Below are 115,343 nucleotides of genomic sequence, written 5' to 3'. Positions count from 1 at the left end.
TATGAATGCCGATAGTGCTTCACAGCATTTTTACTATTTACAGCGCATTCTTTCTGTAGGCGGGATTTTCAGGGTTTAAAAATTACATTTCATAAAAAAAGGCTTTCCGTTTTGAGATGGAAAGTCTTTTTTATTTGAAAGATCTTATTGTATTTCGCGAACGGTAATGTGGTTTTCTGTATCTGCTTTCCAGGAATCGCCTGATACTTTTAATGTTTCGCCCACTTTCACACTTTTATATTGTGTATGGTCTTTTAAATTTGAATGGCTGATCGTAACGAAGTAAATTTCTTTATCAGCGGTTTCTATTTTAGCCGTGTACCCATCTTTGCCATTTTGAATTTCCTGGACTTTTCCTTCAACCGATTTTGTTTCTGCTTTTGGCTCTTCGGTTATGGCTGTTGCCGTGTCGGTTTCGGAAACTGTTGTTTCGGTTTGTATTTCAGGTTTGGCATCGGTTTTTGCCGTATTGCAGCTTGCAAATGCAATGACGGCCGACATCATGGCTAAATTCTGGATGTGTGATTTCATTTTAAATTTGGGTTTTCATTTTGGTTAAAGATACTATCCGATGGGCGCAAATCCAAAACTTAAATGTTAACTCTTAATGAAATAATTAAGCATTTTTTAAGCATCCGAATTTAACATAATAACCTAATTTTTGTACATTAGTATTCTAATCAGAAAAACCATTTGTCATGAAAAATTTAATTTTATCACTGATTGCCGTTTTGGGATTCTCCATGATGGTTTCAGCACAAGAAGTTGCAACTAAAACGGTTAAGAAAACGGAAACTAAAACCAAAGTAAAAGCCGAAGGCAAAGCAGCCGATGCCAAAACAAAAACGACTACAGAATCAAAAGTAGTCCTCAAAAAAGACGGCACGCCAGACAAGCGCTACAAAACCAAAAAAACCGTAGTCACCAAAAAAGACGGAACTCCGGACATGCGCTACAAAGAAAATAAAGAAGCAGCAAAAAAGTAATCAGAAAATAGAATCAAGACACAAGATCTAAAAAAAAGGCTTACGTAAGTAAGCCTTTTTCATTATCAAATATTAATTGTCCATTATCAATTAATCTTCAATTCCCTTCTGATCAACCAAATACATCAGTGAAGCCATCGTTGCCGCACCAAGTTCCAATTCCCTTTTATTGATCGCGTCAAAACGGTCATTTGCCGCATGATGGTAATCAAAATACCGTTGTGAATCGGGTTTTAATCCGGCTTTGATCATGTTTTTCGATTGGAGCGGGCTGATGTCTGAACCGCCATGCCCTTTCACAAAACTGTGGATCAGATACGGTTCGAATAAAGCTGTAAAGCTTTGCATTTTCTTCAAATTCGCGTCGTTGCATTCAAAACTAAAACCCCTTGGGCTGAATCCGCCAGAATCACTTTCCAAAGCAAAAATATGGTTTTCATTATTGGTTTGTGCCAGTTCATTGTATTTGTCTCCGCCGCGCCCGCCATTTTCCTCATTCATGAAAAGCACCACGCGCAGGGTATTTTTCGGACGGTAATTCAATTGCCTGAGAATGTGCATCACTTCCATTCCCTGCACCACTCCGGCACCATCATCATGCGAACCGTCGGCCAAGTCCCAGGAATCAAGATGTCCGCCAACAGTCATAATGCGTTCTGGATGTTCGCTGCCTTCAATTTGTCCAACTACATTGTACGAAACGACATCTTCAAATTGCTCACAGGATTGCTTCAGGAAAAATTTGGTGTCGGGATTTTTAGCCAATGTTTTACTCAACAGTTCCGCGCCGTTTGTACTGATTGCAGCTGCCGGAATGTATTCCCCTTTCGGCAGATCACCATAAGACATCGTTCCCGTATGCGGCAAATCGTCAAGTCGAAGATTCATTGATCGAACAATGACACCAACGGCTCCAAACTTAGCCGCTTCTTTCGCACCTGCAAATCTTTGGTCGACACAGCCTCCGTAAGATCTGAAAGTTTCAATGTTTTCCGGATCCATCGGGCGGTTGTAAAAAACGATCTTGCCTTTAATTTTATCTTCTCCGAGTTCAGCCAGTTCCTTGATGCCATGCACTTCGATCACATTGGCGGTAAGCCCTTTTTTAGAAGTGGCTATTGACATTCCGAGTGCGCATACAGGCACATTGGTTTTGGTTTTTCCATCCTGGATGGATGCGGTTTCTTTTTCGCCACGCACCCATTTTGGAACCATCAATTCCTGTAAGTAGACTTTGTCCAATCCTAAAGTTTCAAGTTGTTTTTTGGTGTATTCAACAGCTTTCTGGGCATTTTCGGATCCTGATAAACGCGGGCCAATTTTGTTTGACAAATCGTCTAGCCATGAATAGCACTTTGCATTGGTTAACGATAATTTGTAGATGTCTTTTAAAACCTGCTCGTCATTTGACTGTGCAGAAAGCGAAAATGCTGAAAGTAGAAACAACAGCGGAAGTTTTTTCATAGCGGATTTGATTGGGTTTAGCCCGTAAATTTAAAGGATATATTTTGATTAAAAAACACAAAAAACCCGACTTGTGAAATCGGGTTTTGAATTATTTATTTGGTTTCGGATTAATGTCCGCCGCCCACTTGCTTGTCGAATGAGATGCCCTGGCTTTTTAAAATTCCGCTGACTTTCCATGCATAGAATGCCAAATACGCGAAACAAACCACACCAACGATATAACTGAAATGGATCGAAGTCGCATCGGCAACCATACCCTGAAGCCAGCTTACGATTCCACCGCCCATAATCATCATGATCAATAGATTGCTGCCTTGGTTCGTGCTTTTTCCAAGTCCGCTGATTGCAAGCGTAAAGATGCAAGGCCATAGCGTACTGCAAAACAAACCGACACTGGTAAATGCATACACGCTAACCATGCCTTCAGTTGACATTCCGATAATCAGAGCTAAAATTCCCAATCCTGAGAAAAGCAGTAACATTTTTGCAGGATTTCCTTTGCTCAATAAATCGGCTGCAATCAACACTAAAATGATTAATGCATATACATAAAATGGTGCAAGATCGTGTTGAGCCAATGCATTTACTCCGAGAAAAACAGCAAATGCCAAATATGGCAAAATGAATTTCAGGATTCTTTGCTTGGATACATTATCTGTGAAAACTTCAACAGCTCCTGTCCAACGCCCGATCATCAAACTCGCCCAATACAACGAAACATAAGGCGCAACATCTTTGGTCAGGAAACCTAAATTTTTCTCTAAATAAGCTGGTAAATTACTCGCAGTTGATACTTCCACACCAACGTAAACGAAAATAGCAATCATTCCCAAAACCAATTGCGGATAATGCAAAGCCGATTTTGTTTTAACAGTAACGTCTTCCACAACAATGTCATCACTTACTACACGATCTTCAATAGATGACATTTTCAATAAAACGGCAACAGCAAGAAATGCACAGCCTAAGATCAAATATGGAATTTTTACGCTTTCAATGCTGGCATCCGTATTTGCAGAAGATGCCGATCCGAAGATGGCATAACTCACGATCAGCGGCCCGATCGTAGTTCCGAAATTGTTGATTCCACCCGCCATGATTAAACGCTGCGAACCAGTAGAAATTGGCCCAAGTGCAATTGCCAATGGATTCGCAACGGTTTGCTGCAATGAAAACCCAAGTCCGACTATAAACAATCCAGACAACATCAATGGAAATGAAGCGTTGTTTGCCGCAGGATAAAACAATAAAGTTCCGAGTGCAGAAATTGACAATCCAAGTGCAAGGCTGTTTTTGTATCCGATCCTGTTGATGATGTCGCCTTTCGTCAAATGCGAAACCAGCATGTACAATAACGACCCGACAGTGTAAGCGACATAAAATGCCACCGAAACCAACTGGCTCTGCCCTTGCGATAAATCAAATGCTTTTTTGAAAACGGGAATCAGGATGTCGTTGCTCGCTGCGACAAATCCCCAAAAGAAGAACACCGTGACTAATGGGATAAACTGTGCCCATTTGGTTTGTAAATTTTCTGAACTCATGAATTTAGTTTTAGTTTGGTTAATTGTTGTTTATTTTGATGCTAAAAATCAACAGTTTGCAAAAAACTGCTAAAAATTTTGATAAATATACATTTATATGCATTTATCCTGTTGTTGTAACTGACTTACTTATTAACGAAAACGATTTCATAAACCGAATTTTACGAAAATTACATCGTTTGCGTATTGTTTTTATTCCGACTTTTTGATTTCAGATTTTGGTCCGATACCATTGTTGTTAAACGCTTCAATCTGGAAATAATACGTGTCCGAACGATCCAATCCGTTGAAATAATATTCATTCTTTCCATAAACCATGATCGATCCGTACATTTTATCAGGAAATTTACCGAAGTAGATCACATATCCATCGGCTGCCGGATTCTGCGCCCATTTGAACCAGACATTCCTGCGCTCGCCTTTTTTCTTTTTCTCGGTTCGCAATGGAACAAAATTCTGAACGGCTTCGGGTTTATTTCCTGAGCCTTTCCCAAAAACCCGAAAACCTGAAATTGCAAATTTCCCTGTTGGCATCGCAATGTTCTCAATTTTCACAAAACGTCCCGAAGCCGGTTTTTCAAATTCAATGTAATCATGCGGAACATCTTTGGTATTTTTGGATTTGTCTGTCAACATTTTCCAGTTTTTACTGTCATCGGAAATGTATAAGATGTATTTATGCCCAGTAGTCGAATCTGGCTTTCCCATGATTTCTGCATCCTGATCGGCATAATTAATCTGAATGGCGTTGATCGTACTTTTTTCGCCAAGATCCGAAACCAGAAATTCGCCTTTGTTTGAAGTTTTCGCCGACCAATAGGTTTTAATGTCTTCATTGACTGCAAAATTTGCATGGAATCCACCAAGCGTTGACGAAACCTGAACCGGTTTGTTGTAATTCAGCAACATCCAACCAGAAAAACTCGGAGCAAGATGCCCTTTTTTCTGCGAAGGCAAAAACGTTGGATAATCGCCGTAAGCGGTGTTGGAGTATAAAATTCCGTCTTTGTCAAATCCGGCCGGCCAGATGCCGATCCTTCGTTCGAAATTGTTCTTCACGCAAATCCCGATTGTCGAAACATGCCAGTAATCGTTATCGTTGTCCTGATAAGTCGCACCATGCCCCGCACCTCTTGCAAATCCGCCAGGCTTATACGAAAACGGATTGAAAGATTGGTATTCAAATGGCCCGACTGCGCTGTCTCCCACATAAACACCATCGGCATAACCGCTGAACTCAGTCCCCGGCGCGCCATATTGCAGGTAATATTTGTTGTTGTATTTGGTCATGAACGAACCTTCGGTAAACGGCTGCAAAAACGTATTGTCGTTGTTTTCGCCAAAACGTTCCCAGCCATGCTCTTCGTCATTCAATGATAAAATATCAAACACTTCGCCTTCGGGCTGGAAAGTTTTGCGGTTTAATTTCACAACATGCAACGGATACGTATTGCTCGAACCATAATATTCATACACTTCGTCCTTTTCCTTATCCCAGAAAATTTGCGGATCCCAGGCACCAGCTTCGGATTTGTGGACGAGTTCCTTCCAGCTGTCTTTCGACGGATCGGTACTCATCCAGATCGGGAATTCTTTGGTGTGCGTAGAGCCAACAACAAGCATCGTGTCATTCACAAATGATAAGGATGGCGCACACAATTCATCATAAACTTTATGCTCTGGACGCAGGAATTTACGCGGGATGAACTTCCAGTCGAGCATGTCCTTGCTGTGCCAGTAACCCCATTGATTCGTAGAAAAAAGATAGTATTCGCCTTTGAAAAAAGCAATAACCGGATCGGCTGTCGCGCGGTGTTTTCCCTGATCGACAAAATTTGGGATCGGGCAATAGCCGTAATCGATATTGATCGGGTTGCAATAGGTTTTTTGTTGGGCAGTAGCGCCCGTCTGTATAACCAAAAGCAGCAGGAGTAAGAGTATTCGTTTCATATTGTTGTGTTGTTGTTTGAATTTTGATTTGGAAATCGGAAATTATTTAACCGGTTCAAAACTGATCGCTGTTCCGCCGCCTGGTGCAAGTGTTAATTTAATTGCTGATTTCGAAGTCACTTCAACCGTTTTGATTTTGTAAGCTATTGGATTCTTTTGCCAATGGGCATTTTTCGCGTCTTCGTAAATGATGGCTTTGTATTTTTTTCCTTTCGGAAGAAAATCAAGTTTGATCTCAGAATTTCTCGCATTTTCATCGGTAATTGCGCCTAAAAACCATTTACCTGAATTTTTCGCCTTCCGAACAACAGTCAGGTAATCGCCCGGCTCGGCTTCGAGGTATTTGCTTTCGTCCCAATCGACTGCGACATCTTTAATGAACTGAAAAGCATCCGGATATTTTTCATAATTCTCAGGCAGATCGGCGGCCATTTGAAGCGGCGAATACATCGTGACATAAAGTGCCAGTTGTTTCGCCAAAGTCGTATGCACCTGCTCTGTTTTCTTCGGGTCGTAATGGTTCATTTTAATTTCGAAAATTCCCGGCGTGTAATCCATTGGTCCACCCAATAATCTCGTAAACGGCAGTATGGTTTCGTGATCTGGCGGATTTCCGGTACTCCAGGCGTTGAATTCGTTTCCGCGTGCGGCTTCGGCAGCGATGTAATTCGGATACGTTCGGCTGTAGCCTGTAGGACGTGAAGATTCGTGTGAATTCAGCATCAGTTTGTAATCGGCGGCACGCCTTGCAGCATAGTTGAAATGGTTGACCATCGTTTGCCCGTCGTGAAATTCGCCACGCGGAATGATCCGGCCAACGTAACCGCTTTTGACCGCAGGATAACCATATTTGACCATGTTTTCAAAAGCGCGGTCCATGTGCCTTTCATAATTTGCAACCGATCCCGAAGTTTCATGGTGCATAATCATTTTTACATTTTTGGATTTTGCATATTCCGAAATTGCCTTGATATCGAAATCCGGATAAGGCGTTACAAAGTCAAAAACTTCTTCTTTCCAGTTTCCGGCCCAATCTTCCCAGCCGGTATTCCAGCCTTCGACGAGTACACCATCGAAACCGTTTTTCGCTGCGAAGTCAATGTATCGTTTGGTATTTTCAGTAGTTGCGCCGTGTTTGCCTGTAGGCTTTAGCGATTGATCGAGCACATTAGATGCATTCTGCGAACCTGCATAATCCCAGGTTGATTCCCCAACATGCATTTCCCACCAGATCCCGACATATTTCATTGGTTTAATCCAGGAAGTATCGTCAAGTTTTGAAGGTTCGTTCAGGTTTAAGATCATTTTTGAACTTACGATATCACGGGCATCGTCGCTAACCATGATCGTACGCCAAGGCGAAACACAAGGCGCTTGCAAATATGCTTTATCTCCGATTGCATTGGACACGAGAAAAGAAGTCAGTTCGAAATTTTTCGTATTGACGTTCAGATGCATTACCGGATAATTGACGACTGCAGCCTCAAAAATATTGAGGTATATTTTGTCATCTGATTTCATCATCAATGGCGATTGCACTACGGTTTTTCCGCCGATGGTTTTGAGTGCGATGCCGTTATTGAGGTTCAGTTTGTCGTTGTCGATTTCAGATAATCGGGTCTCGTTGAACACATATTCCTGACTGTCAAAATCTCCCGGAATCCAGAATGTCTTGTGGTTTCCTGCTAAATTGAACTGCGTGATTTCATCGGTAATGATAAAATAATTGAGCTTTGGCTGTTTTGGAAAATCGTAGCGGAAAGCCACACCTTCGTCAAAAACCCTGAAAATGATATTGATTTTTCTCTGAGTAGCTTTCTGGCTTAAGGAAACCGTCAGCTCATTGTAATGGTTTTGTATTGAAGATTGTTCGCCTAAAACGGGTTTCCACGATTCGTTAAATGAAGTATTTTTTACATTATCTATTGTCAATCCCGAAACCAAATCGCCGCCTTCTTTGAGTTTGATTCCGAGTTTGCTTTCGAGAACAACCAGCTTATTTTTATACGAAACAGCATATTGCGGCGTTCCATCAGCGTTAAGATTAAAATCGACACGGATATTTTTTGAAGGCGACTGAATATTCTGGGCATTGGTTATACCGATCAGAAAAAAGCAAAGCATCAAAAGGGATTTTTTCATTTTATTTTTATTGGATATGATGAAAATATTTATGGATATTTTTTAAAAAACCCTCCGATAATGAAATCGAAGGGTCACTTAAACAAAACATGAAACTCAATTTATTTAACTAACTCAAAACTTTGTTTCAAATCCGCATCAGAACTTCCGCCGACAAAAACTTCAAAATCGCCGGCTTCGGCTGTATTAATCATATCGATGTTGTAAAACTTCAGATCGTCAGAAGAGATCTCGAATGTTACGCTCTTTTTTTCTCCTTTTTTCAATGCCACTCGCTCAAAACCTTTAAGTTCACGAACCGGGCGCGTCACGGAGCCTACAAGATCTCGGACATACAATTGCACGACTTCGGTCCCGTCATAATTTCCAGTATTGGCAACATCAACGGTAACTTTTAGCTTTTCGTTGAATTTAACCTGTGGCGCAGAAATTTTGAGGTTTGAATAAGCAAAAGTCGTGTAGCTCAATCCGTATCCGAAAGGAAATAGCGGACTGTTGTCGACGTCGATGTATTTCGATTTGTATTTCTGTTCCGGATCTGTTGGCCCTAAATACGGACGGCCGGTATTTTTATGGTTGTAATAAATCGGGATCTGGCCCACATTTCTCGGAAACGTGATTGGAAGTTTCGCACTTGGATTGTTCATCCCGAAAAGCGTTTGTGCAATCGCATCGCCTCCGCGGGTTCCAGGCCACCAAGCTTCGAGGATCGCGTCCATATTTTCATTTTCCCAGCCGATTGTAAGTGGACGTCCATTCAACAAAACAAGAACGATCGGCTTGCCTAATTTTTTAAGTTCACCCAGAAATTCTTTCTGAAGTCCAGGCAAATCGATGTTCGTACGTGAAGCCGCTTCTCCGGTCATATTTTCGCGCTCGCCCATTACGGCAACGATCACATCGGCATTTTTAGCATTTGCAATGGCAGCAGCCATCAGATCTCTTTTGGTGCTTTCGATTTCAACGCCCTGGTCGAAAGTCGTTTTTGCAGACGCTCCAAGTACATTAGCAACCCCTTCTTTCACGCTTACTGCAAATCCGTTTCTGTCGCCGATTGCGGCCCATGAACCGATGATGTGGAATTCATCTATAACCAATGGCCCGACAAAAGCAATTTTCTGGTCTTTTTTTAGCGGAAGGATATTGTTTTTATTTTTAAGAAGCACTAATGATTTATTAGCTACATCAAGCGCGTCATTTAAAAATTGCGGTTTGTTGAGCGTTTCTTTTTCGCGTTTTTCGTCGCTGTAACGGTATGGATCTTCGAAAAGCCCGAGGTCGTATTTTACGTCAAGGATCCTCTTGCAGGCATCGTTAATAACGGCAATGGAAACTTTCCCTTCGTCATACGATTTTTTAAGCGTATTCATGTAAATCGCACCAACCATATCCATGTCAAGACCAGCATTCAATGCCAATTGACCTGCATCCTGTTCGTCTTTTGCAAAACCGTGTGCTATCATTTCGTTAATTCCGGTGTAATCTGAAACAACCATTCCGTCGAATTTCCATTCGCCTTTCAGGATATCACGCATGAGAAATTTGCTTGCTGTTGAAGGAACGCCTGAAATCTCATTGAACGAAGCCATGAACGTTTTTACGCCTGCGTCAACAGTGGCTTTAAACGGCGGAAGATACATGTCGCGCAAGACGCGTTCAGACATGTCGACTGTATTGTAATCACGGCCTGCTTCTGCGGCTCCGTAAGCAGCAAAGTGTTTGGTACAGGCAAGGATCGTGTTGTATTTTGACAGATCGGTGCCTTGAAAACCATGCACACTGGCAATTCCGTATTGCATTCCGAGGTATGGGTCTTCGCCGCTTCCTTCAGAAACACGGCTCCAGCGTGGATCGCGGGCAATATCAACCATTGGTGCAAATGTCCAGTGTACGCCGCTTGAAGACGCTTCTTCGGCTGCATCACGGGCGGCAAGTTCGACTGATTTCGGATCAAATGAAGACGCCATTCCGAGATTGATCGGGAAAATCGTTTTGAATCCGTGAATCACGTCATGTCCGAACAACAACGGAATTTTAAGCCTAGAGCTTTCAAGATTGATCCTTTGAACTTCTCTTGTCGCTTTTGCGCCAGTCGCATTCAAAATCGAACCTACTTTTCCCTGTTTGATTCTTGTAATGTAGTTGTCTCCGGTCTTTGGCCCGGTTACGGTACCATCTGAAGTGAATTGAACCGTTTGGTATATTTTTTCGTCCACAGTCATTTTCGCCATTAATTCGGCAACAAATTCTGCTTTAGGCTTGATCTTTTTTGGCGCGCTTTTCTGGCTGTATGCAGATGCAGATAAGATCAGAAGCGCGATTGTAATTTTGGTAGCTTTCATTATTATTGGCTTTTACTTTGTTTCATCATCCATTCATAAATTTCGGGATTGTCGTAAACCCTGGTCCAGCTGTCGTGGTTTGCGTCATCAAAAATGGTCAGTTTGATATCAGCGTTACAGGCTTTGAGTTTTCGATAAATCGTAATGGCATAATCGACATCTACGACATCATCGAGCAATCCGTGGAAAATTCTGATTGGAACGTTTTTAATTTTACAGTCTTCAATCATGGGTACGCGGTCGACAAATCCGCAAATCGGAACCAAGGCCGCGAACATATCAGGATATGCAAACGCTAGGTTCCATGCGCCCCAACCGCCCATACTAAGGCCGGTGAGGTAAATCCGGTTTGGATCTATATTGTTTTCTTTTTGAATTTTCAATATCAATTGGTGCAATACTTCGGCATCCCAATATTCATTTTCGGGACATTGCGGCGCGAGCACATAAGCGTCAAGTTCGTGGGTTTTCAGGTATTTGAAAGGCCCGTGGACTTTGACTTTTTCTACATCTGTTCCTTTTTCCCCTGATCCGTGCAGAAAAACGATCAGCGGTTTTTTATTTTTTTTATCCTTTGGCGTGTGAAGCGCGTAAACGAGTGCTTTTTTCTGAATGATTTCAGTAGCAAAGCTGCCTTTTCCGTCTGTTTGTGAAAAACACGTTAAACTGCAAAAAACTGAAACTATGAACAAAATATACCTCATCATCCTAAAAATTGTATTTGCCAGACTGGAATCCGAGTTTTATCAAACCCTGCTTCACTTCAGGAGCATTCATAAATAATTTCCAAAGCAACCCGCTGCGGTAATTCTCAAGCATTACGACTTGCGGTCCCTGATCGATTGCCAGGTATTGTCTTGCAGACCAATTGTAATTGGCGCTATGTGCATCATAAAATCCGGCCGGTCCCCAAATTTGGGAATTGTAATTTTCATAAAAATTGCGCATTGCTGCGATGGATTCTTGTGGCAGGTATACAATTGATGAAATGGCTGCGGTTGGTGAAATAACGCCTTTGTCATTGCTTGGCATGTGCGCATCATAACCAATGGACCCGTTGTCATTTCTGGAATAAGAAGCCGTCAGTCCCCAGTAATTCGAGCCATATCCTTTATATTGATGTGGGTTTTGTACGCAATATTCATAATTGATTTTCGTATGGTTCACATTCAAATCCCAGTAATTGGCATATTGATCGGTCAATTGGTTTGGGTCGAGTCCGAGATAAGAATAATGTGCCCAGAAAAGTGGTCCGCTTGTAAATTCGGCACCATTGTGTTTTAAAATTAACGGAATGTTAAAGCTTGTTGCAGCAGTTACGATCCCGCCATTCCTGGCCCATCCCTGATGGTATGGAGCAGAAGTAATAGAATGCGTAGGTGAAGCAGCAGCCATGACATAAGTAATCAGGCATTCGTTGTAGCCTTCGAGCGGGAAGTTCATTTCCCATGCGTAATTTGGCGACCAGTGCCAGTACAGGACATTTCTTCCATTTCTGTACCAATCCCAATCGACGCCTTTCCATAAAAGGTCGTATTTTTCGGCCAATGCTTTTTCTTCGACAGTACCATTTTTAAAATATTCCCTTACGGTAATCATTCCGGCAGTTAAAAAAGATGTTTCTACGAGATCGCCGCCGTTGTCTTTGGTCCCGAATGGTTTTACTCTTCCAGTTTCGCCATTGATCCAATGTGGCCATGCGCCGTGAAATCTATCGGCAGTATTTAAGAAATCTGCAATTTTATTGAGTCGTTGAACGCCTTCTTCGCGTGAAACATACCCTCTGGAAATTCCGGAGATGATTGACATCAATCCGAATCCTGATCCGCCAGTCGTAACAATATTAGCATCGTTTTCTGGATAATTGCCGTCCGGATGGTAGCGTTCCCTGCCCATTCCTGAATTTGGCTCAGCAAAATCCCAGAAATATTTAAAAGTTTGCTTTTGAACCAGATCGATTAATTGCTCGTCGCTTAATGTTGGCCCTTTTACCGGCACAGCAACAGCAACAGCAGCACTGGATTTGTCATTTGAATTGCACGAAACAAATGCAAGAAAAAATATGACAATAAATTTATTCATGTTGAATTTCTTAGTTAAAAAAAAAGCCTTATCCAGAAATTAGGATAAGGCTTTCTGAAAATTTTATTTAGTATCCTGGGTTCTGAGTTAGGACGTTGTTACTTAAACTAACGGCATCAAACGGAATTGGAAAAATTTCATTTTTACCGGCTGTAAATCCAAGTGGGCCAAAAACTTCAGCACCACGACCTTGACGGACTACGTCCCAAAAACGGTCGCCTTCCATTGCCATTTCTGATCTTCTTTCTTTCCAGATAGCAGTCCTGATTGTCGCTTGGTCGTTAGCAGTTGTGTTTGCCAGACCGGCACGCGTTCTCACTTTGTTAAGCGATTGCTGCGCTAGAGTTGTGTTTCCCGATTCATTTGCAGCTTCGGCATTGATTAACAATACTTCGGCAAAACGCATCAATCTTACATTTTGTTCAGAACCTTCAGAACATCCAGGGCCAATTTGTGCCAATGGAACATAAGATTTTTGGTTGTACATTGGATTTGCTCCAGTAGCATTGATCAAATCACCTTCAGGAGTGGTTTCACCTCTGAAGAGAATTGTAGCATCACGGCGAACGTCACCCGTTTCGTAAGAAGCAGCAAGATCATTTGATGGCACATTGAATCCCCAACCAAACTGTCCTGCAACACCTTGCGTTTGCGAATACTGGCTGTTTGAAACGGTACAGTTTCCTGCTACGAAATTGGCTTGGGCCTCAAAAATTGATTCCACACTGTTTTCATTTGCAATCCGGAAAACACTGTTGTAATTTGGCAATAAATCATATCCACCACCAATTACTTCATTGCTGTACTGCAATGCAAGAGCCCAATCTTTTTTGTATAAGTATACTTTTGAAAGATATGCATTTGCCGCGCCTTTAGTAGCCCTACCTACTTCTACCGCAGAATAAGATGTTGGTAAAATCTCTCTGGCCGCTGCTAAATCTGCTATAATAAACGCATAAACTTCGTCACTTGTATTTCTTGGAATATTATAATTTCCGTCCGCTGGTAAGCCATTGTAAATTGGAACGCCACCATACGTGCGTACCAAATTAAAATAATGGTATCCTCTTACAAAACGTGCTTCGGCAATAAGACGTGCTTTTAAAGTTTCATCCATAGCGATTCCAGGTAAGTTTGAAATTACTTGGTTGCATAGGTTGATTCCGCGGTATTGTCCTTTCCAATAATCATTGATTTGTCCTTCTGTAGGGCTGAATGTATAATTATTATAAGCATTGAAAAATGAAGCATCACCTGGAGTACTCCCTTTTTCAGCGTCATCACTCGCAATTGAAATTGTAAAAGTTGCAAAGGAATTCAATTCCCAAGTTCTTAAGTTTGCATAAATTGCTGCAGTAGCTTGTTGTGCATCTTCTGATGTTTGAAAAAAGTTTACTGCCTGAATTTGATCTTCACGATTGATATCGAGATAATCATCGTTACAGGACGCAAGCATTAATGCGAACCCTGCCATTAAAAATATATTCTTTTTCATTTTTTAAAAAGTTAAATTAACACCAAAACTGTAAATAGAAGACAGTGGATATACGTTATTATCCACACCAGCGTTTTCAACATTTCCACCTATTTCAGGTGAAAAGCCATTGTATTTGAATGAAGTAAAAGGGTTTTGTGCACTAGCATACAATCTTATTTTATCCATCCCGATATTATCTAAGAAAGTTTTTGGCAAACTGTAACCCAGCTGAATGTTACGGATTCTAAAATAATCTCCTTTTTCAACATAGAAGGAACTTGGTCTTGAAGAAGTCTGGTCTGAGTTTGGAGCCGGATAAGTATTTGATCCATTTGCAGCAGTCCAGTGGTTGTCAACAAAATCCTGATCATAGTTTTCATTACTGAATCTCGAATTTCTGTTGAAGTTGTAAATTTCATTTCCTGCAACACCTTGAAATTCTATTCCAAAATCTACATTGCTGTAAGCCAAGCTCACACCAAAGCCATAAGTTAATTCAGGAATTGGGCTTCCAAGAAATGTTTTATCATTGTTATCAATTTTTCCATCTCCATTGAGATCTTTAAATTTGAAAGATCCTATTGGCGCGTTATTGTTTGCAGCAGACTCGGCAGCATTTTGGATCACACCGTTAGTCTCAAAGCCATAATATGCACCTACTTCTTCCCCGGCTTGGAATCTTTTTACTGTATCCCCAAACAACGATGGTCCTGTATTTAAGTAAGAACCATTTACCACTTTTGTAACCTGATTGTCAATTGTAGTTAAATTTCCGTAGATTGAATAACTGAATTTTTCTCCAATCTTATCATCCCATTTCAATTCAAATTCGAAACCTTTATTTTCAAAATCTCCAGCATTAGTAAACAGTTTGTCTCCTAATCCAGCTTGGTTTGGGATATAGATATTGAATGCTGCGTCTGTGGTTTTTCTATTGTAATAGCCTGCTTCTAAAGACAATCTGTTTTTGAAAGCACGCAATTCAAAACCAAAATCATATTCTTCTACCACTTCCCAAGGAATGTCAGTATCGTACAATTGTGTGATTGAAGCTGATGGGTAATATACACCTCCGAAATAAACCCCAGCGCCTACAGTCGCAACATTATCAAATTGACGTGGTACAGACGAATTGCCTAATTTACCCCAGCTTCCTTTAAGTTTTAAGAAATCAATCCCAGAATTTTGCATAAAGCCCTCTTTACTTACAACCCATCCTAGACCGAAAGATGGAAAAGTAGCACTTTGTTGGTCGTTGCCAAATCTATATACAGATGAACCATCGCGACGTATCGTTGCGTTAACAAGATATTTATCGGCATAAGCGTATTGCAAACGTCCAAAATAAGATTGAAGTCGTCTTTTTGAACCTTCATCACCTTGAGGAAGTGCCTCATTTACATTTGTAGTTGTACCAAGGTTTAAGAAAAGGGTAGAATCATCACCATTAAATGGAACGCCCAATGATTGTGCCCGAAGTGCCCTCATGTTGTCTTGTTGTCTACTGAATCCACCAAGCAGAACGATTCTGTGCTTATTGAACTCTTTGGTCCAAGTCAACGTATTTTCCCATAGTGTGCTTTCATAATTGGTGCTTTTATTTACGAGTTTACTTTCTATAAGTGCTCCGCCTTCAGGAGTTGCCCCAAGCGGATTGTTTTCAGCATTATATATGTAAGAAGCCTCGTTTCTAAAATCTCTTGAAAGATTTGATTTGAAAGTCAATCCTTTGATAAGGTCAAGTTCAGCATAACCAGAAGCGATTGTTCTGCTGTTCTTGGTTTTTCCTCTATAAAGATCTAATGTTCTTCTAGGATTGGCATTGCCTACTTGTCCAAGATCAATTTCTCCTAAAGAGGTGTAGTAGTGCCCGTAACTTCCATCTGCATTACGTACAGGTATAATCGGCGGCGCAAAATATGCTTCAGCAAATGGACTTGCCGCGTCATTTGAATCAGATTCTGAATATGCCATTGTAGCTCCAATCCTAAATCTGTCGGTCACGTTGTAAATTCCATTAAATCTTGCTGTAATCCTTTTGTAGTCATCTCCAGAACTTATGCCTTGCCCTGCATTTAAAACACCCTCTTGAGTCAAGTAACCAAATGCAGCTGAATATTGTGTTTTTTCTGAAGCTCCGGATAATCCCACATTTTGAGATTGAGTAAACGACGATTTTTTTAATATTTCTTTGAACCAATCCGTATCAGCACCATTAAAATCATTTACACCAACTTGCCCTACAGGGTTCGGTGTTTGCTGCTGATAAGCCAACTTCTCATTGTAAAGTCTTACATAATCAGCAGAATTTGCCATTTCTAAAACATTAGAAGGATTTGAAAAACCTACATTTGAATCATAAGTGAATTTAATATTCTCTTCACCTGTCTTTTTTCCGATTTTTGTAGTGATTACAACAACTCCGTTTGCAGCCCTAATCCCATAAATTGCAGAGCTTGAGGCATCTTTCAATACATTTACACTAGCGATATCGTTTGGATTGATGTAATCAATATTGTCAGTAAGTACCCCATCAACAACATACAATATGTTGCCTCCACTGATACTTCCAGTTCCTCTAATGGAAACTGTTGGCGCAGATCCAGGTTTACCTGCATTGACAATTTGCACCCCTGCTACTTTACCTTGCAAATTGCTTAATACATTAGAATTTGGCCTGTCGCGCAGATCCTTTTCAGCGACTACCGCAATAGATCCAGTAATATCTGCTTTACGCTGCGTACCATAACCTACAACAACAACTTCAGTAAGATTTGTCGCAGAAACCTGCATGCTTACTTTCATAGCTGCAGCAGCCGCAACTGTTTGGTCTTTATAACCAACGTATGAAAATTTTAAAGACGCTCCGGCAGTTGATTCAATTGCGAAGTTGCCTTCGAAATCGGTTACTGTTGAAGTACCTTTTAAAGCGTCAGAAATACTGACACCGGGAAGCGGAAGTGAATTCTCATCTACCACAGTTCCTTTAATGGCTTGTCCAGACATGATGGCGGTGCCCGCAATCAGCCATACAAAGCTTAAGATAAAGTTTCTCATTTGTAATATTTTGTTAAAGTTAGTGACACCAAATTAAAGAATTACATCGTTATCGTAGCTGTTTTTAAAATGCTACACGAATACATCATTATTTTGAACACTACTCAAACCTAATAAAATAAGGGTTTTATTGAGATGAAAACGTTTTCGTGACATAATATGATGTAGTGATGATGTAGTAAACGCTTCTAAAAGCATCGTTAAAGTGTTAACATAAATTTTGATAAACTTTCTTCTTGTGTAAGATTTAGCTTCTTTCTTAACCTATACCGGTGAAGTTCGACACCACGGAATGAAATATTCATCAATGGCGCAATTTCTTTTGAAGACATGTTCATTCGCAAATAGACACATAGTTTAATATCTTTTTGTGTAAGAACAGGGTACATTTTTGAGAGTTTGGTAATGAACTCGTTGTTGATCTGATTCAGATTTGATTCAAATGTTTCCCATTCGTGTTTATTAACCGCATTGACGCGTATGGCTTTTTTCACCTCATTCTTTAACTTGTCGATATCCTGTTCAGAATCCAATATGGTTTGGATATTATCTATCATTTCACTTTGCTTCGCGATAGATAATGATTTTCCTGCCACTTCCGATGATTTGGTCTGGATTTCCAATTCGAGTATGTGCTTTTCATATTCCTGTACATTGAGTTCATTTTCTGCTTTTAATTCAATCTCAAGGATTTTCTTCTGGTGCTTTAATTCCTCTTCGTGCAGTTTGAGCTTTTCACTATAACGGACTTGGTTCCACTTATAATAAAGGAAGAAACTTCCCGCAATGGCAAGAACGTAAACCAGGATCATCCAGATTGAAAAATACCAGGGATTCCCAACATGAAATTCATAGGTGCCAATATTGATTAACGATCGCCCATTATTATAGTAGACAGCAAGGTTTTGCGTGCCACTTTCAAGGTTGTTAAGCGAAAGATGGCCACTTTTTACCCTGATATAATTTTCCGATGCATTTAATTTATAGAAAAGTTCGGGACGGTTGTACCCATAAAAATTCGGGATCAGGTTGATATCTACCGATTGGTTGTATTTTATTTTGGTATCGGAAGTAATGAGTTTGCCCTGATAAAAACCTTCAATGTTAATTTCTTGTTGTTGTTTCTTGGTTTTATTCAACTGAAAACCCATAAATCCGTCATCAAGATTGATGAGCAAGGAATTTCCTGCCTTGTAAACTTTAGTGTTTTCTATGATTAGTTTGCCATCATAATATTTTTGCGGAATCAAATGCCATAAAAAATGATTGCCTTCCTGCTGGATCAAATACAAAAGGCCGCTTTTCACAACCATAAAGCTGTTGTCGTCAATTGGTATGATATCTGAAATCTTATTGAAAACTTTTTCGAAAATCGGATCTTTTTCAAGCTTGTCCGTAATCGAATTATAAGAATACCAACTGTTATCAATCAAAAAAAGTATTTCGTTCTTATAACTGAAAATCTTTACGCCATAATCGTTTGCAATACCGTTCAATGCAGAAATATTCTCAATTTTCTTAGTGTTGAAATTCTTATCGTATAAAATCCTGTACAGACTTCGGTAATTGTCTGCAGCCCAAATTTCACCAGGCTTATTCTGGGCGATATTGCGGATCGGCTTCGTAAGTCCCGATAAAAATCTTGCCTTTGTAAGATCATTCCTGTCACTGTAGACCGCAATTCCGGAATAATTTCCCTGAAAATATGCATTATCAAAATCACTGTTCAGGAATTTCCATCCGCCATTGACGGTATTGACTTTTTTTAAGGCAGTACCGTCATAAGTAAATGTTCCGTCGTTGTGTCCAATGATAAACTGATTGCCATTTTTATAAATGTCCCACACCTGCCCTTTCGAATTTGGGATTACCTGCAATTTTTGATCTTTACAAGTAAATACACCGTGATTGGTTACAAAAAGATAGCCGCCGGGAATGGTTGAAAGGGAATAAACTGAACCTAACAATCCCGAATTATCAGAAAAAACACTAATCGGCGAATTGATTTCCACATGGCAGATTCCGTTGTCAAGTCCTAGCCACAAGTCATTTTCCCTGTCAATTCCAATAGATAAAATCGCATTGTTTTTTAATGCATTTTGCCTGTTGATGTTTTTAACAGAATTGTCTTTAAGATTGCAGATGTACAAACCCTGAAGCCCGCTTCCTATTGCCAGTGTGTGATCGTCTACAAACTTCGCGGTAACAATGACCTGGCTTTTAAGGATGTCGTTTAGAGGATGTTTCCACAGAATGAGGTTTCCGTTTTCCTCAACAAAAACACCGTTGTTTTTAGTAAAAACATAAATTTTGCCCTGATTGCTTTCAATGTTGTGAATGACATTGAACTCCAGCCCTTTCCAGGAATCTTTTTTAACGAAAGTGTTCCCTTTCATGACATAAACACCATTTCGGACAGAAGCGGCATAAATTTCGCCATTTACCAAATAACAATACGAAATCTGTGAAGGAAAACTGATTTTTTCAGTCTGCTGCTCATTATATATGTAAAGTTCGTTGAACGACTGAAAATAAATGTTGTTTTTATATTTGAAAACTTTCCAGATTTCTTCGTTGTCTGAAGTTCCTTTGAACAAATTCTTGTCTCTAGATAAAGAATAATATCTCATTTTCCCGTCAAGGCGTTTCCAATAACCGAATTCTTTATAAGAACCACAGTAAATACGGTCGCCGTCAATAAAGATCGATCGGATGATGGTTTTGTTCGGAAGCGTGTATTTTTCCCATTTTACGCCGTTGTAACGCAGGAAATAATGGTTGTTTGCAAAATACATTGCATTGTCATTTCCCTGAGCGACATTCCAGTTTTGGTTGTCCCCGTTGTAATCGGATTTTGTGAAATTTTCGACAAATGGAAGTTCTTCCTGAGCAAAAAGGAAATTCGAAAAAAGGCAAAGCAATAAGATTTTAAAAGTGTTGGCAGCCAAAATATGGGATTTGCCACCAAATATAATCAGATTTTATAAAAAACCACGCAAAACAAAAAACGTCCCTTTCATCGGGACGTTTGTAAAATCTATTTGCCTTTGGCATAATCTTTTAAATATTGGAATCTTTCAGTTAAATGCCCATCTTCAGTGACTTTGGCGCGCTTGAGGATTCCGTCCTTATCGCCGTTGAAAAACGCTGGGATAACATGTTCCATAAACATTTCTCCAAAACCTTCGCTGGCATCTTTCGGGAGTTCGCACGGCAGGTTATCGACCGACATGACTACAATTGCTGCCGGATGAAACACATCAACTTCTTTATTTTCCATCGGATGAAAGCCAAAAAGCGGCTCTGCAATCGTCGACGCTTTAATCGTACAGGCAATCGGGCCATCGACATCGCAGGAAATATCAGCAACGACTTTGATCTTATTGTCATTTGCGCGAAGCATGTCTAACGACAAGATTACCGGTGCGTCATTGGCATAAAAATGCCCGGCCATATAAATATCGGAAACTTTTGTAAAACGCTCAAAATCGGAAACATATTTTGTCGGATTCTTATAAAAATCTTCTTTTGCCGAAGGTTTTCCGTCTTGCCTTTTGTTGTAATCTAAAATATCAAGCTGGGTGTAAACCGGTTCACTATAGACTTTAGTCAGGTAGTTTTCAACCGTTACTTCTTTGATTTTCATCGCATCAAGGATTTCCTTGGCACCATTTCCCACTTTTCCGTGTCCAGTAAGTACAATTTTGATGGGCGGAAGAATTTGTCTTTTGAGTTTTTGTACCAAAGCATCTTTTCCTGAAAGCGTTTCTGCTTTTGGCAGATTGAACAACTCGAATTTGATCCCGAAAGCACGGATTCCGTTGTAAGCGCCCACGATCCCGGCATATCTTCCAAAACCGATCAGGCGTTTGAAATGCGCATCCACAATCGTTTCATGATCATACAAATCAATTTTTTTATCCAGGATTGCCTGAAGCAACTTGCGGTTGTGCGGCTGTTTTTTAATCGTATGGGAAAAGAAAAAGTATTTTTTGTTCGGAATTAATGCTTCTAATGGTACTTCTTTCACGCCGAAAAGCACATCGCAATCGGTCATGTCTGTAGCGATCTCGATACCCAGATCGGCATATTGCTGGTCTGTAAATATCCGGATATCAGAACTTTCAACTTTGATCTGCGCTTCAGGATGTTCTTTGGTAAGGCGCTGCAATTCTTCGGGCGTAAAAACAACCCTTCTGTCGGGCGGATTTTTTCTTTCTTTGATGATTCCGAATTTCATTTTATGAGGCTAATTTTTTAATTGCGCCAAATGTACTTTTTACGATAACGTTTTCAAAACTTTTTATACTAAAAAAATCGAATGTTCTGAAGCCTGAAAACCAAATATTTGTCAACAAAAGTTAATAAATTTTATACAATCATTAACTAAAGTGGGTTATAAAGCAATATTTCTTTAGTTATATTTGCTTTTTACACCTTATCAAATGACATTCCGTAAAGCAATACTATACACCAAAATATTACTGATTGGCGCAGTATTTACCGCTTGCTCCAAGCAGGAAAAATCTGACGGTTCAGCATCTGAAATAGCCCAAAGCGAGTTCCCTCAAATGCAGCCTTCCCGTGTTAAATATGCGAAATTATCAGAAGCATACATTAATCCGAAAAAAGAAGCTGTAGAACGTTTTTGCAACAAATATTTCAGGAATGAGCAAAACAGCATCAGCCTGCTTGTGGCAAAAAACGGACAGATTATTTATGAGCGTTATCAGGGCGATGCCAACCGCAATAAAGGGATCAAAATTGAAAAAGACACGCCGCTGCACATTGCTTCAGTAAGCAAAGTTTTTACTGCAACAGCCGTTTTATTGCTTGCCGACAGAGGTAAAATCGAGCTTGACCAAAAAGTAAACAGTATTTTACCGGAGTTTCCGTTTCCGGATATTTCAATCAGAAACCTTTTAAGCCACCGCAGCGGATTGCGAAATTACGCTTATTTTGTAGAAGAAAAAGGCGTTTGGGATTTGCATAAAACCCTGACGAACCAGGATGTTTTAAATTTGTTTACCGAAAAAGAGATCAAATGCGACTGTCCTGCCGATACGCGTTTTTGCTATTGCAATACCAATTACGCCATGCTGGCACTGATTATCGAAAAAGTAACCGGGCTAACTTATCCTGAGGCTATGAAAACGATGATTTTCAAGCCACTTGGAATGGATCATACTTACGTTTTCGAATATCAAAAAGACAAAGAAACCGCCACGCCTTCTTATAAAGGCAACATGGAAATCGCTTTAGACCATCTTGATGCGGTTTACGGGGATAAAAATATTTATTCTACGCCAAGGGACATCCTGAAATTTGACCTGGCCAGAAACGCCCCGACTTTCCTGAACGACAAACTCCGGAAAGAAATTTACCAAGGTTACAGCAACGAGCATAAAGGCGAGAAAAATTACGGCCTTGGGATCAGGATGATCGAATGGGAAAACGGCCAGAAATTTTACTTCCACAACGGCTGGTGGCACGGAAATACCTCATCTTACATTACCATGGCAAAGGAAAATGTTACGATTATCGCCTTGTCTAACAGGTTTACAAAAAACACTTATGCCGTTCGGAAATTGGTTCCATTGTTTGGAGATTATCCGTTTAAAACGGATGATGACGAATAATTAATGGATAATTTATAATGCATGTAATATTCAATCTAGAAATATCAGTCTACGGTTTAATTTACATTAAAATTAACAATTGCCCTTTTACCATAATTCCCTCTTAATTGCTATATTTGCATCCGCTTAACGACAATCAAAATAATTATTAATTATCCAATGTCAATTATCCATTAAAAACTGGGGTCGACTGGTTTTGACAGCAAGTCGAATTGAACAGTAAGCACGCCGAGAACTGGGGCAGTTCTCGTAAATCAAAAGTCCCAACACTTTTAAACGGCGAAAATAACTACGCTTTAGCTGCATAATCCGAATTACAGTAAGATAATGCCACGTTCCTGTTAGACAGGAAAGCTGGATTCTCCTTGAAAGCCTTGGTTTGTGGCGTTCAGAAAAGGGGAACCGTAAAAATAAACCTAGGTTTGGTCCTGCTTCGAAGCCATTCTGACAACTAAGAAGCTAAGTGTTGTGTGGCTGTTCCCGGCCTTGCGCAACAACGAAAAACCAATCGGGAAATAAGCGTGTAGAAAGCTCTTTAATTGCTTGTTTGGACCCGGGTTCGATTCCCGGCGACTCCACTAAATAATCCGTAAATCGTTGTAAAATAATGATTTACGGATTTTTTTATGCCTCACAAAATAATATCTGGCAAAACTTTCTGTGCTATTTCAACGCTTGTACTGTTGTTGGTCTGGCTGACATCTTTACGGCCAATCCTGATGTTTCAACGATATCATTCCTGATGTCGCCATTGTCTTCGATAATCAATGTTTTCGCCATAAGAAGTGTTGGTGTGAATGTGGTTCCTTTGTTATACCGCTTTTAAAATCAATCCTGCCATTCATCAGCCAGACATAACTAATATTCTTAATCCAAGGACCGTTCCCGGAATGATACGCTATACATGAATTGTAAAATCAATTGCAAACTGGTGGCCCCAATTCATAAAATATTTCTATAATATCTGAAAAAAAATACCCAATCATTTTTCTTTGAAATTTATTATCGTAATATTGCAATATAAAAATATTAAAAATGGGCGCAACGAAAACAGAGCATTTTACCGAAAAACAAAATCAGATTGCCATTTTAGCAAAAGCACTCGGCCATCCGGCCAGAGTGGCCATTATAGAATACCTGATGAGCGTCGATACCTGCATTTGTGGCGACATCGTAAATGTATTGCCCCTTGCCCAGCCTACAGTTTCCCAACATTTGAAAGAACTCAAAAATGCCGGCTTGATAAAAGGAAATATTGAAGGAAACGCGATTTGCTATTGTATCGATGAAAAAGCTTTAAAAACGCTCCAGAGCTATTTTGCCGCTATATCGTCCCATCTTGAGAAAAAGAAAAACAATTGTTGCTAATTAAAAAGTCTTCATCATGAAATTATCTGAAATTAAACAAATCCTGGAAACTGCCGAAACTGTAAATTTTAAACTGGAAAATGGCACTTTTGTTCCTGAGCATTTTCATGTTACCGAAGTTGGCATGGTTTCAAAACACTTTATTGACTGCGGTGGAAAGGTGCGAAAAGAAAAAGTGGCAAATTTTCAGCTTTGGGATGCTACTGATTTTGAACATCGGCTTAAACCAGGAAAACTCCAGAAAATTATAGCACTTTCAGAAAAAGTTTTGGAGATTGAAGATTTAGAAATCGAAGTGGAATATCAATTTGGGACAATCGGAAAGTACGATTTGGGATTTGACGGTTACAATTTCATTCTCCTTACAAAACAAACGGCTTGCCTTGCAAAAGAAAGTTGCGGAACACCTAGACAGAAATTCCAATTGTCAGCCTTAGAAACTTCATATTGTGCTCCGGATGGCAACTGTTGATAACTTTTTCATAAGGCACAAAAAGCCTCTTGTGATAACGGTTTCGATTGTAGTTTTGCAATTGATTTTTGGCTGGGATCCAAAATTCTGCATTATAAACCTGATTTGGCTATGTGTTTAACCGCTATTCAAGACAGCTTACGATACCAAAAAATATAAAAGCATGAGTAAAAAAATCTTAGTTCTTTGTACGGGAAATAGTTGCCGAAGCCAAATCGCAGAAGGTTATCTTCGGCACTTTTCCCGAGATAAAGCGACAGTTTATAGCGCAGGGATCGAAACCCATGGTGTAAATCCGAAAGCCACTGCTATCATGGATGAAGACGGAATTGACATTTCAAATCATACATCAAATCATGTTGAGGAGTATTGTGACATAGACTTCGATTTTGTAATTACTGTTTGTGACAACGCAAAAGAAAATTGCCTTTTTTTTCCAACGATGGCTAAAAAATTCCATCAAAATTTTCCTGATCCGGCAAAAGCAAAAGGAACTCAAAATGACATTTTAGAAGAATTCAGGCATGTCCGGGAAATGATTAAAAAGTATTGCAAAACCTTTGTTGCACAAAATTTATAACACCAAAAGTCTTTCAAACCGATTGTGATCAAGAGAATAATTCAATCTCCTGAATCCATAATGCTATAAATATTTATGGATATCTTATAACCAGCCTGTGAGTTATATCGCATAAATTCACCATCGCAAATACCGCTAATCTTGTGATGCTGTGAACAAACCACCCATTAACGAAAACACCGCACTTTTAACCGGAATTATAAATGCCGCTCCTTTTCCAATGGGCGTTTATAGTGGCCCAGAACTTAGGATCGAATTGGCAAATCAATGCATGCTCGACACTTGGGGAAAGGGAAGCGATGTAATCGGGAAAACCTACACTGAAGTACTTCCGGAATTGGGCAATCAGAAAATATTCGAACAGGCAAGAAACGTATTTACAACAGGAACTCCGTTTCATGCAAAAAACAAGCGCGTCGATATTGTGATTGAAAATATTTTAAAGCCGCATTACTTCAATTACAGTTTTACCCCTTTACGTGATAGTGACGGGAAAATTTACGGCGTGATGAATACCGGTGCCGATGTGACCGATTTGAATACTGCACGCCAGCAGGTAGAAGAAACCGAAGAAAGGCTCAGGCTTGCCATCGACGCTGCCGGATTGGGCACTTATGAAACCGATTTAGCGACAAATGAAATTCTCACTTCGGGCAACTTTCACACAATATGGGGAACCAATGAAAGCGTAACAAAGGACGATCTTGTTCAGAAAATTCATCCCGATGACCTGCAAATAAGGGATCAAGCGCTCAAAGATTCAGAAGTTACCGGTACCATGTCTTACGAAGTAAGGATTAAAGCCGATAACGGATTGTGGCGTTGGGTTCGTATCAACGGCAGGATGAGTAAAGATCCTAAAGGAAAACCTGTAACATTGATTGGCATTGTCCAGGACATTACCGAACAAAAAAAGAATGCAGAAGACTTGAAAAAGGTTGTCGACGAGCAAACCTCGGCATTAAAGCGCTCCAACGAAGACCTGCTCCAATTCGCTAACGTGGTAAGCCACGACCTAAAAGAACCGGTTCGGAAAATAGGTATTTTTAACACCATCCTAAAAAGCAACCTGGGTGATAAACTTGACCAAAAAGACCTTGCATACTTCGAGAAAGTTCAGAATTCAACAAAGCGCATGTCGTCAATTATTGACGGTGTTTTGAATTATTCTACCTTAAACAAATCCGGGCATCCTGTAGAAAAAGCAAACCTTGACGCCATAATCGATAATATTAAAACCGACCTCGAATTGGTAATTCAGGAAAAAAAAGCCATCTTGGTCGTAGACAACCTTCCCGAAGTCGACGGCGCGTCAATTTTGCTTCACCAGCTTTTTTACAACCTCATCCACAATGCACTCAAATTTTCAAGGCCCGATAATCCACCTCGCGTGATTATATCTGGTTCAAAGATCACCATCGAAAACCTGGATTATGTCCGGATTGTGATCAAAGACAATGGCGTCGGCTTCGATTCAAAACATGCACTTAAAATATTTAATGCTTTTGAACGCCTGCACTCTAAAGACGAATTTGAAGGTACGGGGTTGGGATTGGCTTTGTGTAAAAAAATTGCTGAAAGGCATCATGGCACAATAGAAGCCTCAGGCAATCAAAATAATGGTGCCGAATTCATCGTATGCCTGCCAATTGAGCAGGAAAACGATACGTTATAACTTCCTATTACTGTATTCCGACAGCTTTCTGTAAATTCCAAATTTAGAATCGTTCTTTACTCATTTCTAAATCCACAGCAATTTTAGGCTTACTTTTATCTGAAAATAATTGTCTTGATTGTCAATAAAAACCGACTTCAAAAATGCTTGATGCTATCGATAAGTTCTTAAGATTAAAAGAAAAAATATATATTTTATCCGATAAAAACCAAATACCATCACATCAACAGAAACCGGTTGCCTTCGCGGCGTAGTTTTGGGCGCAGATGACGGAATTTTATCACCCAAAAGTTGGCTATCGGCATTGCAGCCGCAAGTATTAGAGATCCGCTATCAATAAACAGATTATAGACTTTTGCCTTTTAGCTTATCGTTTTTCAAATACGAGCGAATCGATTTCTTTTCCAGAATCGCTCACTTTATTCAACACCATTTTTGATTCGCTCCTTTCCACAATCTGCCACGATGCAGCCAATTCTGAAAGCTTGTCGTTGGGCTGAAACGCCATTGAAAAATCAACATCAGCTTTTGGCGAATCGTCTTCATTTTCACTGGTTTCAATTTGCCAGCGCCCGGAATAATTATTGCTTCCTTCCTTCACAGCAATTTGATTGTTTGAAGAGAAATAGAAAATATAATAGGTGTAATACTGTTGCTGCGATATGCCTTCTTTTTTAAATTTCGTGATCTTCCATGTTGCGGTACTGAATGTCTCCCAAATGTCATTTTCAGTTTGTATGCCAACATGATTTGAACGGCCAAAACCACAGGAGAAAATCGTGAATACAATCAAAATAATACACATGGCGCTCCCGAAATTCTTTTTCCCATTCATCATTCTCGCTATTTAAAGCAACGAAAATAAATGCCGATTTTGAATTTTTCCTGAATTCCAAAAAAATAAAGCGTAGAAAAATTTGCTTTTTTTTCTAGAAAATACAGAATTAATTCAACATTGCATTTGAAATTTGTCCAAGAAATGATTCGCAATACAATAACGCTTTCAGCATTAATCCTTAAAAACCAATACATCTATGAACTACAATTACACTTGCCTGAAAGTCGGGCTTTTAATTTCAAATTCATAAGATGCCTAAAATCATTTTCTTTTTGTTGTTTGGCTTTGCCATGAACGCTCAAATCGCCGATTCTTTAAAAACTGCAAATCCGATAGCCAAAACCGACAGCATTCATTTCTTAAAACCAACATTTGCAACCGATAGTGTCGCACCTTGCAAATTCAAATACAAACAGCTGATCATTCCGGCTGCTTTGATTGGTTACGGCGTCATTGGCATGGAAAGCGACTGGCTTAAAGGCTTCAATTCTCAAATTCGCGAAGAAGTTACCGAAGATATTGACGAAAAAATATCGATTGACGACTTTTCTCAGTATGCGCCAATGGCATCGGTTTATGCCTTGAATGCTTTCGGGGTACAAGGCAAACACAACCTGCGAGACCGATCCATGATTATGGCAAGTTCCTATTTGATGATGTCGGCAACCGTATTCGGATTAAAATCGCTCACGCACATCGAACGTCCGGACGGCACTTCAAAAAATTCATTTCCGTCCGGACATACCGCAACTGCATTTGCCGGTGCCGAATTTCTCTGGCAGGAATACAAAGACCAATCCATCTGGTACGGAATCGCGGGTTATGCCGTAGCTTCGGGAACCGGAATATTTAGAATGGTAAACAACAGGCATTGGCTTACAGATGTTGCAGCTGGAGCAGGAATCGGGATCTTAAGCACCAAACTGGCGTATTGGATGTATCCGTATGTGAAAGACAAGCTGTTTCCATCCGAAAACAAAAAAGTATCGTCGATGATTGCGCCTTTTTACAACGGAAAACAAATGGGTTGCGGTGTTGTAGTTGGTTTTTAAATGCGGTTGTAAACCAAAAGTACCGTTTGACTTTTGTAGCAAAAAAATTAAAAAAAATAATTTGCTACAGAAGTTGTAGCAAAATTTTAAAATAAAAAAAATTGCTACAAGAATGGAGAATAAATTTTTGATAGAATAAGTTTGCTAAAAATCATTGTTCCATTACGACATTCAATCCTTTCTGAATGATTGAAACCTCGATGATATTGGTTTTCAGATTGTGGTGTTCGCCATCAATCTGGGCATCGGTAAAAATTTTATCGGGCATTTCGATCTTTAGGTTTTGAATTAAATCATGCTGCGCTTTATTGAAATATTCGATTTTATTCCGCAAAACTGCATAACCCAATTTTAACTTGTCAATCGTAGAAATTTCGGTTACAACGACTAGGTCAAGCCAACCGTCGCTGAGGCTCGCTTTTGGCGTTAAAGTCATATTATAGCCCATTTCGTTTGAGTTTGAAACAAAAAGCATAAACGGATTCACATTCAAAACTTTATCGTTAAAAACCATTTTCGTGTTCGTACTTTTAAAATTAAAACCTGACGCCAAAGCTGCTTTTACATAAGCAGAAAGTGTGCGTTTGCCCGATTGCTCATATTTTTTGATGATCATCGCATCAACGCCGATTCCCATATTGCTGAAGAAATATTTGTCGTTGATTTGCCCAACATCAATAGGATTTGAATGCCCTTTGCGGATGATTTTCAGCGCTTTGTCAAGATTCTTCGGGATGTTCAGGTTTGAAGCGAGTCCGTTTCCTGATCCAACGGGAACAATTCCGAGCTTAATCGATGTTCCCACGAGGCTTGAAGCCACTTCGTTAATGGTTCCGTCGCCGCCACAGGCCACAATAATATCGGGGCCTTTATTTGCTGCATATTTTGTTAGCGCTATTGCGTGCTGCTTGTATTTCGTATAATCAACGGCGATGGTAAATTCGCTTCTGGGGAAAAAATTCCGCAACAAAGATGCGGTAAGGTTGTGTTTGCCGTTGCCCGAAATCGGATTGATTATAAAATGAATGTAAATCATTATCTCAGTAATTTATTCGTAAAAAGATAGTCTGCCGTTTGGTACCACGAAATCGTCTCGTCAAGAAACCTTTTTTCAATAGGCAGCGGTTTCAGGCTGTTGTCTTTTTGATTCCAGGTGTAAAAAGCCTGTTTTTTCTGGTCGGATAAGATCAGGACTTTTTCCTTTTTCATCAGCACTAATTTTCTGTAAGTTCCCATCAGCGAACGTTGTTCAAAAGCCGGATCGAGTACGTTTTTTCCGAAGAAATCAGAATCGTAATTCCAGTGAAATAATGAAAAAAGCGTCGGGAATAAATCGATTTGCGAACATTGTTTTTCGATTTTCTGATTGTCGGCTTCCCCAAAATTTACGATGAAAGCCGGAATGTGGTAATTGGCCACATCAATTTCATCTTTCCCGGCGCTGCTCGCACAATGGTCGGCAATAATGACGAAAACCGTATTCTTAAACCATGCCTTTTTGCTGGCTTTTTTAAACATTTCACGCAAAGCAAAATCGGTGTATTTGACCGCGCCTTCGCGACTATTTCCTGATGGAATGTCGATTTTTCCTGACGGATACGTGAACGGCCTGTGGTTCGAGGTGGTCATTACAAAATTGAAGAACGGCTGGTTGTTTTGGAATTGTTTGTCGGCGACTTTAAGCATTTTATTAAAAATATCTTCATCGCAAATTCCCCACGCATTTTCAAAAGTCACTTCACTGTCATCGATATTGTTTCGCGTCGTTTTGATGTCATCGCTGAGTACGCTTCCACGGCCGCGGTCGTAAATATTAAAGCCGTTCCCACCGAAATAAGAATTCATATTGTCAAAATAACCATCGCCTCCATAAAAGAAATTGCAATCGTATCTCCTGCTTTTAAACACACTGTTAATGGTGAATAAATTATGGTTGTCCGGACGTTTAACAATGCTTTGCCCCGGTGTTGGCGGAATGCACAGCGTCACCGCTTCCATCCCGCGAACCGTTCTGGTTCCTGTTGCATAAAGGTTTTCAAAGAAGATGCTTTTTTGTGCGAGGCTGTCTAAAAAAGGCGTGATGTTTTGTTGGTTTCCGAATTCCTTCAAAAAACTTCCGCTGAGGCTTTCAACGAGAATGAAAACGACATTTTTCTTTGTTTCAGAAGGCAGGCTGTCTGTAATTTTCCTGTGGATCGAATAGCCGTTTTTAGTGAATTTGGAATCGGGACTTTTTAATTTATTCCGAACGATCGCAAAAGCTTTTTCATTATTGATCGAAGTATAAAATTCATCATATTTCATTTGGTTATTTCGGAACGCAGCAAAAAACGAATAAATTCCCGATTTTGAAATCTCTGAATTGTAGCGGTTCCCCGACCATTCTGCCTGATAATTGCTGATGAAAAAAGTATAAAACAACGATACGATTAAAACCGTTCCCAAAACGGACAGCCGAACTTTCGGGGAGATTGTATGCGAAAAAGTATCGGCAAAAGCTTTTCTTCTGAAGAACAAAAACAGCACCGAAGCCGTAATCAGCAGCACGCCGCCAATCAATAGCGGCAACGGATAAGATTCCTTTATGTTCGCAACGACTTCGTGGGTGTAAATCAGGTAATCGACTGCGATAAAATTAAACCTGGTCTTGAATTCGTCCCAAAAAGTAATCTCGGCAAAAAAAGTAAAGACTAAAATAAATATGGTAAGTGCTGTAAAAAACCAGACCAAAACCTTATCGGCCCATGAGCCAATCCAGCGGTTTGGCATGATGGTGTAATAAATGATCGCGGTCAAACTGACGAAAGTGACTGTTCCAATATCGAAAAACAATCCGGTCAGCAGTGTTCGCAATACATTAACAATATTCCACGAAACCTGGTCGCATTGCCAGATAAAAAACACGATCCGGAGCATTTGTGAAAGGGTGAGAAACCAAATGATAAAATGGATCAGCAGGGAAAATCTGCCTGGAGCTAAAATTCTTTTGAGCATAGCGGAGTATCGATTTAAAATACCTGCAAATGTTCAAACTGAATTCTGAATTAATTCTGAATTTTAAAATAGCGTCAGAATTTATAAGTATATCCAAACCTTACCGCCTGAGTCTCGTAATAATCAGAAGATTTGTACCTGAAATTTGTACCCTGAATTTCTTTCCTGATCGTCAGCGTGTTCAAAACATCTGTCGCATTGAGGAAAATTTCGCCTTTGCCTTTCTGGATCGATTTTTTGATCCCGAGATCAACTGAAAACCGCGAATTGATTTTTCCCTGTGGAATGACATCGGGCGCAAGCCAAACCGCCGACATTTGTCCGCTAAACGTTTTTGTAACATGAAACGTGTTATTGCTTTTCACATTTCCCGAAACCAGTTGCTGCTTTTCTACCCTGAAATTGTTTTCGACAGGATAAAGGATTCTTACATTGAATGGATCAATCGTATTTTGGTAAACAGTTCCGCTCAGATTCATCGCATACCACGACGCCAGTTCTTTTGAAAAGACAGTTTCAACTCCAATGCTGTAGCTTTCATCTGCATTTTGAAAAACGGCATAAATCAGGTTGCTTCCCGGCGCAGTGGCTGCAATGCGGCCAATTGTATTGTCTACCGATTTGTCATAAAACGACACAAACAAATAGCCTTTTTCGATATTGCGCTTGAAGCCAAGTTCGAACGAATTGGTAAACTGCGGCCGCAAAGCAGGATTTCCAACTTTAATGATTTCGGCATCATCATATTTTGGAAAAATGCGGATGTCGACTTCATTCGGCCTGTCGACACGCCGGTTGTAAAATATCGAAAGCTTGTTTTTATCATTAAATTTATATGCAAACCTGACATTTGGAAACGGTTCCGAGTAATCATAACCGTCGCTTTTATAAGTCGGATGGTTCGGATTGACATCATATTGAAGCCTGACATATTCCATTCGCAATCCAAGTTCGGCTTCAATTTTAGGGCTTTCGTAAACATAATTTCCGTAAACCGCCGGAATGATTTCTTTGTAAGTGGCTTTTCCGCCCGCATTGGCATCCAAAGGCGAATTCAATCCCGGAAAAAACTTCATATTTGTTGGAATTTCCCGGTTTCTAAATTTGATTCCGCTCTCGATCCTGCCATATTTAAAAGGCTTCACATAATCAATATTGACATCAATCACTTTTTCATCCGATAGTAATTTAAAGGAATCGTTTCCTGAAAAAGCGGGCAAAATATTGTTAAAAGCATATCTTTCATCTTCACGGTGAAACGTATAATTGATCCCGGCGTTCAGCAAATGTCCTGGATCTTCAAACTTGTGCTGCCAGGAAACCGAAGCCATTGCTGTGGTTTTGAGTTCATTTTCGACGAATTGCCACAAACGCATTCGCTGCGAATAATCGCCATTGAAAAACGGTTCGTCGCCATGATCTATGATTTTCTCGCTGCCGAAAAGTCCGGAAACGGTCACGGCATTCTGATCGTTCAGCGTCCAGTCGAAACCTGATTTCAATGTCGTAAAATGCGTGTTGCGGTTTCTTTTGGTTTGCTGGTGAACGATCGTTCCATCGTCGTAAGTGCGTGTTGCAAATTCGTTTTTATTAAGCGTTTCGGTGTACAAATAATCCCCTTGAAAGAAAAGATTGATCTTGCTTTTTCTGTAAGTCAGCGACAGTGACGGATTGATCTTTGGCGTCATCTGATATTGCGGCCTAATCGTTGGCAGATTGCTTTTTCGTTCCCAAAGCGCGCCATATCCGGAGCCAATACTAACTTTTCCGTTCAAGCCTTGCTGTTTGCTTTTTTTATAAATGATATTGACCACACCCGCATTTCCGTTTGCGTCAAATTTAGCCGACGGATTGTTGATGATCTCGATCTTATCAATTGCCGATGCCGGAATATTATCCAGCCCCGACTGGTTCCCAAAACCTGCGAGCGCCGTTTGTTTGCCGTCGATCAGCACCATGACTTTATCGTTCCCGCGCAATTGCAGTTTGCCATCCTGAACAGTTATACCGGGGAGATTTTCCATGCTTTGTAAAACCGAACCGCCGCTTTGGGTGATATTATCGGATACTGAAAATACTTTTTTATCCATTTTGGCATTGATCATTTGCTGTTTGGAAGATACAGTAACTTCATTTAACGCAGTCGTTGCTTGTTCCATTTGAATGGTGCCAACGTTCAGGAATTCGCTCAATTCGCCAATATATAAAGGAATGGTTTGGGATTTGTATCCAACAACTGTCAGTTCCAGAGTGTAATTTCCATTTAACAGATTTGATAATTCAAACCGGCCGTTTTCAGCGGTAATTGTACCTGCGATAAATTGATTCCCGGATGCCGTTTTTACGATTACATTCAAAAAAGGAAGTGCCAATTGTGTTGTTCCATCTTTGATAATTCCCGAAACTGTAGTCTTTTTACTCTGCGCAGAAACACCGTAAGATCCGATAAGGAAAAAAGAAAGGATTGCTAAAAATTTAGTCCGCATTTTTTTGTCTTTAAAATATTAAGGCAAATTTGCGGTGTGAATTGGGAGGAAATTTGAATTTCTTAAAACTTTACAGAAAATGTATGAAGATCATTTTCATAAGCGTAATTGATTTCCCAATGGTTCAGCTCTGTAATTTTTTTGACGATCGCCAATCCGAGTCCGTTTCCTTTTCCAGATGGATTTAATTTGGCAAAGCGGTTGAATAATTTTTCGCTGACAAGTGCGTTTTCGCTACCCGAATTTGCAAACGTAATGGCATTGTTGGCAATCGCAATGACAATTTTCCCATTTTCTTCATTGTGCCTGATGGCATTGAGGAATAGGTTATTGATCAGCACTTCTGCAAGTCCGGGATTGGCTTCAATTTCTAAATTTTCAGTAAATTCGGTAATGATCGTGAGGCTTTTGGATTTGGCCTGTTCTGCAAAAAAATTCAGGTTTTTTTTAATATAATCGTTAATAACGATCGGTTGTTTTTCGAAGGTATTTGTATTTTCTATTTTGGACAACATCAACAGGTTTTTGTTGAGTCGGTTGAGCCTCGAAACGTCGTTATTCAGCGAATCCAACAACCTTGATTGTTCTTCTGAAATATCTGGAAACTGTATCAAGGAATCTATTTTATTCTGGAAAAGTGCCAGCGGCGTTTGGAGTTCATGTGCTGCATTTTCGATAAATTCGCGTTGGTTTTGGTAAATCGCGGTATTCTTTTCGATCAATCGGCCGATGCTTTTATTGAGTGTTTCAAATTCAACAATATTCGTCGGGATAAACTGCGGCTGCCTGTTTTTGTCAATTTCAAAGTTGCGGATCTGCCCGAGCGTATCATAAAAAGGCGCCCATAGTTTTTCAGCCGAACGCTTCGAAAGCCAGATAATCCCAATCATCAACACCGCAATAACCAGCAAAAAAAATACTGCGATACTAACGACCATTCCTTCCATGATGACCAGATTGCTCTGCTCGATGTAAGTATATTTTTTTCCATTGATTTCGATTGGCGACCATAAAACACGAAGCGGTTCGTTTTCATTCGAAGTGCTGTCATAATACTCAGAACTAAAGATCGAGTCTTTCGTCATGCCTTTATCGGCTACGATGTCAACATTGCGGTTGTATTGATTCCATGTTGCAATATCGGCTTCGGTAAAATTCTTTTTGCTCTCTTTTAAAAAAGCTTCCTTATGGAAAACAAGTACTTCATCGGCTTCATAAATGTACAGGAAATGGCTTACCATATAAAATACAGGGGCTGAAACCAGTAAAATGATCACAGCAAGAATGAGGAAGCTTCGCGTCGTCTTATTGAGTAATTTTTTATTCATTTTGCCATTTGTATCCGAGTCCGTAAACCGTTTGAATGTAATCTTCGCTGCCCGCTTTGGTAAGTTTCTTCTTCAGGTTTTTGATGTGCGCGTACACAAAATCGTGATTGTCGAGCATATCGGCCATATCGCCTGAAAGGTGTTCTGCAATCGCCGCTTTAGACAATACTTTGTTGTCATTCCCAATCAGGAACAACAGCAAATCTATTTCTTTTTTTGTAATGTCAAGCTTGATTCCGTTGACAGTTACCGATTTGGAAAACACATCAATCGTGATTTCGTTGAACGTTACTGTGTTACTGCCTTTAAAGTTTTTCCTGCGGATCAAAGCCTGCATCCTAACGAGCAATTCCGATAGATGGAAAGGTTTGGTCAGGTAATCATCTGCGCCAAGATTAAAGCCTTCGATGCGCGTTTCGAGATTTTCCCTTGCAGAAATAATAATGACTCCTTCTGTTTTATTTGCAGCTTTAAGCGCTTTTAGGATATCAAAGCCGTCGCCATCTGGCAGCATTAAATCAAGTAAAATGCAATCATAATCATACATACCGATCTTTGAAACGGCTTCTTTATAATTTGAGGCTGTTTCGCAATGCACGCCGTTTGGCTTAAAATAATCTTTAATGCTTCTGGCAATTTCGGGTTCGTCTTCTATAATCAGGATTTTCATGCTGCAATTTAATCATTCAATTCTGAATGAAATCTGAATTTTTTACGAATTGAATACTTCGCTGCCCACATTGTAAAAAAAAGAAACTCTATATGACAATGTGAAAAAAATCTTAAGATTTGATTCTAATCCCAAAAGCAATTGTTTAAATTGTAACTTTAAGAATCTATATCAAAAAAAGGTTTTTCCCTAATAATAACCTAATATGTTTTGTTTTTATGCTTGCAAACTTCAAGAAGTACATGATTACTATTTTTCTGACCGAAGACGATAAGGACGATCAGACGATTTTTAAAGAAGCACTCGATGAAATTGAAATCAGTTTCCACATCGCCAATTTCCATAATGGCGAAGAGTTGCTAGAACACCTTGAAAACAATCAGGATTTATTGCCAGATATCATTTTTCTGGATCTGAACATGCCAAAAATGAACGGTATGGATTGCCTCAAAATCCTTCGTGCCACGCCAAAATACAAAGATTTATTTGTGGCCATTTATTCTACTTCGGGATCACAGGAAAATATTGAAAATGCTTTTATGGCTGGTGCCAATGCGTATATCAGGAAGCCAAACGATTTTGAGGAACTTAAAGATATCCTGCGCGAATTGCTCAGGGATTCGTGGGGCGATCATTTTGCAGCTTCAAACCTGAAGACTTTTTAACCAATGAAAGTGATTGTCGTTGGCGCCGGGGCGGCCGGATTGATGGCTGCGCATGATTTGGTTGCAAACGGTGCCGAAGTTTTGCTGCTCGAATCTTTAAACCGGACCGGTGGCCGCATTCATACCCAAAACCTGCCGGGTTTTACAAATCATGTGGAAGCCGGAGCCGAATTTATCCATGGGAATTTACCGCTGACTTTAAAACTGATGAAACAATCGGGGCTGACTTACACGCCAACTTCCGGAAAAATGTATCAATCGGTCAACGGCAAACTGCAATGCGGTTTTGGCGAAAACAAATCGTGGGAAGATTTTTATGAAGCGATGTCTGATTTAAAAAACGATCGTACCGTTTCTGAACTTTTGGATTTCCAATTCAAAGCTAAAAAATATGAAAAATTGCGGCGCGAAGTTTCAGACCGGGCGCAGGGTTTGGATTTAGCCGATATTTCGCGGCTGAGTGTTTTCGGGATTCGCGGGGAATGGGCGAATGAAGAAACACAATTTCGCCCCGATTCTGGTTATTCCGAATTATTGCAATGGCTTTACAACCAGACGGTTTCTCCAAAATTCAAATTGATCCTGAACCAGAAAGTAGAGAGAATTGACTGGGCAAATGACGAGGTGACAGTTTTCACGAATACCGAAAGTTTTCATGCCGATGCCGTTTTGCTGACTTTACCGCCGGTATTTTACAAAGACATTGCTTTTTTGCCTCAAATTCAGGATACAATTTCCCTTTTCGAAACGATCGGTTTTGGCGAAGTCACCAAACTGGCACTCGAATTTGAATGGCCGTTTTGGGAAAATGATTATCCCGATCTCGGATTTTTATTTGCCGCTGAAGGCTTTACATTCTGGACACAATATCCAAAAAGAAGTCCGTTGCTCATTGGCTGGCTCGGAAACGATTATGCCGGAAACTACGACAAATTTTCCGACGAGGAACTTCTGAAAAAGGCACTTTTAAATCTGGAAAAAGCATTTCATTCGAAATTTCCTGTCAAAGAATTGTATAGAACCGGCACTGTTTTCCGGCATACAAAAAATTCTGTTTCCCGCGGAGGCTATTCGTGGCCGACTCCACAAACACGAAAATCTGTCAAAACTTTACAGAAAGGAATTGAAAATACCATTTGGTTTGCAGGCGAAGCATTATATCTTGAAAAAGGTGCCGCAACAGTGGAAGCAGCCTTGCAAAGCGGTAAAAAAGCTGCTTCTGAAATTATAAAATCTTTGAAAAAATAGTCTTCGGCTTTCATTTTAAGGCTTTCAAAACTTTAACTAAAATACTGTTGCAGATGAATTTGCATTCACTTCCTTTGACGAAATTATAAAAATTTACTATGAAAAAGATGAAAATGTTCTGTGCAGCAGCATTGCTGGTTTTGATTGCTCCGGTGTTTGCACAGAAAAAAGTGGCAGTGGTTACTTTCTATGCCGACAAACAAGTCGACCTTAAAGATGTTGGTCTTGGTGGTGCTACGATCATTACTGATCTGGCAAACGATCCAACATTTAACCTACAACCGATATTGCAGCAATATCACGACAAATTCTTTAAAGATTTTGCTTCAAAATTCCCATTCGAATTGCTTCCGGAAACTACAGTGACCGAAAATGCTGCGTATCAGGCTTTCACTCCTGAATTTCAGCCCGGCTACGCGGCCAATAGTTTCACGACTATTGCAGGTTACAAACCAGCAACGCCAAATTATGGCAAAGACAACGTCAAAAATTTGGTTTCTACATTCAGCGATGCCGACGGAATCATGTTTGTTTATGTGACTTTTGCCCTAAACAAAGGCTTTGGCGTGGGTGGAACTGCAACTACAAAAATGCAGGCTTACACGAATATCGTATTGTACAATAAAAAAGGCGAGAAAGTTTTCACGATCAACGAACACGCAAATTCTTCTAAAACCGGAATGATGGTTGGCGGGGTTCCTGTGATGAAATCGGATAAAATCCTTCCAATGTGCGAAAGTGCTTTGACCGAATTGATGAAAGACCTTGACAAAAGGCTGCAGAAAATCGTTGACAAAAGCGGAAAGAAATTGTAACTATTTCTCCATACAAATTAAAGCCTGTACTCTTATGAATACAGGCTTTTTTATTTTAATTATTCTTTGATTTCCAATTGTGATTTCCGAAGCTTGCTGTGTTTTTTTCCGTATCCAAAATAAATCACAAATCCGATCGCAAGCCAGACGAACAAACGGATCCAGGTGTCAAGTGGCAGTGAAAACATCATGACAAGACAAGTTACAATTCCCAATATTGGGACCAAAGGTACGAATGGCGTTCTGAACGGACGCTCGGCGTCGGGCTGTTGCTTGCGCAAAATCAAAATTCCGAGGCAAACCATCACAAATGCCAATAGTGTACCGATGCTCGTCATTTCACCCACAATGCTTATCGGAACCAAACCTGCAAAAAGACTGATGAACACACACAAAACCAGATTCGATTTTGATGGTGTCTGAAATTTTGGATGCAATTTCGAAAATACCTGTGGCAGCAAGCCATCTTTGCTCATCGAATAAAAAACGCGCGATTGCCCAAGCAGATCGACTAAAATCACAGATGTATATCCGATGAGGATCGCTAGAATAATCGCAATTCCGAGCCATTCATACGGAGTATTCGCAATCGCAACTGCTACCGGAGCTGCACTATTTTTGAATTCGGTATAATTAGCCAAACCAGTCATCACATATCCGAAAAGAATAAATAAAACGGTACATATAAGCAAAGAACCCAATATACCGATCGGCATATTTCTTTGTGGATTTTTCGTTTCCTGAGCCATTGTCGCTACAATATCAAATCCGATGAATACAAAGAAAACCACGCCCGCGCCACGTAAAACGCCACTCCAGCCAAATTCCCCGAACGTTCCAGTATTGTTGGGAATGTAGGGCTGATAATTCGCCGGATCGATGTATTGCCAACCCAAAGCAATAAATACGATCACGACACCCACTTTTAAAGCCACGACAATCACGTTGAAAATTGCCGAGCCTTTTGTTCCGCGAATGATAATTGAAGTGATCAAGGCAATGATTAGGACAGCTGGCAAATTGATGATTCCGCTCACAACCGAGCCGTCCTGCATCGTCACGCTTTCAAAAGGTGATTGTACCAGTTGCGGTGGAATATGAATGTTGAATTTCTCTAAAAATTTGACCAGGTATTGCGACCAGCTGATGCCGACCGTCGCCGCGCCAACGGAATATTCGAGTACCAGATCCCAACCGATGATCCAGGCAAACAATTCGCCCAAAGTCGCATAAGCATAAGTATAAGCACTTCCGGAAACCGGAACCATCGAAGCGAATTCGGCATAACAAAGCGCACTGAATGCACAACCAACAGCGGCAATGATAAATGATAAAGTAACGGCCGGGCCGGCGTTGTTTGCAGCGGCAATTCCGGTGAGCGAAAACAATCCTGCACCGATGATGACGCCCACTCCGATTGCTACCAAATTAATCGCTCCGAGGCTTCTTTTTAAAGTTCCGGCTCCGCTTTGCGCGGCTTCCTGTTTTAATAATTCTAATGATTTTTTAAGCATGTTTTATGGGATTTTGGATGTTGTATGGATTAACGATTCGGGCAAAAACCTGGTTGAATTTCCTGATCCTGACCTGTGTCCTTTTTTCGAGTTTGTATTTGGATGCATTGGTCAACACGACTCCAGAAAGGATGATTCCGAGGCCGAGAAACTGGATTCCGGAGATGAATTCACCGGTGACGATCCATCCGGCAAAGACCGCAACAATCGGATTGATGTAGGTGTGCGTACTGACCAAAACCGGATCCTGTGTCGACAACAACCAAATGTATGAAATGTAAGCTGCGATCGATCCGAAGAAAATCAGGAACAGCAAACCGAGCCACGAAGCCAGCGGAACAACAGTTAATGAAAATCCGATCCATTCGCCTCTTACCCCTGCAATCAAAAAACTTGCGATCCCGGCGATAATCAATTGCTGGGAAATGTTCATGAAAGTCGATTGTTTTCCGGGATTGTTTTTGGAATACAGCGAACCCAAAACCCACGAAACAGAACTGATTGCCAAAACGATAAATGCCAATATTTTCAGGCCTTCATCCGTTGCATGAACAGATTTGGAAACGCTGCCTTTTAAGAATAAAATCAATCCGGCAAAACCAATGATCAATCCCGAAACGATCGCTTTATTTGAGAAATAATTGTTCCAGTTCTTTTTGTCGAGCGCGATAAACCAGAACGGACCGCTGGCGATGGCGATGGCCGCTTCGGTGGAGGAAACGTATTGTTCTCCCCAGGCGACTAAACCTGTTCCGCCTGTTAATATTAAAATTCCGGTGATGGCGTTTTTCTTCCAATCGAAAAGGGTTCCGGATTTTTCGTTTTTGGATTTCCTCCATACGAATAAAATCAGCCCGGCGGCAAAAAACCTTAAACCGGACAAAATAAATGGCGGAAAACCTTCGAGCCCAAAAGAAATGGCGAGAAAAGTCGATCCCCAAATGAGGTAAATGCTGGCAAACGCAAGCAAAGTGGCGATGGATATTTTATTTTTAGTGAATGACATAACGATTGATTTTTAAAAATTCGGATATAAAAAAAGGCCTTTCTTCAATTGTTGAGGAAAGGCCTGGATAATTTTTTGGATATTAATTAAGCAAATACATTCCTGCAGCGATGGACACGCATCATCTGATGACAACGATTCATACACATACACTTTTTAGCAGAAGATTTCATAATTAAAGATTTGATATTAAACAAAAAAAAAGAGCCTTTCAAACGGATGAAAGGCTCTGATAAATTTTATAAAAAATTATTTTATATACTGGCCAATTCATACAACGGGATTAGTTTGCAACACATATTGCAAGCTGAATTCATCATATTATGGCGGTGGTTTCTCATTACGTCGGCAAATGTATTACCTTATTTTCAATAAAAAAGCATCAATTAGCATTTTTTTTGAATATTCTTCAAAGCATTAATTTTCAGGTTCTACGACTTTTCCTTTCCATTGCATCATTCCGCCGAGCAAATTGTAAGTGTTTTCAAAACCCAATTGGTTCATGATGTTGCAGGCTTGTTCGCTGCGTCCGCCGGCTTTGCAATAGACGTAATAATTTTTGGATTTGTCGAGTTCTTCAACAGCGTAAATAAATCCCTGGCCTTTGTAAATGTCGATATTAATGGCATTTGGGATGATTCCGTCATTCCATTCGTCTTCTGTACGCACGTCTAAAATGACGGCATTGGTATCGGCTTCAAGCTGTGAAACCCAGTCTTCTTGTTGTAAGTTCATAATTGATTAAGCTTTGATGGAACATCCGATCGCTTTGGTTTCCTTAACAGCGATTTCCTTTTTTTCAAGCAGCGAATTTACGGCATTTTCGACATATTTCTGTTTTACAGCTGCTTCATCTTCGTAATTGTCATCAATTGCTCCTACGTATTTGACTTCATTTCCTTTGGCCGTTTTCTGTAAAAGATACACATGCGGCGTTTTAGTCGCGCCATATTGCGGATAGATTTTCTGGCCTTCGTCAAACAAATATGGGAATGTAAAACCTTTTTCTTTGGCGCGTTCCTGCATTAAGGCAAAGCTGTCCTCTTTTTGTTTTTCAGGATTGTTTGGGTTGATCGCAATTACAGGATAGCCAAGTTTTGCATATTTTTTATCGAGTGCGATGATACGGTCTTCATACGCTTTTGCGAACGGGCAATGGTTGCAGGTAAAAACGACGATGAACCCTTTGGCATCTTTGTAATCCTTGAGTGAAACCATTTTGTTGTTGACATTTTTGAGGCTAAAATCGGTAGCGATGTCGCCCACTTTATAACCTGTTGCTGTTGGAATTGTAAAAGCGCTAACAATTGTGAGCACAACAGCCGCGGCGAAAATCTGGAATTTTTTCATGTTTATTGGATTATGGATTGGACTTCTTTTTCTAATGCTTCGAACGTGAAACTTTGTTCGTAAAACTTGCGTTGGCTTTTATTGTAAATGACCGTTGCCGGAATGGCGCCAGACCAGGATTTGTCGACTTTTTCTATCCAGGAATTGGCATCGGGATCGTTTAGGAAAATCACTTTGGACTGCAGATTTTTGCGTTTGATGAAAGGCAATAAACTGGTTTCAACCTGCTTCGACATGTCCATGCTGACTAAGATCACTTTGACTTTTTTGCTTTTGTATTCGGCATTTAATTTTTCAAAATTAGGCAATTCTTCAACGCAGGGCTTGCACCAGGTTGCCCAGAAATTGACTACGTAAGTCGTGTCGTTTTTCTGGTTTAAGAAATATTCGAAAGTTTTATAATCGTATGATTTTACCGAAATTCCGTCTTTAGAATATACTTTTAGCGGCTTCGGATCAGTTTGTGCTGTTAAAGACACGCAGTTCATCAGGAACAAAATCAATAAGGAAAATAATAGTTTCATACTCTTTTTTTGAAGGCGAATAAAATTAGGCAATCTAAACAGCGACTATTTTTATTTAACAAAAAATTAATAAACACTTGTACATACAAATGAAAAATACCATTACATTTGTACCTACAAATTTTGTAAAAGCAAATATGACAATTGAAGAAATCATAAAATCAAGTACGGCAATCACACTCCCTAAAAAGACGGTCCTGAACATTTTATACACACAAAATGTCATCAACGACAAGTTTAATGAAGTGTTGAAGCCGTTTGATATTTCTCCCGAGCAATTTAATGTGCTGAGAATATTAAGAGGACAAAAAGGCGCACCGGCAAACATGAGCCTGTTGCAGGAACGCATGCTGGCTAAAACGAGCAACACCACAAGATTGGTCGACAAATTGCTCTTAAAAGAACTCGTCACCCGAAAAGTATGTCCGGGAAACCGCAGGAAAGTGGAAGTTTTAATTACGTCAAAAGGACTCGATCTGCTTTTAGAAGTCGATCCGCAAGTCGATGAGCACGAAAAACTTTTCAGTGCAAACCTCACTGCCGGCGAACTTGAGACACTCAATAATTTATTAGAAAAATTCAGAAATTAAATACCAAAAAAATGTCAAACCATATTGAAAACCTTAACTGGCGTTATGCCGTTAAAAAGTATGATGCTTCGAAAAAAGTATCGGCTGAAGACTTGCAAACTTTAAAAGAAGCAATCCGTTTGAGTCCATCGGCTTATGGGTTACAACCTTATAAAGTCTTGTTCATTGAAAATACGGAATTGCGTGAAAAACTCAAAGCTGCGGCTTACGGACAAACACAAATCACCGACGCCTCGCAACTTGTCGTTTTTGCAAGCATCACCGATTTTGGAAATCCGGAAATCGATTCTTACATCAACAACATTGCAAACACCCGCTCACTTGCTGTAGAAAATCTTGAAGGCTACAGCAACATGATGAAATCGAGCATTTCGCCACTGCCATTGGAGGCAAGGGATAATTGGTCGGCGAAACAAACCTATTTGGCACTTGGAAATTTACTCAATGCAGCGGCAACATTACACATTGACGCAACGCCAATGGAAGGTTTCAATCCAGGGCAATTCGATGAAATCTTAGGTCTGACAGAACAAGGCTTGCATGCCACAGTAATCGCAGTAATCGGTTACCGCCATGACGAAGACGCTATACAGCACCACAAAAAAGTCAGAAAATCCAACGAGGAATTATTTATCAATTTATAATCTTAACTAAATCAATTTAATACAATGAAGAATTTAAAAACAATCGCAATCGCATTATTAGTAGCAGCATCAACAACAGTTGCAACAGCTCAGACCAAAAAAGTAGACGTAGCAAAAAGCAAAATCTCATGGGTAGGTAAAAAAGTAACCGGACAACATACGGGAACTGTAAACCTAAAAGACGGTGCTTTGGTATTCGACGGAAAAAAACTAAAAGGCGGATCTTTTACAGTAGATATGAACTCGATTGCAGTAACAGATTTAACAGCTGACCAAGGAAAAGAAAAATTAGAAGGCCACTTAAAAGCAGATGATTTCTTCGGAACTGCAAAATATGCCACGTCTAAATTGGTTTTCAAAACGATCGCTGCCGGTAAAACTGCAGGAACTTACACGGTGACTGCCGATTTAACGATCAAGGAAAAAACAAATCCTGTCACTTTTGACATCACTGTAAAAGGAAATACTGCAACTACGACTTTCTCTGTTGACAGAACAAAATACGACATCAAATACGGATCAGGAAGCTTTTTTGAAGGCCTTGGAGACAAAACCATCAACGACAACTTCGATTTAACGGTTAGCTTGCAATTCTAAATCTCAAAAAATTGCTATGCAAGCAAAAGCCCGGTAAGCAATTACCGGGCTTTTTTTATTTTATAAAATCCGCAGTTAAAACATTAATTATCAGACATTAAATAAAATCTGACGCTTTTTTTCGTAACTTTATTACACCATCACAGTTTTCCACGCACTTTCATTTCCAGTATTTTCAAAAGATGGCCACTGAATCCTAATTTAAAATAGCAACAAATGAAAAAAATCACCTTTGTCTTATTGGCATTCCTCGCCACTCTGACGTTTTCCGCACAAACAAAAGCAATTGATCTCAAAAAAAGCAGCATCACCTGGACTGGTAAAAAAGTTACGGGCGAACACAGCGGAACAATCAATTTTAAAGACGGCGCGCTCGTATTCAAAAACAAAAAAATCGTGGGCGGAAGTTTTACTGCCGATATGACCACACTCACAAACACCGACCAGTCCGATGGCGGAAAAACCAAACTCGAAACCCATCTCAAATCAGGCGATTTTTTTAATACCGATGAATATAAAACAGCAAAACTCGTCTTTAAAACCATAGGCGAAAAATCACCAAACGTCTATACTGTTACCGCTGATATGACCGTCAAAGGCAAAACCAATCCAGTCAAATTCGAGCTTATCGTAAAAGGTAAAATGGCAGCAACTGAGTTTTCTGTCGACCGCACCAAATTCGGCATTCAATATGGTTCGGGCAGCTTTTTCGACGATCTTGGCGACCGCACGATCTATGACGAATTTGACCTTAAAGTACAATTGTATTTTTAATTTTGGCGAGTCCCGTTGGGTCAGGCTGTACGTTTCAATCTTTTTAAATTCCGCTGCACTGCATTTTAAAAAGGATTTCCACTTCCATCCTTCTCGCAATTGATTGTGAAATTAAAGAGTTTGGAAATTTGCAAAATCATGAAAAATACCTAACAGCCACTGGCTGTCCTCCTTTTAATTTTAAATACTTCCATCCTTCTCGCAACGTCGATTCAACCGGAAGATTTTTCGCAGCGTATATGACAAGTTAGCCGTCTAAATGACAACAAGAGGTAAAAAAAATAAAAATAAAATTCCAACTTTCAATTTAATTCCTACATTTGTAAAACACAAAAAGATCATGAACACAATTTTAAACAATAGCTGGTGGTGGAACAATTTACGTCAAATGTCGTGAACAGTCTGCTATAAGTATATTTTAAAATCTAAATATCCGAAAAGGCTTGTCAATCACGACAAGCCTTTTTTTATTGCCCAAACTTAAAATCACTCACATTGGAAAAATATCATTTACATACGCAATTCAAGCAAATCCTCGCTGATACGATCACACCGGTCAGTGTTTATTTGAAGATCCGGGATAAATTTCCAAACAGCTTATTGCTAGAAAGCAGCGATTACCATGCAAGCGACAACAGTTTCTCGTACATCTGCTGCAACCCGGTTGCGTCGATCAAAATCGAAAACGAAACGATTTACAAAACCTTTCCTAACGGCGTTTCGGAAGTGAGAAATATTAGCAGCGAAACAAATATCCCACACGAAATCCAGCAATTTGCCTCCGAATTCGAATCAGACAAAAGCGATTTCAAATTCATCAACAATGGCTTATTCGGTTACATTGCTTACGATGCTGTTCGTTATTTCGAAAAAATAAACATCGCAAAAAAACACCAGAACCTGAATATTCCCGATGTGTATTATGCCGTTTACCAAAACATCATCGCAATCAACCATTTCAAAAACGAAGCGTATATTTTCTGCCACAGCATTGACAAATCCAACAACATTTCTGAAATCGAGCAACTCTTACAAACGCGGAATCTTCCATCGTACCAATTCCGCAAAGACGGAAATGCAACCTCAAATTTAACCGATACCAAATTCCTCGAAAATGTCGTCCTCGCAAAAAAACACTGCCACCGCGGCGACGTATTTCAACTGGTGCTTTCCAGACGTTTCTCCCAAGGTTTCAAAGGTGACGAATTCAATGTGTATCGTGCTTTGCGAAGCATTAATCCGTCGCCATACTTATTCTTTTTTGATTATGGTGATTTCAAGATTTTCGGTTCTTCGCCAGAAGCGCAACTGATCGTCAAAAACCGCATTGCCGAAATCCACCCAATTGCCGGAACTTTCAAACGCACCGGAAACGATGAACAAGATGCTGTTCTCGCCAAACAATTATCCGAAGATCAAAAAGAAAATGCCGAACATGTCATGCTCGTTGATCTCGCCCGAAATGACCTGAGCCGGAATGCGCATCATGTAACAGTCAACAAATACCGCGAAGTGCAATATTTTTCACATGTGATTCATCTGGTTTCAAAAGTCAGCGGACAATTGCACGAAGGCGCCAACACGATGCAGGTTGTTGCCAATACATTTCCTGCCGGGACTTTATCAGGCGCTCCAAAACACAAAGCGATGCAATTGATTGAAAATATTGAAAAAACGAACCGAGATTTCTATGGCGGCGCAATCGGTTTTATGGACTTTGAAGGAAATTTCAACCATGCAATCATGATCCGGACATTTCTGAGCAAAAACCACGAATTGCATTATCAGGCCGGTGCCGGAATTGTGGCAAATTCAAACGAACAAAACGAATTACAGGAAGTTTATAATAAATTAGGCGCGCTTAATAAAGCGTTGGATTTGGCAGAGAATATTTAGAAAAAGTAGCAAAGTAGCAAAGTAGCAAAGCTCAAACTAGTGCCTTCACAGCAAAAAATAAAAACATGAAAAAAATAGCAGTCATCGACAATTACGACAGTTTTACATATAATCTCGTTCATTATCTCGAAGATTTGAATGGTGAAGTAACGGTTTTTAGAAACGACGAATTTGAGCTCGACGAACTCGAAGATTTTGACAAGATCGTACTTTCTCCAGGTCCGGGAATTCCTGACGAGGCCGGCTTGCTCAAAGAGGTCGTCAAAACATTTGCAAAAACCAAAAGCATTTTAGGTGTTTGCCTTGGGCAACAGGCGATTGGGGAAGTTTTTGGCGGAAGTTTGTCCAATCTTGAAAAAGTCTACCATGGCATCGCAACCAAAATCAAAATTACCGTGTCAGACGAATTGCTTTTTTCGGGGTTGGAAAGTGAAATCGAAGTCGGACGTTACCATTCCTGGGTGGTCAATACCGAAGATTTTCCAGAATCCTTAGAAGTTACGTCAATTGACGAAAACGGTCAGATCATGTCATTGCGGCACAAAACACTGGACATTCGCGGCGTACAGTTTCATCCTGAAAGCGTGTTGACACCAAATGGAAAAAAGATTTTAGAAAACTGGCTGAATTCCTAAATTGAAAATCCAAAAAACTTCAGCCAATCAGTGCCTTACCGGCTAATAAAATTCCAATGAAAACAATTCTCAACAGGTTAATCAATCACGAAATATTATCGAAATCCGAAGCCAAAGAAGTTCTGGTCAACATGTCAAACGGACAATACAATCACAGCCAAATCGCCAGTTTCCTAACGGTTTACATGATGCGAAACATCACAATTGACGAGCTTTCGGGATTTCGCGAAGCGCTGCTCGAACTCTGCGTTCCCATTGATCTATCCGATTACAATACCATCGATCTTTGCGGAACCGGCGGCGACGGAAAAGACACGTTCAACATTTCGACATTGGCGTCATTTATCACGGCCGGCAGCGGAATTAAGGTTGCCAAACACGGCAATTACGGCGTTTCATCAATTTCCGGATCGAGCAACGTCATGGAAACTTTGGGCGTAAAGTTTAGCAATGACGAAAATTTCTTAAAAAGGTGCATTGAAGAAGCAAATATCTGCATTTTACATGCGCCGCTGTTTCATCCGGCGATGAAAAATGTTGCGCCAATCAGGAAAGAACTGGCTGTAAAAACATTTTTCAATTTACTCGGGCCCATGGTCAATCCGTCGTTTCCGAAGAATCAATTGGTTGGCGTTTTCAATCTCGAATTGGCAAGAATGTATGCCTATTTGTATCAGAATACCGACAGAAATTTTTCGATTTTACACAGCCTTGACGGTTATGACGAAATCTCGCTGACCGGAAACACAAAGATTATTTCAAACAAAACTGAAGCGATGCTCAAACCAGAAGATTTCGGAGTCAGCAAATTGCAGCAAAGGGAAATTGAAGGCGGAAAAACCATCGAAGAATCGGCTAAAATGTTTATGGAAATCCTTTCCGGAAATGGCACGAAAGCACAACGAAACGTAGTTTGTGCCAATGCTGCGATGGCCATTTCAATGATGAAAAACTGCAGCATTACAGAAGGATTTGAAACCGCTAAAGAAACATTATCATCTGGAAAAGCATTGCAAAACCTCAAAAAATTACAACAACTCAGCGCATAATTATGGACATTTTAAGCAACATCATCGCCGATAAAAAACGGGAAATCATCCTCAAAAAATCGATCATTCCGGTTTCCCAGCTTGAAAATTCGGTTTTATTTGGAGGACGAACGGTCTCTATGAGCAAGAATTTAAGAAGCAGCCCGTGCGGAATAATAGCTGAATTCAAACGCCGTTCGCCGTCGAAAGGTGAAATCAATTATAGTATTTCAGTTGAAGAAGTTACGCAAGGTTATGAACGCGCTGGTGCTGGCGGAATTTCAGTTTTAACTGATGGTAAATATTTTGGCGGTTCGCTCGACGATTTGTTGTTGGCGAAAGCCGCAGTGAATGTGCCTTTGCTCCGAAAAGAATTCATTGTTGACGAATACCAGATTTTAGAAGCAAAAGCTTTTGGCGCCGATGTCATTTTGTTGATCGCCGCTGTTTTGACTCGTGATGAAATCAAGAATTTATCTGAGTTTGCACAATCGCTCGCATTGGAAGTTTTATTGGAAGTGCACAGTGAAGAAGAACTTGAAAAAACAATCATGTCAAGCCTTGACATGATTGGCGTGAACAATAGAAACCTCAAGAATTTCGAAGTCGGCCTTGACATCAGCAAAGCACTTTCCTATAAAATCCCTTCCGATTTTGTCAAAGTTTCCGAAAGCGGAATCAGTAGTATTGAAGCGATTAAAGATTTAAAAAACTACGGTTTTGAAGGTTTTTTAATCGGTGAAAACTTTATGAAAACTGAAAATCCGGGTGAAAGTTTAAAAAAATTCATGGAACCATTAAGGCATTAAGGTTCATTAAGATTGGACTTAATGCCTTAATTGTTTAAAAAAAAGAAAATGAAATGCAAAATTTGCACTTAATGAACCTTAATGCCTTAATGGTTAAAAAAAATGGTAATGAAACTCAAAATATGCGGCATGAAATATCCTGAAAATATTGCTGAAGCAAGTGAATTGCTTCCCGATTTCATGGGTTTTATCTTCTGGGAAAAGTCGGTCAGATATTTTGATGGCGACATTCCAAAATTGCCTGAAAGCATTCAAAAAGTAGGTGTTTTCGTAAATGAAAGAATCGAAATTGTCATCGATAAGATCCAGAAGTACCAATTGCAAATTGTACAGTTACATGGAAACGAATCTACCGAATATTGTTCCGAATTGCAAAAGCAAAATATCAAAATCATCAAAGTTTTTTCCATTGAAAATGATTTTAATTTTGAGGATTTAAAACCTTTTGAAGCTGTCGCCAATTATTTTTTATTCGATACCAAAGGCAAATTGCCCGGTGGAAACGGCAGCAAATTCAACTGGCAAATCCTAAAAAATTACAACTCCGAAAAACCGTTTTTCCTCAGCGGCGGCATCGGAGTGAATGAAATTGAAGAAATCAAAAATCTTAACCTGCCCATTTATGCGATCGACATCAACAGCAAATTCGAAACAGAACCAGGATTAAAAAACATTGGATCAATCAAACAATTCAAAGCAAAATTATGACCTACAATATTGATAAAAACGGATTCTACGGTGAGTTTGGCGGTGCCTTCATTCCCGAAATGCTTTATGCCAATGTCGAGGAATTGCGTCAAAACTACCTTAAAATCAGCAACGAAACTTCGTTTAAAACCGAATTTGAAAATTTGCTGCGCGATTTTGCAGGCCGCCCCACTCCGCTCTATTTTGCCGAACGCTTATCCAAAAAGTACAACACCAAAATTTACCTGAAACGCGAAGATCTATGCCATACCGGCGCACATAAAATCAACAATACGATCGGGCAGATTTTAATGGCAAAACACCTTGGAAAAACACGGATTATCGCTGAAACCGGAGCCGGGCAACACGGCGTGGCAACTGCAACCGTGTGCGCTTTGATGGGTTTGCAATGCATCGTTTACATGGGTGAAATCGACATCAAAAGACAGTCGCCAAATGTTGCTAGGATGAAAATGCTTGGCGCGGAAGTCCGCCCAGCAACTTCAGGTTCGAAAACCTTAAAAGACGCGACGAATGAAGCGATCCGCGACTGGATCAACAATCCGATTGACACGTATTACATCATCGGATCGGTCGTTGGGCCGCATCCATATCCTGATATGGTCGCCAAATTCCAGTCGGTCATTTCTGACGAGATCCAAAAACAATTGCTCGAAAAAGAAGGCCGTGAAAATCCCGATTATGTAATCGCCTGCGTAGGCGGCGGAAGCAATGCTGCCGGGGCTTTTTATCATTTTTTAGACAATGAAAACGTCAAATTAATTGCGGTTGAAGCTGCCGGAAAAGGCATACATTCGGGTGAAAGCGCTGCAACTTCGGTACTTGGAAAAGTCGGGATTATCCACGGAAGTAAAACCTTATTGATGCAAAGTCCCGACGGCCAGATCACAGAACCGTATTCAATTTCTGCCGGGCTCGATTATCCTGGCGTTGGGCCGATGCATGCGAATTTATACCAAACCAAACGCGCTGAATTCCTTGCGATCACTGACGATGAAGCAATGCAATCCGGACTCGAACTCGCAAAAACCGAAGGCATTATTCCGGCCATTGAAAGCGCGCATGCGTTCGCTGTTTTAGATAAAAAACCGTTTAAGCCTGACGATGTTGTCGTGATCAGTTTGTCTGGCCGCGGCGACAAGGATCTGAATACGTATATTGATTATTTTAAATTATAATTGGGCGTTACCTAAAGGTCGGGCTATGCGTTTCAATCTTTTTGTTTGAAAGATGGTTCTAAATAGATTGTAATTTCAAAAACAAAAAGGATTTCCACTACTATCCCTAACGCACACAAACACGCAATAATATGAATCGCATTCAAAATAAATTATCCCAAAATAAAAAACTGCTTTCCATCTACTTCACCGCAGGTTATCCAAAAATTAATGATACGGTTTCGATTATTCAGGAACTCGAAAAAAGCGGCGTCGACATGATCGAAATCGGATTGCCATTCAGCGATCCATTGGCCGATGGCCCAACAATTCAGGCAAGTTCGACTGCAGCATTGCAAAACGGCATGACAACAAAATTGCTTTTTGAGCAACTGCGTACCATTCGCGAAAGCATTCAGATTCCGTTGCTGATCATGGGTTATTTTAATCCGATACTGCAATTTGGCGTGGCCGAATTTTGCAGGAAATGTTCAGAAACCGGAATTGACGGACTGATTATACCCGATCTTCCGGTCGATATCTACGAAAAAGAATACAAATCCACTTTTGAAAAATTTGGTTTGACCAATGTTTTCCTGATTACGCCGCAAACTTCTGACGAACGCATACGTTTTATCGACAGCATTTCTAACGGATTTATTTACATGGTTTCGTCTTCGAGCGTGACTGGAAGTTCGGATGGTTTTAGTGAAATCCAGACGAATTATTTTAAGCGCATTTCTGAAATGAATCTCAAAAACCCGCTGATCGTTGGCTTTGGGATCAACAACAAAAAAACATTTGAACAGGCGACGAAAGCAACTTCAGGAGCAATTATCGGAAGCGCTTTTGTGAAGCATTTGACTAAAAACGGGATTTCTAAAATCGATTCTTTTATTTCCGGGATTCGTTTATTTTAAATTGGAATGCAGATGAATGAAGATTTCTTTTGTTTGCGATAATTATAAGGCGCGTTTTTTTCAATTATTATTTAGCGCAAACTTGTAAAATCTTGGTCATCTGCGTTCAATAAAAATCCGCCCAAAACACTCGAAAACGTTTTATGTTAATATTACGTTAAAGGAAAATTAAACAAACGTTTGAATTAAACAATCGTTTAACTTTGTGTCCGATTTAAAATCATACCATGACGTTAGACTTAAATGACAAACAAATCCGGATTCTGCTCGTAGCTGAAAAGCTTTTTGCAGAGAAAGGCTTTGACGGAACATCGATACGGAACATTTCAAAAGACGCGAAAATTAACATTGCAATGGTTTCGTATTATTTCGGATCGAAGGAAAAAATGCTTGAATCCCTGATTTATTTCCGTACTTCCGACCTTAAAATGCAGCTTGAAAACCTGTATCAGGAAGCCATTGAGCCGATGGAAAAAATCAACAAACTCATCGATTTATACATTACCCGCATCAACAAAAACAAATGCATTTATCAAATCCTGCATTTCGAACTGTCGAATAAAAAACGTGCCGTTGACATCAAATCTTTTACAGAAGTCAAACGCCAGAATTTGATCTCACTCGAAAAAATCATTACCGAAGGCCAGGAAAAAGGCATTTTCAAAAAAGACATCAACGTGATTTTGCTTCCGCCAACGATACTTGGAACGTTTTTCCATTTTCAGATGAACCGCCCGTATTTTGAAGAACTTCTCGATTTGAGAACCGATGAAGCCTTCGACAATTACATCAAAACCGACTTAACAAAACACATTAAACAAACCATCAAAGCCCTTTTAATAAATGAAATTTAGTAAACTCTTGCTGTTCGGAATTTTCCTTATCGGAATTTCATCCGTCCACGCACAACAGAAAACCAATCTGTCGCTTAAAGATGCTGTCGAAATCGCGCTTTCCAAGAGTGATGAAGTCGGCCTTGCTACGACAAAATCGGTGACGAGAAGCTACGAACTCTCGTCGGTCAAAAACAACCAGTATCCCGATGTCAAAATTTCAGGACAATATTTGCGCCTGACAAATGCCGACATCAAACTGAAATCTTCAGGCGAAGCGTCGTCTGATCCGGATGCAGAACCAGCGGCGACCCCGAAAGTCAACCAATTGATGTTTGGGCAAGCCAGCGTTTCAATGCCCTTATTTTCGGGCTTCAAACTCAGGAACAGCATCAAAGCATCTGAAAGTCAGTACAAAGCCGAACTTGCAAACGCCAGTTATACGAAAGAGGAAACGGCAATGAAAGTTGTAAGCTATTATGCCGATTTATATAAAGCGCAAAAATCTGTCGAATTGTTCAAGGAAAGCCTCAAAAGCGGGCAACAGCGTGTGACCGATTTTACCGCCATGGAGCAAAATGGAATTATTGCGAGAAACGATTTATTAAAAGCGCAACTGCAGGTTTCAAAATACCAATTGTCATTGGATGATGCCGAGAAAAACGTGCGACTTATTAATTATTATCTGGTCACTTTATTAAAACTTTCGCCTGAAACACAAATTTCTGTAAGTCCGGAAAGCATCCAGAACGATTTATTTTCGTTTAATGTACAAACCGAAGCAGAAGCATTACAAAGCCGAAAAGATATGGAAGCTTTAAGCCATCTCGAAAATGCAAGCAAGTCGGAAATTAAAGTCGCGCAAAGCGGATATTATCCCGCACTTTCATTGACTGGCGGTTATGTCGCGATGGACATTCAGAACGTTGTTCGTGTAGAAAATGCGATGAATGTTGGCGTTGGGTTGTCCTACAATTTATCTTCAATCTTTAAAAACGGCAAAGAGGTCAAAGCTGCCAAAAGCCGCGCCCAGGAAGTAGAACAGCAAAAAGCCATTTTAACCGACCGCATCAAAGAACAGATCATGGAAGCCAAAGAAAGCTATGATTTGTCGATGAAACAGGATAAAGTATATACCGAAGCTGTTGGCCAGGCAGATGAGAATTTCCGCATCGTAAAAGACAAATACGACAACGGGCTTTCAGATACCAACGATTTGCTTGAAGCCGATGTTGAGGATCTCAGCGCCAAGATCAACCTTGCTTATGCCAAAGCAAACGTTGTGTTAAAATATTACGAATTGCTCGACGCCTCGGGCCAACTGACCCAATCATTCAACCTTACAACAAAATAATATTTACCCATCATGGAAGAAAAGAAAAAAACCAACAAGAAATTTATACTGATTTTCGGAGTATTGATCGTTTTAGGATTGACTTACGGAATTTACAAATACGTGCACTCGCTTGCCCACGAAGGTACCGATGATGCGCAGATCGAGAAAAACATGAACCCGATTATCCCAAGAGTAACCGGATATGTGACCAAAGTGTATGTAAAAGACAATGATTATGTCAAAAAAGGAGATACTTTATTTACAATCGATGACAAAGATTATGTAGTCAAACTGGCTGATGCCGAAGCCGCGCTGGTTGCAGCACAAGGCAATCTTGCAGTTTCAAAAGCTGATGTTGGAAGTGCTCAGGCAAACGTTTCGGTATCTGAAGCGAATGTGCAATCGGCTGGTGGAAACATTGAAACAGCTAAAATCCGTTTGAAACTGGCTTCGAATGATTTCGAGCGTTACAACAACCTTTACAAAAACCATTCAATCACGAAACAACAATTTGAACAGGCAGAAGCTGCAAAATTAGAAGCACAAAGCCAGTTGAAAATTTTACAGGATCAACAGCGTGCGAGCAACTTCCAGAAATCGGTGATCCAGGCCAAATCAAATGTTTCGAGCAAACAAACCGATGTGGCTGCAGCCAATATCAACCGTGCAAAAGCCGCGCTTGATGCCGCAAACCTGAATTTATCTTACACTGTGGTTACGGCTTCGGCTGACGGACAGGTTTCTAAAATCGCCATCCAAACCGGACAATTGGTACAACCTGGACAATCATTATTCTACATCATTAACAGCAGCAACGTGTGGGTAATTGCGAATTTTAAGGAAACACAACTGAACAAAATGGTCATCGGGCAAAAAGCGACAATCAAAGTCGATGCTTACCCTGATACCGATTTCGAAGGAACAATTACCTCTTTTTCTCCAGCTACAGGCTCAAGATTTTCTTTATTGCCACCTGATAATGCTACCGGAAACTTCGTGAAAACGATCCAGAGATTGCCTGTAAAAATCAGCCTTGACAAAAACAATGATGCTGAAAAAATGAAACTGCTCAGACCGGGAATGAACGTTGATGTTGACGTGCATTTGAAATAATTGTTTTTTCAGAAGCTATTTCCTGCTGTCCGCTGTATCTTTTTCCCTTAAAGAATCGGGAAAAAGGATGCCGCTTCCATCAGGGCTAGGGTTTCCGTTTCCAAAACAATTAGTCATTATTAATTACAAATTCAAAAAACATGGCAGCAGTAGCTACAGCAGGAGATGACGATTTGGTAGAATACGGCTTTAGGCGCGTGATCATTACGATTACGGCTGTACTTTGTGCCCTACTCGAGATCGTCGATACCACGATTGTCAATGTCGCATTGACCGATATGCGCGGAAGCCTTGGCGCGACTTTAACCGATGTCGCCTGGGTGATTACAGCTTATGCGATTGCAAACGTGATCGTGATCCCGATGACTTCATGGCTTTCACAGCAATTTGGACGGCGTAATTATTTTGCGGTGTCGATCATCATATTTACAGTATCGTCTTTTCTTTGCGGAAATGCCTCGAATATCTGGGAACTCGTCGCCTTTCGTTTCGTACAAGGGCTTGGCGGTGGCGCATTGCTCGTGACCGCACAAACGATCATCACCGAAAGTTACCCGATTGCCAAACGCGGAATGGCGCAAGCGATTTACGGAATGGGTGTGATCGTTGGGCCAACATTAGGACCGCCGCTCGGAGGTTATCTTGTCGATAATTTCTCGTGGCCTTATATCTTTTACATCAACATTCCACTTGGGATTATCGCGGTATTTTTGACGATGACGTTTGTGAAAAGTCCGAAATATGGGGAAAAGCTCAAAGCCAATCAGGTCGATTGGTGGGGAATTGTCTTTCTTGCTTCGTTCATCGGATCTTTGCAATTCGTACTCGAGCACGGACAGCAGGACGATTGGTTCAACGATGAATTAATTGTGATTTTAAGTGTTGTAAGCGTCCTTGGTTTTCTCGCTTTTTTATGGCGCGAACTCACCTACCAGCATCCGATCGTGAATTTAAAAGTACTCAAAGACGGAAATTTGCGGGTTGGAACCGTAATGTGTTTCATTCTTGGTTTCGGCCTTTACGGATCGACATTGGTCATCCCAATTTATACGCAGTCGATTTTGGGTTGGACGGCGACTGATGCCGGATTGTTGTTGATTCCCGGGTCGATTACTACTGCTTTTATGATGCCGATCATTGGAAATTTAATTCAGAAAGGCGTTCCGCAGGCTTATATGGTTGCAGTTGGATTCTTGGTTTTCTTTGTTTTTACGTTTTGGATGCACAACATTATCACACCCGATACTGGTGTAGAACATATGTACTGGCCGCTAATTATGAGAGGAATTGGCCTCGGATTGTTATTCGTACCAATCACGACGATGGCGCTTTCGACCTTAAAAGGAAAACACATTGGTGAAGGCGCGGCTTTTACCGGAATGATGCGCCAATTGGGCGGTTCTTTCGGGATTGCGATCATTACGACCTTTATTACGCGTTTCAGCCAGGAGCACCGCGTAAATTTGGTTTCAAACCTTGACATGAGCAAACTTGAAGTGCAAAACCGCGTACACCAATTGCAGCAAAGTTTTATGTCGAAAGGTTTTACTCCGAATGAAGCACTTGGAAAAGCGTATCAATTATTGGATATGTCGGTCAACAAACAAAGTACCGTGATGTCGTATATGGATATTTTCCTGTACCTCGGAATCTTATTCCTGTGTTGCATTCCAATCATATTGCTGGTTAAACGAGGAAAAAACAAAGTCGATCTTTCTGAAGCCATGCACTAAACAAAAACTCCGGATTCACCTTCGGAGTTTTTTTATGCTTTGATCGAAATCTTATTGTTAAGTTAATATTTGTACACACAAAAGTCACTACTTTCGGGGTGTTACAAACAAACAACAAAATAATTTAAAAAAAATTAAAACTGTTTTTATATATTCATTATATTTGATTGAATATAAAACAGTTACGTAATTAATTGCTATTACTATGGGATTATTCGGAAACAACGTAAAGAAGATCATTAAGGAGTTCAGGATGAAAAGCGAATACTATTCGAATGACCTGAGCAAAGAAATCAAAGAATCGTTTGAGGATTTAAAGTCTGATTATGATGAAAACAGCAACGTGCTTCCTGAATTTATGGATTTTGTAAATGAACTCAAGCAAAAGCTCGACAGCACAGATGCCAAGAAATTGGAAACGTTTTCTTCGCGTTTGTCAAAAATCAACCGCAGTGCAAAAAAAGGTGTAGAAGCCATGCGTGAACTGTCGGTGAACCAACGAAAACTGACCGCCGAAACCCTGCGGGAATATGAAGAGTTTGAATATTAAACTATAGAGCGTTAGTTAAAAAAAATCCCGTTACGGTTTTGTAACGGGATTTTTTATTTAAGCGTGAAGCTTGCTTTTAATATTCTTTGGAAGTCCGCCTTTGTTCAGCAAAATCCCAGTCGATTTCAATTGTACAAATGCTTTGGTCACATACAAATAGCCTTTGTAATCATTTGATGCGCCCCAAGAGTTTTTGACTTTATAGTATTCTTTTCCGTTTTGGTCTTTCACCAAACCTACGATCTGCATCGCGTGGTCATCAGTTGTATATAAACTGTACAATCCTTCGAGCCTTAAATCTTCGGTGACGTCTTTTTCTTTGATCGGGCCGTCGAAAATCGTTTTTTTCTGCTCGTCTGTAATGTTATACAAATCATCCAAGTTTGGCACTTGCGCGACACCATTTCTCCAGCTGAAATAAGGTTCGGAAACATCCGAAGACCAGGCGACTGTAAATCCTTTAGCTAATGCATTGTCGATAATATCTGTCAATTCTTTCATCGGAACATTGTACAATTGGTCGTAACTCCAGTTGTCTGGCACAGGCAAAACCATTTTTTGATAGTACGGACTGTCTTTATAAGATGAAAATTCCACATAATCATCAGGATTGATGCCAATGACTTCTTTAGCGAAAGTGTGCGGATTGTAATCTTTACCGTTGTATTTGAATGTTGCAGGCAATTTTCCCAGCTTTTCATCCATGTAATTGTTGATGTCAGAAACCCAAGAAACGCCTTTTTTCGGATCCGGATTTTTAATGTAAGCATCTAAGATCGCTTTGAATTTGTCCTGAAAATCCCCAGCTTTTAAAGTGCCTTTTCCATAATCTTCATACGTGTAAGCCACTTGCGGCATCGCGCCGTATTTGCGAAGCATATTCATAACATCGTGTGTTTCACCGCCGTCGCCTAACCCCATATTTCCATTAAAAAGGATGTAATTTCTCGCTTTTGACAGATAAACCTGCCTGGCTGAATAGACTTCGGCTAAATCAACCGGTTGTTTCCCCATGCGGATCATTTCGGATTCAAGGAATGAATTTCCCGAATAACTCCAACAAGTCCCGGCAGAACCTTGATTTTTAACCGAAGTGGTCTCAAGATCGATCACATTCTTAAATTCGAATTTTGAACTTAAAGAAGCATTGTTGATTACTTTTTTGATGAGTTCATCCTGGGCAAAAAGGCTCAGCGAGCAAAACATACCCGTTAGCAGTAAACTTTTTCTAATCATTGGTTTTTATTTTAAAGTCGTAAATGTAATAATTTGAAGCAAACGCACTTGCGATTTAACGTTTTCTAAACGCATCTGTGTGTTAAAAAAAATGTTTATTACAATTATCGTGTGAAAACAAGTGTATTTCCTTTCGACAGATTGGCGTCAAAACGATAGCCTTCATAATCAAATCCTTTGAGGCCTTCGATGGTTTTTACCTTCGTATCAACGATATAGCGCACCATCATCCCGCGCGCTTTCTTTGCAAAGAAGCTGATGATCTTGAGTTTGCCATCTTTATAGTCTTTGAATTCCGGCGTAATGACAGGAACTTTCAAGGCTTTTACATCGATTGCCGAAAAATATTCCTGGCTCGCCAAATTGATGAAAAGCTCGCCTTTTTTGAGTTCTTTATTCAGGGATTTGGTAAGTTTTTGTTTCCAGTAATCGTATAAATTATGGCTTTCGCCGATGGGCAGATGCGTACCCATTTCGAGTCGGTAGGGCTGAATTAAATCAAGCGGCTTCAACAATCCGTACAAGCCTGAAAGGATTCGCAGGCTGTTTTGCAGTTCGTCTAATTTTTCCAACGGAATCGAATAAGCATCCAAACCCTGATACACATCACCATTAAAAGCATAAATCGCCGGCCTTGCATTCTCTGCGGTAAAAGGTGTTTTCCATTTTTTATTGCGTTGCCAATTTAAATCGGCAAGCTTATCGGAAATATCCATTAATTCAGACAATTCTTTTGGTTTCTTTTGCTTGATAACTTTATTGATCGCTCGGCTGTCAGCCATAAAAGCACTTTTTGTGAATTTTTCAGTAGGCAAGACCGATTCAAAATCGAGTGATTTGGCAGGAGAAATAACAATTTTCATTGAGGTAAATTTATTTCCAAAAGTACGCAATTCACTGTTGACTCGGCTTACAATTTCAATCGAAATTATTTATCCGAGCCAGCTTTCGCGATCCAGGCTGCGGTATTGTATCGCTTCGGCAATATGATTCGACAACACATTTTCAGATGAATCTAAATCAGCAATCGTCCTGGAAACCTTTAATATCCGGTCATAAGCGCGTGCCGATAAATTGAGCCGTTCCATTGCTTTTTTTAACAATTGTAAAGATTGCTCATCGAGTTTACAATATTCCCTGATTTGCTTCGTATTCATTTGTGCATTGTAATTGACCGTTTGGTTTTCGGCAAAACGCAAACTCTGTATTTCTCTTGCTCTAGTCACGCGTTCGCGGATGTCATGGCTGTTTTCCGATCTTCGTTCATCGGATAACTTTTCAAAAGGCACCGGTGTCACTTCGATATGAATGTCGATCCGATCCAATAACGGCCCTGAAATTTTGCTTAAATACCGTTGCATTTCATTTGGCGAAGAAGATACCGGCGCATCTGGATCGTTAAAATACCCACCCGGACTTGGGTTCATACTCGCCACAAGCATAAAAGATGAAGGGTATGTAATGGTAAATTTCGCGCGGGAAATTGTGACTTCACGATCTTCCAAAGGCTGGCGCATGACCTCTAAAACATCACGCTTAAATTCGGGCAATTCATCTAAAAAAAGTACGCCATTATGAGCCATTGAAATTTCACCCGGTTGTGGATAACTTCCACCACCAACAAGCGCAACATTTGAGATCGTGTGGTGCGGACTTCTAAACGGCCTTTGATGCATCAATCCGGTTTCCTTTAATTTCCCGGCGACACTGTGGATTTTGGTGGTTTCCAAGGCTTCGCGAATGGTCATTGGCGGCAAAATGCTCGGGAGTCGTTTGGCGAGCATTGTTTTACCGGAACCTGGCGGCCCAATTAAAATAATATTGTGCCCGCCTGCCGCAGCAATTTCCATACAACGTTTAATGCTCTCTTGCCCTTTTACATCGCTGAAATCAAATTCAGGAAAGTGCAGCGCCCGGTTGAAAGCTTCGCGCGTATTGAAAATTGTCGGCTCCAATGTGCCGTTTCCTTCAAAAAAATCAATAATTTCCTGTACGTTTTCAATTCCGTATACATCCAAATCGGAAACAATCGCAGCTTCTTTTGCATTTTGCTTTGGCAGGAAAAAACCTTTAAAGCCTTCTTCTTTGGCTTTTATCGCAATGGGCAATGCGCCTTTTATGGGCTGCAATCCGCCATCGAGTGACAATTCGCCCATGATGATGTAGCGGTCGGTTTCTTCAGATTTAATTTGGCCCGAAGCCACTAAAATTCCTACAGCAAGTGTCAAATCATAGGCTGAACCTTCCTTTCGCAGATCGGCCGGAGCCATATTGATCGTGATTTTTTTGCCCGGCAGCGAATAGCCGTTATTTTTAAGTGCGGCGGCAATCCGGTAACTGCTTTCTTTGATGGCATTGTCGGGTAAACCTACCAAATGATACCCGATTCCCTTGTCGATATTGACCTCGACGGTAATGGTCGTAGCTTCTACGCCAAAGACGGCGCTTCCAAAAACTTTTACTAACATGGCTGATATTTGATTAAAAGGCGTTTACATTACGAATGTAATAAAATTTTGTTAGAGTTAAATTTTCATGAAACTATTTGTAATTAAAAATCGTTACTATATTTGCACCCCCAAATACCACCTTAAATGATTGCTCCACAAATACCTAAGAATGAAAAGGCGCGCCTTGATGCGCTGATGAGCTATAAAATTCTTGACACGCTTCCTGAAAAGGATTTTGACGACATTACGCGGCTTGCCGCTGAAATCTGCAATGTCCCTATTTCCTTAATCACGCTTGTAGACGAAAACCGCCAATGGTTTAAGTCGAAAGTAGGGCTTGACGGTGTAAATGAAACTTCGCGAATTGATTCTTTTTGTGCACATGCCATCAACAATCCCGACGAACTTTTTGTAATTGAAGATGCGGCTAAAGACAAGCGTTTTTTTGACAATCCTTTGGTTGTTGGCGCTCCAGCAATTAGTTGCTATGCCGGCGTTCCGTTATTGGATGCCAATGGTTTTGCCCTGGGTTCCCTTTGCGTAATTGACGATCGCCCGAGAAAACTTGATGAACATCAGTTGCAATCCCTTAAAAAACTCGGCAATCAGGTTTCAAAATTGCTGGAATTGCGTAAAAACAATGACAAACTCGTCGAAAGCCACAATACATTATTATCGCGTTACAAAGATTTGGAGCAATTTTCATCGGTGGTTTCTCACGACATCAAATCGCCTTTAAATAACATCATGCAACTTACGCAACTGTTTAAGGAAGAATACGGCAGTACCATTGATGCCAACGGAAACCAGATGCTCGATTACATTTCGCAATCTTCTGAAGAGCTTAAAAAACTTGTCGATGGCATTTTAAATTACTACAAATATGAAAATCTGGATGTCGACCAAAAAGAAGAAATCCAGTTTCGTGATTTCACAAAATACATCATCGGATTGCTGAAGATCAAGAACGATTTTAAGTTTGTGCTTCCTGAAAAGAACATTGTATTTTATTCCAATACCATTGCGTTGGGTCAGATCATGTACAACCTTATCAGCAACAGCATCAAATACAACGACAAGGAAAAAGGGCTGATCACCATTGGTTTCAACCAAACAGAAACGCAAAATATCATTAGCGTTTCAGATAATGGTTGTGGCATCGATCCTAAACATTTTGATAAGATATTTGAAGTTTTCCAGACGCTTGGGCAAAACGACCGTTTTAATACAAAAGGCACTGGTCTCGGACTTTCGACAGTCAGGAAAATGGCCGACAAATTGCACGGCAGCATCGAGGTCGAATCTATAAAAGGCGAAGGCACGACTTTTAAAGTGATTCTAAGGAAGTAATTTAAATGTACGATGTAGTCCCGGAGCTTCGGAACTATTTAGGCTGATGTGCATCATAATTATAAATTTAATGGTTTGTTGGGAAGGCAAAACCGCAATTAATGTTAAATTTGGACATTAATCCAAACAAAAACTACCATGGGAATATTTAATGCCATACTTGGAAATGCTTCAGAAGTCAATCTTGACAACGTTGCTAAAGAATTCGAACCAATGCTGATTGACGGCGAGTCGATTGAAAAAGCCTACAAAGTCATTCGTGACATGTTCATTTTTACAAATAAAAGATTGATCCTTGTTGAAAAGCAACTCGTTGGTACGAAAGTAGATTATATGTCGATTCCGTATACAAATGTGATTAAGTTTTCTAAAGAAAGTGCCGGGATTTTAGATTTGGATGCCGAACTCAAGATCTGGATCAAAGACCAGGAATTGCCTATCAAAAAACAATTCGGCAAAGGCGGCGACAACATCAATGAAGTATACCGCATCCTGAGCCAGCACATTTTAAAATAAAGTTTGAGCCTTTCATTTGAGAGGCTTTTTTTTTTGCAAATGCCAAAATATTCCGAAATTATACCGTCATTTTAGCACAACCCGCAAATTTTTCGTAATTTCTAAATAAAAAAAAATTGCGGCCTATGGATTTTGCGGAACTCCTGAAATTTGACGAATACAATTTCCACCTGATCATCATCGGGATTGTGACGCTTATGGCTGCAACGGTTCCCAATCTGCTAAACAATAAAAACATTACCGCGCCGATCATTTACCTGCTGATCGGGGTCGTCATTTATATTTTTACGAACAATTATTCGTCTATAGCAGTACTCAACAATGTGGAGGTTATCCGCAAAATCTCTGAATTCGTTGCCATCATTGCGCTGACGAATGCCGGACTCAAAATTAAACGTCCTTTTAAGTGGAAAACCTGGAAGTATTCGTTTTGGCTTTTGGCGGTTACGATGCCGTTAACAATTATCGCAACAGCATGGCTGAGTTGGTGGTTCATTGGCCTCGCTCCTGCCGCAGCAATTTTGTTCGGGTCGTTGATTGCACCTACCGATCCGGTGCTTGCGGCTGATCTGCAAACGACAAAACCAAGCGAAAAAGACATTTCCAAAACCCGTTTGGCACTGACTTCAGAAGCTGGGATCAATGATGGACTGGCATTTCCATTTACCTATTTTGCCATATTTCTCGCTACAAAAGGAATGGATTACCACAACTGGATCTCAGAATGGATCTTAACGGATATCATCTATAAAATTGTCGTAGGAGTTGCGATCGGTTTGTTCTCAGGCTGGATTTTATACAAGCTCATTTTTTCGATGACCAATAAAAACCAGCAGGCAAAAATCAGTCGTGGCATTTTATCGGTAACATTGACATTATTGCCTTACGCCATTACCGAAATGTGCGGCGGTTACGGATTTATCGCGGTTTTCATTGCCGCATGTAGTTTCAGCAACAGCGACAAAGACATTCACCACATGGACAATCTGCATGATTTTACCGAAGAGATCGAGCGCATTTTTGTAGCATTCCTGTTTGTGATCATGGGAATTTACATGGCATCAAACAGAGAATCTTTATTGGATTGGCATTTGATTTTTATTGCGCTGGCAATCATTTTAGTTATTCGCCCAATCAGCGGCTGGATTGCGCTTTCGCAGACAGATTTAAGCCGGTTTGAGAAGTTTGTGCTTTCGTTTTACGGAATCCGTGGCATCGGATCGATATTTTACTTAATGTATGCTTTGGGCAAAGCCGATTTTAGCGACAACGGGAAATTGACCGAATTGACTGCAGTCACGATCATTCTTTCCGTATTCATCCACGGGATTTCAGCCGCCACGATCCAGAAAAAGCTGGATAAATATGACGGTACTTAATTATTTTTTAAATTTGGAGATTCCTCTTTTAAGCCAGTTCAGGTATTCTTCAACACCAACATAACTCACCGTTTCGCTAAGGCTGTTGCCGTCTAAATCGGTTAAAACATACAACGGCTGCGTATTGGTTTTGTATTTTGAAAGCATTAAATCTGTCCATTTATCGCCAACGGTTATAATTTTTTCTCCTGTAAGTTTTGAAACAAATTGGTCTTTCAGGGGCAAGTCGATATCTTCATCAACATATAACGAAATCAACACAATTTGGGTATTTAAAATCGGCAATATGCTTTTATCAGACCAGACATTAATTTCCATCTTCCTGCAATTTACGCATGCATGACCCGTAAAATCCAGCATAACCGGTTTGTTGACCGATTTTGCGTAGGCCATTCCTTTATCATAATCGTGGAATGTTACAATGTCGTGTGGGCCATATTCTGCGCCTTCTGGCAAAACTCCAATTGCCTGGTTTGTTTTTCCAATTCCGCGTGGATTTTCACTGTACTCAATTGGAGGTGGAAAAGCGCTAATCACCTTCAAAGGTGCGCCCCAAAGTCCGGGAATCAAATACACGGTAAAAGACAAAACCAGCAATCCTAAAAACAACCTTCCAACCGAAATAAATGGCAGCGGACTGTCATGCGGCATGGTAATTTTTCCAAAAAGATACAAAGCCAAAACTCCGAAAATCGCAATCCAAATGGCTAAGAAAACCTCTCTTTCAAGCAAATGCATCTGCAAAACCAAATCGGCATTCGATAAGAATTTAAACGCCAAAGCCAATTCTAAAAATCCTAAAAATACTTTTACGGTATTGAGCCATCCGCCCGATTTCGGCAGGGAATTTAGCCAGCCCGGAAACATCGCAAACAGCATAAACGGCAAGGCTAAAGCCAATGAAAATCCGAACATGCCCACAATTGGCCCAACAACACCTTTTGAAGCCGCTTCAAACAACAACGTCCCGACAATTGGCCCGGTGCATGAAAACGATACGATCGCCAATGCCAATGCCATGAATAAAATCCCGAAAATTCCGCCGCGATCGGCTTGTTTGTCAACTTTATTTGCCCACGAATTTGGGAGCATGATTTCAAAAGCGCCTAAGAACGACGCAGCGAAAATTACCAGTAGAATGAAGAAAATAATATTGAAATACACGTTTGTAGCCAGTGAATTCAATGCATCTGCACCAAAAGCCCATGAAACGAAAAAGCCAAGCGCCACATAAATCACGATAATCGAAATGCCGTAAATGATCGCATTTTTCTTGCCTTCTCTTTTATTTTTACTTTGCTTAGTAAAAAAGCTCACAGTCATCGGGATCAATGGAAATACGCAGGGTGTCAGCAATGCAGCGAATCCAGATAGGAACGCGATGATAAAAATAGACAACAATCCTTTTTGCTGTTCGGGTTGCTTTGGCGGTATTTTGGTTTCCGAAACTACGGATTTTTTTTCCGTTGCAGTTGCTTTTTGTGCAGCTGCAGTATCAGGAACTATTGAAATAGTATCTTTTAAAACAGTATTTTTTTCTGGTGCAGCAGGAATTATTGCCGCTGCCGTGATTTTCGGGATGTCAAAAGTGAAGTTCTTCTTGTCATTAATGCAACTACTTTTGCATACCTGGTAATCAACATTGGCATCGATCTTAAAACCATTCTGATTGGTGATTTTTACCTTTTGTTTGATCAATAATTTCTTCGCGAAGAAAAGCTCGTCAACCCCAAAAACGTCATTAAATTCTTTTTTCGTTCCGGTTTCAGTCGCTTTTCCGATTAAATCGAAATTGCCTTTGGCGTTTTTAAATTTAATTTCCATCGGAAGCGGGCCGCCATCCGGAGTAAACTGCGAATACACATGCCATTCGTCTTCAATAATTCCTTCGAAAACCAGGTTGAATTCGGTAGCTGAGATTTTTTCGGTTCGCGTCGACCATTTTACAGGATTTAAAATTTGGGCATTCATCTGGAGCAATCCAAAAAAAGCGAGCAGTAAAAAGTATATTTTCTTCATTATGACAATGCGATTTGTAGTATGTTTTTAGTAGTTTCTGAAACTTTAAAGCGTTCGTCCGCGCGCTTTCCAACGATCCAGATAATTTTATTTCCAGAACAAAGCAGCCAGGTTTTTTCTTTTTCGGCCAATGAAAATTTCTCGTCCTTGAAAAATTTACTGACTTTTTTCGACTTTCCGTCCATTCCAAACGGCTCGAAAACGTCGCCTTCATTCCAGCGCCTCAAAATTAATGGAAACTTCAGTTTATCAACGTCCGTAAAGATAGTTTTATTTGATGTTTCGATAACCGAATCTACTTTCGAAAATGACAGTTTTATAGGAAAATTAACGTCTGTAGTATTTTCGTTAATCAAAAACTCGGAAGTTTCTTTTAGATTTTTCAATGGTGATAAAATCAGGAAATCGCGGTTTTTGACCAGGCGAAATTCCGGTGAAAAGACCTGCTTTCCGCTCTGGCTGTCGGCCAATGCATAAATGTCTTTCCATGCAGAAAAGCCAAATTCGCTGAGCCATTGGTACAAATACGAATGGTAATTCGACAGCTTTTTGAGCTTTTTCAGGTTGAAATGAATTTCATCATTTGCTTCCTGCGCCACTTGTTGGTAAACCATAATCGCCGCATCTTCAGCCATTCCTTGCGTTTGCTGCAGATAATCCTGCGTTTTTTGAAATGCTGATAAAAATCCGGGATTTAAATCTTTCAACAACGGAACAATGTGGTGGCGTACTTTATTCCGCAAATATTTATCCGATGCATTGCTACTGTCTTCGCGCCATTCGATCTGATTTTCATTGGCGTAAGCTTCGATTTCATTTCGGCTGAACGCCAATAATGGCCGGATAATTTTTTCATTTTGCTGCGGAATACCGGTTAGTCCTTCAATTCCGGTGCCACGTGATAAATTGATCAGGAACGTTTCGAGGTTGTCATCGGCGTGGTGAGCGGTTAAAATGTAATCAAAATTTTCGGTTTCCAGCAGTTCGTAAAACCAATTGTATCTTAATTCACGCGCCGCAACCTGGGTAGACAGTTTATAATCTTCGGCAAAAGCCTTGGTATCAAATTGGGTAATGAAAACCGGAATGTTGTTTTTTTGGGCGAAGTTTTCTATGAATTTCTGGTCTTCAAAACTCTCGATCCCGCGAAGCTGGAAATTGCAGTGTGCGATGGCGATTTCGAAGTTTTCCTTCAGCAATAAATCAACCAAAACCATGCTGTCGATGCCGCCGCTCGTTGCGAGAAGGAGTTTTTTTCCTTTAAGAAAATCTAGTTTTGGGTAGAGTAAGTTTTGGAAAGCAGTTTTCATGCTGTCAAAAATAAGCAATTTACGACAATCAAACGCTCTTATGTCTTATGCCTAACTCAAAACTTCAAACATCGCTTTCGCTTTCAGCAAACATTCCTCGTATTCCATTTCAGGATCGGATAAAGACGTAATCGCACTTCCAACAGAAAACGACAAATATTGATTTTGATGGTTGTATAAAATGCTTCGGATCACGACGTTGAAATCGAAATCGCCATTTGGCGTAAAATATCCAACAGCACCGCTGTACAATCCGCGTTTGGTTTCTTCGAGGTTTTCGATGATTTTCATCGCTGAAACTTTGGGCGCGCCGGTCATGCTTCCCATTGGAAAAGTCGTTTTCAACACATCGGCTGCAGCATATTGCGGATCGAGTTCAGAAATAACTGTAGAAATCAAATGGTGCACTTGCTTAAAAGAATACACGCCGCACAATTCCTCAACTGCTACAGAACCTTTTGTTGCCGTGTGCGACAAATCATTTCGGACAAGATCGACGATCATGATATTTTCAGAACGTTCTTTTGCATTGGAAAATAGTTCGTTTTTGAGTCGTTCGTCTTCAATTGCATCGGAACTTCGCTTTGCTGTGCCTTTAATTGGCTGGGAAATGATTTTATTTCCTTCTTTTTTCAAGTACCTTTCGGGTGACGCAGAAATAAGGAATTGCTTGTGGTTTTTAAAAAAAACAGCAAACGGCGGTTCTGAAATTGCATTAAGTTTCTGATACTTTTCGAATGGATTGATCGTCGCGTTTTCAGCATAAAATTCCATACAGAAATTGGCTTCATAAATATCTCCGCGGTGAATGTGATTAAGCATTTTTGACACTTTTTTCAGATAATCATCTTTGGAAATCCGCTGCTTGATTTTCAGAAGACTTTCGACTTTCGGCTTTTGACTTTCGACTTGCTCTATTTCGTTCCAATCCGACTCCAATTCATCATCACACATCTTCAGATAACAAATCTCCAGCTGGTTTCCTTTCAGAAAAAACAATTTCTTCGGTTGGAAAAAATAAAGATCTGGAAAATGCAAACCGTCGAAATTCCTGGATTTTAAATCTTCAGTATCGTTTTTCAGGTCGTATGACAAATAGCCGAAAAGCCAGTCTTTTGTCGTTTGCTGGTATTGTTTTAAATCTTCAAAAGCGTTTGGATAATCTGTTTTTATGGAAGTTAGCGCATCAACAGCCAGTATGCAATCCACATTTGAATAGTGCTGCGGATAATTGTTGCTGTCCAGAAAAGTGATTTCCCGAAATTGCTGCGCCCATAAAAGCAGTTGCGCTTTAATTTTTTGAGGATCGGAAATGTCTTTAAATACGGATGTTCTCAATGAAATATTGGTTTCGGATTTCAAAATTACAATAAAATTTTCGTCGGATGGCTTTTGGATATTTTTTTGGCACAGTTATTAGTGCGCTGCGATTCTGTTAAAAATCTTAAAAACCATCACTTTTGATTTAAAATGACGCGAATCCATTAATAATTAGTAATCTTTAAAATCAATCTTTATGAAAACAACGTTCTTGTTTGGTGTTGCGGCATTGTTTGCTATTTTGGTAATTTCTTGTAAACAGGGAGAATCTCCGCAGGAAGAAGCCGCCTTATCTGAAAAAACTTCCGCTGATGAATCGATGAAAAATGTGCTGAGTTCCAATGCAGCCGTGCAGAATCCCGATGACAAACGAAAATTCATCCAAAAGGCCGACATCAAATTTAAAGTCAAAAACGTCGCGCAATCGACTTATAAAATTGAAAATGCCGTTAATAAATTTGGTGGAATTGTAACCAATACCGATCTGCAAAGCCATCTTACAGGTAAAAAGCAAACAAAAATCAGCGCCGACAGCACGTTGCAAACGATTAAATATTCGGTTGAAAACAACATTATACTCCGCATTCCAAATACGAAACTCGACACCGTAATCAAATCCATTGCAAAAGAAATCGATTACCTGGATTTCCGAGTTATCAAAGCCGATGACGTTTCCCTGCAATTGCTTGCCGCCGATTTGTCGCAGCAGCGCCTTTCAGACCATACGAAAAGACTGCAGAACGACATCGATCAAAAAGGAAAAAAACTTAATGATATTGCCGATGCCGAAAATGATGTCCTGAACAAAAAACAACAAAGCGAGAATGCAAAAATCCAGAACCTGGCGATGCGGGACCAAATTGCTTATAGCACGATTACCTTGGCGATTTACCAGAATGAAACGATCAAACAGGAATTGGTTGCCATCGAAAAAGACAATCAGGCTTATGGAAATTTCGGATTGGAAATTCTTGACGGATTAAAAACCGGCTGGTCTATTTTAGCTTCTATCATTGCATTTGTTGTGCAATTGTGGTCGATTATTTTACTGGCATTACTCGGTATTTTCATTTACCGGAAATTCCTTAAGAGCGTAAAACCGGTTTGAGACTTCAATTGTCATATCAACCAGACTTTTGTCATTTAGACCGCAGAGAAAAATCCCGATTATAAAACACATTTCTCCCCGCAGTCGAAATGACAGATAACAATAAAAAAGCCCGCTCAATCGAACGGGCTTTTTACATTATTATTCTGAAATTACATGTGAATTGAACGTTTTTCAGTCGCGTCTAAAGCTGCTTCTTTCACCGCTTCCGCGTATGTTGGATGTGCGTGCGACATTCTTGCGATGTCTTCAGCAGACGCTTTGAACTCCATTGCAGTCACGGCTTCGGCAATCAAATCGGCAACCCTTGCGCCAATCATGTGAACACCTAAAACTTCGTCTGTTTTGGCGTCGGCCAATATCTTTACGAAACCATCGGTGTCGCCGCTCGCGCGTGATCTACCGAGCGCTTTCATTGGGAAACTTCCTGTTTTGTATTCGATTCCGGCTGCTTTCAATTGCTCTTCGGTTTTTCCGACAGCCGCCACTTCGGGCCACGTATATACTACGCCTGGAATTAAATTGTAGTCGATGTGCGGTTTTTGTCCCGCTAACGTTTCAGCAACGAAAACGCCTTCTTCTTCGGCTTTATGAGCAAGCATAGCGCCTTTAATGACATCGCCGATCGCGTAGATATTCGGAACATTTGTTTGCAGATGATCGTTAACTTCCACCAAACCTCGGTCTGAGATCTTTACTCCGGCTTTATCGGCAGCCAAACCTTCAGTATATGCTTTTCTTCCGACAGAAACCAACGCATAATCGCCTTCGAGCGTAATCGTTTCGCCTTTGGCATTTTCAGCCTGAACAACAACGCCGCCGTTTCTTTCCACCGATTTCACTTTGTGAGACGTGTAGAATTTCATGCCTTGCTTTTTGAGGACTTTCGTCAGTTCTTTTGACAAACCGGCATCCATTCCCGGAATAATTCGGTCTAAATATTCAACAACAGAAACCTGTGCACCGAGTCTTAAATAAACCTGTCCGAGTTCCAATCCGATGACGCCGCCGCCAATAACGATTAGGTGTTTCGGCACTTCAGTCAGTTTCAACGCTTCAGTTGAAGTGATGATTCTTTGCTTGTCGATTTTGATGAATGGTAATGTTGATGGTTTTGAACCTGTTGCAATGATCGTATTTTTAGCTTCAAGAATTTCAGATGAACCGTCGGCTTTTGAAACTTTGATGTGTGTCGCGTCTTCAAAAGAACCCAATCCTTCGAAAACGGTGATTTTATTTTTGTCCATCAGGTATTTGATTCCGCTGACGTTTTGATCTACAACTGATGCTTTTCTGGCGATCATTTGCTCGATGTTGACTTTGATCTCACCACTGATATCAATTCCATGCTCCTTGAAATGCGAAACCGCATCATAATAATGGTGTGAAGAATCGAGCAATGCTTTTGACGGAATGCAGCCCACATTGAGGCATGTTCCGCCCAAAGTGGAGTATTTTTCAATAATGGCTGTTTTGAAACCCAATTGGGCACAACGGATCGCAGCCACATAACCGCCTGGACCTGAACCGATAACGACAACGTCAAATGCACTCATAATATGTATGTTTTGTGTGTTTTTATTTTTGCTGCACAAAATTACGGTTTTTTGTTGAAAAGTGTGTCCTTGAATTGTCATTTCGACCGCCGGGAGAAATTCCAACCGATAGAAGATTTCTCCCTACAGTCGAAATGACAAGGAACTGTAAAAATAATTGGGAAAAAGTTTTGCCGGAAAAAAGATTTACATTTACTTTGCAATTCAAAGTACTTTAAATATGGTAGAAAGAAATTATTTAAAAGACATCCAGGACATCAAAAGCATGATGGACAAATCTTCGCAGTTTATTTCGCTGAGCGGATTATCTGGGATTCTGGCCGGAATTTATGCACTCGTTGGCGCATACATCGCAAAAATGCTGCTGGCTTCAAACCGCGGCTACGAAGTGACTTTGGAAAGTGACACTTTTAAATGGATCCTAACAACGGCATTTTCGGTTTTGGTGCTTTCACTTGCGACGGCTTTTATCATGACGTATTTTAAAGCCAAAAAAGAAAATGAAAAAATCTGGAACAGCACTTCTAAAAGAATGACAGTCAATTTTTTAATTCCGCTGGTTACCGGAGGAATTTTTTCACTCATTCTGCTTGACAGGAAATATTATGAATTAATTGGCCCGGCCACGCTAATTTTTTACGGGCTTTCTTGCATCAATGCGAGCAAATATACTTTACGGGATGTGCGCTATCTCGGAATAACTGTTGTAATTTTGGGTCTTTTGTCAGCGGCGGTTTACGGTTATACACTCGAATTCTGGGCGCTTGGTTTCGGCCTTTGCCACATTATTTACGGCAGCATCATGCATTTTAAATACGACAGGAAATAATTTTGATTTACGATTTAGGGTTTTTGATTTACGCTGCACTTCACGTAAATCGTACATCTGAAAATCGTATCTAATATATGATCATTTGAAAAACATCATCCAAAATATCAACAAGGCTTTTGATCACCGCATCCGGCTCGGCATTATGTCGGTGCTGATGGTCAATGATTCCGCCGATTTTAATACACTGAAGGAACTGCTCGGCGTGACCGACGGAAATCTTGCCAGCCATACCAAGGCACTCGAATTAGAAAATTACATTGCCATCGAAAAACAGTTCATCGGAAAAAAACCAAACACCAGTTACAGCGCCACCAAAGAAGGAAAAAAAGCATTTCGTGATCATATTGAAGCCCTTGAAAAATTAATCCAGAAAAGTTAAACTATTTTTTTACTTATTCACTTTGAAAAACAAAGTACTTTTAAAATTAAATTATGAATATTTCAATCTTAACCAACAACCGCACAGCAACCACGCTTTTCATACTCGCTGCTTTTAATTTCGGACTGCTCGCGATCCGGATTTTTACGACTGAATCGTTATTTTACGGATTTCTGATCTGGAATCTGATTCTCGCCGGCGTGCCTATGATTGTTAGCAACTGGCTGGTCGAAAATCCGAACTTCTGTCAAAATAAAAAGCTTTTTATCTTCACTGCAATCTGGCTGTTGTTTCTGCCAAACGCGCCTTACATCATCACCGATTTTCTTCATTTTAAAAATTCGGACGGAATGCCGGACTGGTTTGACTTGCTTTTGCTGATGTCGTTTTCGTGGAGCGGAATCGCATTCGGATTCATATCGATAGCAGACATGCATCACATCTGGCAAACACGATTTGGAAATAAAACCGGGTGGATATTTATTGTTTTATGCTGTTTGCTTTCAGGATTCGGGATTTACCTTGGACGGTTTCTGCGCTACAACAGCTGGGACATTATCAGCAATCCGCTTGAACTCCTGACCGATATTCCGTTGCTTTTATTGCAGCTCCGAACGATCGGATTTTCACTCGGCTACGGCATGTTCCTGCTGCTCGCCTACTTTTTTTTTAAATTTAATTCGGCTAAATAAACCACATTATGAAAACACTGAGTGTACCCGGATTTTATGAATCCGAGAATTTTTATGCGAATTTACGAACGGTTCAAACCGATTTCAGGATTGCAGACCTGATCAATTTTTCCGAGGAAAGCCTGGGGTTCGCTCTTGCGGAATTTCTGCAGCAGCATCATTTCAGCAAAGATCCAATTTTAGAGAAACGAGACATTTTTCACGTGCTCACCAATACCGGAATATCGGCGCGGGCGCAAATCGGGCTGCAGTTTTACCTCATCGGAAACGGAAAAAAAAGCATCACAACATGTCTTGCTGCAATTTTAGGCTCGATGTTTTATCTGCACAGTTTGCCTTTCTTTTTCAAAAAATATAAAAAAGGCAAAAATGCATTGCTCTTCCATTCATTGGAATTTACAAAAATGCTAAACCAGCCACTCTCAAAAATCCGTGAAACCTTTTTAATCCGATAAATATGTCACCAATGTACTACCTCAGAAAAGCCGGCGAATTCTCTACGCACATGGCGATTGGTTCGTTTACAATCGGCACATTAATTCTGCTCCTTTATAAAATGATTCCCTATAATTTCGACATGCTCCTGATTGGATTGGCTTACATCGTCATTGCATTTGTCCTGAACAGCCTCGTCTTTTTTCACCTGCTGTATTATTTCATCACACAAAAAAATTACCGCGAATATTTTGCTGTCAAAATGCTGATTTTATTGGTCAACATTCCGATAGCAGCACTTTACGCCTATTTCGTATTCGAACCTTTTAATCTTTAAATCCTTATAATTTTTTAATCTTTAAATCTAAAATCATGGAAACTCCACAAGAAGAAAACACCTCGTTTTTACAGTCGAACACGGCAAAAATGATCATGGTCGGGCTTTTAACGCTCGTATTATTAATCCCGCTGCAATTTGTTAAAAGCCTCATTGAAGAACGCGCTTTGCGGCAGAAAGAAGTCATCTCAGAAACTGGTGAAAAATGGGGCGAAAGCGTTTATTTCTATGGCCCGATCGTCAAAGTTCCGTATAAAACGTATACCGAAACCATTTCTGTAAACGAGAAAACGAAAGAGCGCACTACTGAAAAAACGGCATCAACCGAATATGCTTATTTTTTTCCGGACGAGCTTAAAAACAGCTCCAATGTAAAGACCAAAGTCCTGAAACGCAGCAATTATGAATCGGTTGTTTTTACTTCAGACATGAAATTTGACGGGAAATATTCAAAGCCCGATTTCAGTTCGAAAAATATTCCCGATGCCGATATTCTCTGGGATGAAGCGACGATCTTGATCCAAACCACGAATTTAAAAAGCATTCGCGACGAAGTCAAGATCAACCTTGGCAATGCAGCTTACACTTTTGAGCCGGTTTACAGCACTAAAAAAGATTCGGTTGAGGCGCTTGAAACCGGATTTATAAATTCCGCAGCTTTTCAGAGTGGCGGGCAAACGCCGTTTCATTTTGACCTGGTGTACAACGGAAGCCAGCAAATCCGGATGGTTCCGATTGGAAAAACGACTACTGCCAAAATTACTTCGAACTGGCATTCACCAAAGTTTGACGGGAATTTCCTTCCGGATGACAAAACGAAAACGGTTTCAGATAAAGGCTTTCGCGCCGACTGGAAAATCCTGCACATCAACCGCGCTTTTTCGCAACAATCCTTTGAATTTCTTCCCGATTTGGCAAAGTATGCTTTCGGCGTCGATTTTATCATTCCGGTGAACCAATACCAGCAAAATGAGCGTGCGGCAAAATATGGTTTCCTCGTCATTGGATTGACGTTTTTAATCTTTTTTCTGATCCAGAGCATCAGCAAAATTAAAATCCATATTTTCCAGTATTCGATGATTGGCCTCGCGCTGATTATGTTTTATACGTTACTGATTTCAATTACCGAACATTCGAGCTTTCTAAAAGCGTATTTGATCTCGGGCATTTCAGTCGTGCTGATGATTGCATTGTATTCTATTTCGATCCTGAAAAACAGGAAATTCCCGGCTTTTATCGGAACATCGCTGGCGGTTTTGTACTCCTTTATCTATGTCATCATCCAGCTTGAAAATTATGCGCTGCTTTTTGGAAGCATCGGATTGTTCCTGATTTTGGGTGCTGTGATGTATTTCTCGAGAAAGATTGACTGGAATTAATAAGCAATCATAATTTTTAGGCCATGAATTCACGAATGATTTTTAAAAATTTGTGAATTCGTGGCTCATTTTTTTAAAGTTTACAACGAATAAGCTGTCGTGTTTTTCACTTCCGAAATCATAAAAGTGCTGTGCGTGCTGCCGATGTGCTGTAAAGTCGTGAGTTTGGTCACCATGAATTCGCGGTATGCTTCCATGTTCTCCACGCAAACTTTAAGTATGTAATCATAATCGCCGCTCACGTGAAAACATTCGAGTACTTCGGAAAGCTTTACGACTTCGCTTTCGAAAGTAGTCAGGAAATCTTTAGAATGCTGAATGAGTTTGATGTGGCAAAAAACAACAAAGCCTTTCTGGATTTTGTTGCGGTTAATCAATACCACATATTTATCGATAATGCCTTCGCGCTCAAGCTTTTTAATGCGTTCGTAAACGGCAGTTACTGACAAATTGAGCTTTAAGGACAATTCTTTTGTTGTTCGCTTGCTGTCGGATTGCAGGAATTGCAGCAGTTTCTTATCGGTGGCATCTAAGGTCATGTGAGATTTTCGGTTTGAAAGATTGAAATTCAAAAATGAAAGCAAATATATCTGATAAAAATCAATTTAATAGATTAAAAGTCTGAATATTTATACATCTGTTGATTTTATAACTGGAATTGTTTTGTTTTGGATGGTAATTTAATGCTTCTTCTGTAATCAAATGCCTAGCCCTGATAGAGCCGATATCCTCGCAACGCAGTGAAGAGATAAAGGCGAAAGCAGGAATATGCTCCTAAAAATAAAACAATGGAATTCAACCCCGCAGACAACATTCAGGACTTGCAATATTTTGGTGAATTTGGAGGTGTAAATCCTTCTATTTCAGATTCTTCGACTTACACTTTCCTATCAGCAAAAACGATGTTCGACACTTTTGAAGGCAACGCCGAAGGCTGTTATTTGTATTCGCGGCATTCGTCGCCGAGCAATTTATACCTTGACAAGGCGATGGCTGCGATGGAAGGCACCGAAACTGCAAATGTTTCGGCTTCGGGCATGGGCGCAATTACGCCAACGCTTTTGCAATTGTGCGGAAGTGGCGATCATATCGTTTCGAGCCGCACGATTTATGGCGGAACGTATGCGTTTTTAAAGAATTTTACACCGCGCTTCGGGATTAAAACCAGCTTTGTTGACATTACGAAACTTGACTTGGTTGAAGCTGCAATAACGCCAGAAACAAAGGTTTTGTATTGTGAAACCGTCAGCAATCCGTTGCTTGAAGTGGCAGATATTGCCGGTTTGGCGAAGATTGCAAAAAAGCACAACTTAAAACTGGTGGTCGATAATACGTTTTCACCGCTGTCTGTTGCTCCTGCGAAAATGGGCGCCGATGTTGTGATCCACAGCCTTACGAAATACATCAACGGAAGCAGCGATACGGTTGGCGGGGTGACTTGTGCGTCCCGCGAATTTATCGATGCGTTAAAAAATGTGAATTCGGGTGCTTCGATGCTGCTTGGGCCGACGATGGATAGTTTGCGTTCGGCGAGTGTGATGAAGAATTTGAGAACGCTTCATATTCGGATGAAACAACACAGTTACAACGCTTTATTTTTGGCTGAACGATTTGAAAAGGATGGTTTGAAAACGGTTTATCCCGGACTCAAAAGTCATCCGAGCCATGAATTGTATAAAAACATGATCAATCCAGAATATGGATTTGGCGGCATGATGACAATTGATGCGGGAAGTGCCGATAAAGCGAATGAGCTGATGGAACTGATGCAGCAAAAAAACCTCGGATATTTAGCGGTAAGCCTCGGATTTTACAAAACATTGTTTAGCGCTCCGGGCAGTTCGACTTCGTCGGAAATCCCGATGGACGAGCAAATCGAAATGGGACTGACAGAAGGACTGATCCGTTTTTCGATCGGGCTTGACAATGATATTGAACGCACATATCAAATGATGAAAAAGTGCATGGTAGAAACCGGTGTTTTAAAAATGTCGGCAGAAATGGTATAGTTTTAATTTTTTTTGTGATGAAATCCGTTTGAAGCGCCATCTTCAGACGGATTTTTATTTTGGCTAAACCGTTTCTTTTGGAAGGTTCAATTTGCTGTTTTTCCGGCTGAAGCCAAAGTAAATCAGCAATCCGATCAACAGCCAGCAAGTAAAATAAATCCAGTTCCAAACGCTGAGTTCGGCCATCATATACAGGCAGCAAACCAATCCGAGCAGCGGAATCAACGATAAATTCTGCCTGATCGACCAAACTGTCAAACCTGCAAGTACGATCAGAAAAATCCACATTGGAATTTTATGCTTGAACAAACTGAAACCCGATTCATATTTCAATGCATTGTCAATCGGCAACGATGCGACCACATTTGCGTAAGCGTTATCCTCATAATGGCTTAGGATGTGCTCTAAATCAGGGTTTGCGATTTTTCCGTTTGCTGCATCTCGGCTTAATAAATATTCATAAACGAGTTGGCTTTGTTCTTTGTTTAATGACATGACAATCGTTTCGGGTGTATTGATCTGCTTTTCATTTGTGATGAAATCCATCGTTGCTTTTTGGTTGTAACCGAAAGCAAAAACGAGTCCGATGACCAATAAAACCGGAAATACGAATTTCGAATTGATGTAAGGCGTTTTGAATTTTCCCCTTGGAATATCGGGTTTGTTCTGTAGCACTAAAACGCCGGCGCACACGAGCACGAATGCAAATAACGTCCCGATGCTGCACAAATCGGTCACCATCGTCAGGTTTAAAAACAAGGCTGGGATCGCGACTACAAATCCGGTGACGATCGTGGCATAAGAAGGTGTTTTGAATTTCGGGTGCACTTTTGAAAAGCGTTTTGGCAGCAAACCGTCGCGGCTCATACTCATCCAGATTCTCGGCTGTCCCATTTGGAAAACCAATAAAACACTCGCCATCGCAACGACTGCGCTAACGGCGATAATTCCCGACATCCATTTTAAATTCAGTTTATCGAATACAAATGCCAACGGATCGCCAACATTGAGCTCACTGTAATTGACCATTCCGGTTAAAACCAATGCAATGATGACGTATAAAACCGTACAAATGATAATCGCCCACATCATGCCGCGCGGCAAATCGCGTTGCGGATTCTTACATTCTTCTGCCGTGGTTGAAATCGCGTCAAAACCGATATACGCAAAGAACACCGCCGACACGCCTTTCAAAACACCGCTGACACCATTTGGCGCAAAAGGCTGCCAATTGTTTGTATCGACATAAAAAACACCGACTGCGATCACCAGAAGTATGATGCACAATTTCACGACAACCATCATATTGCTGGCATTTCGCGATTCTTTCATGCCGCGGTAAACCAAAGCCGTAATCAAAATAATGATAAATAAAGCGGGCAAATCGGCAACACAATGAAAGGAACCGATTGTTGGCGAAGTCGTCCAGGCCGTGTAAGCAGCCTGCAATCCGGAACTTAAATTCTCGTATGATTTTCCGCCCTGCATTAAAGCCGTGGCATCTTTAAATCCGTTGGAAGCGGTTAAATAGTCCATTTGCACCCATTGCGGCAAGTGGATTCCGCCACTTTCGAGCAATCCGGTAAAGTAATCGCTCCATGAAATGGCGACGGTAATGTTCCCGATTGCATACTCCATAATCAAAGCCCAGCCAATGATCCAGGCTATGATTTCTCCAAAAGCGACATAAGAATAGGTATATGCGCTTCCTGAAACCGGAACCATTGAAGCAAATTCCGCATAAGCGAAAGCAGCAAATCCGCACGCCAAAGCGGTAAAGAGGAAGAGAAAAATCACTGCCGGGCCGCCATCGGAACTTGCTTTTCCGATTGTACTGAAAATTCCTGCTCCTACAATGGCTGCAATTCCGAAAGCAGTCAAATCGCGTGTGGTTAAATGTTTGCCCAAAGCATTATGTCCATCGGCTTCATTTTTTGCCACCTGTTTTAAAATATCCTGGACTGTTTTTTTTCTGAATAAACTGGAAAAACTCATATGTACTTTGCTGTTTGATTGTTGGCAATCCAGGCAAAAAGCCAGAAAATTTTAACGCCAAACAAATATATAAAAGCAAACGTAAAAATAGGATTCATCGAATAAAAAATTGCATTTGTTGCGATATCAATAATTTTATTTAAATGGAATTATGAGATTCTCAGCACATATTAAAGTATAACCCAAAGCTATTTTAAAATCAGATTATATAATGATAATTGATTGTTGCCATATGACTTCATACCCTATTTTTGCCAAACAAAATTGATAACATTAAAAACCATATAATTATGTCTTTAGTAGGTAAAAAATTTCCAAGCATTGTAGTTGACGCCATTTCTGAAATGGGTGACAATTTGAAAATCAACATTTTCGAAGAAGCCGTAAACAACAACAAAAAAGTGCTTTTGTTCTGGTATCCAAAAGATTTTACTTTCGTTTGCCCAACCGAATTGCACGCGTTCCAGGCTGCTTTGCCAGAATTTGAAAAAAGAAATACCATTGTAATCGGCGCTTCTTGCGACACCAACGAAGTACACTTTGCCTGGTTGAACACCCCAAAAAATAACGGCGGAATCGAAGGTGTAACCTATCCAATCCTAGCCGATACGAACAGAAACCTGTCAAACATCCTCGGAATCCTTGACATCGAATCTACAGGTTATAGCGAAGAAACCGATTCAATTATCATCGAAGGCTCAAATGTTACTTACAGAGCGACTTATTTGATCGACGAAACCGGAAAAATCTTCCACGAAAGCGTAAACGACATGCCACTAGGAAGAAACGTTGCCGAATACATTCGTTTGGTTGATGCTTACACGCATGTCCAAACCAAAGGCGAAGTTTGTCCTGCAAACTGGGAAGAAGGAAAAGAAGCGATGTTTGCAACAAGAGAAGGCGTCGCTTCTTATTTAAACAACTAATAAATATCAAATATGTTAATCGAATTAACTGAAGATACTTTAAAAGATATTGTCGCCAGCAACGAAAAAGTGGTCGTGCAATATTCGGCTTCCTGGTGCGGAAACTGCCGCATTATGAAACCAAAATTCAAGAAACTGGCGTCTGAAAATGAAGGAACGGCTTTCGTGATTGTGGATGCCGAATTGTATCCTGAATCCAGAAAACTGGCGAATGTTTCAAACCTGCCGACTTTCGCAACTTTCGTGGGTGGAATTCTCAAAAATGAAACGCAAACCAACAAAACCGAAGTGTTGAATGAACTCGTAGCCGAAATCCTATGAAACTACCCGTAATCAAACAACTCACGCAGTTCATTGAAGCAAACGACCAGGATTACCTGATTGAAACCATTGAAGTGCTCGAAGCGTTAACCGAGGTTCCGTCGCTTAAAGACGAAGAACTCGACGTCATCGGCGAACTCATTTCAAATATGTACGGCGCGCTCGAAGTCCACAAAATGATCCAGACCGGAACCGATAAAAAAGAAGCCTTAAACGCGTTCATGCAGCGTGTTTTGGGTTCTATCGATAAATAGTTTCCAATATTTTTACCCGAAAACGCTTTCAGCAATGGAAGCGTTTTTTTTTATTTGGGCGTTGCCTGCGGCCGGGCTGTCCGCTGCAATCTTTTTAAATTTGTAAAAGTCTTTTCGCCCCAGATGCCTAAACCTCTGCCGGATATTCTTCTTTTAATTTCAAATGCTAGGATTACAAATTTAAAAAGGATTTTCGCTTCCATCCCTAACGCGGGCGCAAAACCAACGACAAAATTCCTTTTCCAACCGCAGCAAACAACTGCCTGCTATTCCAAATATATTTTATACTTTTGAACCTTAATAAAAAAACCACAAATGGCGACCATCACTTTAGGAGGAAATCCGGTACATACCAACGGCGAACTGCCGAAAACACACACCAAAGCAATCGATTTTAAACTCGTAAAAAACGATTTATCAGTAGCGACTTTAGCCGATTTTGCAGGCAAAAAGTTAGTCCTGAACATTTTTCCGAGTGTCGACACCGGAACTTGTGCGGCATCGGTTAGAAAATTCAATGAAAAAGCAAGTGGGCTTCAAAATACGACTGTTTTGTGCATTTCTCGCGATTTGCCTTTTGCCCAAAAACGTTTTTGCGGTGCTGAAGGACTTGAAAACGTCGTGAACTTGTCCGATTTCCAGGACGGAAAATTCGGAAAGGATTACGGACTTGAAATCACCGACGGCCCATTGGCAGGTTTAAATTCAAGAGTTGTGATTGTCATCGACGAAAAAGGTGACATTGTTTATACGGAGCAAGTCGCTGAAATCGCCGACGAGCCAAATTACGAAGCAGCGCTCGCAGCCCTTTAAATACCGCGTATGGAATTCGAAAAAGACAATACCTTTTTTACCGGGCGTTTTAAAAGCGTTGGCTTTGCCGTCAAAGGCGCGATCAAGCTCATCACGACCGAACACAGCGTCATGGTGCAGTTTTCACTCGCCGTTTTACTCGTCATTGCCGGATTTTATTTCAAGATCACCGCAACCGAATGGATGTTCCAGACACTCGCAATCGGTTTTGTACTCGCGATTGAGGGATTGAACACTGCTGTGGAGAAAATTGCCGATTTCATCCATCCAAATTACCACGAACGCATCGGGTTCATCAAAGACATTGCCGCCGGAGCTGTATTTTTCGCAGCACTGACAGCTATCACAATCGGCCTTATCATTTATGTCCCGAAATTTTTATAATTTGTACCGCATTAAATTTTATTCCAATTCCAATTAAAAAATGGCAAAAACGGTCAAGAAAGAAACAACAGCAAAAGCAGACGGAACCGAAAAACCAAAAAGGTCGTGGAAAGTAACCCGCCAGCAGAAAATGCTTTTGGGCAGCCTTTTGGTCTTATTTTCCATTGCGCTGCTCGTGGCTTTTATCTCGTTTTTTGTTTACGGAACACAGGATCAAAGTGCTGTAAATGCCCTGGCCGACCGCAATGAAAAAGTGGGCAACTGGCTCGGGAAATTTGGCGCTGTTTTAGCCGATTTCTTCATTTACCGGGGATTTGGCGCTGCTTCATTCTTGTTCGTAAAATTATTTTTCCTCACCGGATCTTTTTTAGCACTCGACATTTCACTTAGAAAATTAAAAAGCATCTGGTTTTGGGATTTATTCGCAATTGTAATCATTTCAATCCTTTTCGGATTTTTTGCGACTTCGCTTCCTGAACTTGGCGGAACGATCGGTTATGAAATGAACCAGTTTTCTCAGGATTACATCGGAAAAACCGGAACTTTATTGGTGCTGATTTTCGGGATTGTGATTTACCTGATCTTCAAAGTCAAAGTGTCTCCTGACGCTGTAAAATCATTCTTTGAAAAAAGCAAAAAAGACATCGATGAAGATTTGGCCTCGATAAAACCAATTAATTCAGACAATGCCGCTTACAATCTCGAAGAATTTGCTGTGAGTGACGATGAGGAATTTATTCCGGAACAAGAAGATGAAGAAGAGATTCCGGAGCCTGTTTTAAAGCCTGCCCCGAAATTTGAAATTGACCGCGAAGCTCTAAAACCAACGATTTCTCACGCGTCTGAAATCCAGAAAGAGCCTGTTTTAAAAAGCATGCCGCTGACCGTTACACCGCAAATTGTAGTAGAACCGCATCCGATTGTTAGCGCGCAGGCGAAGGAAATTATCCATACCAGTGATGAAGCTTTTGTCATCGAAAAAGCAGCTGAAGAACCAACCATCGAAGAAAATTTAGCATCGCGACTGGTGGCTGATTTTGGATTGTTTGACCCGACTTTAGATTTATCAAACTTTAAATTTCCAACTTTAGATTTGCTGAAAGAATATTCAACCGGCGGCATTACAATCAATCAGGAAGAATTAGAAGAAAACAAAAACCGGATCGTAGAAACGCTTCGGAATTATAAAATAGAAATTGCACAAATTAAAGCAACCGTTGGTCCATCGGTAACGTTATACGAAATTGTACCCGAAGCCGGAATCCGGATCTCAAAAATCAAAAGCCTGGAGGACGACATTGCGTTGTCATTGTCGGCTTTAGGAATCCGGATCATCGCTCCTATTCCCGGAAAAGGAACCATTGGTATTGAGGTTCCGAACAAAAACCCAACAATGGTTTCGATGAAAAGTGTCATCGGCTCAGCCAAATTCCAGGAAGCCGAAATGGAACTTCCGATTGCTTTGGGGAAAACTATTTCGAATGAAACGTTCGTAGTCGATTTGGCTAAAATGCCGCACTTGCTGATGGCTGGTGCAACAGGACAAGGAAAATCCGTTGGTTTGAATGCGGTATTGACATCGTTGTTGTACAAGAAACATCCGGCGGAAGTCAAATTTGTATTGGTTGACCCGAAAAAAGTAGAGCTGACCTTATTCAATAAAATCGAAAGGCATTACCTCGCGAAACTGCCCGATGCCGGAGATGCGATTATTACAGATAACACCAAAGTAATCAATACTTTAAATTCGCTTTGCGTCGAAATGGACAACCGCTACACGTTGCTCAAAGATGCGATGGTTCGGAACATTAAAGAATACAATGACAAATTTAAAAATCGGAAATTAAATCCTGAAAATGGCCACCGGTTTCTACCTTATATCGTTTTGGTGGTCGATGAGTTTGCCGATTTGATCATGACCGCAGGAAAAGAAGTGGAAACCCCGATTGCAAGGCTGGCACAATTGGCACGTGCGATCGGAATTCATTTAATTATCGCTACACAACGTCCATCCGTAAACGTCATTACCGGTATCATTAAAGCGAATTTCCCGGCGAGGATTGCTTTCCGCGTAACTTCCAAGATCGATTCGAGAACCATTTTGGATACACAGGGTGCAGACCAATTGATCGGACGCGGAGATATGTTGTATACCAATGGAAACGACATCGTGCGTGTGCAATGCGCCTTCGTCGACACGCCCGAAGTCGAAAAAATCACGGAATTCATTGGTTCGCAAAAAGCCTATCCAGATGCGTATCTGCTGCCTGAATTCGTTGGAGACAATGAAAGTGGCATCAATCTTGATATGGACATTTCTGACAGAGATGCCTTATTCAGGGAAGCAGCAGAAATAATTGTGACTGCACAGCAAGGCTCGGCTTCTTTGCTCCAGCGAAAACTCAAACTCGGTTACAACCGCGCCGGAAGGCTGATTGATCAGCTCGAAGCAGCCGGGATCGTTGGCCCATTTGAAGGAAGCAAAGCCCGGGGTGTAAATATTACCGATTTAAGTGCTCTTGATCAGTTTTTTAATAATGAACAAAACAATTTTTAAAATGAGCAAGTTCCTTCAAATTACCTTATTACTTCTTTTCGGTTTTACGATCCAGGCACAGGATAAAAAGGCAAAAGAGCTTTTAGACCAGGTAACTGCGAAAGTCAAAAGTTATGATAATATTGTCATCGACTTTAAATACACACTCAACAACGCTAAGGAAAATATCAATCAGGAAAGCAAAGGAAACGTGACGCTGCAAGGCAATATGTATGTTTTGAACCTGATGGGCGTGACCAAGATCTTCGACGGAAAAAAGACGTATACGATCAATCCTGAGGATGAAGAAGTTTCGGTGACGAAATTTAATGAGAAAGACGAAAATGCGATCACGCCATCGAAAATGCTGACATTCTTCAATTCAGGCTATAAATTTGCGTGGGACATTGTACAGAATGTAAAAGGCCGCAAAATCCAATACATTAAATTGATCCCGATCAGTTCGAAAGACCAGCGAAAAGAAATCCTCTTAGGCATTGACAGCCAGACTAAAAACATCTACAATTTGATTGAAATTGGCAAAAACGGTACAAAAACCACGCTCACTGTTAATTCTTTTAAAACCAATCAGCCATTATCCAAAAATCAATTTACCTTTACCGAAAGTAAATATCCAAATTACATCATCAATAAGTTAGATTAATTTGTAGTGAAAATCCTCGACAAGTACCTTTTAAAAACTTTTATATCGACATTTGCATCGGTATTTGTAATCCTGTTTTTTATCTTCATTTTACAGACGGTTTGGCTTTTCATTTCGGAACTTGCCGGAAAAGACCTTGACCTGATTTTGGTCCTTAAATTTTTATTATTTGCCATGCCACGGATCATTCCGCTGGTTTTGCCGCTTTCGATCTTGCTCGCTTCGATCATGACTTTTGGGAATTTAGCCGAGAATTATGAATTTGCCGCAATGAAATCTTCAGGAATTTCGCTGCAGCGCGCGATGCGAAGCCTCACCTATTTCATTCTGATCTTAAGCGTTTGCGCTTTCTTTTTTGCGAATAATGTGATTCCGTTTGCCGAATACAAATTCATTAATTTCAGGAAAGACATCGCCCAGATGAAACCTGCGATGGCGATTGCCGAAGGACAATTCAGCGATGTGGGCATTTACAATATTAAGGTGAATAAAAAGTCTGGTGAAAACGGAAATTTCCTTACCGGCGTCACGATCCATAAAAAAACGAATCTCTACGACGGTACTAAAAACGTCATCAAAGCCAAGACTGGCGAACTCTTAAGCAACGAAAAATCGAACATCTTAAAATTAGTATTGAACGACGGTTATTACTATGAAGATGTCGTGCCTAAAAAATATGAAGAACGCAACAAGCTTCCTTTTGCGAAAAGTTCTTTCAAACACTACACGATCAATCTTGATCTGTCTAAATTAAATAATGTTGAAGGTGCCGACCAGGAAATTTCAAACACCAACAACATGCTGAATGTCAGAGAACTAAAATACACTTTAGATTCCCTGAATAAAAGCTATCGCAAAGATGTGGTTTCGTTTGCAGACAATATTTACCAACGCACCGGCATCAATAATATCAGGTCTAAAAGCGAAGGAAATGTAAAGCTGGATCCAAAAAAAGAATTGCTTTCCGATGTTGCGCCTGAAGAAAAAGCGCAGATCCTGAAGATGGCTTCTGCCAATATTTCGAGTTCTAATTTTTCAATCGACGGATCAAAATTCGAATTGGAAAACAAACAAAAAACCATCAACAGCCACTGGATCGCGCTGTATGAAAAATTTGTGATCGCGTATGCCTGCGTACTGATGTTTTTTATCGGCGCACCGCTCGGGGCGATCATCCGAAAAGGCGGACTTGGGCTTCCCATCGTATTTGCAATATTGATCTTTATCATCTACCACTTTATCAATACATTTGGAAGAAAAGTAGCACAGGAAAACGGAATTCCGCCATTTCTTGGTGCCTGGATGTCATCTTTCATACTGACACCACTTGCGCTGCTGCTTACGTATCGTGCTACAAATGATATCGGATTGATAAATATGGATGTGGTTTTACTGCCCTTCCAAAAATTATTTCAGAAAATTTTTCCTCCCAAAAAAACAAAACAATGATTACTGACAACATACAACTCAACACCATAGAGGAAGCCATAGAAGACATCCGCCAGGGAAAAATCATTATAGTCGTAGATGACGAAGACCGTGAAAACGAAGGTGATTTTATCGCTGCTGCGGAAAAAGTGACACCTGAAATGATCAACTTTATGGCAACCAACGGCCGCGGACTCATTTGTGCGCCGTTAACGGAAAGCCGATGCAAAGAGCTTGAACTCAACTTAATGGTGACTAACAATACCGTGTTGCACCAAACCCAATTTACAGTTTCAGTTGATTTGATCGGACACGGTTGTACGACCGGGATTTCTGTCCACGACCGTGCTAAAACCATCCAATTTTTAACCGACGAGAATACCAAGCCTGAAGATCTTGGGCGGCCTGGGCATATCTTTCCGCTGCAAGCCAAACAGGGCGGTGTTTTAAGACGTACCGGCCACACAGAAGCATCGATTGACCTGGCGCGACTTGCAGGTTTTAAACCGGCCGGAATCCTTGTTGAAATCCTGAATGAAGACGGTTCGATGGCCAGATTGCCGGAACTGATGGTTGTCGCTAAAAAATTCGACCTCAAGATTGTATCCATTGAAGATTTGGTGGCTTACAGAATGCAGCACGACAGCCTGATCGTAAAAAAAGAAGATTTTGACATAGAAACGCGTTTCGGTACTTTCCGCCTGCGCGCTTACTTACAGACTACGAACAAACAGGTTCACGTTGCTTTAACAAAAGGAAGCTGGAGTGCAGGTGAACCAGTCCTGACAAGGGTCAACTCGACACAGGTGAACAATGACATCCTCGGCACGCTGACCAACAATCCCGATAAAAAATTGGAGCAGATGTTTCAAAGGATCAACGAAGAAGGCAAAGGCGCTATTTTGTTTATCAACCAGGAAGAAGCTTCAAGCAATTTGCTGAACAGACTATCTGAACTTAAATCATTGCAGGCACAAGGCCAACACAAAGCGCCGGAAATTAAAATGGATGCAAAAGATTTCGGTATTGGCGCACAGATCCTGCACGACATCGACATTTCAAAGATCAGGCTCGTTTCGAATTCAGAGCATACCAAAAGGGTCGGGATGATTGGATACGGTTTGGAGATCACGGAATACGTGAATTACTAAATTTTACAGGATAAACCGGCATAGCGTCCGGTTTTTTTTATGCTGGCCGCACGCCATTTTCAGGTAGCCTGTTCATGGCTCTTCATAAAGTATAAGGGCGTATCTATGGCTTATCCAGGGAACACTCGTAAAGCTCAAATGCCAATCCTTTTTGGCCGGAACCGGTTTACAACCCGGAACATGAATAAATAGTTTGCTTTAATTTGAGTTTCGTATCCGTATTAAATATTTATGGGTTCAGATTTATAAGATTCAGAACGTATTTCATTGATGTGCTTTTTTACAACCTCCTGGTTTTGTCATTTTCAATCATTTGTCTTTTAGTCCTAAACGAATTCCGGTTTAATTAATTAGATTTATCGGAATGAAAAACAATTTGAATATACCGTAAAATCATGTTTGAACAATTTAGAAAGAAATTCCAGATTGGAGACGAGAAATGGAACGACTATAAAAGTTGCTTCATCCGTGTTGCCGTGCCAGCTAAAACCGTGCTTTTGGAAGAAGGCAAAATTTCAAAAAAGATGTTCCTGATTGAAAAAGGATGCATCCGGGTATGGTTCAACAACAACGGAAAAGAAGCCACTTCGCAGTTTTTCTTCGAGAACGAAATGGTCGGTTCTATTGAAAGTTTCAGGAAAGACATTCCAAGCCAAACTACCATTGAGACTATTGAACCCAGCATATTGTGGTGGATCCATAAAAACGATCTCGACAGGATCATTGAGGAAATCAACGAAATTCCACAACTCCGGAATGTGTTCATTGACAAAATTTTTGAGCGGACATTCGATTATATGAAATATTTCTTTTCGTCGATCAAAGACAGTCCGCAACAGCGCTATATTAATTTAATGTCCGAAAGGCCGGAAATTGTAAAGCGGGTTCCGCAACATTACATTGCTTCTTATCTCGGAATTTCTACTGTGCACCTCAGCAGGATAAAAAGCAAACTTGCAAAACAAAGCGGTAAGCCAATTTGATAACAAATGTTATTGCAAGCCCGCTCTGCTGCACCGTAGCTTTGTATAAAATTTAAACCATGAAAGCAGCAGTAGTATTCCATCCCGGTGACATGCCAAAATATGCAGATTTTGCAGCACCACAGGTGCAAAACGAAAACGAATTACAGATTTCAGTAAAAGCGTCGGCCGTAAAAAACCTAGACAAAATGCGCGCGAGCGGCAAACATTATTCGACCCAAAATGAAGCATGGACGGCAAAAGTTGTTGGCGGTGACGGTGTTGGCCTGCTCGAAGACGGGACGCGGGTTTACGGAATCGGTATCAGCGGCATGATTGCCGAGAAAGCAATTGTTGGGAAAGACCGGATCGTAAGGCTGCCTGAACATCTCGACAATGCAACTGCGGCAGCCCTGCCCAATGCAGTAATGGGTTCGGCTATGGCGTTGCGGTTCAGGGGAAACCTGCAAAAAGGAGAAACTGTTTTGATAAATGGCGCCACAGGCGTTACCGGAAAAATTGCCGTACAGCTTGCCAGGCATTATGGTGCGAAAAAGATCATTGTGACGGGCAGAAACCAACAAGCATTGGAAGCTTTATTGCCCTTGGGCGCGGATGACATTATTTCGCTGAGTCAAGAGGATGCTGCTTTCGTTTCACAGATCAAAACCGTTCACAAACAAAATCCGATTGCCGTTGTAGTCGATTACCTTTGGGGACATAGTGCAGAACTGATCCTGTCAGCATTAAAAGGAAACGGCGGATTTTCAAACCGGACGCGGTATGTTACCGTTGGCGGAATTACGGGTGATACGATTACTTTATCATCTTCTATTTTGCGTGGGACCGACATCCAAATCTCAGGTTCGGGGTTGGGAAGCTGGACACCGGAAGAAATGAAGCTGCTGATCTCCGAAATACTTCCCGAAGCCTTCCAGCTCGCCGCCGACAGGAAATTAAAAATTGAAACGGTGACTGTTGGCCTGGCGGAAATTGAAAACGCCTGGGAAGCAGATATTGACAGTGGAAAGCGTTTGGTTGTTTTGATCTGATCAATCATCAATTGACCGGAATCCTATGCCCTGCCCTACATTTCCAGCCGATCTTATGTAAGCAAAACCGCAGTAATTTCACAAGGATGGAAATCCCTGCTGTTTTGCCCGATCATGCCTGCAAGCTTGTTTTTCCTGAAATAGAATATGGCAGAGGCAATGACCAGCAGCTGGTTTTCAGGCAGCGGTCCTGTAAGCCATGCAACTGCCTCCGTTGAAACCGCTGTGAAAGACAATGGCAGCTCAAACATTTCAGCATGCGTTTCCGCCAAGGTTTCAGGATTGATGGCAACGACCAGGTAGCACAATGTGGCATGTGTGGCGTTCGGCAACTGCACCAGCTGCTGTTTGATGTCGAATGCCGGAAGCGAAAGCGACATGCGGTGGTTTTCGATTCCGCCGTGCACCTCAACAAGGCAGTAGCGTGAAAAAGGGCTGCTATTGTTGCAATCGGTATTCGCCAACAAAGATAAATCCCCATCCTTCAAAATTCTTCGTCCTGAAATCCCGCTGTTTGCTGCAAGCGTTGCCTTCGTAACCAATCCTGTAAACCGCCTGTAAAAAGCCGAATCCTCAAAATCACGCAGCACCGGAAACAAGGCGGTACGGATTGCTTTTGAGGTGCGGCTGGCACGGCCAAAGTCAAAACCACTGGCTTTTGTCGCTTTGGATTGTTTAATGGTGCCGGGCCTGCTTTGCACGATTGCCTGTCCGTTTATGGAACGGTATGAAACCGGACCTACGGTTCCTTTGATTTGTCCTGAAGAAGTAATTTTAGCCATAATGCTTTGATTTACAGACTAAAATTATAAATAATTTTCTAAATAAAAAACACTTTAACCAAAAAAAATGAATATAAAATACATATTACATACATAAAAAATTTGTTTTTAATGCATTTACTATGCTTGGACTATGCACTCACTATGCACTCACTTAAGTTATCGTACCATTTCTAAGGTTGTTTATTCACGAATACCCAATGCCAAATTTGCTGTGCGGCTTTCCAAATGCTAAAGCATAGAATATGAAACAGTTAAATTTCTTTCAAAAAATAAAATGATTTTTTAGACAAATAGTTTTTGCAGAATGGAAAAGGTTGCTATATTTGCAACCGCTAAGAACAATTAGCGCGACCTTATTGGAGAAATGGCAGAGTGGTCGATTGCGGCAGTCTTGAAAACTGTTGACTGTAACAGGTCCGGGGGTTCGAATCCCTCTTTCTCCGCAAAGAAAAACCGAAACGTGAGTTTCGGTTTTTTTGTTTTATGACTGCGTCGAAAGCTCGCTTTCGTAAGCGGACAGAAAACAAAAAAACGTAAGCGCCGACAGGCGGTTGGTTTTTCTTTGCAGGACTCCCCTCATTGGGATCAATGAAAATAATCCCTTTTTCTCCGCTGAATAAAAAGCCCCTGTAGATACAGGAATTTTTCTTGTTTTATACGGATCCAAAAACTCCTGAATCTACTTTAAGTTTAATATATTGAACTTCGGATTTCAGGGCAATTACTGTGTTTTTTTATGATTATAAATATGAACTATTTACTATTAAAATAACATTTCAATTTGGTTTCTGTCATGTCAACAACCGTTGAATATACAGAACTTAAGAAATCCGTCATCTCATCGTTTAATTGTTTAATATTTACACCTGGTTGCGCTACTGCAAATTCAAACTTTACCTCGCTATATCGAAGCGCCTTTCTAATATTCTCAATATCATCTTTAGTTCCATAATAAAATCTTCTTCCTTTTAAAACGCCTGTATTATCACGCCTTTCCATATGTTTTAACAATTCTTCTGGTTTCCATTTATACCGTAAGGACACAATAGCCTGTCCGCAGACTTCATATAAATCTGAAAGCCTGGAACCGGCAGTATTTTTTGAATATTTACAATGCACCATTTCAAATCTGATGGTATCTGCATCATGAAATATTGCAACTACATCAGCTGACTCCCCTGAATTATCATCATTAAAAACTACTTTTGCTCCTTGGCTAACTAATCTTTTCATCATATACTCCTGCACAGAATTTTTACGCTGTAAGCTTCCTTTGTACATCGACTCAGTACTGTATTGGACTTCTTCCCATCTTAGGGATTCAATTCTGTCATCAGGAATCCTGACAGCAGAAACTTGGGTATATTGAGTCCAAATACATCCCGCGATAGTGTCGCCATTTAATAGGAACATCGTGGGCGGATACTTTTCAAAGAATTCTTTTAACTCCATTGGCTCGCTTCTTAATCCTTCAACAAAAAAACGGCTCTTATCCAATCCCTCAATACTATGCCCTCTTTCACCTCCTAGCCTGATGCTAAATTCTATCTTCTCATTCTGAAGATAAAAAACAAAATGTGCCTTATCATCCTTAGCACTTAAAAGCTTAATATATGCCTCGCTAAGCAGATAAGAAACTGAACCTGAACTGACTGTAATTTTATGTATTTTATCATAAAGTTCCTCTGACCAATCACAAGCCATTACAATTAGGTTGTCAGGATAAAGCTTCAACTCAGTCTTTTCAGCAGAATCTTCCAGTAACTTATTCGAATCTATCGAATCATCAGTAATAAGTTTACCTATCTGAATACACCATGATTTCCATTGCTTTAAATCACCAACTCTTGCCGGGCTCCAAATTTTCCCTTTAACCGAGGCGCCAACACTTACAGGAAAACCATCTCTAAACCCCACTCCTACAAAATCGGATTTCTGGCATCTTGTTCCGCTTTTCCACCTGCTTAGTTCTGTGGTAACATCTGAACCGCTTAATCTTGAATAACGATGCAAATGACTAGCTGGCTTAAAAATCCCTGCATGCACTATACTTAGTCGATTTATCGAGTCAAATGCTCTGAAAACAGGATCTCCCGACACGCGATCTGGCTTGGATCCGGTGAGGCATTCTACTAATTTATCTATTTCCAGCGTTTTTTCTGAAAATCCGATATAAAGCAATTGCGACACAGCATCAAAATGTATTACTACTAAATTCCAAGTCTGATCACGCAGCTTATCTGTTCTGGCCCATTTTACCTTCTCTCTTTTCTGAGTGGTAAAATAAAAAACGTTTTCATCAGGGTTATAATATGGCTGAGCAATAGCGTATTTAGAAAGATTGAATGCAAATTTAAAATTATTCCAATCAACCTTCGCTGCTCTGTAGCACATACAACTTAAGGCAGGATAAACAAGCTTCGGGTTTAACTTTGTATCAGGAGAATCAAAACCTGAAAAAGGTTTGCAACCCTGTAAAAAAGATAACAAAGATTCCGCGTCTGCCTTTCTGGCATCTGCTATTTCACTGATAACTTCTTCCCATCCAGAACCTTCCTGCAATAAATTCTCCAATTCCACAGATAAGTTTTCATCTGCAAAATTTACAACAAATGAGGCATCTCCCAAACCTTCCTGCGTCCTGGTAAATCGCCCAATAAACTGGAGCAGGACAGCCAAAGATTTATGAAGCTTGTGTACAGCTGCAATTTTAAAATCAGGATAGTCAAAACCCTCTTTAAGCATATCAACACATATGACAATATCATATAGGCCTCTTTTTATTTCTTCAACAATCTTTGCCTGCGCTTTCGTTTCATTGTGAACTACAACAATTCTCTCATCAGGAAACCATTCTTTATAGCTCTTATATAGTTCTTCCGCATGTTTGCTCTTTTCAGTCCTGACCATAACCTTATGCCTGGTCCATCCATTTGACCTGTCTTCTCTAAGTTTTTGTATCGCAGCGTCAGCGATTGCTTTATCTTTTCTTTTAGGATGTCTTTCATCAACCGATATCAAAGAAATTTTTGAAAAACAATTGTCCTTTAATGCTCTTGCTAGAGAATAATTATAGAGAATTTTGCCTTCTATTGGCTTCTTGTCATTTCTAAATGGAGTTGCCGTAAATTGCACAATTTTTGAATCTCCAAATTGTGTCTTTATTCTTTCCCAGCCCGTCGCTGCAACATGATGTGCCTCATCAAAGAAAATATGGGAAAAAGTACCTTTCAATGCTTCCAGTAGTGAGAAACTTGCCCTCGCAATTAAGCCCGGAGTAGTGACAATTATTTCTGCTGATTGTATATCTAATATATCCCTAGGACTGGAAATAATTTTATCCAATATAAGCACTTTGGGGTTTGAAGTAGCGCCGCTTATTACTCCTAGTTGTCGCAGCATACCCCAAGTTTCAAATTTTTGAGACAACTGCCTTTTTAAATCCTTTGTCGGAACGACTACCAATACCCTTTGCGCATTATCCGCTAATACCGCTACCAACATGGTTTCCGTCTTTCCAGTCCCAGTTGGAAGTACGATAGTGCATGCATCATAACTTAAAGACCAATGGGACAATAGAGAATACAAAGCTCCAGACTGAGCAGGTCTTAAAGAATAACCATTTGTTCCATTCCTATATAAATTAAAATCTTGTTTCGAATATTCAATAGAATGCTCGGCTAAGCCACTAAATTTATAAATCCCTTGTTTAAAAGTAACCGAAGCTGTAAAGGAATTTCCTTCAACATCAAGTACCAGATAAACAGAATCTTTCTTATGTGTTAATGTTAAATTATGCGATCCAGCTTTAAGGGCTACTTGGCGAAAGCTGCCGCAATCTTTAGAATCTTTAAAATAATAAAGCGGTTCGTCTAATTTAAAACTTGCCTCAAATGGTATTTCGAGGCTAAACTGTTGCGGTTGGTTCATTTTTAGAAAGTTAATTGATCCTGCTAAATTAAAAATTTACATACACTATTGCTAATTAATATATTAACCATAAAACCACATAAAAAGTCAATAAATTCATTGGGCTTTTTTGACGGAAATTTATACTTTTACAGAAAATTTGAGATTTAAATTTGCACTGCACCTATGGCTGTACCAAGTTTAAAAAAATGCTAAAATTACCAGTAATAGCTGGGGTCAAAATAAGGTCAGTGCAGCCTCTTTCTACGCGGAAAAAAAACCGAAACTCACGTTTCGGTTTTTTTTTACGAAGACGTCGATAGCGCACTTTCCTAAGCGGCCGAAAAAAAAAACACAAGCGCTGCCAAAGGGTTGGTTTTTCTTTGCAGAACTCCCTTTTTGGGATCATGTAATAATCCCTTTTTCTACGCGAAGAAAAACCGGAACATGAGTTTGCTGAGGATTTGATTTATCTCCAGATCTTATTATTAGTCCTTCTAATGCTTTCCAAATAATTAGTAACTGGTTTGATTGGCATATCTATTTCCGTCAAGGCACGCTCTATAATTTTTAACGGGGCATCGATTTTATTCAAAAACACTTCAATCCCTGTAATTGTCTGTTCGTTTGAGTATAGAGTTTTGCGAAAGCTTAATTTAAAACCGCCTGAAAGTACTATGCCTAGAATTTGTGCAATTAAATGTCTGAAGTCCTGCTGCGAAGAAAATGTAAGATCATCAACATAACGCGTATAAGTAATTCCGTGCTTTTTGCAAAAGTCGATTAAAAGCAGATCTGTTTTTAGAAATACAACATTTGAAACATGCGTACTTGTCGGCGCACCTTGTGGAACTTTATGCCTATAGGTAACTAACTTAGTAATTTGACTTGCAACGTGACTGTTATTTCCAAGCGACAAAAGACAATCGTAAACCATTTTTGAAGAAATCGAAGGGTAAAACTCTTGTAGGTCGGTAGCCAAAATATATTTATTGCCTTGGTGAGTTTTAGAATTTGTTATATTGCTTTTTTTTCGTATACCTCCATGAACATTATGCGGCAATGGAATTCCCGCAAAAAATCGGTTTTTTAACCTTTGCTGTGCCAGTTTCAATTCACCTTGTGACGGGTGGATGGTGCGTATTTTTAGTGTACCGTCTTTATAACATTTAAAATCACCGGTTTTTTTATCGATCTTTTTTTCACTTTTTTCACGGTAAAAATCTTCAATATTTCCTATGATGAATGCAACCCGATCAACGGACATATTTATGAGAGCTGCAACCCTTTTGAATTGATTTTTCTTATAATCCGAAGACGTCACCGATCAAATTTTTAAGTGGTGAATTTATTAAATTGAACGCTTCTCTTTTCTCGGGAGAAACGTCTTGTTCATTTATCGACATGTAAAACATCACCGGCAACGGGATATTCAACTGTCTACTGATCTCCTTCAAGGTAGAGAGATTGGGTTCTTTTTTGTTAGATTCGATCTGTGATAAATAAGTTTGAGTTATATCGCATAGAGCAGCGAGCTCAGATTGAGTATGCTGCCGATCTTTTCTAATGTTTTTTATGACTGTGCCTAAATCCATGATATAAAAAATAAATAAGGTGTGTCGGAATCTAAATGGAACTTTGGTTTCGCGTGGGTAGAAAATAAACTAGAATTACTTCGACAATTTTTTCAACCTCTTGTTTGAGATGTTTGTCTGTTAACCCCTTCCTACTTTTCAGCGGCCGCAGCCTTGCTATAGCATCATTTAAAACTGTTAAGTCTTGTTCCGAAAGAGAACACTGGCACTTTGATTTGACGGCCTCGATCGCGTTCACGAGGTCATCAATGTTTCGATTTCTTTTTAATCTCGACATAATTGTATTTTTTTTTGAGTTATCAGAACGGACTATTCCGTTCCTGCTCATGCCGGAAAAACGCCTGATACTCTGTGCGTAGACAATGTTCTCTATTCACAACCTTAAAAATTCTGCTCCTATTAAAAACTTTGGAACAATGACTTAAACTTTAATGCGATTTGGTCAAATTGAAATACTTCAAAATGCGGCTTAAATGTAAATCGCTTTATAACAGATCATCAGCCTTGCTTCATTGTAGGCATTTCGGCATCGGAAAGCGTTTAATCGCTTATTTCCGGCTACTTCACTACTTGCTCAAATGCAGGCTTCTCCTCAGACGTTCGCACGAGGCGTCCTTCTGAATCGATGGCGGTTCACGCTTTGAGGGCGGTCGCGCGGTGATACTGTACAGCTGTTGTCGTTACTTCACCCATACGGGTTGCTTAAAAAAATTAAGCTATAAGGATACTTCACTCATATCAGACTCGAAACAATTTCAAAGAACTGGTACAAATATATAAAAAAAATTACTCTGAGTTACTAAAAGTGGAAAATAATTAAATTTTATTAACTTAGAGTAATGACTGACGCCAAAAAATTTATGTTGTTATTGATATTAAATTGATTTGTTTTGTTTTAGCCCAATAGGATTATTGACGATTGTTTACAAAAAAGGCGGGTTTTATTTAACCGGCGAATTTATCCAGTTTCATGCCACGCAAATTCTATTGATTGCTATTGACAATCTGATTCTTTAGTCTTTTTCTCCGCCTCAAGCTTCAAATACAATTCATGGCAGCCATCCAGCATTTCAAATTCACTTAGCGGCAACAACTGATCGATAACTTCCAGCAAGCTTGCAACATGGCTGCTCGGATCTATTACTTCACCTGAATTCTGTGAGCCATCATTATAAATCGTGTGCATGGCAATTTTCATAAGGTCGCCGATTACATAGCCCAAATTAGAATAGCTGTAAAATTCCAGTCTCGCCTGAAAAATTCCCGGCTTCCAATTGTGTGGCATCAGGGTTCTGAAATATGCAATTCTTGTCAAATCATCAGCGAATTTTTGGACGTCGGGATTAAGGTCAATACGATCGGGCTCATCTGTTGTCGTTTCCGCATTGCTGTCTGGCGCATCCAATATCACTTTAGCTTCGTCATTGCCTTTTGCCTTACACTTCGCAATAATTTCCTTAAACAATTTATAAGCCTCCTTTCTCATCAGTTCAGTTTTTTCTGTTGCAAGTACAATTGCTTCCACCGTAAACTCATGCGTGTGGTCATAACGGACCACTTTACACGAATTGTCCAGCTGTATCAACGCCTCCCATTCTTCCGCATTTTCAGGATCAAACAGTTTTCCAAAGTACGGTGCAAAATCCGCGACGTGCCGCTGTTGTTCCATCAGACTTTCATTTGTAAAAGTATCACCGGTCGTCAGCCATGACACGATAAAATATGTAGCCTGCAATGTTTGGTGCAGATGGAACGCAGCTTCGGCAAGCTTTCCGTAACGGCTGTAAAAGGTGACATGCCGTAAAAACCCGGAGGCTTCCACATGTTGGTTGTCGTAAAATACGGTGGCTTTCCTGAGCCGCTTTTTGATGTCGGGATCTTTAGTACTAAAAATCCTGTTGTCAGGATCCGAACAATACACAAGTTCGTCCGCTGTAGCGTGGCGCATAAAAAACGGACTGCCTTCTTTCCAAAGACATTCTGCCCACCAATATTCAAAAAGCGTAAACGAAAAGTTTGGCAGGGGTTCGAACACTCTCGCAACCAAAGGAGAAATGGTATTGGACTCCTCTTCACAGTATTCCGAAAGAAACAGGGTAACAATAGTTTTATCTGTTAAATCACTGTTTGTCGAAACGTAAACCGAATGCAATGGAAGAAATTCCAGTAAGGTAGTTACCGTTTTTAATAAAAGTGCATGCTCCGGATGGTTTTCAGGTATTTTGATTGTATGTTCCATGGCTATGATAATTGAGTAAGTTGAATATTTGTTGATTCTAAAAGTTTGATTGCTGTGTTGCCAATTCGCCTGGCATCTTCAAGAAAAGTCTGGCATTGGACGAAAAGCACATTGCTGTCGGCGATATGGTAAAGCTTCAGGTCGTAGTGGCGCAATGCACCAACATGCGCGGTAAGCAGTTGGTAAAGCCGTTGCTCCTGCTCGGTCGTATTACCAAACGGAATTTCAATTTCCTGCGTAAATGCAACAAGCGATAACAAACAAGCAAGGGAATGTGTTGCGGGATGGTAGCCCAAAAACAATTCAATAATCCCTAACGCAACCTGCTCCGTGGCCTGGTGTAATAAAGTGTTCTTTAAAAGTGCCTGGTCATTTGTGGTTAATTCAGCAGCGGAATCCAACAGTTGCGTCGCCGCCATGATACGATTCTGCCAAAAAGTTTTGGAATGGTCATGATCCTTGGTCAATCCTTCAGGTATGAAATTTACCGGTAGCTGCGTGTCGTTGTAAACAAGCAAGCCTCTGTTTACTACATTTTCAAAGAAATACATTTGGTTATGGCTTTGCTTCCGAATATTTTTTATCCGGTGGATAAGGATAGTCACCCGATGTTTGCCTTCAAATCGGTCTCTTACCGCAGCCTGGATTAAAGCCGTTATATCTTCGCGGTTTTCCCTGGAGTGTACCAATACATAAAAATGATAGCCCGGAAAGTCTTTCGTGAATCCGCTTTTTTTGCCCTCTTCATTTATAGGGCAAGTAGTATATCCAAAACAGTAAATGGCACGCGTTGGTAGCAATTCGGCAATGATGCCGCATATTTCTGCCAGCACCTGCGCCATGATATAATTGAGTTGCAGGTGGCCTGCTGTAAATGCTTTGCCAAGGAACAATTGGTTGTTCATGTAATCAGCTTTCGCCTTGATTGTCTTTGAATAATTTTTGATAATCTTGCTAGCTTCCCACTTAATGGATCGGATTTTGCTTTTCGCTTTTTCAAGAAGGGAGACCGGAATAGCAGCCATATTATAATTTCCTTTGGAGCAACGCTCGGCTGTGCATAATGTTTCGAGGATTTGATTATCATCCGGATCTTGCTTATCAAGGAATGCCTTGAGTGATGGAGCAACACCAACTGCTAGTTCATAATGTTGCAACAAACTTTCCTGGCCTTCCCCTTCAGGCAATGTCATTTCGCAGACACACGAATACAAATACCATAACGCACTATGGAGATAATTGGCGGCGGCAAGATTATCGTCCATAGTGATATAGACATCAGCTTTTATGACGTAGTCTTTAGCAATGCTTTTATCTCCGGTATACTCAAAAGCCTTCTTAATCACCTTATTTGCATTGAAAAAAGTAGGATAATACACTTTACTGCCAGGCTCGTGATATACCAACTCTAACAAAGTACAATGCCGGTAAAAATACGGCCTGCCCTCTTTAAATTCTTGCGAAGCTACCGTAGCATTAAAGAAATGAAAGGTAAAATCAGGATAAGCCCGCGTTACTTTCTGTGAAAGTCGCGCTACCGCATCGCCGCTTTGTCCGCAATTCTTTTTCAGTATAAAGGTGACCATGATAGGGATACCGTTCTCATGGCCACGGGAAACGTAAACCGATCCTACATCAACATAAGTCAGTAAAATCTTAATGGCCTGCTCCAACGTCTGCCGCTGCGGCAAGTCATTTGGAATTCTCAAAGTAAAATCCATAATTTGTAATTTTAAAGTAAAACATATTTGAAAAATTGTATTTTTGTTAAAGGCTGCAAGTAAAAAAGACCGGTTCATGTACCGAATCATTTCCATCTGTATCCTACATTTTCATTTATGTTTTTTACATTTACTGCGTTTCAACCACAATTAATACTTTTGAATTATGAACACTCCATCCAAAAACCATATAGGCCGAAAAATCAGTCGCATTCGCGAATTAAAAGATATGAAACAGGAAGCTTTGGCAGTAGCGCTGGGCACAAATCAACAGGCAATTTCTATGATGGAAAACAGTGAGACAATTGATGAAGAAAAACTAGAGGAGGTGGCAAAAGCACTTGGTGTTAGCGTTGAGGCAATAAAAAACTTCTCAGAAGAAGGAGTGATAAATTATTTTAATAGTTTTAATGATACGAAAAACAGTCAGGTAAATTTCGGACACCATTGCACATTCAACCCTTTAGACAAACTAGTTGATGCTTACGAAGAAAATAAAAAACTTTATGAGCGATTACTTGAAGCCGAAAAAAACAAAAAATAACCAACCAATATTACCTTTGCCCATTTTTAAAGACTGCGTTGCGGTCTTTTTTTGTTTTCTGAAGCGGTTGCTAGTTGAATATAGTGGTTTGTAAATATTGTCTGCGAATAGATGTGTATATTCGTGTAAGCGATATTGTGTTCGCTTATAAATAGTTCCCTGCAAGCGTAATTAAATTGCGCATAAACCTTGTTATTATGGAAATTGAAGATCTTTTCAAAAAGAAATTTTATGCTTACTATATGGAAAAACTCAATAGAGAAAAGCCTTTAGATTATATTTTTTTTGATTGGAAAGTTTTTTTTCTCTTAATTTTTGTATTTGTTATTGGTTTAGCATTGTTTTTACCACAAGAATTCATATTAGTAATCCCTGTTTTAAAAAGCCAAAGTTTTATACTTGAATCTATTTTAAGAACAGTAAGTATCTTTATAGGTATTTCATTTTCGTTTATAATATTATCTTTTAATATCTTTTATAAATATTTTGGGCGTTATGCTTTTTTGGATTTTTTCAAAAGTAGAAGCGCTAAAATTTGTTTCACGCTATTAACTTCAACGGTAGCTTTGCTAATATATTCAGTTTCTTTCATCAATGAGGTTAGAGTTGGTAATAGTTACACTAACTTTTTATTTATTTTCTCAATTACGCTTTCTATAACAAGTTCATTTTCGATTTTTCCATGTCTAATTTATTTACTGCGAAGTTCTCAAAATAGAAAACATATTTTAAGATTATTTGAAAAATTGAATGAAGATTGGGTAATTAATGAATTTGTCGCGAAGATGGAAAATCAGGTTCAAACTTTTTATCAAAAAGATCCTATTAATATTTTAAATGAAATCGGGTTAGCCGCAATCAAAGATTATGACAATTATACTTTAGAATTAATCACAGACAATATCAACAGTTTTTTTGAAACTAATATTAAGAATAAAACTAAAAAAAAAGGTTACATCGATTTTCAAAGAATTTATAACAAATTTGACGACCTCCTTTCCAATTACTATCACTTATCAGTTAAAGAAAAAAATGAAAACTTAGCGACATCAATTGTGTACGCGCAGTTGAAACTTGAATATATCGTTATTAATAATATTGAAGATGAAGATTTTAATTTTCTGTTAATTGGAAAAAAATATAAATTTTGGAATTTAAATTTCACACTAGAAAAATTTTTTAAAAAAGCTATACAGTTTAACGAAGATGAAGTGGCAAAGGAAATTCTTTCAGGTTACAATTCATTTATCACAAATGCAATTGTAAAGCTTTATCCTGAAAATATAAATTATATAACATCAAACCGGATTGACGTCATTACAAAATCAGAAATAGTTACAGAGCCACTTGGTGTTCTGAGTAAATTCGCAGAAATTCTAATTTCTAGCAAAAAAGTGCATCTTTTTACTGAAATTTTTAATACTTATTATTGTGTAGAATTGAAAATATTAGAACTGAATACAACAAATAGTACAAAATGCTTGTTGCTGAATATTGTTCATAATTACAAAGAAAATACGTTTCAGGATTATATTGAGTTATCCGAGGTAAAGCGAATTACTTATCTCAACTTTCCTTTTAAACATTCAGCGACTTACTATCAAAAAATTGATTGTAAGATTCCATTTTTAGGATCATTAAATATTTTAGATTTATTATTTGCAGTTAATAAACTTAATGCAATAGCTATCAATCAAATATGCATAGAGATAGCAATGATTCTTCAAGAGAAAAAGAATTATGAACTAGTTGAAAAAGGCATCGAAAAATTAATAGACATTTCTAAAAAAATCAAAGATAGTGACGGCGAAGAAAAAAAGGACATTTATTTAAAACTACTGGATAATTTAAAAAAACTTTATCAAGATGCAATTGACTATCAAGTTGTTGATACTATGAAAGAAAAATTAAAAAATGCAGTCGAATCTTTTGAATCTGAAGCAAAATTTAAACAGGAGTTAAAGGATAATGGTTATATAAGAGATGAAAGATTTAGATAAAGTGCCAGCAGGTAACAGCGGGTTTATAAAATCGAAGCCTACTTCAAATGAAGCGGGCTTCTTTTATATAATCCGAAAAGGTTTCCAATCAAAAACGGACTATTTATTTTTAACTTTAATAAGCACCTTTAAAAGCAAAGTAGCAGTAAGCTTACAATTGCTCCGAAAACCGCCAGTATGATTGTCTTAGCAAACCCTCCGAATGCAAATTCGGCAAGATGCTCAACAAAGTTTCGCCAGTAGTTCCCGCCTTCAGAGAAATATTAGTTTCCATTACGCGCATTAATTTTCGGTTCCTGGAATAATTTGCCATATCTTCCACAATAACTTGGCTTACTGTTTTTGCATAACTTAGCAATTATTATATTAAGATCCGCGACATTATGCAAAAATATATTACCATCCTTTTATTGCTGGCCACTTTAACAGTTTCAGCCCAGAATTTAATGCTTGATAACGAAATCAGCATTTTTAGCTTTACAACTAAAAAGGGTAAAATTGTCTCCCTGTCAAAAGATAAAGATGACGAATATATAGTTTACAGATACGGTACAAAGGAAAAAATTGAATTAGAGTTTCCAAAAAAAGATAAAGAAAGTTGGGAAAAGTTTAAATTTAACGGCGTTGAGCGCCATGGCGGCAAAGAAAACAACGGCATGGCTATCTGCAATGTAATGTTTGAAAATAAAAATTACAGATATATACTTTACACATCATATTTGGCGGAAGCGGATCCTAGTGGTAATGACATTACTGAAATTGGATTGTATGTAAAAGACTTAATTACAAAAAAAGGCTTTGACATTGAAGGGGAAATTAATAGTCAAAAAGGAAATTTATATGATTTTCGATCTAATGGTTTATTGAAGTTTGAGGATTTTGATTTGTATTAGGCTTTGGTTGTTAAACAGAAGATTGCTAAGTTGAAGCAATATGATCGTTACAGTAATAGCAAGCACTCGAATTTATTTACCAGTTTTGTTAATAAAGAATTACACATAAGAGATTTGTAACTACAAAACATGACATGAAAATAAACATTATTATAAATTCGATAATATTTGGATTGATTTATTTCCTGATTATTTTAAGTAGGAATTATACACATCAATATAGACATATGTATGTTCTGATGATGATGATATTGCCAGGATTAACATTTCCACTTTCAACTACGAAATACGGAAAAGTTGGAACGAATATGGGAAAGATTTTTTTACATATACTATGCTCGATGGTAACGTACTACGCATGTGTATTAATCTATGTTTCCGGAAGTAAATTTATCGGAATGGCTATTGCTGGCGGTGTTGGTTCTTTTGCTTATCTAATACCTACGAAGTATCTTTTAAAATTGGACATACACTATAAAAATGTTTTTTTGATAAGTGTAATCAGTGGATTCAGTTTTTTGCCAATGTTGGTTTTACATGGAAGTGGATTTGAATTAGCTTTTTCTGTACTTCTATGGACGTTAATTAATGGAATTTTTATGGATAAAGTTCAAAAGTCTGTTATTATATAGCAAATATTTTCCAAATAAATACTTGATTGTTTTTAAAATCCATAGGCTATAGATATCCCTAAAAATCTATTTAATATTTTATCGGATTAGTAAGTGATTTTGGAAACGACCTAAAATAAGAAAGCCTGCTATAAAAGCGGGCTTTCTTCGCTTAATCCGGTAAGGTTACCAATCAAAGCCGGATTATTTCTTTTTAACTTTCGTAAACATTTTTAAAAACAAAGTTGCAGTAAAACTTACAATTGCTCCCAAAATGGCCAATATGATTGTCTTGGCAAAATCCTCCGAATGCAAATTCGGCAAAATGCTTAACAGTGTTCCGGCAGCGGTTCCCGCTTTCAGGGAAATGTTAGTTTCCATCGCGCGCATTATTTTCAGTTTCCTGAAACGATTTTGTAGCATCTTCCACAGTAACCTGGCTTACTGCCGATAAAACGCCTCCGGCAACTGCAACATATCCGGCCACACTAATCACAGCGGCAGGCAATGCAACTGGTGCCGTAAGTACGCTGCCACTAATGGCCAGCATTACAATTCCGATGGTACGAAGAACTTTAAAAAATTTTGGTGTTGGCGCTTGCGCCCTGTTTATGATATTCATAACGATAAATTTAAGATTGGATAATTAAAACTACTTTTTCATTTTGTGTCAAAGCTTTATAAACCAAAGTTTTCAAAGCCGCACAAGCCTTTCTCGACATAAGCCCCAAACCCGCACCTGAAATCTTTGTTACAGGAGCAATGCAGCCATTCAATTCCGCCAGCGCGTTGTTCGCCGGATGAAATAAAATGCCGCTTCGGCCTTTCACGTTCAAAATTTCAATATGCCATTGGTACTTCTTCGTATAAAGTTTCCGTAAAAAATATTTCCCTTCAGGAACTTATCAAACTAATTTCGGGAAATACAAAATTTGTAAAGCTTGTATCTATGTAACAAGTTGTTCGATATCAACATTTCTGTATTGGAGAAGATGTTACAGACAACAATAAAACATTTAAATCAAAATAATGAGTGCGTGTAGAGGCAGCTACATTGAAGAAACTGTTTCAATATGTCTTAAAACGAATTTGTACTTCAGACCACCGATTATAGTATAAACTCCAACGAATATACATCGCGTAAAATTGGCATTTTATTTTATATTATTATTGTAGGGTGATTCCGGCAATATTGTTAATAAAATAATAGTCAAACACATAAAGAAACTAAATATAATTTTATGTTTGCATCCCTGCTTTCGGATCATTTACTATTAAAAACAATTATTTTAACCAATTTCCGGTGCTAACAAACGGAACATTTAGAAAAAACATGAAAAAAATTTACACTTTATTACTAACTTTAATTTCTGTGATTGCCTCAGCGCAATACAACTTTACAGTTTATAATACCTCCAATTCAGGGATTGTAAGCAATACGATTAATGATATTAAGGTCGATTCAAATGGATCACTCTGGATCGCTACTCCTGCGGGTGTTTCTACCTACAATGGAACCGCTTTTACCAATTATACTACGGGCAATTCGGGTATTGCATCCAATGCTGTAACAGAAATAGAAATTGATGGCTTGGGAAGAAAATGGATGGCTACCCAGAATAATGGAATTGTAATGTTTAACGGAACAACCTGGACTAACTATACGACCTCCAATTCTGATCTTCCGGGCAATGCTATCAGAAATATCGCTGTAGACAGTGCCAATAATTTATGGGTGACTACAATCGGCGCACTTCTAAAATTTAATGGAACCACTTGGACAACTTATGACGCACTTCCAAATATAAATTCACTCGAGATTGATGGTAGTAATGGTGTTTGGGTTACCAATAATGGCGTATTGTACAAATTTAATGGCACAGACTTTACTTTCATTGGGCAAAATGCAGAAAAATTGTTAGACACTTCTGCGGGTACAATTTATGTTGACGGGAATGGTGGTGAAATGTATACTTACGCTACTTCAGGTACCTTGCTCAGCACTTATGACCAAAGTAATTCCTGCCTTGCCGGAAGTCAGCCGAATGCGCTTGACGTGGACAGTGATGGTGCAGCATGGATTGCATTTAATGGAAGCGGATTGCAAAACTTTAGTGATTGCGCTACCTATACCACAACAAATTCTGGTCTTCCAAGCAACACTTTAAACGCGATAAGAACCCAAAATTCAGGTACTGTCTGGCTAGGTCATTTATCGCTGGGACTGATCAAGTCAACACCACAAAATGCTACTGGCTGCTGGCAGGAGATCAGTGCAGGATTTGAATATTCGGTTGGAATAAAAGCAGACGGCACTTTATGGGCCTGGGGCAGGGATAGCGACAGCCAGTTGGGAGATGGAGCAGTTGTCGCAAGAAACGCCGCAGTCCAGATAGGAACAGCCACAAATTGGAAAACGGTAAGTGCCGGAGGTAATCATACATTAGCCATCAAAACAGACGGAACGTTATGGGCCTGGGGCAATAATTCAGACAGCCAATTAGGCGATAATACTACGACGGCCAGGCTTACTCCAATACAAATTGGAACAGCCACAAACTGGAAAAGCATAAGTGCCGGACATTCTCACTCATTGGCAATCAGAACAGATGGAAGCCTATATGGTTGGGGCGATAATACTGATGGCCAGTTAGGAGATGGATCTACAGTCCAAAGAAGTACGCCATTCAGAATAGGAACAGCCACGAATTGGGTGAAAATAGCTGCCGGAAACGCTCATTCAGTCGGCATTAAAGCAGACGGAACCCTTTGGACCTGGGGTAATAATACCAGGGGAGAATTAGGAAACGGAACCAATACTGCAACTATATATGATGTTTCTCCAAGACAGGTAGGAACTGCTACGAACTGGCTGAAGATAGCTGCGGGAAGTTTTCATACATTAGCTATAAAATCGAACGGAACCCTTTGGGGATGGGCTTATAATGAATATGGGCAATTAGGGAATGGAACTACGACAAATAGCTATGCTCCGGTACAAATTGGGACAGCTTCCAATTGGAGCAGTATTGATGCAGCATCGACGCATTCGTTAGGAATAAAAACAAACGGAACACTTTGGTCATGGGGTGCCAATTCTGAAGGACAACTCGGAAATGGTACAAGTGGCGTTACAAACACCACGGCACCTGTGCAAGTGGGTACCACTACAAACAGTATGCTGGTTGCCGCAGGACAGTATCATAGTCTTGAAGTAAATTTTAGCGGTTCGCTGAGCGCTTCAGGATATAACAGCAATGGCCAGTTAGGGGATAATACCAATACTCAAAAAAACAGTTTCACCGCAGTAGTTTGCCCTTCAAATTGCAGTACTCCGACGCAACCTTCCGCGTCTAACGTAACTGCATCAACGGCGACCCTTAGCTGGACAGCAGCAACACCGGCACCCGCTAGTGGTTATATGTATGCCTACAGCACCAATCCAATTATCGGAGGTAACAATGGAACGACGCTTTCTACTACAATCAATCTGACCAATTTATCACCAGGTACTACTTACTATTACTGGGTAGCATCCCATTGCGGGTTTAGCCAAAGCAACTGGATTGGGGGAGGAACATTTACTACACCCGCTGCTGCCGGCTGTTGGACTGCTGTGAGTGGCGGATCGGATTATGTGGTAGCGACAAAAGCAGATGGAACAACATGGGCATGGGGGAATAATGAATTTGGTCAATTAGGAGATGGAACTACAAACAACAAGGCGGTTCCAACGCAAATCGCAATCACTAACGTCTGGAAGATGGCTGCCGGAGCTAACCATGCATTAGCCATCAAATTAGATGGAACGTTATGGGCGTGGGGAAGTAACCAATTCGGACAATTAGGAAATGGGACTACAACCAATAGGACTGCTCCGGTAAGGATAGGAACTGCAACCGACTGGCAAAGTATAGCCGTTGGAGACTATTTTACATTAGCGGTAAAAGCCAATGGAACTTTATGGGCGTGGGGTCATAATACCTATGGTCAATTCGGAAACGGGAGCACTTCCGACAGCACTACTCCAATACAGATCGGAACGCTTACGACCTGGAAAAGTGTTGCCGCAGGAGGTTATCATTCTTTGGCAATAAGAACTGATGGAACGCTTTGGGGCTGGGGTCAGAATTATAGCGGACAAGTTGGGGATCAATCTACGACCAATCGGACTACTCCTGTACAAGTAGCATTCGGCACAACCTGGAAGACTATTGATGCGGGGGGAACTCACTCTTTAGGAATAAAAACTGATAATACGCTTTGGGCTTGGGGTACTAACTTCAGCGGGGAACTGGGAACCGGAGGTGGTTCCAGAACTTATCCTGGCCAGGTGGGAACAGCCACAAACTGGCGAAGTGCCGAAATTGGTGATTTTCATTCTGCCGGAATAAAATCTGACGGCACGCTATGGACCTGGGGTGCTAATTCCGACGGAGAATTGGGAGACGGTACATTGGTCAATAGAAATGTACCGACACTTATCGGTACAGCTACTGACAGGCAAAGTATAGCAGTAGGCCGAAAAAACACACATATTATCTCTACCAATGGAAATTTATTTGGTGCCGGCGATAACTCGGCAGGACAAATAGGAGACGGTACATTAGTGGATAGAAATACGCTGACATTTGTCTCTTGTACTGCGGTTGCTGCTTTATCTGCAAGTTCCAGTCAAACAAATGTGTCTTGCTTTGCAGGTTCTAATGGAACAGCTACTGTAAATCCTTCTGGAGGGGTCTCTCCTTATAGCTATGTATGGAGTCCGGCTGGGGGAACTGGTGCAACGGCAATTGGATTAACTTCTGGATCTTATACTTGCACGATAACAGATAGCGCATCTACACAAATTTCCAAAAACTTTACAATCACACAACCAACAGCTTTAGTGACAACAGCTGCTTCGCAAACAAACATTTCTTGTTTTGGAGGATCTAATGGAGCTGCTGCTGTGAATGCTGCAACTGGTGGTGCTGGCGGATATACTTATAACTGGACTCCCGGAACACCAACAGGTGACGGAACGACTTCGGTTTCCGGATTAACTGCCGGAACCTGGATCTGTACAGTGACCGATGCCAATTCATGTACGGCTTCTCAAAGCTTTACGGTAACGCAGCCAACTACCATTTCAATGACAGCTGCTTCGCAAACCAATATTTCCTGTAACGGTGGTTCTAATGGAGCCGCTGCTGTGAATGCTGCAACTGGTGGTGTCGGCGGATATACTTATAACTGGACTCCTGGTAATCCATCAGGTGACGGAACGACTTCGGTTTCCGGACTTACTGCTGGAACCTGGACCTGTACGGTGACCGATGCCAATTCGTGTACGGCTTCTCAAAGCTTTACAGTAACGCAACCAACAGCCATTTCAATGACACCTGCTTCGCAAACCAATATTTCTTGTAATGGGGGTTCTAATGGTGCTGCTGCTGTGAATACTGCAACTGGTGGTGCTGGCGGATATACATACAACTGGACTCCTGGTAATCCATCAGGTGACGGAACAACTTCGGTTACTGGACTTACTGCTGGAACCTGGACCTGTACGGTAACCGATGCTAACTCATGTACGGCTTCTCAAAGCTTTACAGTAACGCAACCAACAGCCATTTCAATGACACCTGCTTCGCAAACCAATATTTCTTGTAATGGGGGTTCTAATGGTGCTGCTGCTGTGAATACTGCAACTGGTGGTGCTGGCGGATATACATACAACTGGACTCCTGGTAATCCAACAGGTGACGGAACGGCTTCTGTTTCCGGATTAACTGCCGGAACCTGGACCTGTACGGTGACCGATACCAATTCTTGTACGGCTTCCCAAAGCTTTACGGTAACGCAGCCAACAGCTATCGATAATACCATAGCAGAAGTAACTACTGGTACTTTAACTGCCAATGAAGTGGGCGCTACTTTCCAATGGTATGAATGTCCAAACACTTTATTAACTGGTGAAACAAATCAGAATTTTACACCAACAAGTCCAGGTGATTATAAAGTTAAGATAACCTTTGGAGCATGTACAGTTGAATCGGCTTGTTATACCGTTAGTACTTTAGACACACCTGCTTTCGTCAAAACACAATTTATGATATATCCAAATCCAACAAGCGGACTGCTATATATCAATACTAATTTTGATGGTGAGTTTTTAATTGTTAATCAATTGGGGCAAACTATTAAAACATTTAAAGTATCTGCTAACTTAGAAAATAATATCAATGTTGAAAATTTTGCTGATGGTATTTATTATATCAAAGGAACAAATGGAACAAAAATAAGTTGTCAAAAGCTAATAATAAAAAAGTAACACATAAGAGGGTTGTTATGCCAGCGCATAGCAACCCTTTTTTTATAGATTAAATTAATATATCCGTTACTAAAAGAAGAGTATTCTCGAATAAGCTCGATAATTCTTCTGGTTTCTAATTTAGTGAATATCTAACTAAAATTCAGTAATTAAAAAAGAGGTCTCAATAAAATGAGGCCTCTTCTATTTTATAATAAACTCTGGGTAATAATTTGCCTTTTCAGTATTTCCTAATTCTTGGTAAGAATGGCTAGAAACTTTAATGATTTTTTTGACTTGGGTCTAATTTATAGGATTGCTCAGCTTCCAAAACAAAATTCCATGACGCGCTTGGGTTTTACTATCGTTTGCGGAATACGAATTCATACCTTGATTTATTCCTTACGAATAGAACGCTGTTATTAAATGCGGGAATTCGTCTTGCTGGTGTTTTGGACAATTATCTGAAGATTATAATCCATCACTTTAAACGAATATAAATTATATTATCTGGTCTTTTTAAAAGATTTTGAAATCAGGCTTTGGCAAAATTGCATTTTTTTGCTAAGGCTTAATGGTTTTAAAGACTCTTACTTAATAAAGTCTTGCATCTTAAATTTTTTAATTTCACGCAAAATGTGCTCATCGCCCAAACGGTCCTGCTCGAGGAAGCGGAGATAGTCAAGTTTAGTTTCCCGACGAAAAGAAAAAACACAATAAATAAAGAGGGCAATGCCCGGAAGTAATGATAGCATATGAGATATTGTATGAGGTAAAGGTAGTCTTTCCAATGTACCTGCCTTAAAAGTTCACTATGCAATTCGGGAATTTAACTATTCCATTCGGGAATCCACAAACACACCATTTGGTACAATACAAGCAGTCCGATAGATTTGTCATGCATTCAGTCAAATTTTGAAATTTGTAGGCCATGATGAAATTTTCAGCATCCCTCACATCTGAACTCGAACGCAGCTTCAGCAAATTTATTCAGAAAATACCGTTCCCATCCAATACGCTGAAGAAGCGATTAAAGTTTTAATTCCGGCGCTGGGTAAACTGAAGGCATATTTTATGAAATACAAATTTGGCAGCAAGGTCAAAGAAATTTTCTTCTTTAGGGAGATAAAGCCAAAATTTGCAGCGAAACTGATGTATTACAATGACGTTTACAACATCGCGGCCAATAAGCCTGTTACGTCAAAAAAAGCGATTAAGAAATATCATGCCGCCGAAGGGAAGAGATTGCAGGCATATGAAATCTTTGAAAGTGATAAAGGTGATTCGCAAGTACCTACCTTCAACTTTGCTCCGGGATTATAGAACTTGGTTTTAAAAACGGACAAAGGAAATTGGTTTTGGAAAATTTTTAAAAGAATAATTTACCGTCAACTGATTGAAAAATTTATTCAGGAAAGCTTGCCAAATATCGACGATACGGATACTATCTCAGAGGAGTTCGAAAAATTTTGGAATCTCGAACAGGAAAAGGCACTAAAAGATTTGATAAAAACCGAAAGCTTGTCAGAGGAAAAAAACAGAAAGAATAATAGAAAACTATCTTTTTACCGAGCGGGAGCCTTTAAGAAGAGAAATTTTGGATCTCCGGATTGAAGGACCACATAACCTCCTTTAACCGCAATCGCGGAGATTTCGGTAAAATGAAATTCTTTTTTCACGAAGAAAATCTATCTTAGCTGAGAGAACTCAGTCCGCTTCGATCCGCGACTGCGGTTACAGGCCAAACGTTATACTAATACAAAAACTGACGGGACAATTCAATAACTTAATGCATCTAAAACAATATTTATGAATCCTTCATTTTTCCACACAATTTTTTTTACGTCATTTTTTATTATATTATTTGGTTGTTCAAAATCCCAAGAGCCTACCACAATAAAAATAGGCAACCAGGAATGGACTACCAAAAACCTAGATGTAGTCACGTTTAGAAATGGCGATACCATACCCGAATCGAAAAGTGATTCAGACTGGAAAAATTCTTGGGAGGAAAGCAAGCCAGCTTGGTGTTATTATGATAATGACCCTAAAAATGGCCAAAAATATGGTAAACTATACAATTGGTATGCATTGAATGACCCCAGAGGGATAGCTCCAAAGGGGTATCATTTGCCAAGTAAAGCAGAATGGGATAGCTTAATATCTTATCTGGGAGGCGATAAAATTGCAGGTAAGAAAATAAAAATCACAGTAGATGGCAATGGTACTAACGAAAGTGGTTTCTTAGGTCTTCTGGGCGGCCTTCGTTATGCAAATAGTGGTTTTACTAATGTTGGCAAAGGTGGAGGTTGGTGGAGGCATACCGAAGGTGATACTTATAACGCTTGGTTCTACTACATCAGTTACAGTAGTGATTACTTACTCAGTCACAACTTCGATAAAGGTATGGGCATTTCTATTCGTTGCCTAAGGGATTAGACTATGTAAACCATTAAAGCACCAGGTATAACAGATCAGATCGTATACAAAAAAAGCCTGCTTCAAATGAAACTGGCTTTCTGTATTAATCCGGAAAAGGTTACCAGTCAAAACCGGATTATTGCTTTCTCATTTTCGTGAACATTTTTAAAATAAGTGTTGCTGCGAAGCTTACGACAGCACCGGTCCAAACTTTAGATTTGATCTAAACAAAAAAATTTATATGAATAATATTGTTAAAGTACAACCGATAAAGTTTTGACGCACTTGCATTGATTTTCATATGAACTTTTTAACTTAAGCATTTAGCATTTAAGTCATTTTCGATATAATAGCAAAACGCTTAATAAATTAAATCTTGGTATGGAAAAAATATTAAATATAGTTTCAAGCTTTGAAAAGAATGCTGAACCTGATGAAATACTTTTCGAAAAGTTTACAAATTTTATCGATTTTAATGTCGATAAAAATTTTATTAGTCTATTAAAATCTTCTAATGGTGTCCAAGGTGAATTAAATTCAGGAGAGTTCTTAATAATTTGGACTCTTTCAGATATTATAGAATTGAATCCATATTATCCCGAAATTGAAGAGTGTAAGAATATGATGTTTTTCGGCAGTAATGGATCAAATATTGGATATGCCTTTTTAAAAACCGGCAGTAGCATTATAAGTATTGATTTTTTTGATTTAGGCTATGAATCACCAAAATATATTTCGTATTCTTTTCCAGAATTTTTAGAAAGTTTATAGGATAGAAATTACGTATAAACAACTTTAATTAGAACTTCTATAGAGACTATAAACCAAAATATTTTCGGATGCTATTCCTCAGGGCCGTCTGCACTTACAGATGGTGCTCCTGCTATTAGAGAAGCGGCAAGTTATAAAGGAGAATTATTTAGATCCTCCATTTGGGGTAAAA

The 115,343-nt window shown here is 40.0% G+C and carries 98 protein-coding genes, 1 tRNA gene, 1 other RNA gene and 1 pseudogene (1 of these 101 only partly in view); 60 read left to right on the top strand and 41 right to left on the bottom strand.

Features of this window, described 5'->3' with window-relative positions:
* A protein-coding gene (locus BLS32_RS08035; RefSeq protein ID WP_091393811.1) for a hypothetical protein crosses the window boundary here: on the top strand, positions 1 to 79 show its final stretch. It extends 788 nt beyond the left edge of the window; 79 of the gene's 867 nt are visible here — the last part of the coding sequence; its start codon lies beyond the left edge, outside the window; its stop codon occupies positions 77 to 79.
* Positions 80 to 144: 65 nt separating this feature from the next.
* Here BLS32_RS08035 and BLS32_RS08030 read toward each other — a convergent pair whose 3' ends face one another.
* Positions 145 to 531 carry a hypothetical protein gene (locus tag BLS32_RS08030; RefSeq protein WP_091393809.1) on the bottom strand — a complete coding sequence of 129 codons (387 nt, stop codon included), beginning with the start codon at positions 529 to 531 and terminating at the stop codon, positions 145 to 147.
* A gap of 167 nt (positions 532 to 698) precedes the next feature.
* On the opposite strand from BLS32_RS08030, the gene BLS32_RS08025 reads away from it, so the two are divergent.
* Positions 699 to 986: a hypothetical protein gene (locus BLS32_RS08025; protein WP_091393807.1), complete on the top strand. Its 288-nt coding sequence runs from the start codon at positions 699 to 701 to the stop codon at positions 984 to 986.
* Positions 987 to 1,076: 90 nt separating this feature from the next.
* Here BLS32_RS08025 and BLS32_RS08020 read toward each other — a convergent pair whose 3' ends face one another.
* The 11 genes from BLS32_RS08020 to BLS32_RS07970 all read right to left on the bottom strand — a co-directional run bounded on the left by BLS32_RS08020 (position 1,077) and on the right by BLS32_RS07970 (position 21,287).
* Positions 1,077 to 2,450, bottom strand: coding sequence for a M28 family peptidase (locus tag BLS32_RS08020; protein WP_091393805.1), 1,374 nt, complete (start codon positions 2,448 to 2,450; stop codon positions 1,077 to 1,079).
* A 110-nt stretch (positions 2,451 to 2,560) separates the two neighbouring features.
* Entirely contained in the window at positions 2,561 to 3,997 is a 1,437-nt protein-coding gene (locus BLS32_RS08015; protein ID WP_091393804.1) for an MFS transporter, read from the bottom strand.
* A gap of 192 nt (positions 3,998 to 4,189) precedes the next feature.
* Positions 4,190 to 5,947, bottom strand: a complete 1,758-nt coding sequence (locus BLS32_RS08010) for a discoidin domain-containing protein (protein ID WP_091393802.1) — start codon at positions 5,945 to 5,947, stop codon at positions 4,190 to 4,192.
* 42 nt (positions 5,948 to 5,989) lie between these two features.
* On the bottom strand, positions 5,990 to 8,089 hold the full coding sequence (locus BLS32_RS08005) for a glycoside hydrolase family 97 protein (RefSeq protein ID WP_091393801.1): 2,100 nt from the start codon (positions 8,087 to 8,089) through the stop codon (positions 5,990 to 5,992).
* Positions 8,090 to 8,190: 101 nt separating this feature from the next.
* Positions 8,191 to 10,431: a beta-glucosidase BglX gene (gene bglX / locus BLS32_RS08000; protein WP_091393799.1), complete on the bottom strand. Its 2,241-nt coding sequence runs from the start codon at positions 10,429 to 10,431 to the stop codon at positions 8,191 to 8,193.
* Between the two features lie 2 nt (positions 10,432 to 10,433).
* Positions 10,434 to 11,138, bottom strand: coding sequence for a carboxylesterase family protein (locus BLS32_RS07995; RefSeq protein WP_245699364.1), 705 nt, complete (start codon positions 11,136 to 11,138; stop codon positions 10,434 to 10,436).
* Between the two features lies 1 nt (position 11,139).
* A complete protein-coding gene (locus BLS32_RS07990; protein ID WP_091393798.1) occupies positions 11,140 to 12,513 on the bottom strand; it encodes a glucoamylase family protein in 1,374 nt (457 codons plus the stop codon).
* 67 nt (positions 12,514 to 12,580) lie between these two features.
* Positions 12,581 to 14,008 (bottom strand): RagB/SusD family nutrient uptake outer membrane protein, encoded by a 1,428-nt coding sequence (locus BLS32_RS07985; RefSeq protein WP_091393796.1) that lies wholly within the window; start codon positions 14,006 to 14,008, stop codon positions 12,581 to 12,583.
* Between the two features lie 3 nt (positions 14,009 to 14,011).
* Positions 14,012 to 17,047 carry a SusC/RagA family TonB-linked outer membrane protein gene (locus BLS32_RS07980; protein ID WP_091393795.1) on the bottom strand — a complete coding sequence of 1,012 codons (3,036 nt, stop codon included), beginning with the start codon at positions 17,045 to 17,047 and terminating at the stop codon, positions 14,012 to 14,014.
* A gap of 200 nt (positions 17,048 to 17,247) precedes the next feature.
* Positions 17,248 to 19,995: a helix-turn-helix and ligand-binding sensor domain-containing protein gene (locus tag BLS32_RS07975; RefSeq protein WP_091393793.1), complete on the bottom strand. Its 2,748-nt coding sequence runs from the start codon at positions 19,993 to 19,995 to the stop codon at positions 17,248 to 17,250.
* 89 nt (positions 19,996 to 20,084) lie between these two features.
* Entirely contained in the window at positions 20,085 to 21,287 is a 1,203-nt protein-coding gene (locus tag BLS32_RS07970) for an NAD(P)-dependent oxidoreductase (RefSeq protein WP_091393791.1), read from the bottom strand.
* A gap of 205 nt (positions 21,288 to 21,492) precedes the next feature.
* On the opposite strand from BLS32_RS07970, the gene BLS32_RS07965 reads away from it, so the two are divergent.
* From BLS32_RS07965 to BLS32_RS07940, 6 genes are all read left to right on the top strand, one after another.
* Positions 21,493 to 22,686: a serine hydrolase domain-containing protein gene (locus BLS32_RS07965; protein ID WP_091393789.1), complete on the top strand. Its 1,194-nt coding sequence runs from the start codon at positions 21,493 to 21,495 to the stop codon at positions 22,684 to 22,686.
* A 182-nt stretch (positions 22,687 to 22,868) separates the two neighbouring features.
* Positions 22,869 to 23,267, top strand: a transfer-messenger RNA (tmRNA) gene (ssrA, locus tag BLS32_RS07960).
* Between the two features lie 454 nt (positions 23,268 to 23,721).
* Positions 23,722 to 24,054, top strand: a complete 333-nt coding sequence (locus tag BLS32_RS07955) for an ArsR/SmtB family transcription factor (RefSeq protein WP_091393786.1) — start codon at positions 23,722 to 23,724, stop codon at positions 24,052 to 24,054.
* 16 nt (positions 24,055 to 24,070) lie between these two features.
* Positions 24,071 to 24,526 (top strand): DUF6428 family protein, encoded by a 456-nt coding sequence (locus BLS32_RS07950; RefSeq protein WP_091393783.1) that lies wholly within the window; start codon positions 24,071 to 24,073, stop codon positions 24,524 to 24,526.
* 163 nt (positions 24,527 to 24,689) lie between these two features.
* Positions 24,690 to 25,106, top strand: coding sequence for an arsenate reductase ArsC (locus tag BLS32_RS07945; protein WP_091393780.1), 417 nt, complete (start codon positions 24,690 to 24,692; stop codon positions 25,104 to 25,106).
* A 151-nt stretch (positions 25,107 to 25,257) separates the two neighbouring features.
* On the top strand, positions 25,258 to 26,781 hold the full coding sequence (locus BLS32_RS07940; RefSeq protein WP_245699362.1) for a PAS domain-containing sensor histidine kinase: 1,524 nt from the start codon (positions 25,258 to 25,260) through the stop codon (positions 26,779 to 26,781).
* 367 nt (positions 26,782 to 27,148) lie between these two features.
* Here BLS32_RS07940 and BLS32_RS07935 read toward each other — a convergent pair whose 3' ends face one another.
* Positions 27,149 to 27,619 carry a hypothetical protein gene (locus BLS32_RS07935; RefSeq protein WP_139171711.1) on the bottom strand — a complete coding sequence of 157 codons (471 nt, stop codon included), beginning with the start codon at positions 27,617 to 27,619 and terminating at the stop codon, positions 27,149 to 27,151.
* 251 nt (positions 27,620 to 27,870) lie between these two features.
* On the opposite strand from BLS32_RS07935, the gene BLS32_RS07925 reads away from it, so the two are divergent.
* Positions 27,871 to 28,671: a phosphatase PAP2 family protein gene (locus BLS32_RS07925; protein WP_245699361.1), complete on the top strand. Its 801-nt coding sequence runs from the start codon at positions 27,871 to 27,873 to the stop codon at positions 28,669 to 28,671.
* A 151-nt stretch (positions 28,672 to 28,822) separates the two neighbouring features.
* Here BLS32_RS07925 and BLS32_RS07920 read toward each other — a convergent pair whose 3' ends face one another.
* The 5 genes from BLS32_RS07920 to BLS32_RS07900 all read right to left on the bottom strand — a co-directional run bounded on the left by BLS32_RS07920 (position 28,823) and on the right by BLS32_RS07900 (position 36,149).
* On the bottom strand, positions 28,823 to 29,707 hold the full coding sequence (locus BLS32_RS07920; protein WP_091393771.1) for a diacylglycerol/lipid kinase family protein: 885 nt from the start codon (positions 29,705 to 29,707) through the stop codon (positions 28,823 to 28,825).
* Positions 29,707 to 31,665 (bottom strand): LTA synthase family protein, encoded by a 1,959-nt coding sequence (locus BLS32_RS07915; RefSeq protein WP_091393768.1) that lies wholly within the window; start codon positions 31,663 to 31,665, stop codon positions 29,707 to 29,709. The genes BLS32_RS07920 and BLS32_RS07915 overlap by 1 nt, the downstream gene beginning before the upstream one ends.
* Before the next feature lie 74 nt (positions 31,666 to 31,739).
* Entirely contained in the window at positions 31,740 to 34,151 is a 2,412-nt protein-coding gene (locus BLS32_RS07910) for a TonB-dependent receptor (RefSeq protein WP_091393766.1), read from the bottom strand.
* Positions 34,152 to 34,213: 62 nt separating this feature from the next.
* Positions 34,214 to 35,479: a sensor histidine kinase gene (locus BLS32_RS07905; protein WP_091393763.1), complete on the bottom strand. Its 1,266-nt coding sequence runs from the start codon at positions 35,477 to 35,479 to the stop codon at positions 34,214 to 34,216.
* Entirely contained in the window at positions 35,472 to 36,149 is a 678-nt protein-coding gene (locus BLS32_RS07900; RefSeq protein ID WP_091393760.1) for a response regulator transcription factor, read from the bottom strand. Before BLS32_RS07900 ends, BLS32_RS07905 begins: the two co-directional genes overlap by 8 nt.
* Positions 36,150 to 36,391: 242 nt before the next feature.
* On the opposite strand from BLS32_RS07900, the gene BLS32_RS07895 reads away from it, so the two are divergent.
* The 3 genes from BLS32_RS07895 to BLS32_RS07885 all read left to right on the top strand — a co-directional run bounded on the left by BLS32_RS07895 (position 36,392) and on the right by BLS32_RS07885 (position 38,877).
* Complete coding sequence (locus BLS32_RS07895) at positions 36,392 to 36,814, top strand: response regulator (RefSeq protein ID WP_091393757.1); 423 nt, start codon at positions 36,392 to 36,394, stop codon at positions 36,812 to 36,814.
* Between the two features lie 3 nt (positions 36,815 to 36,817).
* A complete protein-coding gene (locus BLS32_RS07890; protein WP_091393755.1) occupies positions 36,818 to 38,062 on the top strand; it encodes a flavin monoamine oxidase family protein in 1,245 nt (414 codons plus the stop codon).
* Positions 38,063 to 38,160: 98 nt separating this feature from the next.
* Positions 38,161 to 38,877, top strand: a complete 717-nt coding sequence (locus tag BLS32_RS07885) for a hypothetical protein (RefSeq protein ID WP_091393753.1) — start codon at positions 38,161 to 38,163, stop codon at positions 38,875 to 38,877.
* 59 nt (positions 38,878 to 38,936) lie between these two features.
* On the opposite strand, the gene BLS32_RS07880 is transcribed toward BLS32_RS07885, so the two are convergent.
* The 5 genes from BLS32_RS07880 to BLS32_RS07855 form a co-directional block, all read right to left on the bottom strand.
* Positions 38,937 to 40,391: an amino acid permease gene (locus BLS32_RS07880; protein ID WP_091393750.1), complete on the bottom strand. Its 1,455-nt coding sequence runs from the start codon at positions 40,389 to 40,391 to the stop codon at positions 38,937 to 38,939.
* Complete coding sequence (locus BLS32_RS07875; RefSeq protein ID WP_091393748.1) at positions 40,384 to 41,397, bottom strand: EamA family transporter; 1,014 nt, start codon at positions 41,395 to 41,397, stop codon at positions 40,384 to 40,386. Before BLS32_RS07875 ends, BLS32_RS07880 begins: the two co-directional genes overlap by 8 nt.
* A 417-nt stretch (positions 41,398 to 41,814) precedes the next feature.
* Positions 41,815 to 42,132: a rhodanese-like domain-containing protein gene (locus BLS32_RS07865; protein WP_091393742.1), complete on the bottom strand. Its 318-nt coding sequence runs from the start codon at positions 42,130 to 42,132 to the stop codon at positions 41,815 to 41,817.
* A gap of 6 nt (positions 42,133 to 42,138) precedes the next feature.
* Positions 42,139 to 42,747 (bottom strand): thioredoxin family protein, encoded by a 609-nt coding sequence (locus BLS32_RS07860; RefSeq protein WP_091393739.1) that lies wholly within the window; start codon positions 42,745 to 42,747, stop codon positions 42,139 to 42,141.
* Between the two features lie 2 nt (positions 42,748 to 42,749).
* Positions 42,750 to 43,271: a TlpA disulfide reductase family protein gene (locus tag BLS32_RS07855; RefSeq protein ID WP_091393736.1), complete on the bottom strand. Its 522-nt coding sequence runs from the start codon at positions 43,269 to 43,271 to the stop codon at positions 42,750 to 42,752.
* A gap of 137 nt (positions 43,272 to 43,408) precedes the next feature.
* On the opposite strand from BLS32_RS07855, the gene BLS32_RS07850 reads away from it, so the two are divergent.
* The 16 genes from BLS32_RS07850 to BLS32_RS07775 all read left to right on the top strand — a co-directional run bounded on the left by BLS32_RS07850 (position 43,409) and on the right by BLS32_RS07775 (position 58,594).
* A complete protein-coding gene (locus tag BLS32_RS07850) occupies positions 43,409 to 43,861 on the top strand; it encodes a MarR family winged helix-turn-helix transcriptional regulator (RefSeq protein WP_091394695.1) in 453 nt (150 codons plus the stop codon).
* An 11-nt stretch (positions 43,862 to 43,872) separates the two neighbouring features.
* Positions 43,873 to 44,505 carry an NAD(P)H-dependent oxidoreductase gene (locus BLS32_RS07845; protein ID WP_091393734.1) on the top strand — a complete coding sequence of 211 codons (633 nt, stop codon included), beginning with the start codon at positions 43,873 to 43,875 and terminating at the stop codon, positions 44,503 to 44,505.
* 24 nt (positions 44,506 to 44,529) lie between these two features.
* Positions 44,530 to 45,102, top strand: coding sequence for a YceI family protein (locus tag BLS32_RS07840; protein WP_091393732.1), 573 nt, complete (start codon positions 44,530 to 44,532; stop codon positions 45,100 to 45,102).
* A 216-nt stretch (positions 45,103 to 45,318) separates the two neighbouring features.
* Positions 45,319 to 45,876 carry a YceI family protein gene (locus tag BLS32_RS07835; RefSeq protein ID WP_091393729.1) on the top strand — a complete coding sequence of 186 codons (558 nt, stop codon included), beginning with the start codon at positions 45,319 to 45,321 and terminating at the stop codon, positions 45,874 to 45,876.
* Positions 45,877 to 46,371: 495 nt separating this feature from the next.
* Positions 46,372 to 47,772: an anthranilate synthase component I family protein gene (locus tag BLS32_RS07830; protein WP_091393727.1), complete on the top strand. Its 1,401-nt coding sequence runs from the start codon at positions 46,372 to 46,374 to the stop codon at positions 47,770 to 47,772.
* 65 nt (positions 47,773 to 47,837) lie between these two features.
* Positions 47,838 to 48,407, top strand: a complete 570-nt coding sequence (locus BLS32_RS07825; protein WP_091393722.1) for an anthranilate synthase component II — start codon at positions 47,838 to 47,840, stop codon at positions 48,405 to 48,407.
* Between the two features lie 56 nt (positions 48,408 to 48,463).
* Positions 48,464 to 49,456 (top strand): anthranilate phosphoribosyltransferase, encoded by a 993-nt coding sequence (gene trpD / locus BLS32_RS07820; RefSeq protein WP_091393717.1) that lies wholly within the window; start codon positions 48,464 to 48,466, stop codon positions 49,454 to 49,456.
* 2 nt (positions 49,457 to 49,458) lie between these two features.
* Positions 49,459 to 50,244: an indole-3-glycerol phosphate synthase TrpC gene (gene trpC, locus BLS32_RS07815; protein ID WP_091393714.1), complete on the top strand. Its 786-nt coding sequence runs from the start codon at positions 49,459 to 49,461 to the stop codon at positions 50,242 to 50,244.
* A gap of 108 nt (positions 50,245 to 50,352) precedes the next feature.
* On the top strand, positions 50,353 to 50,952 hold the full coding sequence (locus BLS32_RS07810) for a phosphoribosylanthranilate isomerase (protein ID WP_091393711.1): 600 nt from the start codon (positions 50,353 to 50,355) through the stop codon (positions 50,950 to 50,952).
* Positions 50,949 to 52,130 (top strand): tryptophan synthase subunit beta, encoded by a 1,182-nt coding sequence (gene trpB, locus BLS32_RS07805; protein ID WP_091393708.1) that lies wholly within the window; start codon positions 50,949 to 50,951, stop codon positions 52,128 to 52,130. Before BLS32_RS07810 ends, trpB begins: the two co-directional genes overlap by 4 nt.
* A 131-nt stretch (positions 52,131 to 52,261) precedes the next feature.
* On the top strand, positions 52,262 to 53,029 hold the full coding sequence (gene trpA / locus BLS32_RS07800) for a tryptophan synthase subunit alpha (protein ID WP_091393705.1): 768 nt from the start codon (positions 52,262 to 52,264) through the stop codon (positions 53,027 to 53,029).
* A gap of 227 nt (positions 53,030 to 53,256) precedes the next feature.
* Positions 53,257 to 53,883 carry a TetR family transcriptional regulator gene (locus tag BLS32_RS07795; protein ID WP_091393702.1) on the top strand — a complete coding sequence of 209 codons (627 nt, stop codon included), beginning with the start codon at positions 53,257 to 53,259 and terminating at the stop codon, positions 53,881 to 53,883.
* The gene (locus tag BLS32_RS07790) at positions 53,873 to 55,216 is read left to right on the top strand and encodes a TolC family protein (protein WP_091393700.1); all 1,344 of its coding nucleotides are present in this window, start codon (positions 53,873 to 53,875) and stop codon (positions 55,214 to 55,216) included. The genes BLS32_RS07795 and BLS32_RS07790 overlap by 11 nt, the downstream gene beginning before the upstream one ends.
* Before the next feature lie 12 nt (positions 55,217 to 55,228).
* Positions 55,229 to 56,311 carry an HlyD family secretion protein gene (locus BLS32_RS07785; RefSeq protein ID WP_091393697.1) on the top strand — a complete coding sequence of 361 codons (1,083 nt, stop codon included), beginning with the start codon at positions 55,229 to 55,231 and terminating at the stop codon, positions 56,309 to 56,311.
* Positions 56,312 to 56,451: 140 nt separating this feature from the next.
* A complete protein-coding gene (locus BLS32_RS07780) occupies positions 56,452 to 58,044 on the top strand; it encodes an MDR family MFS transporter (protein WP_091393694.1) in 1,593 nt (530 codons plus the stop codon).
* A gap of 205 nt (positions 58,045 to 58,249) precedes the next feature.
* Positions 58,250 to 58,594, top strand: a complete 345-nt coding sequence (locus BLS32_RS07775) for a hypothetical protein (RefSeq protein WP_091393691.1) — start codon at positions 58,250 to 58,252, stop codon at positions 58,592 to 58,594.
* Between the two features lie 57 nt (positions 58,595 to 58,651).
* On the opposite strand, the gene BLS32_RS07770 is transcribed toward BLS32_RS07775, so the two are convergent.
* From BLS32_RS07770 to BLS32_RS07760, 3 genes are all read right to left on the bottom strand, one after another.
* A complete protein-coding gene (locus BLS32_RS07770; protein ID WP_091393688.1) occupies positions 58,652 to 59,830 on the bottom strand; it encodes a C1 family peptidase in 1,179 nt (392 codons plus the stop codon).
* Positions 59,831 to 59,934: 104 nt separating this feature from the next.
* The gene (gene yaaA, locus BLS32_RS07765) at positions 59,935 to 60,693 is read right to left on the bottom strand and encodes a peroxide stress protein YaaA (protein ID WP_091393684.1); all 759 of its coding nucleotides are present in this window, start codon (positions 60,691 to 60,693) and stop codon (positions 59,935 to 59,937) included.
* A 69-nt stretch (positions 60,694 to 60,762) separates the two neighbouring features.
* Positions 60,763 to 62,298, bottom strand: a complete 1,536-nt coding sequence (locus BLS32_RS07760; protein WP_091393681.1) for a YifB family Mg chelatase-like AAA ATPase — start codon at positions 62,296 to 62,298, stop codon at positions 60,763 to 60,765.
* 126 nt (positions 62,299 to 62,424) lie between these two features.
* Between BLS32_RS07760 and BLS32_RS07755 the strand changes: the two genes are divergently transcribed.
* From BLS32_RS07755 to BLS32_RS07745, 3 genes are all read left to right on the top strand, one after another.
* On the top strand, positions 62,425 to 63,630 hold the full coding sequence (locus BLS32_RS07755) for a sensor histidine kinase (RefSeq protein ID WP_091393678.1): 1,206 nt from the start codon (positions 62,425 to 62,427) through the stop codon (positions 63,628 to 63,630).
* A gap of 138 nt (positions 63,631 to 63,768) precedes the next feature.
* Positions 63,769 to 64,146 (top strand): PH domain-containing protein, encoded by a 378-nt coding sequence (locus BLS32_RS07750; protein WP_091393675.1) that lies wholly within the window; start codon positions 63,769 to 63,771, stop codon positions 64,144 to 64,146.
* A 125-nt stretch (positions 64,147 to 64,271) separates the two neighbouring features.
* On the top strand, positions 64,272 to 65,525 hold the full coding sequence (locus BLS32_RS07745) for a cation:proton antiporter (RefSeq protein ID WP_091393672.1): 1,254 nt from the start codon (positions 64,272 to 64,274) through the stop codon (positions 65,523 to 65,525).
* Here the strand turns inward: BLS32_RS07745 and BLS32_RS07740 are convergent, their stop codons facing one another.
* From BLS32_RS07740 to BLS32_RS07730, 3 genes are read right to left on the bottom strand one after another with little or no spacing between them, the layout of a single operon-like run.
* A complete protein-coding gene (locus BLS32_RS07740) occupies positions 65,526 to 67,544 on the bottom strand; it encodes a protein-disulfide reductase DsbD family protein (RefSeq protein ID WP_091393668.1) in 2,019 nt (672 codons plus the stop codon).
* Positions 67,544 to 68,854, bottom strand: coding sequence for a tRNA lysidine(34) synthetase TilS (gene tilS / locus BLS32_RS07735; RefSeq protein ID WP_091393665.1), 1,311 nt, complete (start codon positions 68,852 to 68,854; stop codon positions 67,544 to 67,546). Before tilS ends, BLS32_RS07740 begins: the two co-directional genes overlap by 1 nt.
* Before the next feature lie 51 nt (positions 68,855 to 68,905).
* Positions 68,906 to 70,192: an anthranilate synthase component I family protein gene (locus BLS32_RS07730; protein ID WP_091394691.1), complete on the bottom strand. Its 1,287-nt coding sequence runs from the start codon at positions 70,190 to 70,192 to the stop codon at positions 68,906 to 68,908.
* Between the two features lie 178 nt (positions 70,193 to 70,370).
* Between BLS32_RS07730 and BLS32_RS07725 the strand changes: the two genes are divergently transcribed.
* Complete coding sequence (locus BLS32_RS07725; protein ID WP_091393662.1) at positions 70,371 to 71,282, top strand: DUF4349 domain-containing protein; 912 nt, start codon at positions 70,371 to 70,373, stop codon at positions 71,280 to 71,282.
* A 152-nt stretch (positions 71,283 to 71,434) separates the two neighbouring features.
* Here the strand turns inward: BLS32_RS07725 and lpdA are convergent, their stop codons facing one another.
* The gene (lpdA, locus tag BLS32_RS07720; RefSeq protein ID WP_091393660.1) at positions 71,435 to 72,838 is read right to left on the bottom strand and encodes a dihydrolipoyl dehydrogenase; all 1,404 of its coding nucleotides are present in this window, start codon (positions 72,836 to 72,838) and stop codon (positions 71,435 to 71,437) included.
* A gap of 220 nt (positions 72,839 to 73,058) precedes the next feature.
* Here lpdA and BLS32_RS07715 point away from each other — a divergent pair, with 220 nt between their 5' ends.
* The 6 genes from BLS32_RS07715 (at position 73,059) to creD (ending at position 76,892) form a co-directional block, all read left to right on the top strand.
* Positions 73,059 to 73,667, top strand: a complete 609-nt coding sequence (locus BLS32_RS07715) for a hypothetical protein (RefSeq protein ID WP_091394688.1) — start codon at positions 73,059 to 73,061, stop codon at positions 73,665 to 73,667.
* Positions 73,668 to 73,752: 85 nt separating this feature from the next.
* Positions 73,753 to 74,049, top strand: coding sequence for a winged helix-turn-helix domain-containing protein (locus BLS32_RS07710; protein WP_091393657.1), 297 nt, complete (start codon positions 73,753 to 73,755; stop codon positions 74,047 to 74,049).
* Between the two features lie 53 nt (positions 74,050 to 74,102).
* On the top strand, positions 74,103 to 74,741 hold the full coding sequence (locus tag BLS32_RS07705; protein WP_091393654.1) for a DUF1361 domain-containing protein: 639 nt from the start codon (positions 74,103 to 74,105) through the stop codon (positions 74,739 to 74,741).
* Between the two features lie 8 nt (positions 74,742 to 74,749).
* On the top strand, positions 74,750 to 75,196 hold the full coding sequence (locus BLS32_RS07700) for a hypothetical protein (protein ID WP_091393652.1): 447 nt from the start codon (positions 74,750 to 74,752) through the stop codon (positions 75,194 to 75,196).
* An 11-nt stretch (positions 75,197 to 75,207) separates the two neighbouring features.
* A complete protein-coding gene (locus BLS32_RS07695) occupies positions 75,208 to 75,513 on the top strand; it encodes a hypothetical protein (protein WP_091393650.1) in 306 nt (101 codons plus the stop codon).
* Positions 75,514 to 75,548: 35 nt separating this feature from the next.
* Complete coding sequence (creD, locus tag BLS32_RS07690; RefSeq protein WP_091393647.1) at positions 75,549 to 76,892, top strand: cell envelope integrity protein CreD; 1,344 nt, start codon at positions 75,549 to 75,551, stop codon at positions 76,890 to 76,892.
* Positions 76,893 to 76,972: 80 nt separating this feature from the next.
* Here creD and BLS32_RS07685 read toward each other — a convergent pair whose 3' ends face one another.
* On the bottom strand, positions 76,973 to 77,431 hold the full coding sequence (locus BLS32_RS07685; protein WP_091393645.1) for an Lrp/AsnC family transcriptional regulator: 459 nt from the start codon (positions 77,429 to 77,431) through the stop codon (positions 76,973 to 76,975).
* A 249-nt stretch (positions 77,432 to 77,680) separates the two neighbouring features.
* Between BLS32_RS07685 and BLS32_RS07680 the strand changes: the two genes are divergently transcribed.
* On the top strand, positions 77,681 to 78,901 hold the full coding sequence (locus BLS32_RS07680) for an aminotransferase class I/II-fold pyridoxal phosphate-dependent enzyme (protein WP_091393642.1): 1,221 nt from the start codon (positions 77,681 to 77,683) through the stop codon (positions 78,899 to 78,901).
* A gap of 63 nt (positions 78,902 to 78,964) precedes the next feature.
* Here BLS32_RS07680 and BLS32_RS07675 read toward each other — a convergent pair whose 3' ends face one another.
* Positions 78,965 to 80,896 carry an amino acid permease gene (locus tag BLS32_RS07675; protein WP_091393640.1) on the bottom strand — a complete coding sequence of 644 codons (1,932 nt, stop codon included), beginning with the start codon at positions 80,894 to 80,896 and terminating at the stop codon, positions 78,965 to 78,967.
* A 290-nt stretch (positions 80,897 to 81,186) separates the two neighbouring features.
* On the opposite strand from BLS32_RS07675, the gene BLS32_RS07670 reads away from it, so the two are divergent.
* The 11 genes from BLS32_RS07670 (at position 81,187) to BLS32_RS07620 (ending at position 91,387) form a co-directional block, all read left to right on the top strand.
* Complete coding sequence (locus tag BLS32_RS07670) at positions 81,187 to 81,822, top strand: peroxiredoxin (RefSeq protein WP_091393637.1); 636 nt, start codon at positions 81,187 to 81,189, stop codon at positions 81,820 to 81,822.
* Between the two features lie 12 nt (positions 81,823 to 81,834).
* Positions 81,835 to 82,143, top strand: a complete 309-nt coding sequence (locus BLS32_RS07665) for a thioredoxin family protein (protein ID WP_091393634.1) — start codon at positions 81,835 to 81,837, stop codon at positions 82,141 to 82,143.
* On the top strand, positions 82,140 to 82,397 hold the full coding sequence (locus tag BLS32_RS07660) for a DUF6952 family protein (RefSeq protein WP_091393631.1): 258 nt from the start codon (positions 82,140 to 82,142) through the stop codon (positions 82,395 to 82,397). The genes BLS32_RS07665 and BLS32_RS07660 overlap by 4 nt, the downstream gene beginning before the upstream one ends.
* A gap of 315 nt (positions 82,398 to 82,712) precedes the next feature.
* Positions 82,713 to 83,210, top strand: a complete 498-nt coding sequence (gene tpx, locus BLS32_RS07655; RefSeq protein ID WP_091393629.1) for a thiol peroxidase — start codon at positions 82,713 to 82,715, stop codon at positions 83,208 to 83,210.
* Between the two features lie 9 nt (positions 83,211 to 83,219).
* Entirely contained in the window at positions 83,220 to 83,594 is a 375-nt protein-coding gene (locus tag BLS32_RS07650; protein ID WP_091393626.1) for a diacylglycerol kinase, read from the top strand.
* 40 nt (positions 83,595 to 83,634) lie between these two features.
* Positions 83,635 to 86,151, top strand: coding sequence for a DNA translocase FtsK (locus BLS32_RS07645; RefSeq protein ID WP_091393623.1), 2,517 nt, complete (start codon positions 83,635 to 83,637; stop codon positions 86,149 to 86,151).
* A gap of 1 nt (position 86,152) precedes the next feature.
* Entirely contained in the window at positions 86,153 to 86,794 is a 642-nt protein-coding gene (locus BLS32_RS07640) for an outer membrane lipoprotein periplasmic chaperone LolA1 (protein WP_091394685.1), read from the top strand.
* Between the two features lie 6 nt (positions 86,795 to 86,800).
* Positions 86,801 to 88,243, top strand: a complete 1,443-nt coding sequence (locus BLS32_RS07635) for an LptF/LptG family permease (RefSeq protein WP_091393618.1) — start codon at positions 86,801 to 86,803, stop codon at positions 88,241 to 88,243.
* The gene (gene ribB / locus BLS32_RS07630; RefSeq protein ID WP_091393615.1) at positions 88,240 to 89,373 is read left to right on the top strand and encodes a 3,4-dihydroxy-2-butanone-4-phosphate synthase; all 1,134 of its coding nucleotides are present in this window, start codon (positions 88,240 to 88,242) and stop codon (positions 89,371 to 89,373) included. Before BLS32_RS07635 ends, ribB begins: the two co-directional genes overlap by 4 nt.
* A 395-nt stretch (positions 89,374 to 89,768) precedes the next feature.
* Positions 89,769 to 90,356, top strand: a complete 588-nt coding sequence (locus BLS32_RS07625; protein ID WP_091393612.1) for a Crp/Fnr family transcriptional regulator — start codon at positions 89,769 to 89,771, stop codon at positions 90,354 to 90,356.
* A gap of 59 nt (positions 90,357 to 90,415) precedes the next feature.
* Positions 90,416 to 91,387: a quinone oxidoreductase family protein gene (locus BLS32_RS07620; RefSeq protein ID WP_091393611.1), complete on the top strand. Its 972-nt coding sequence runs from the start codon at positions 90,416 to 90,418 to the stop codon at positions 91,385 to 91,387.
* Positions 91,388 to 91,440: 53 nt separating this feature from the next.
* On the opposite strand, the gene BLS32_RS07615 is transcribed toward BLS32_RS07620, so the two are convergent.
* On the bottom strand, positions 91,441 to 92,169 hold the full coding sequence (locus tag BLS32_RS07615) for a hypothetical protein (RefSeq protein WP_091393608.1): 729 nt from the start codon (positions 92,167 to 92,169) through the stop codon (positions 91,441 to 91,443).
* Between the two features lie 361 nt (positions 92,170 to 92,530).
* Between BLS32_RS07615 and BLS32_RS07610 the strand changes: the two genes are divergently transcribed.
* Positions 92,531 to 92,615 (top strand) — tRNA-Ser (locus BLS32_RS07610).
* 310 nt (positions 92,616 to 92,925) lie between these two features.
* Here BLS32_RS07610 and BLS32_RS07600 read toward each other — a convergent pair.
* The 5 genes from BLS32_RS07600 to BLS32_RS07575 form a co-directional block, all read right to left on the bottom strand.
* Positions 92,926 to 96,102 carry a DEAD/DEAH box helicase gene (locus tag BLS32_RS07600; RefSeq protein ID WP_091393605.1) on the bottom strand — a complete coding sequence of 1,059 codons (3,177 nt, stop codon included), beginning with the start codon at positions 96,100 to 96,102 and terminating at the stop codon, positions 92,926 to 92,928.
* A gap of 448 nt (positions 96,103 to 96,550) precedes the next feature.
* A complete protein-coding gene (locus tag BLS32_RS07595; protein ID WP_139171710.1) occupies positions 96,551 to 97,405 on the bottom strand; it encodes a reverse transcriptase family protein in 855 nt (284 codons plus the stop codon).
* On the bottom strand, positions 97,386 to 97,676 hold the full coding sequence (locus tag BLS32_RS18845) for a helix-turn-helix domain-containing protein (RefSeq protein WP_091393600.1): 291 nt from the start codon (positions 97,674 to 97,676) through the stop codon (positions 97,386 to 97,388). The genes BLS32_RS07595 and BLS32_RS18845 overlap by 20 nt, the downstream gene beginning before the upstream one ends.
* Before the next feature lie 994 nt (positions 97,677 to 98,670).
* Positions 98,671 to 99,915: a hypothetical protein gene (locus tag BLS32_RS07580; RefSeq protein ID WP_091393594.1), complete on the bottom strand. Its 1,245-nt coding sequence runs from the start codon at positions 99,913 to 99,915 to the stop codon at positions 98,671 to 98,673.
* Positions 99,916 to 99,917: 2 nt separating this feature from the next.
* On the bottom strand, positions 99,918 to 101,636 hold the full coding sequence (locus BLS32_RS07575) for a hypothetical protein (protein ID WP_091393592.1): 1,719 nt from the start codon (positions 101,634 to 101,636) through the stop codon (positions 99,918 to 99,920).
* A gap of 166 nt (positions 101,637 to 101,802) precedes the next feature.
* On the opposite strand from BLS32_RS07575, the gene BLS32_RS07570 reads away from it, so the two are divergent.
* From BLS32_RS07570 to BLS32_RS07550, 4 genes are all read left to right on the top strand, one after another.
* A complete protein-coding gene (locus tag BLS32_RS07570; protein ID WP_091393590.1) occupies positions 101,803 to 102,180 on the top strand; it encodes a helix-turn-helix domain-containing protein in 378 nt (125 codons plus the stop codon).
* Between the two features lie 197 nt (positions 102,181 to 102,377).
* Complete coding sequence (locus tag BLS32_RS07565) at positions 102,378 to 104,180, top strand: hypothetical protein (protein ID WP_091393587.1); 1,803 nt, start codon at positions 102,378 to 102,380, stop codon at positions 104,178 to 104,180.
* A 383-nt stretch (positions 104,181 to 104,563) separates the two neighbouring features.
* Positions 104,564 to 105,073, top strand: a complete 510-nt coding sequence (locus BLS32_RS07555) for a hypothetical protein (RefSeq protein ID WP_091393582.1) — start codon at positions 104,564 to 104,566, stop codon at positions 105,071 to 105,073.
* 134 nt (positions 105,074 to 105,207) lie between these two features.
* Positions 105,208 to 105,705: a hypothetical protein gene (locus tag BLS32_RS07550; protein ID WP_091393579.1), complete on the top strand. Its 498-nt coding sequence runs from the start codon at positions 105,208 to 105,210 to the stop codon at positions 105,703 to 105,705.
* 183 nt (positions 105,706 to 105,888) lie between these two features.
* On the opposite strand, the gene BLS32_RS18440 is transcribed toward BLS32_RS07550, so the two are convergent.
* The 3 genes and pseudogenes from BLS32_RS18440 to BLS32_RS07535 form a co-directional block, all read right to left on the bottom strand.
* Positions 105,889 to 106,065 carry a hypothetical protein gene (locus tag BLS32_RS18440; protein ID WP_091393577.1) on the bottom strand — a complete coding sequence of 59 codons (177 nt, stop codon included), beginning with the start codon at positions 106,063 to 106,065 and terminating at the stop codon, positions 105,889 to 105,891.
* Positions 106,055 to 106,306, bottom strand: a complete 252-nt coding sequence (locus BLS32_RS07540; RefSeq protein WP_091393574.1) for a hypothetical protein — start codon at positions 106,304 to 106,306, stop codon at positions 106,055 to 106,057. Before BLS32_RS07540 ends, BLS32_RS18440 begins: the two co-directional genes overlap by 11 nt.
* A 10-nt stretch (positions 106,307 to 106,316) precedes the next feature.
* Positions 106,317 to 106,574 (bottom strand): annotated as a pseudogene (locus tag BLS32_RS07535) (DUF5675 family protein); the annotation flags it as partial.
* 443 nt (positions 106,575 to 107,017) lie between these two features.
* On the opposite strand from BLS32_RS07535, the gene BLS32_RS07530 reads away from it, so the two are divergent.
* The 5 genes from BLS32_RS07530 (at position 107,018) to BLS32_RS07510 (ending at position 115,171) form a co-directional block, all read left to right on the top strand.
* On the top strand, positions 107,018 to 112,000 hold the full coding sequence (locus BLS32_RS07530) for an RCC1 domain-containing protein (protein ID WP_091393571.1): 4,983 nt from the start codon (positions 107,018 to 107,020) through the stop codon (positions 111,998 to 112,000).
* Positions 112,001 to 113,053: 1,053 nt separating this feature from the next.
* Positions 113,054 to 113,302, top strand: coding sequence for an RteC domain-containing protein (locus BLS32_RS07525; protein ID WP_091393570.1), 249 nt, complete (start codon positions 113,054 to 113,056; stop codon positions 113,300 to 113,302).
* Between the two features lie 3 nt (positions 113,303 to 113,305).
* A complete protein-coding gene (locus tag BLS32_RS07520) occupies positions 113,306 to 113,593 on the top strand; it encodes a type I restriction endonuclease subunit R, EcoR124 family (RefSeq protein ID WP_245699359.1) in 288 nt (95 codons plus the stop codon).
* Positions 113,594 to 113,788: 195 nt separating this feature from the next.
* Positions 113,789 to 114,418: a fibrobacter succinogenes major paralogous domain-containing protein gene (locus BLS32_RS07515; RefSeq protein WP_091393568.1), complete on the top strand. Its 630-nt coding sequence runs from the start codon at positions 113,789 to 113,791 to the stop codon at positions 114,416 to 114,418.
* Positions 114,419 to 114,781: 363 nt separating this feature from the next.
* Positions 114,782 to 115,171 carry a hypothetical protein gene (locus BLS32_RS07510; protein ID WP_091393565.1) on the top strand — a complete coding sequence of 130 codons (390 nt, stop codon included), beginning with the start codon at positions 114,782 to 114,784 and terminating at the stop codon, positions 115,169 to 115,171.
* Positions 115,172 to 115,343: the final 172 nt, after the last annotated feature.

The organism is Flavobacterium noncentrifugens (assembly GCF_900100375.1).
GTDB lineage: Bacteria > Bacteroidota > Bacteroidia > Flavobacteriales > Flavobacteriaceae > Flavobacterium > Flavobacterium noncentrifugens.
Note: the sequence above shows the minus strand (reverse complement) of the source record. Positions and strands in the feature narration are given on the sequence as shown.

Coding starts and splice junctions, on each gene's coding strand:
- BLS32_RS08030 (WP_091393809.1), bottom strand. CDS start 531: ATGAAATCACACATCCAGAATTTAGCCATGATGTCGGCCGTCATTGCA.
- BLS32_RS08025 (WP_091393807.1), top strand. CDS start 699: ATGAAAAATTTAATTTTATCACTGATTGCCGTTTTGGGATTCTCCATG.
- BLS32_RS08020 (WP_091393805.1), bottom strand. CDS start 2,450: ATGAAAAAACTTCCGCTGTTGTTTCTACTTTCAGCATTTTCGCTTTCT.
- BLS32_RS08015 (WP_091393804.1), bottom strand. CDS start 3,997: ATGAGTTCAGAAAATTTACAAACCAAATGGGCACAGTTTATCCCATTA.
- BLS32_RS08010 (WP_091393802.1), bottom strand. CDS start 5,947: ATGAAACGAATACTCTTACTCCTGCTGCTTTTGGTTATACAGACGGGC.
- BLS32_RS08005 (WP_091393801.1), bottom strand. CDS start 8,089: ATGAAAAAATCCCTTTTGATGCTTTGCTTTTTTCTGATCGGTATAACC.
- bglX (WP_091393799.1), bottom strand. CDS start 10,431: ATGAAAGCTACCAAAATTACAATCGCGCTTCTGATCTTATCTGCATCT.
- BLS32_RS07995 (WP_245699364.1), bottom strand. CDS start 11,138: ATGATGAGGTATATTTTGTTCATAGTTTCAGTTTTTTGCAGTTTAACG.
- BLS32_RS07990 (WP_091393798.1), bottom strand. CDS start 12,513: ATGAATAAATTTATTGTCATATTTTTTCTTGCATTTGTTTCGTGCAAT.
- BLS32_RS07985 (WP_091393796.1), bottom strand. CDS start 14,008: ATGAAAAAGAATATATTTTTAATGGCAGGGTTCGCATTAATGCTTGCG.
- BLS32_RS07980 (WP_091393795.1), bottom strand. CDS start 17,047: ATGAGAAACTTTATCTTAAGCTTTGTATGGCTGATTGCGGGCACCGCC.
- BLS32_RS07970 (WP_091393791.1), bottom strand. CDS start 21,287: ATGAAATTCGGAATCATCAAAGAAAGAAAAAATCCGCCCGACAGAAGG.
- BLS32_RS07965 (WP_091393789.1), top strand. CDS start 21,493: ATGACATTCCGTAAAGCAATACTATACACCAAAATATTACTGATTGGC.
- BLS32_RS07955 (WP_091393786.1), top strand. CDS start 23,722: ATGGGCGCAACGAAAACAGAGCATTTTACCGAAAAACAAAATCAGATT.
- BLS32_RS07950 (WP_091393783.1), top strand. CDS start 24,071: ATGAAATTATCTGAAATTAAACAAATCCTGGAAACTGCCGAAACTGTA.
- BLS32_RS07945 (WP_091393780.1), top strand. CDS start 24,690: ATGAGTAAAAAAATCTTAGTTCTTTGTACGGGAAATAGTTGCCGAAGC.
- BLS32_RS07935 (WP_139171711.1), bottom strand. CDS start 27,619: ATGATGAATGGGAAAAAGAATTTCGGGAGCGCCATGTGTATTATTTTG.
- BLS32_RS07925 (WP_245699361.1), top strand. CDS start 27,871: ATGCCTAAAATCATTTTCTTTTTGTTGTTTGGCTTTGCCATGAACGCT.
- BLS32_RS07920 (WP_091393771.1), bottom strand. CDS start 29,707: ATGATTTACATTCATTTTATAATCAATCCGATTTCGGGCAACGGCAAA.
- BLS32_RS07915 (WP_091393768.1), bottom strand. CDS start 31,665: ATGCTCAAAAGAATTTTAGCTCCAGGCAGATTTTCCCTGCTGATCCAT.
- BLS32_RS07910 (WP_091393766.1), bottom strand. CDS start 34,151: ATGCGGACTAAATTTTTAGCAATCCTTTCTTTTTTCCTTATCGGATCT.
- BLS32_RS07905 (WP_091393763.1), bottom strand. CDS start 35,479: ATGAATAAAAAATTACTCAATAAGACGACGCGAAGCTTCCTCATTCTT.
- BLS32_RS07900 (WP_091393760.1), bottom strand. CDS start 36,149: ATGAAAATCCTGATTATAGAAGACGAACCCGAAATTGCCAGAAGCATT.
- BLS32_RS07895 (WP_091393757.1), top strand. CDS start 36,392: ATGATTACTATTTTTCTGACCGAAGACGATAAGGACGATCAGACGATT.
- BLS32_RS07890 (WP_091393755.1), top strand. CDS start 36,818: ATGAAAGTGATTGTCGTTGGCGCCGGGGCGGCCGGATTGATGGCTGCG.
- BLS32_RS07885 (WP_091393753.1), top strand. CDS start 38,161: ATGAAAAAGATGAAAATGTTCTGTGCAGCAGCATTGCTGGTTTTGATT.
- BLS32_RS07880 (WP_091393750.1), bottom strand. CDS start 40,391: ATGCTTAAAAAATCATTAGAATTATTAAAACAGGAAGCCGCGCAAAGC.
- BLS32_RS07875 (WP_091393748.1), bottom strand. CDS start 41,397: ATGTCATTCACTAAAAATAAAATATCCATCGCCACTTTGCTTGCGTTT.
- BLS32_RS07865 (WP_091393742.1), bottom strand. CDS start 42,132: ATGAACTTACAACAAGAAGACTGGGTTTCACAGCTTGAAGCCGATACC.
- BLS32_RS07860 (WP_091393739.1), bottom strand. CDS start 42,747: ATGAAAAAATTCCAGATTTTCGCCGCGGCTGTTGTGCTCACAATTGTT.
- BLS32_RS07855 (WP_091393736.1), bottom strand. CDS start 43,271: ATGAAACTATTATTTTCCTTATTGATTTTGTTCCTGATGAACTGCGTG.
- BLS32_RS07850 (WP_091394695.1), top strand. CDS start 43,409: ATGACAATTGAAGAAATCATAAAATCAAGTACGGCAATCACACTCCCT.
- BLS32_RS07845 (WP_091393734.1), top strand. CDS start 43,873: ATGTCAAACCATATTGAAAACCTTAACTGGCGTTATGCCGTTAAAAAG.
- BLS32_RS07840 (WP_091393732.1), top strand. CDS start 44,530: ATGAAGAATTTAAAAACAATCGCAATCGCATTATTAGTAGCAGCATCA.
- BLS32_RS07835 (WP_091393729.1), top strand. CDS start 45,319: ATGAAAAAAATCACCTTTGTCTTATTGGCATTCCTCGCCACTCTGACG.
- BLS32_RS07825 (WP_091393722.1), top strand. CDS start 47,838: ATGAAAAAAATAGCAGTCATCGACAATTACGACAGTTTTACATATAAT.
- trpD (WP_091393717.1), top strand. CDS start 48,464: ATGAAAACAATTCTCAACAGGTTAATCAATCACGAAATATTATCGAAA.
- trpC (WP_091393714.1), top strand. CDS start 49,459: ATGGACATTTTAAGCAACATCATCGCCGATAAAAAACGGGAAATCATC.
- BLS32_RS07810 (WP_091393711.1), top strand. CDS start 50,353: ATGAAACTCAAAATATGCGGCATGAAATATCCTGAAAATATTGCTGAA.
- trpB (WP_091393708.1), top strand. CDS start 50,949: ATGACCTACAATATTGATAAAAACGGATTCTACGGTGAGTTTGGCGGT.
- trpA (WP_091393705.1), top strand. CDS start 52,262: ATGAATCGCATTCAAAATAAATTATCCCAAAATAAAAAACTGCTTTCC.
- BLS32_RS07795 (WP_091393702.1), top strand. CDS start 53,257: ATGACGTTAGACTTAAATGACAAACAAATCCGGATTCTGCTCGTAGCT.
- BLS32_RS07790 (WP_091393700.1), top strand. CDS start 53,873: ATGAAATTTAGTAAACTCTTGCTGTTCGGAATTTTCCTTATCGGAATT.
- BLS32_RS07785 (WP_091393697.1), top strand. CDS start 55,229: ATGGAAGAAAAGAAAAAAACCAACAAGAAATTTATACTGATTTTCGGA.
- BLS32_RS07780 (WP_091393694.1), top strand. CDS start 56,452: ATGGCAGCAGTAGCTACAGCAGGAGATGACGATTTGGTAGAATACGGC.
- BLS32_RS07775 (WP_091393691.1), top strand. CDS start 58,250: ATGGGATTATTCGGAAACAACGTAAAGAAGATCATTAAGGAGTTCAGG.
- BLS32_RS07770 (WP_091393688.1), bottom strand. CDS start 59,830: ATGATTAGAAAAAGTTTACTGCTAACGGGTATGTTTTGCTCGCTGAGC.
- yaaA (WP_091393684.1), bottom strand. CDS start 60,693: ATGAAAATTGTTATTTCTCCTGCCAAATCACTCGATTTTGAATCGGTC.
- BLS32_RS07760 (WP_091393681.1), bottom strand. CDS start 62,298: ATGTTAGTAAAAGTTTTTGGAAGCGCCGTCTTTGGCGTAGAAGCTACG.
- BLS32_RS07755 (WP_091393678.1), top strand. CDS start 62,425: ATGATTGCTCCACAAATACCTAAGAATGAAAAGGCGCGCCTTGATGCG.
- BLS32_RS07750 (WP_091393675.1), top strand. CDS start 63,769: ATGGGAATATTTAATGCCATACTTGGAAATGCTTCAGAAGTCAATCTT.
- BLS32_RS07745 (WP_091393672.1), top strand. CDS start 64,272: ATGGATTTTGCGGAACTCCTGAAATTTGACGAATACAATTTCCACCTG.
- BLS32_RS07740 (WP_091393668.1), bottom strand. CDS start 67,544: ATGAAGAAAATATACTTTTTACTGCTCGCTTTTTTTGGATTGCTCCAG.
- tilS (WP_091393665.1), bottom strand. CDS start 68,854: ATGAAAACTGCTTTCCAAAACTTACTCTACCCAAAACTAGATTTTCTT.
- BLS32_RS07725 (WP_091393662.1), top strand. CDS start 70,371: ATGAAAACAACGTTCTTGTTTGGTGTTGCGGCATTGTTTGCTATTTTG.
- lpdA (WP_091393660.1), bottom strand. CDS start 72,838: ATGAGTGCATTTGACGTTGTCGTTATCGGTTCAGGTCCAGGCGGTTAT.
- BLS32_RS07715 (WP_091394688.1), top strand. CDS start 73,059: ATGGTAGAAAGAAATTATTTAAAAGACATCCAGGACATCAAAAGCATG.
- BLS32_RS07705 (WP_091393654.1), top strand. CDS start 74,103: ATGAATATTTCAATCTTAACCAACAACCGCACAGCAACCACGCTTTTC.
- BLS32_RS07700 (WP_091393652.1), top strand. CDS start 74,750: ATGAAAACACTGAGTGTACCCGGATTTTATGAATCCGAGAATTTTTAT.
- BLS32_RS07695 (WP_091393650.1), top strand. CDS start 75,208: ATGTACTACCTCAGAAAAGCCGGCGAATTCTCTACGCACATGGCGATT.
- creD (WP_091393647.1), top strand. CDS start 75,549: ATGGAAACTCCACAAGAAGAAAACACCTCGTTTTTACAGTCGAACACG.
- BLS32_RS07685 (WP_091393645.1), bottom strand. CDS start 77,431: ATGACCTTAGATGCCACCGATAAGAAACTGCTGCAATTCCTGCAATCC.
- BLS32_RS07680 (WP_091393642.1), top strand. CDS start 77,681: ATGGAATTCAACCCCGCAGACAACATTCAGGACTTGCAATATTTTGGT.
- BLS32_RS07675 (WP_091393640.1), bottom strand. CDS start 80,896: ATGAGTTTTTCCAGTTTATTCAGAAAAAAAACAGTCCAGGATATTTTA.
- BLS32_RS07670 (WP_091393637.1), top strand. CDS start 81,187: ATGTCTTTAGTAGGTAAAAAATTTCCAAGCATTGTAGTTGACGCCATT.
- BLS32_RS07665 (WP_091393634.1), top strand. CDS start 81,835: ATGTTAATCGAATTAACTGAAGATACTTTAAAAGATATTGTCGCCAGC.
- BLS32_RS07660 (WP_091393631.1), top strand. CDS start 82,140: ATGAAACTACCCGTAATCAAACAACTCACGCAGTTCATTGAAGCAAAC.
- tpx (WP_091393629.1), top strand. CDS start 82,713: ATGGCGACCATCACTTTAGGAGGAAATCCGGTACATACCAACGGCGAA.
- BLS32_RS07650 (WP_091393626.1), top strand. CDS start 83,220: ATGGAATTCGAAAAAGACAATACCTTTTTTACCGGGCGTTTTAAAAGC.
- BLS32_RS07645 (WP_091393623.1), top strand. CDS start 83,635: ATGGCAAAAACGGTCAAGAAAGAAACAACAGCAAAAGCAGACGGAACC.
- BLS32_RS07640 (WP_091394685.1), top strand. CDS start 86,153: ATGAGCAAGTTCCTTCAAATTACCTTATTACTTCTTTTCGGTTTTACG.
- ribB (WP_091393615.1), top strand. CDS start 88,240: ATGATTACTGACAACATACAACTCAACACCATAGAGGAAGCCATAGAA.
- BLS32_RS07625 (WP_091393612.1), top strand. CDS start 89,769: ATGTTTGAACAATTTAGAAAGAAATTCCAGATTGGAGACGAGAAATGG.
- BLS32_RS07620 (WP_091393611.1), top strand. CDS start 90,416: ATGAAAGCAGCAGTAGTATTCCATCCCGGTGACATGCCAAAATATGCA.
- BLS32_RS07615 (WP_091393608.1), bottom strand. CDS start 92,169: ATGGCTAAAATTACTTCTTCAGGACAAATCAAAGGAACCGTAGGTCCG.
- BLS32_RS07600 (WP_091393605.1), bottom strand. CDS start 96,102: ATGAACCAACCGCAACAGTTTAGCCTCGAAATACCATTTGAGGCAAGT.
- BLS32_RS18845 (WP_091393600.1), bottom strand. CDS start 97,676: ATGGATTTAGGCACAGTCATAAAAAACATTAGAAAAGATCGGCAGCAT.
- BLS32_RS07580 (WP_091393594.1), bottom strand. CDS start 99,915: ATGGAACATACAATCAAAATACCTGAAAACCATCCGGAGCATGCACTT.
- BLS32_RS07575 (WP_091393592.1), bottom strand. CDS start 101,636: ATGGATTTTACTTTGAGAATTCCAAATGACTTGCCGCAGCGGCAGACG.
- BLS32_RS07570 (WP_091393590.1), top strand. CDS start 101,803: ATGAACACTCCATCCAAAAACCATATAGGCCGAAAAATCAGTCGCATT.
- BLS32_RS07565 (WP_091393587.1), top strand. CDS start 102,378: ATGGAAATTGAAGATCTTTTCAAAAAGAAATTTTATGCTTACTATATG.
- BLS32_RS07555 (WP_091393582.1), top strand. CDS start 104,564: ATGCAAAAATATATTACCATCCTTTTATTGCTGGCCACTTTAACAGTT.
- BLS32_RS07550 (WP_091393579.1), top strand. CDS start 105,208: ATGAAAATAAACATTATTATAAATTCGATAATATTTGGATTGATTTAT.
- BLS32_RS18440 (WP_091393577.1), bottom strand. CDS start 106,065: ATGGAAACTAACATTTCCCTGAAAGCGGGAACCGCTGCCGGAACACTG.
- BLS32_RS07540 (WP_091393574.1), bottom strand. CDS start 106,306: ATGAATATCATAAACAGGGCGCAAGCGCCAACACCAAAATTTTTTAAA.
- BLS32_RS07530 (WP_091393571.1), top strand. CDS start 107,018: ATGAAAAAAATTTACACTTTATTACTAACTTTAATTTCTGTGATTGCC.
- BLS32_RS07525 (WP_091393570.1), top strand. CDS start 113,054: ATGAAATACAAATTTGGCAGCAAGGTCAAAGAAATTTTCTTCTTTAGG.
- BLS32_RS07515 (WP_091393568.1), top strand. CDS start 113,789: ATGAATCCTTCATTTTTCCACACAATTTTTTTTACGTCATTTTTTATT.
- BLS32_RS07510 (WP_091393565.1), top strand. CDS start 114,782: ATGGAAAAAATATTAAATATAGTTTCAAGCTTTGAAAAGAATGCTGAA.